111 protein-coding genes, 4 pseudogenes and 1 riboswitch (1 of these 116 cut by a window edge) are annotated in these 112,949 nt (G+C 70.4%); of the genes and pseudogenes, 68 read left to right on the top strand and 47 right to left on the bottom strand.

Features of this window, described 5'->3' with window-relative positions:
- Window positions 1-1,512, bottom strand: partial view of a ribonucleoside-diphosphate reductase subunit alpha gene (locus tag ACWEIJ_RS06350; protein WP_449836109.1) — the 5' portion only. Its footprint begins 1,968 nt before the window's first position; only the first 1,512 of its 3,480 coding nucleotides appear in the window; its start codon is at window positions 1,510-1,512; the stop codon falls past the left edge of the window.
- 96 nt (window positions 1,513-1,608) lie between these two features.
- A riboswitch (cobalamin riboswitch) is annotated at window positions 1,609-1,819 on the bottom strand.
- 197 nt (window positions 1,820-2,016) lie between these two features.
- Window positions 2,017-2,565, bottom strand: coding sequence for a LysE/ArgO family amino acid transporter (locus ACWEIJ_RS06345; RefSeq protein WP_449836354.1), 549 nt, complete (start codon window positions 2,563-2,565; stop codon window positions 2,017-2,019).
- A 99-nt stretch (window positions 2,566-2,664) separates the two neighbouring features.
- Between ACWEIJ_RS06345 and ACWEIJ_RS06340 the strand changes: the two genes are divergently transcribed.
- The 5 genes from ACWEIJ_RS06340 to ACWEIJ_RS06320 are packed head-to-tail and all read left to right on the top strand — an operon-like array spanning window position 2,665 to window position 5,725.
- On the top strand, window positions 2,665-3,522 hold the full coding sequence (locus ACWEIJ_RS06340; RefSeq protein WP_449836353.1) for a LysR family transcriptional regulator ArgP: 858 nt from the start codon (window positions 2,665-2,667) through the stop codon (window positions 3,520-3,522).
- Window positions 3,523-3,543: 21 nt separating this feature from the next.
- Window positions 3,544-4,269: an SDR family NAD(P)-dependent oxidoreductase gene (locus ACWEIJ_RS06335; protein ID WP_449836108.1), complete on the top strand. Its 726-nt coding sequence runs from the start codon at window positions 3,544-3,546 to the stop codon at window positions 4,267-4,269.
- A gap of 58 nt (window positions 4,270-4,327) precedes the next feature.
- Window positions 4,328-5,035, top strand: a complete 708-nt coding sequence (locus ACWEIJ_RS06330; protein ID WP_449836107.1) for a DUF998 domain-containing protein — start codon at window positions 4,328-4,330, stop codon at window positions 5,033-5,035.
- Window positions 4,960-5,370 carry a hypothetical protein gene (locus ACWEIJ_RS06325; RefSeq protein WP_449836106.1) on the top strand — a complete coding sequence of 137 codons (411 nt, stop codon included), beginning with the start codon at window positions 4,960-4,962 and terminating at the stop codon, window positions 5,368-5,370. The genes ACWEIJ_RS06330 and ACWEIJ_RS06325 overlap by 76 nt, the downstream gene beginning before the upstream one ends.
- Before the next feature lie 25 nt (window positions 5,371-5,395).
- Window positions 5,396-5,725: a hypothetical protein gene (locus tag ACWEIJ_RS06320; RefSeq protein WP_449836105.1), complete on the top strand. Its 330-nt coding sequence runs from the start codon at window positions 5,396-5,398 to the stop codon at window positions 5,723-5,725.
- Here ACWEIJ_RS06320 and ACWEIJ_RS06315 read toward each other — a convergent pair.
- The 4 genes from ACWEIJ_RS06315 to ACWEIJ_RS06300 are packed head-to-tail and all read right to left on the bottom strand — an operon-like array spanning window position 5,718 to window position 9,763.
- Window positions 5,718-6,431 (bottom strand): class I SAM-dependent DNA methyltransferase, encoded by a 714-nt coding sequence (locus tag ACWEIJ_RS06315; RefSeq protein WP_449836104.1) that lies wholly within the window; start codon window positions 6,429-6,431, stop codon window positions 5,718-5,720. The genes ACWEIJ_RS06320 and ACWEIJ_RS06315 overlap by 8 nt on opposite strands.
- A complete protein-coding gene (locus tag ACWEIJ_RS06310) occupies window positions 6,424-7,095 on the bottom strand; it encodes a DUF3800 domain-containing protein (RefSeq protein ID WP_449836103.1) in 672 nt (223 codons plus the stop codon). The genes ACWEIJ_RS06315 and ACWEIJ_RS06310 overlap by 8 nt, the downstream gene beginning before the upstream one ends.
- The gene (locus ACWEIJ_RS06305) at window positions 7,095-8,705 is read right to left on the bottom strand and encodes a vWA domain-containing protein (protein ID WP_449836102.1); all 1,611 of its coding nucleotides are present in this window, start codon (window positions 8,703-8,705) and stop codon (window positions 7,095-7,097) included. The genes ACWEIJ_RS06310 and ACWEIJ_RS06305 overlap by 1 nt, the downstream gene beginning before the upstream one ends.
- The gene (locus ACWEIJ_RS06300) at window positions 8,702-9,763 is read right to left on the bottom strand and encodes an ATP-binding protein (protein WP_449836101.1); all 1,062 of its coding nucleotides are present in this window, start codon (window positions 9,761-9,763) and stop codon (window positions 8,702-8,704) included. Before ACWEIJ_RS06300 ends, ACWEIJ_RS06305 begins: the two co-directional genes overlap by 4 nt.
- A gap of 155 nt (window positions 9,764-9,918) precedes the next feature.
- Between ACWEIJ_RS06300 and ACWEIJ_RS06295 the strand changes: the two genes are divergently transcribed.
- Entirely contained in the window at window positions 9,919-11,601 is a 1,683-nt protein-coding gene (locus tag ACWEIJ_RS06295; protein ID WP_449836100.1) for a cellulase family glycosylhydrolase, read from the top strand.
- Between the two features lie 561 nt (window positions 11,602-12,162).
- On the opposite strand, the gene ACWEIJ_RS06290 is transcribed toward ACWEIJ_RS06295, so the two are convergent.
- From ACWEIJ_RS06290 to ACWEIJ_RS06280, 3 genes are all read right to left on the bottom strand, one after another.
- Window positions 12,163-13,647, bottom strand: a complete 1,485-nt coding sequence (locus ACWEIJ_RS06290; protein WP_449836099.1) for a glutamate--cysteine ligase — start codon at window positions 13,645-13,647, stop codon at window positions 12,163-12,165.
- Window positions 13,648-13,729: 82 nt separating this feature from the next.
- Window positions 13,730-14,371 carry a 4'-phosphopantetheinyl transferase family protein gene (locus ACWEIJ_RS06285; protein ID WP_449836098.1) on the bottom strand — a complete coding sequence of 214 codons (642 nt, stop codon included), beginning with the start codon at window positions 14,369-14,371 and terminating at the stop codon, window positions 13,730-13,732.
- Window positions 14,372-15,190, bottom strand: coding sequence for a metallophosphoesterase family protein (locus tag ACWEIJ_RS06280; RefSeq protein ID WP_449836097.1), 819 nt, complete (start codon window positions 15,188-15,190; stop codon window positions 14,372-14,374).
- A gap of 629 nt (window positions 15,191-15,819) precedes the next feature.
- Here ACWEIJ_RS06280 and ACWEIJ_RS06275 point away from each other — a divergent pair.
- A pseudogene (locus ACWEIJ_RS06275) lies at window positions 15,820-16,227 on the top strand (transposase); the annotation flags it as partial.
- Window positions 16,228-16,358: 131 nt separating this feature from the next.
- On the opposite strand, the gene ACWEIJ_RS06270 reads toward ACWEIJ_RS06275, so the two are convergent.
- The 6 genes from ACWEIJ_RS06270 to ACWEIJ_RS06245 form a co-directional block, all read right to left on the bottom strand.
- Window positions 16,359-17,534, bottom strand: a complete 1,176-nt coding sequence (locus tag ACWEIJ_RS06270) for a sensor histidine kinase (RefSeq protein WP_449836096.1) — start codon at window positions 17,532-17,534, stop codon at window positions 16,359-16,361.
- 13 nt (window positions 17,535-17,547) lie between these two features.
- Window positions 17,548-19,290, bottom strand: a complete 1,743-nt coding sequence (locus tag ACWEIJ_RS06265) for a sodium/solute symporter (protein WP_449836095.1) — start codon at window positions 19,288-19,290, stop codon at window positions 17,548-17,550.
- The gene (locus ACWEIJ_RS06260) at window positions 19,287-19,706 is read right to left on the bottom strand and encodes a hypothetical protein (protein ID WP_449836094.1); all 420 of its coding nucleotides are present in this window, start codon (window positions 19,704-19,706) and stop codon (window positions 19,287-19,289) included. The genes ACWEIJ_RS06265 and ACWEIJ_RS06260 overlap by 4 nt, the downstream gene beginning before the upstream one ends.
- The gene (locus ACWEIJ_RS06255) at window positions 19,703-20,614 is read right to left on the bottom strand and encodes a LytR/AlgR family response regulator transcription factor (protein WP_449836093.1); all 912 of its coding nucleotides are present in this window, start codon (window positions 20,612-20,614) and stop codon (window positions 19,703-19,705) included. The genes ACWEIJ_RS06260 and ACWEIJ_RS06255 overlap by 4 nt, the downstream gene beginning before the upstream one ends.
- Before the next feature lie 336 nt (window positions 20,615-20,950).
- Window positions 20,951-21,238 (bottom strand): hypothetical protein, encoded by a 288-nt coding sequence (locus ACWEIJ_RS06250; protein WP_449836092.1) that lies wholly within the window; start codon window positions 21,236-21,238, stop codon window positions 20,951-20,953.
- 417 nt (window positions 21,239-21,655) lie between these two features.
- A complete protein-coding gene (locus ACWEIJ_RS06245; protein ID WP_449836091.1) occupies window positions 21,656-23,455 on the bottom strand; it encodes a phosphopantetheine-binding protein in 1,800 nt (599 codons plus the stop codon).
- A 265-nt stretch (window positions 23,456-23,720) separates the two neighbouring features.
- Between ACWEIJ_RS06245 and ACWEIJ_RS06240 the strand changes: the two genes are divergently transcribed.
- The 3 genes from ACWEIJ_RS06240 to ACWEIJ_RS06230 all read left to right on the top strand — a co-directional run bounded on the left by ACWEIJ_RS06240 (window position 23,721) and on the right by ACWEIJ_RS06230 (window position 30,154).
- On the top strand, window positions 23,721-25,436 hold the full coding sequence (locus tag ACWEIJ_RS06240) for a fatty acyl-AMP ligase (protein WP_449836090.1): 1,716 nt from the start codon (window positions 23,721-23,723) through the stop codon (window positions 25,434-25,436).
- 410 nt (window positions 25,437-25,846) lie between these two features.
- Complete coding sequence (locus ACWEIJ_RS06235; RefSeq protein WP_449836089.1) at window positions 25,847-29,389, top strand: cytochrome P450; 3,543 nt, start codon at window positions 25,847-25,849, stop codon at window positions 29,387-29,389.
- 15 nt (window positions 29,390-29,404) lie between these two features.
- Window positions 29,405-30,154 carry a maleylpyruvate isomerase family mycothiol-dependent enzyme gene (locus ACWEIJ_RS06230; RefSeq protein ID WP_449836088.1) on the top strand — a complete coding sequence of 250 codons (750 nt, stop codon included), beginning with the start codon at window positions 29,405-29,407 and terminating at the stop codon, window positions 30,152-30,154.
- A 7-nt stretch (window positions 30,155-30,161) separates the two neighbouring features.
- Here the strand turns inward: ACWEIJ_RS06230 and ACWEIJ_RS06225 are convergent, their stop codons facing one another.
- Both ACWEIJ_RS06225 and ACWEIJ_RS06220 read right to left on the bottom strand, forming a co-directional pair.
- Window positions 30,162-32,648, bottom strand: a complete 2,487-nt coding sequence (locus ACWEIJ_RS06225; RefSeq protein ID WP_449836087.1) for a DEAD/DEAH box helicase — start codon at window positions 32,646-32,648, stop codon at window positions 30,162-30,164.
- A gap of 10 nt (window positions 32,649-32,658) precedes the next feature.
- Complete coding sequence (locus ACWEIJ_RS06220; protein WP_449836086.1) at window positions 32,659-33,993, bottom strand: glutamine synthetase family protein; 1,335 nt, start codon at window positions 33,991-33,993, stop codon at window positions 32,659-32,661.
- 379 nt (window positions 33,994-34,372) lie between these two features.
- On the opposite strand from ACWEIJ_RS06220, the gene ACWEIJ_RS06215 reads away from it, so the two are divergent.
- Entirely contained in the window at window positions 34,373-34,888 is a 516-nt protein-coding gene (locus ACWEIJ_RS06215) for a MarR family winged helix-turn-helix transcriptional regulator (protein ID WP_236219911.1), read from the top strand.
- Window positions 34,889-35,017: 129 nt separating this feature from the next.
- Here the strand turns inward: ACWEIJ_RS06215 and ACWEIJ_RS06210 are convergent, their stop codons facing one another.
- Both ACWEIJ_RS06210 and ACWEIJ_RS06205 read right to left on the bottom strand, forming a co-directional pair.
- Entirely contained in the window at window positions 35,018-36,367 is a 1,350-nt protein-coding gene (locus tag ACWEIJ_RS06210) for a pyridoxal phosphate-dependent decarboxylase family protein (protein ID WP_449836085.1), read from the bottom strand.
- A gap of 60 nt (window positions 36,368-36,427) precedes the next feature.
- Window positions 36,428-38,638, bottom strand: coding sequence for a glycosyl hydrolase family 95 catalytic domain-containing protein (locus ACWEIJ_RS06205; RefSeq protein ID WP_449836084.1), 2,211 nt, complete (start codon window positions 38,636-38,638; stop codon window positions 36,428-36,430).
- 238 nt (window positions 38,639-38,876) lie between these two features.
- On the opposite strand from ACWEIJ_RS06205, the gene ACWEIJ_RS06200 reads away from it, so the two are divergent.
- The 4 genes and pseudogenes from ACWEIJ_RS06200 (at window position 38,877) to ACWEIJ_RS06185 (ending at window position 41,271) form a co-directional block, all read left to right on the top strand.
- Complete coding sequence (locus ACWEIJ_RS06200) at window positions 38,877-39,563, top strand: energy-coupling factor ABC transporter permease (protein WP_449836083.1); 687 nt, start codon at window positions 38,877-38,879, stop codon at window positions 39,561-39,563.
- Window positions 39,560-39,856 carry a PDGLE domain-containing protein gene (locus ACWEIJ_RS06195; RefSeq protein WP_449836082.1) on the top strand — a complete coding sequence of 99 codons (297 nt, stop codon included), beginning with the start codon at window positions 39,560-39,562 and terminating at the stop codon, window positions 39,854-39,856. The genes ACWEIJ_RS06200 and ACWEIJ_RS06195 overlap by 4 nt, the downstream gene beginning before the upstream one ends.
- A pseudogene (gene cbiQ, locus ACWEIJ_RS06190) lies at window positions 39,856-40,497 on the top strand (cobalt ECF transporter T component CbiQ); the annotation flags it as partial. The gene ACWEIJ_RS06195 and the pseudogene cbiQ, both read left to right, overlap by 1 nt.
- The gene (locus tag ACWEIJ_RS06185; protein ID WP_449836352.1) at window positions 40,483-41,271 is read left to right on the top strand and encodes an energy-coupling factor ABC transporter ATP-binding protein; all 789 of its coding nucleotides are present in this window, start codon (window positions 40,483-40,485) and stop codon (window positions 41,269-41,271) included. The pseudogene cbiQ and the gene ACWEIJ_RS06185, both read left to right, overlap by 15 nt.
- Here ACWEIJ_RS06185 and ACWEIJ_RS06180 read toward each other — a convergent pair.
- The gene (locus ACWEIJ_RS06180) at window positions 41,250-41,765 is read right to left on the bottom strand and encodes a TetR/AcrR family transcriptional regulator (RefSeq protein ID WP_449836081.1); all 516 of its coding nucleotides are present in this window, start codon (window positions 41,763-41,765) and stop codon (window positions 41,250-41,252) included. The genes ACWEIJ_RS06185 and ACWEIJ_RS06180 overlap by 22 nt on opposite strands.
- A gap of 80 nt (window positions 41,766-41,845) precedes the next feature.
- Between ACWEIJ_RS06180 and ACWEIJ_RS06175 the strand changes: the two genes are divergently transcribed.
- Window positions 41,846-42,268, top strand: coding sequence for a nuclear transport factor 2 family protein (locus ACWEIJ_RS06175; RefSeq protein ID WP_449836080.1), 423 nt, complete (start codon window positions 41,846-41,848; stop codon window positions 42,266-42,268).
- On the opposite strand, the gene ACWEIJ_RS06170 is transcribed toward ACWEIJ_RS06175, so the two are convergent.
- Both ACWEIJ_RS06170 and ACWEIJ_RS06165 read right to left on the bottom strand, forming a co-directional pair.
- Window positions 42,265-43,164, bottom strand: a complete 900-nt coding sequence (locus ACWEIJ_RS06170) for a hypothetical protein (RefSeq protein WP_449836079.1) — start codon at window positions 43,162-43,164, stop codon at window positions 42,265-42,267. The two genes, ACWEIJ_RS06175 and ACWEIJ_RS06170, sit on opposite strands and share 4 nt — an antisense overlap.
- Window positions 43,151-43,882: an RDD family protein gene (locus ACWEIJ_RS06165; protein ID WP_449836078.1), complete on the bottom strand. Its 732-nt coding sequence runs from the start codon at window positions 43,880-43,882 to the stop codon at window positions 43,151-43,153. The genes ACWEIJ_RS06170 and ACWEIJ_RS06165 overlap by 14 nt, the downstream gene beginning before the upstream one ends.
- Window positions 43,883-43,901: 19 nt before the next feature.
- Between ACWEIJ_RS06165 and ACWEIJ_RS06160 the strand changes: the two genes are divergently transcribed.
- On the top strand, window positions 43,902-44,909 hold the full coding sequence (locus tag ACWEIJ_RS06160) for a stage II sporulation protein M (RefSeq protein WP_449836077.1): 1,008 nt from the start codon (window positions 43,902-43,904) through the stop codon (window positions 44,907-44,909).
- Here the strand turns inward: ACWEIJ_RS06160 and ACWEIJ_RS06155 are convergent.
- From ACWEIJ_RS06155 to ACWEIJ_RS06125, 7 genes are all read right to left on the bottom strand, one after another.
- Complete coding sequence (locus tag ACWEIJ_RS06155; protein WP_449836076.1) at window positions 44,906-45,058, bottom strand: DUF397 domain-containing protein; 153 nt, start codon at window positions 45,056-45,058, stop codon at window positions 44,906-44,908. The two genes, ACWEIJ_RS06160 and ACWEIJ_RS06155, sit on opposite strands and share 4 nt — an antisense overlap.
- A gap of 14 nt (window positions 45,059-45,072) precedes the next feature.
- Window positions 45,073-45,879 (bottom strand): Scr1 family TA system antitoxin-like transcriptional regulator, encoded by an 807-nt coding sequence (locus tag ACWEIJ_RS06150; protein WP_449836075.1) that lies wholly within the window; start codon window positions 45,877-45,879, stop codon window positions 45,073-45,075.
- 113 nt (window positions 45,880-45,992) lie between these two features.
- Entirely contained in the window at window positions 45,993-47,282 is a 1,290-nt protein-coding gene (locus ACWEIJ_RS06145; protein WP_449836074.1) for a DUF58 domain-containing protein, read from the bottom strand.
- Window position 47,283: 1 nt separating this feature from the next.
- A complete protein-coding gene (locus ACWEIJ_RS06140) occupies window positions 47,284-48,243 on the bottom strand; it encodes an AAA family ATPase (RefSeq protein WP_449836073.1) in 960 nt (319 codons plus the stop codon).
- Window positions 48,240-49,271, bottom strand: a complete 1,032-nt coding sequence (locus tag ACWEIJ_RS06135) for a DUF4350 domain-containing protein (protein ID WP_449836072.1) — start codon at window positions 49,269-49,271, stop codon at window positions 48,240-48,242. Before ACWEIJ_RS06135 ends, ACWEIJ_RS06140 begins: the two co-directional genes overlap by 4 nt.
- A complete protein-coding gene (locus ACWEIJ_RS06130) occupies window positions 49,268-49,867 on the bottom strand; it encodes a DUF4129 domain-containing protein (RefSeq protein ID WP_449836071.1) in 600 nt (199 codons plus the stop codon). Before ACWEIJ_RS06130 ends, ACWEIJ_RS06135 begins: the two co-directional genes overlap by 4 nt.
- Complete coding sequence (locus ACWEIJ_RS06125) at window positions 49,854-50,840, bottom strand: hypothetical protein (RefSeq protein ID WP_449836070.1); 987 nt, start codon at window positions 50,838-50,840, stop codon at window positions 49,854-49,856. Before ACWEIJ_RS06125 ends, ACWEIJ_RS06130 begins: the two co-directional genes overlap by 14 nt.
- 202 nt (window positions 50,841-51,042) lie before the next feature.
- Between ACWEIJ_RS06125 and ACWEIJ_RS06120 the strand changes: the two are divergent.
- A pseudogene (locus ACWEIJ_RS06120) lies at window positions 51,043-51,285 on the top strand (STAS domain-containing protein); the annotation flags it as partial.
- On the opposite strand, the gene ACWEIJ_RS06115 reads toward ACWEIJ_RS06120, so the two are convergent.
- The 4 genes from ACWEIJ_RS06115 to ACWEIJ_RS06100 are packed head-to-tail and all read right to left on the bottom strand — an operon-like array spanning window position 51,282 to window position 55,459.
- Window positions 51,282-53,072: a CheR family methyltransferase gene (locus ACWEIJ_RS06115; RefSeq protein WP_449836069.1), complete on the bottom strand. Its 1,791-nt coding sequence runs from the start codon at window positions 53,070-53,072 to the stop codon at window positions 51,282-51,284. The pseudogene ACWEIJ_RS06120 and the gene ACWEIJ_RS06115 sit on opposite strands and share 4 nt — an antisense overlap.
- An 11-nt stretch (window positions 53,073-53,083) precedes the next feature.
- A complete protein-coding gene (locus tag ACWEIJ_RS06110) occupies window positions 53,084-53,827 on the bottom strand; it encodes an ATP-binding protein (protein ID WP_449836068.1) in 744 nt (247 codons plus the stop codon).
- A complete protein-coding gene (locus tag ACWEIJ_RS06105; RefSeq protein ID WP_449836067.1) occupies window positions 53,824-54,828 on the bottom strand; it encodes a chemotaxis protein CheB in 1,005 nt (334 codons plus the stop codon). The genes ACWEIJ_RS06110 and ACWEIJ_RS06105 overlap by 4 nt, the downstream gene beginning before the upstream one ends.
- A gap of 52 nt (window positions 54,829-54,880) precedes the next feature.
- Window positions 54,881-55,459, bottom strand: coding sequence for a uridine kinase family protein (locus tag ACWEIJ_RS06100; protein WP_449836066.1), 579 nt, complete (start codon window positions 55,457-55,459; stop codon window positions 54,881-54,883).
- A 111-nt stretch (window positions 55,460-55,570) separates the two neighbouring features.
- Between ACWEIJ_RS06100 and ACWEIJ_RS06095 the strand changes: the two genes are divergently transcribed.
- Window positions 55,571-56,920: a replication-associated recombination protein A gene (locus ACWEIJ_RS06095; protein ID WP_449836065.1), complete on the top strand. Its 1,350-nt coding sequence runs from the start codon at window positions 55,571-55,573 to the stop codon at window positions 56,918-56,920.
- A 41-nt stretch (window positions 56,921-56,961) separates the two neighbouring features.
- Window positions 56,962-57,597, top strand: a complete 636-nt coding sequence (locus ACWEIJ_RS06090) for a maleylpyruvate isomerase N-terminal domain-containing protein (protein ID WP_449836064.1) — start codon at window positions 56,962-56,964, stop codon at window positions 57,595-57,597.
- Here ACWEIJ_RS06090 and ACWEIJ_RS06085 read toward each other — a convergent pair.
- Window positions 57,594-58,172, bottom strand: coding sequence for a GNAT family N-acetyltransferase (locus ACWEIJ_RS06085; RefSeq protein ID WP_449836063.1), 579 nt, complete (start codon window positions 58,170-58,172; stop codon window positions 57,594-57,596). The two genes, ACWEIJ_RS06090 and ACWEIJ_RS06085, sit on opposite strands and share 4 nt — an antisense overlap.
- Before the next feature lie 161 nt (window positions 58,173-58,333).
- Between ACWEIJ_RS06085 and ACWEIJ_RS06080 the strand changes: the two genes are divergently transcribed.
- The 7 genes from ACWEIJ_RS06080 to ACWEIJ_RS06050 all read left to right on the top strand — a co-directional run bounded on the left by ACWEIJ_RS06080 (window position 58,334) and on the right by ACWEIJ_RS06050 (window position 64,833).
- Window positions 58,334-58,828, top strand: coding sequence for a DinB family protein (locus ACWEIJ_RS06080; protein ID WP_449836062.1), 495 nt, complete (start codon window positions 58,334-58,336; stop codon window positions 58,826-58,828).
- A 92-nt stretch (window positions 58,829-58,920) separates the two neighbouring features.
- A complete protein-coding gene (locus tag ACWEIJ_RS06075; RefSeq protein WP_449836061.1) occupies window positions 58,921-59,325 on the top strand; it encodes a DUF948 domain-containing protein in 405 nt (134 codons plus the stop codon).
- Window positions 59,322-59,591, top strand: a complete 270-nt coding sequence (locus ACWEIJ_RS06070) for a hypothetical protein (RefSeq protein ID WP_355439141.1) — start codon at window positions 59,322-59,324, stop codon at window positions 59,589-59,591. The genes ACWEIJ_RS06075 and ACWEIJ_RS06070 overlap by 4 nt, the downstream gene beginning before the upstream one ends.
- A 74-nt stretch (window positions 59,592-59,665) precedes the next feature.
- The gene (gene alaS / locus ACWEIJ_RS06065; RefSeq protein WP_449836060.1) at window positions 59,666-62,335 is read left to right on the top strand and encodes an alanine--tRNA ligase; all 2,670 of its coding nucleotides are present in this window, start codon (window positions 59,666-59,668) and stop codon (window positions 62,333-62,335) included.
- Window positions 62,322-62,810 carry a Holliday junction resolvase RuvX gene (gene ruvX / locus ACWEIJ_RS06060; RefSeq protein ID WP_449836059.1) on the top strand — a complete coding sequence of 163 codons (489 nt, stop codon included), beginning with the start codon at window positions 62,322-62,324 and terminating at the stop codon, window positions 62,808-62,810. The genes alaS and ruvX overlap by 14 nt, the downstream gene beginning before the upstream one ends.
- Window positions 62,807-64,015 carry an endolytic transglycosylase MltG gene (mltG, locus tag ACWEIJ_RS06055; RefSeq protein ID WP_449836058.1) on the top strand — a complete coding sequence of 403 codons (1,209 nt, stop codon included), beginning with the start codon at window positions 62,807-62,809 and terminating at the stop codon, window positions 64,013-64,015. The genes ruvX and mltG overlap by 4 nt, the downstream gene beginning before the upstream one ends.
- Window positions 64,015-64,833, top strand: a complete 819-nt coding sequence (locus ACWEIJ_RS06050) for a shikimate dehydrogenase (protein WP_449836057.1) — start codon at window positions 64,015-64,017, stop codon at window positions 64,831-64,833. Before mltG ends, ACWEIJ_RS06050 begins: the two co-directional genes overlap by 1 nt.
- Here ACWEIJ_RS06050 and ACWEIJ_RS06045 read toward each other — a convergent pair.
- Window positions 64,822-65,244: a MarR family winged helix-turn-helix transcriptional regulator gene (locus ACWEIJ_RS06045; protein ID WP_449836056.1), complete on the bottom strand. Its 423-nt coding sequence runs from the start codon at window positions 65,242-65,244 to the stop codon at window positions 64,822-64,824. The two genes, ACWEIJ_RS06050 and ACWEIJ_RS06045, sit on opposite strands and share 12 nt — an antisense overlap.
- 87 nt (window positions 65,245-65,331) lie before the next feature.
- On the opposite strand from ACWEIJ_RS06045, the gene ACWEIJ_RS06040 reads away from it, so the two are divergent.
- On the top strand, window positions 65,332-66,141 hold the full coding sequence (locus ACWEIJ_RS06040) for an SDR family NAD(P)-dependent oxidoreductase (RefSeq protein ID WP_449836055.1): 810 nt from the start codon (window positions 65,332-65,334) through the stop codon (window positions 66,139-66,141).
- On the opposite strand, the gene ACWEIJ_RS06035 is transcribed toward ACWEIJ_RS06040, so the two are convergent.
- Genes ACWEIJ_RS06035 through ACWEIJ_RS06025 form a run of 3 tightly spaced genes read right to left on the bottom strand, consistent with a single transcriptional unit; the run spans window position 66,142 to window position 68,548 of the window.
- Entirely contained in the window at window positions 66,142-66,531 is a 390-nt protein-coding gene (locus tag ACWEIJ_RS06035; RefSeq protein ID WP_449836054.1) for a hypothetical protein, read from the bottom strand.
- Window positions 66,528-67,877 (bottom strand): sensor histidine kinase, encoded by a 1,350-nt coding sequence (locus ACWEIJ_RS06030; RefSeq protein ID WP_449836053.1) that lies wholly within the window; start codon window positions 67,875-67,877, stop codon window positions 66,528-66,530. Before ACWEIJ_RS06030 ends, ACWEIJ_RS06035 begins: the two co-directional genes overlap by 4 nt.
- Window positions 67,874-68,548, bottom strand: a complete 675-nt coding sequence (locus ACWEIJ_RS06025; protein WP_449836052.1) for a response regulator — start codon at window positions 68,546-68,548, stop codon at window positions 67,874-67,876. The genes ACWEIJ_RS06030 and ACWEIJ_RS06025 overlap by 4 nt, the downstream gene beginning before the upstream one ends.
- A 102-nt stretch (window positions 68,549-68,650) precedes the next feature.
- On the opposite strand from ACWEIJ_RS06025, the pseudogene ACWEIJ_RS06020 reads away from it, so the two are divergent.
- Window positions 68,651-69,142: pseudogene (locus ACWEIJ_RS06020) on the top strand (phosphatase PAP2 family protein); the annotation flags it as partial.
- A gap of 186 nt (window positions 69,143-69,328) precedes the next feature.
- On the opposite strand, the gene ACWEIJ_RS06015 reads toward ACWEIJ_RS06020, so the two are convergent.
- The 3 genes from ACWEIJ_RS06015 to ACWEIJ_RS06005 are packed head-to-tail and all read right to left on the bottom strand — an operon-like array spanning window position 69,329 to window position 71,658.
- Window positions 69,329-69,595, bottom strand: coding sequence for an HPr family phosphocarrier protein (locus tag ACWEIJ_RS06015; protein ID WP_449836351.1), 267 nt, complete (start codon window positions 69,593-69,595; stop codon window positions 69,329-69,331).
- 33 nt (window positions 69,596-69,628) lie between these two features.
- Window positions 69,629-70,906, bottom strand: coding sequence for a PTS transporter subunit EIIC (locus ACWEIJ_RS06010; RefSeq protein ID WP_449836051.1), 1,278 nt, complete (start codon window positions 70,904-70,906; stop codon window positions 69,629-69,631).
- Window positions 70,903-71,658, bottom strand: a complete 756-nt coding sequence (locus tag ACWEIJ_RS06005) for a GntR family transcriptional regulator (RefSeq protein WP_449836050.1) — start codon at window positions 71,656-71,658, stop codon at window positions 70,903-70,905. Before ACWEIJ_RS06005 ends, ACWEIJ_RS06010 begins: the two co-directional genes overlap by 4 nt.
- A 110-nt stretch (window positions 71,659-71,768) precedes the next feature.
- Here ACWEIJ_RS06005 and ACWEIJ_RS06000 point away from each other — a divergent pair, with 110 nt between their 5' ends.
- The 9 genes from ACWEIJ_RS06000 to ACWEIJ_RS05960 all read left to right on the top strand — a co-directional run bounded on the left by ACWEIJ_RS06000 (window position 71,769) and on the right by ACWEIJ_RS05960 (window position 77,492).
- Window positions 71,769-72,005: a glucose PTS transporter subunit EIIB gene (locus ACWEIJ_RS06000; protein WP_449836049.1), complete on the top strand. Its 237-nt coding sequence runs from the start codon at window positions 71,769-71,771 to the stop codon at window positions 72,003-72,005.
- Window positions 72,002-72,457, top strand: a complete 456-nt coding sequence (locus tag ACWEIJ_RS05995; protein WP_449836048.1) for a PTS sugar transporter subunit IIA — start codon at window positions 72,002-72,004, stop codon at window positions 72,455-72,457. Before ACWEIJ_RS06000 ends, ACWEIJ_RS05995 begins: the two co-directional genes overlap by 4 nt.
- A gap of 301 nt (window positions 72,458-72,758) precedes the next feature.
- Complete coding sequence (locus ACWEIJ_RS05990) at window positions 72,759-73,211, top strand: prepilin peptidase (RefSeq protein WP_449836047.1); 453 nt, start codon at window positions 72,759-72,761, stop codon at window positions 73,209-73,211.
- Between the two features lie 13 nt (window positions 73,212-73,224).
- Window positions 73,225-74,424: a chorismate synthase gene (gene aroC / locus ACWEIJ_RS05985; RefSeq protein ID WP_449836046.1), complete on the top strand. Its 1,200-nt coding sequence runs from the start codon at window positions 73,225-73,227 to the stop codon at window positions 74,422-74,424.
- Window positions 74,421-74,927 carry a shikimate kinase gene (locus tag ACWEIJ_RS05980; protein WP_449836045.1) on the top strand — a complete coding sequence of 169 codons (507 nt, stop codon included), beginning with the start codon at window positions 74,421-74,423 and terminating at the stop codon, window positions 74,925-74,927. The genes aroC and ACWEIJ_RS05980 overlap by 4 nt, the downstream gene beginning before the upstream one ends.
- Entirely contained in the window at window positions 74,924-76,033 is a 1,110-nt protein-coding gene (gene aroB / locus ACWEIJ_RS05975) for a 3-dehydroquinate synthase (RefSeq protein WP_449836044.1), read from the top strand. The genes ACWEIJ_RS05980 and aroB overlap by 4 nt, the downstream gene beginning before the upstream one ends.
- Entirely contained in the window at window positions 76,030-76,464 is a 435-nt protein-coding gene (gene aroQ / locus ACWEIJ_RS05970) for a type II 3-dehydroquinate dehydratase (RefSeq protein ID WP_449836043.1), read from the top strand. The genes aroB and aroQ overlap by 4 nt, the downstream gene beginning before the upstream one ends.
- Window positions 76,457-76,861 carry a VOC family protein gene (locus tag ACWEIJ_RS05965; protein ID WP_449836042.1) on the top strand — a complete coding sequence of 135 codons (405 nt, stop codon included), beginning with the start codon at window positions 76,457-76,459 and terminating at the stop codon, window positions 76,859-76,861. Before aroQ ends, ACWEIJ_RS05965 begins: the two co-directional genes overlap by 8 nt.
- A 25-nt stretch (window positions 76,862-76,886) precedes the next feature.
- Window positions 76,887-77,492: a hypothetical protein gene (locus tag ACWEIJ_RS05960; protein WP_449836041.1), complete on the top strand. Its 606-nt coding sequence runs from the start codon at window positions 76,887-76,889 to the stop codon at window positions 77,490-77,492.
- On the opposite strand, the gene ACWEIJ_RS05955 is transcribed toward ACWEIJ_RS05960, so the two are convergent.
- Window positions 77,489-77,893: a B-4DMT family transporter gene (locus ACWEIJ_RS05955; protein WP_449836040.1), complete on the bottom strand. Its 405-nt coding sequence runs from the start codon at window positions 77,891-77,893 to the stop codon at window positions 77,489-77,491. The genes ACWEIJ_RS05960 and ACWEIJ_RS05955 overlap by 4 nt on opposite strands.
- 35 nt (window positions 77,894-77,928) lie before the next feature.
- On the opposite strand from ACWEIJ_RS05955, the gene ACWEIJ_RS05950 reads away from it, so the two are divergent.
- Genes ACWEIJ_RS05950 through nusB form a run of 3 tightly spaced genes read left to right on the top strand, consistent with a single transcriptional unit; the run spans window position 77,929 to window position 80,022 of the window.
- Window positions 77,929-79,005, top strand: coding sequence for a M24 family metallopeptidase (locus ACWEIJ_RS05950; RefSeq protein ID WP_449836039.1), 1,077 nt, complete (start codon window positions 77,929-77,931; stop codon window positions 79,003-79,005).
- Between the two features lie 31 nt (window positions 79,006-79,036).
- A complete protein-coding gene (gene efp, locus ACWEIJ_RS05945) occupies window positions 79,037-79,603 on the top strand; it encodes an elongation factor P (RefSeq protein WP_449836038.1) in 567 nt (188 codons plus the stop codon).
- Entirely contained in the window at window positions 79,603-80,022 is a 420-nt protein-coding gene (gene nusB, locus ACWEIJ_RS05940; protein WP_204760578.1) for a transcription antitermination factor NusB, read from the top strand. The genes efp and nusB overlap by 1 nt, the downstream gene beginning before the upstream one ends.
- A gap of 2 nt (window positions 80,023-80,024) precedes the next feature.
- Here nusB and ACWEIJ_RS05935 read toward each other — a convergent pair whose 3' ends face one another.
- Window positions 80,025-80,678, bottom strand: a complete 654-nt coding sequence (locus ACWEIJ_RS05935; RefSeq protein WP_449836037.1) for an HD domain-containing protein — start codon at window positions 80,676-80,678, stop codon at window positions 80,025-80,027.
- Complete coding sequence (locus ACWEIJ_RS05930) at window positions 80,675-81,391, bottom strand: SDR family oxidoreductase (RefSeq protein ID WP_449836036.1); 717 nt, start codon at window positions 81,389-81,391, stop codon at window positions 80,675-80,677. The genes ACWEIJ_RS05935 and ACWEIJ_RS05930 overlap by 4 nt, the downstream gene beginning before the upstream one ends.
- An 88-nt stretch (window positions 81,392-81,479) precedes the next feature.
- On the opposite strand from ACWEIJ_RS05930, the gene ACWEIJ_RS05925 reads away from it, so the two are divergent.
- From ACWEIJ_RS05925 to ACWEIJ_RS05915, 3 genes are read left to right on the top strand one after another with little or no spacing between them, the layout of a single operon-like run.
- Window positions 81,480-82,307, top strand: coding sequence for a sigma-70 family RNA polymerase sigma factor (locus ACWEIJ_RS05925; protein WP_449836035.1), 828 nt, complete (start codon window positions 81,480-81,482; stop codon window positions 82,305-82,307).
- A 37-nt stretch (window positions 82,308-82,344) separates the two neighbouring features.
- Window positions 82,345-83,178, top strand: coding sequence for an alpha/beta hydrolase (locus tag ACWEIJ_RS05920; RefSeq protein ID WP_449836034.1), 834 nt, complete (start codon window positions 82,345-82,347; stop codon window positions 83,176-83,178).
- Window positions 83,175-83,942 carry a helix-turn-helix transcriptional regulator gene (locus ACWEIJ_RS05915; protein ID WP_449836033.1) on the top strand — a complete coding sequence of 256 codons (768 nt, stop codon included), beginning with the start codon at window positions 83,175-83,177 and terminating at the stop codon, window positions 83,940-83,942. The genes ACWEIJ_RS05920 and ACWEIJ_RS05915 overlap by 4 nt, the downstream gene beginning before the upstream one ends.
- Window positions 83,943-83,946: 4 nt before the next feature.
- Here ACWEIJ_RS05915 and bldD read toward each other — a convergent pair whose 3' ends face one another.
- Window positions 83,947-84,435: a transcriptional regulator BldD gene (gene bldD / locus ACWEIJ_RS05910; protein WP_030471611.1), complete on the bottom strand. Its 489-nt coding sequence runs from the start codon at window positions 84,433-84,435 to the stop codon at window positions 83,947-83,949.
- Between the two features lie 257 nt (window positions 84,436-84,692).
- Between bldD and pyrR the strand changes: the two genes are divergently transcribed.
- The 15 genes from pyrR (at window position 84,693) to ACWEIJ_RS05835 (ending at window position 104,052) form a co-directional block, all read left to right on the top strand.
- Window positions 84,693-85,265, top strand: coding sequence for a bifunctional pyr operon transcriptional regulator/uracil phosphoribosyltransferase PyrR (gene pyrR, locus ACWEIJ_RS05905; protein ID WP_449836032.1), 573 nt, complete (start codon window positions 84,693-84,695; stop codon window positions 85,263-85,265).
- A complete protein-coding gene (locus tag ACWEIJ_RS05900; protein ID WP_449836031.1) occupies window positions 85,262-86,194 on the top strand; it encodes an aspartate carbamoyltransferase catalytic subunit in 933 nt (310 codons plus the stop codon). The genes pyrR and ACWEIJ_RS05900 overlap by 4 nt, the downstream gene beginning before the upstream one ends.
- On the top strand, window positions 86,191-87,471 hold the full coding sequence (locus tag ACWEIJ_RS05895; RefSeq protein WP_449836030.1) for a dihydroorotase: 1,281 nt from the start codon (window positions 86,191-86,193) through the stop codon (window positions 87,469-87,471). Before ACWEIJ_RS05900 ends, ACWEIJ_RS05895 begins: the two co-directional genes overlap by 4 nt.
- Window positions 87,468-87,956 (top strand): PH-like domain-containing protein, encoded by a 489-nt coding sequence (locus ACWEIJ_RS05890; RefSeq protein ID WP_449836029.1) that lies wholly within the window; start codon window positions 87,468-87,470, stop codon window positions 87,954-87,956. The genes ACWEIJ_RS05895 and ACWEIJ_RS05890 overlap by 4 nt, the downstream gene beginning before the upstream one ends.
- Window positions 87,923-89,065, top strand: a complete 1,143-nt coding sequence (gene carA / locus ACWEIJ_RS05885; protein WP_449836028.1) for a glutamine-hydrolyzing carbamoyl-phosphate synthase small subunit — start codon at window positions 87,923-87,925, stop codon at window positions 89,063-89,065. The genes ACWEIJ_RS05890 and carA overlap by 34 nt, the downstream gene beginning before the upstream one ends.
- Window positions 89,065-92,367: a carbamoyl-phosphate synthase large subunit gene (gene carB / locus ACWEIJ_RS05880; protein WP_449836027.1), complete on the top strand. Its 3,303-nt coding sequence runs from the start codon at window positions 89,065-89,067 to the stop codon at window positions 92,365-92,367. Before carA ends, carB begins: the two co-directional genes overlap by 1 nt.
- A complete protein-coding gene (gene pyrF / locus ACWEIJ_RS05875) occupies window positions 92,364-93,176 on the top strand; it encodes an orotidine-5'-phosphate decarboxylase (RefSeq protein WP_449836026.1) in 813 nt (270 codons plus the stop codon). The genes carB and pyrF overlap by 4 nt, the downstream gene beginning before the upstream one ends.
- A gap of 296 nt (window positions 93,177-93,472) precedes the next feature.
- Complete coding sequence (mihF, locus tag ACWEIJ_RS05870; protein ID WP_030471603.1) at window positions 93,473-93,790, top strand: integration host factor, actinobacterial type; 318 nt, start codon at window positions 93,473-93,475, stop codon at window positions 93,788-93,790.
- Window positions 93,787-94,383, top strand: coding sequence for a guanylate kinase (gene gmk, locus ACWEIJ_RS05865; protein ID WP_449836025.1), 597 nt, complete (start codon window positions 93,787-93,789; stop codon window positions 94,381-94,383). Before mihF ends, gmk begins: the two co-directional genes overlap by 4 nt.
- A 3-nt stretch (window positions 94,384-94,386) precedes the next feature.
- Window positions 94,387-94,665: a DNA-directed RNA polymerase subunit omega gene (gene rpoZ, locus ACWEIJ_RS05860; RefSeq protein ID WP_045313812.1), complete on the top strand. Its 279-nt coding sequence runs from the start codon at window positions 94,387-94,389 to the stop codon at window positions 94,663-94,665.
- A gap of 199 nt (window positions 94,666-94,864) precedes the next feature.
- Entirely contained in the window at window positions 94,865-96,118 is a 1,254-nt protein-coding gene (coaBC, locus tag ACWEIJ_RS05855) for a bifunctional phosphopantothenoylcysteine decarboxylase/phosphopantothenate--cysteine ligase CoaBC (RefSeq protein WP_449836024.1), read from the top strand.
- Window positions 96,119-96,156: 38 nt separating this feature from the next.
- Window positions 96,157-97,359, top strand: coding sequence for a methionine adenosyltransferase (gene metK, locus ACWEIJ_RS05850; protein WP_449836023.1), 1,203 nt, complete (start codon window positions 96,157-96,159; stop codon window positions 97,357-97,359).
- Window positions 97,360-97,644: 285 nt separating this feature from the next.
- Window positions 97,645-99,591 (top strand): phosphocholine-specific phospholipase C, encoded by a 1,947-nt coding sequence (locus tag ACWEIJ_RS05845; protein ID WP_449836022.1) that lies wholly within the window; start codon window positions 97,645-97,647, stop codon window positions 99,589-99,591.
- A 58-nt stretch (window positions 99,592-99,649) separates the two neighbouring features.
- Window positions 99,650-102,109 carry a primosomal protein N' family DNA-binding protein gene (locus ACWEIJ_RS05840; RefSeq protein ID WP_449836021.1) on the top strand — a complete coding sequence of 820 codons (2,460 nt, stop codon included), beginning with the start codon at window positions 99,650-99,652 and terminating at the stop codon, window positions 102,107-102,109.
- 56 nt (window positions 102,110-102,165) lie between these two features.
- Window positions 102,166-104,052 (top strand): beta-galactosidase, encoded by a 1,887-nt coding sequence (locus tag ACWEIJ_RS05835; protein WP_449836020.1) that lies wholly within the window; start codon window positions 102,166-102,168, stop codon window positions 104,050-104,052.
- Here the strand turns inward: ACWEIJ_RS05835 and ACWEIJ_RS05830 are convergent.
- Window positions 104,031-104,504: a hypothetical protein gene (locus ACWEIJ_RS05830; protein ID WP_449836019.1), complete on the bottom strand. Its 474-nt coding sequence runs from the start codon at window positions 104,502-104,504 to the stop codon at window positions 104,031-104,033. The genes ACWEIJ_RS05835 and ACWEIJ_RS05830 overlap by 22 nt on opposite strands.
- Window positions 104,505-104,569: 65 nt before the next feature.
- On the opposite strand from ACWEIJ_RS05830, the gene ggt reads away from it, so the two are divergent.
- The 6 genes from ggt to ACWEIJ_RS05800 all read left to right on the top strand — a co-directional run bounded on the left by ggt (window position 104,570) and on the right by ACWEIJ_RS05800 (window position 110,342).
- Window positions 104,570-106,339, top strand: coding sequence for a gamma-glutamyltransferase (ggt, locus tag ACWEIJ_RS05825; RefSeq protein WP_449836018.1), 1,770 nt, complete (start codon window positions 104,570-104,572; stop codon window positions 106,337-106,339).
- 100 nt (window positions 106,340-106,439) lie between these two features.
- Complete coding sequence (locus tag ACWEIJ_RS05820) at window positions 106,440-107,987, top strand: PucR family transcriptional regulator (RefSeq protein WP_449836017.1); 1,548 nt, start codon at window positions 106,440-106,442, stop codon at window positions 107,985-107,987.
- Between the two features lie 85 nt (window positions 107,988-108,072).
- Complete coding sequence (locus ACWEIJ_RS05815) at window positions 108,073-109,332, top strand: NAD(P)/FAD-dependent oxidoreductase (protein WP_449836016.1); 1,260 nt, start codon at window positions 108,073-108,075, stop codon at window positions 109,330-109,332.
- A gap of 7 nt (window positions 109,333-109,339) precedes the next feature.
- Entirely contained in the window at window positions 109,340-109,510 is a 171-nt protein-coding gene (locus ACWEIJ_RS05810; protein ID WP_449836015.1) for a hypothetical protein, read from the top strand.
- 123 nt (window positions 109,511-109,633) lie between these two features.
- Window positions 109,634-110,101 (top strand): GreA/GreB family elongation factor, encoded by a 468-nt coding sequence (locus tag ACWEIJ_RS05805; RefSeq protein ID WP_449836014.1) that lies wholly within the window; start codon window positions 109,634-109,636, stop codon window positions 110,099-110,101.
- Complete coding sequence (locus ACWEIJ_RS05800; RefSeq protein ID WP_449836013.1) at window positions 110,091-110,342, top strand: DUF3040 domain-containing protein; 252 nt, start codon at window positions 110,091-110,093, stop codon at window positions 110,340-110,342. Before ACWEIJ_RS05805 ends, ACWEIJ_RS05800 begins: the two co-directional genes overlap by 11 nt.
- Window positions 110,343-110,346: 4 nt before the next feature.
- Here ACWEIJ_RS05800 and ACWEIJ_RS05795 read toward each other — a convergent pair whose 3' ends face one another.
- Window positions 110,347-110,862, bottom strand: a complete 516-nt coding sequence (locus ACWEIJ_RS05795) for a DinB family protein (RefSeq protein WP_449836012.1) — start codon at window positions 110,860-110,862, stop codon at window positions 110,347-110,349.
- A 151-nt stretch (window positions 110,863-111,013) separates the two neighbouring features.
- Here ACWEIJ_RS05795 and ACWEIJ_RS05790 point away from each other — a divergent pair, with 151 nt between their 5' ends.
- From ACWEIJ_RS05790 to fmt, 3 genes are read left to right on the top strand one after another with little or no spacing between them, the layout of a single operon-like run.
- Complete coding sequence (locus ACWEIJ_RS05790; RefSeq protein ID WP_449836011.1) at window positions 111,014-111,163, top strand: hypothetical protein; 150 nt, start codon at window positions 111,014-111,016, stop codon at window positions 111,161-111,163.
- A gap of 48 nt (window positions 111,164-111,211) precedes the next feature.
- The gene (gene def / locus ACWEIJ_RS05785) at window positions 111,212-111,760 is read left to right on the top strand and encodes a peptide deformylase (protein WP_355439013.1); all 549 of its coding nucleotides are present in this window, start codon (window positions 111,212-111,214) and stop codon (window positions 111,758-111,760) included.
- A 2-nt stretch (window positions 111,761-111,762) separates the two neighbouring features.
- Window positions 111,763-112,689 (top strand): methionyl-tRNA formyltransferase, encoded by a 927-nt coding sequence (gene fmt / locus ACWEIJ_RS05780; protein ID WP_449836010.1) that lies wholly within the window; start codon window positions 111,763-111,765, stop codon window positions 112,687-112,689.
- Window positions 112,690-112,949 lie beyond the last annotated feature (260 nt).

The following is a 112,949-nucleotide window of genomic DNA, read 5'->3' as shown; positions in this document are numbered from 1 at the left end:
CGCGATGCGCTTCTTACCGTGCTCGTCGTATAGATCGTCGTAGGTGAATGGAAGTGTGGGATCACCGGCCCCGAGGATGCGACCGCTTTGCGCATCGCGTCGGACTCCCCGCCCGGAGGCCCACCTGATCTGACGGTAGTTGTCGCTGTTCCTGTCCCCCTCCCAGTAGTGGATTTCGCGTGAGGACAGGTAGTCCCGCAGGAAGTCGAGGTGGACATCCAGCTCCGGGTTGCCGGAAACACCCCACTCCAGGCCGTTCTTCGCCAGATGCCCGTCACCCAGCAGGATCCCGTACAGCCGGGCGTCGTCGTCGGTGAGACCAGGAACCGGCACGATCTCCCTGGGGATCACCTGCGCTACGTAGTCGCCCTTCTCCAGTTGTCCGGCTTCGACCCAATCGGGTCGTACCTTGCCGTTGGCCAGCCACTTGAGTGTTCGGCTGTCGGCCTGTTCCAGCGGCACGCCCTTGATGGCGTAGAACGGGTGCCCGGCAGTGACTTTCAACGTCTCGACGGAGTGTTTGACTTTCACCTCGACCATCGGGTCGGTCTGGTCGTAGGACATGACGTCGGTGACTTCGCGGTAGTTGCCGCTGACGCCGAGAACGAGGTCGCCGGCCCGGACGTCCTTGACCGGCTTGGCTCCGTCGGCGGTGTAGACACCGGTTTCCGGCGCGAAGCACTGGTTGACCGCGACCGCGGTGTCGTTGGCGACCTTGAGGAACGGCACGACGCCCTGCGACTTGCCGTTGGTGCCCTTGATGTGCGCGCCGATCCCGCGCACCGGCGTCCAGTCGTTGCCGAGACCACCGGCGAACTTGCTCAGCAGCGCGTTGTTGCCGATGCCGTGGAAGATCGCGGCGAGATCGTCGTCCACAGTGGTCAGGAAGCACGACGACAGCTGCGGGCGCGTGGTGCCCGAGTTGAACAGCGTCGGGGTCGAGCACATGAAGTCGAACGACGAGAGCAGCTCGTAGAACTCGATCGCGCGGGCGTCGCGGTCGTCCTCGCCGAGCGCCAGGCCCATGGCGACTCGCAGGAAGAACGCCTGCGGCAGCTCGTAGCGGCGGCCGTCGTGGTGCAGGAAGTAGCGGTCGTACAGCGTCTGCAGGCCCAGGAACTGGAAGTTCAGGTCGCGTTCCGGTCGCAGCGCCGCACCCAGGCGGGCCAGGTCGAAGTCCTCCAGGCGCGGGTCGAGCTGGCCGAGCTCGACGCCGTGGCGGACGAACGCCGCGAAGTACGACGGGTAGCGCTCGGTCATCTCGGCGTGCGACAGCGGCTCGCCGCAGGCCTCGGCACGCAGCCTGTCCAGCAACAACCGGGCGCTGACGAACGAGTAGTCCGGGTCCTGCTCGACCATCGCGCGGGCGGCCATGATCGGCGCCAGGGCGAGCTCGGCGTCGGTGATGCCGTCGTAGAGGTTCCGCTTGGTCTCGGCCAGCACGGCCTCGGCCGACGCGTTGGGCAGGTCGGCACACGCTTCCTGGATGACCACTGAAAGGCGGTCGGGCACGCTCTCTCCTCGCGAGCTGGGCCGGAGGAAGTGCGGGCGCGCGCCACCGAGGGCACACAGCCGCCCTCCCTCGGGGCACCGTGTCGTGCGCGCAGGCTTGCGCGCACACCGGTGGCAGGTCTTCGGACTCGTGGGCGTGTTCCTCGCGCCTACCGGCCGTCGCTTCCCAGGTCTCGCGACCCAGTGCTTCGTTGACGGCTTTCGTTCCCACTCACCGCTGCGGGGCAGTCCCGGACTTGCACCGGGTTCCCTCTTGCCTCACCGGCCCGTTGCTCCAGGGCGGTGAACCACCAGCGCGGCAGATACTACATGTGGGGGTGGGGTCTGGATCACCACCCAACATGCGCGTGTCGTGGGTTATGGTCGGCCACGTGGGTGATCATCATCGGAAAGTCCTCGCGGGTGCTCTCGTCAGTGCGGTGCTCGCTTCGGCGTCCCTCGGAGCCGGTGCCGCGGCACCTGTGACGAGCGGGGTGCTGGCCGTGGCGGCGGTGCTGGTGATGATCACCACCCGGCGAGCAGGGTCACCCCGAGAGTGATCATCACGGCGGCGATCACGCCGTCCAGCACCCGCCACGACCGAGGCTTCGCGAACCACGGGCTCAGCAGCCGCGCGCCGAACCCGAGCGCGACGAACCAGGTGACGCTCGCGGCCACCGCGCCGACCCCGAACAGCCAACGCCCGGCCGCGATCGAGCCGAGCAGCAGCACCGTGTCGAGGTAGACGTGCGGGTTGAGCCACGTCAGCGCGATGGCGGTCAGCACCGGCCGGCCCCGCCGGTCCGGGCCGGCGTTCATCGCGGACGGCCGGAACGCGCGGCGCGCGGCCAGAAACCCGTACCCCATCAGGAAAAGCCCGCCGACGACCGCCGCCGCCGTGATGACCTGCGGCCACCGGTTCACGATCACCCCGAACCCGGCGACGCCGACCGCGACCAGGACGGCGTCGGAGAGCGCGCACACGGCGACGACCGGCAGCACTGCCTGGCGCCGAAGTCCTTGGCGCAGCACGAAAGCGTTCTGCGCGCCGATCGCGACGATCAGGGTCATCATGGTGCCGAAGCCGAGCAGCAGGTCAGTCACGCGTCCGACGGTAGGCACGCGTTCTTGATGAGGCCAGCTAAAGATTCTTACGTATCATTAGCGTCCGTGATGGATCTCGACCTGGTGCGCACGCTGCTCGCGGTCGTCGACGCGGGCACGTTCGACGCCGCCGCCACCGTGTTGCACGTCACGCCTTCGGCTGTCTCGCAACGGATCAAGGCGCTGGAGCAGCGGACGGGCCGGGTGCTGCTGGTGCGGGCGCGCCCGGTGCGGCTGACGCCGTCGGGGGAGGTGCTGGTCCGCTACGGCCGGCAACTGCTCGCGCTCGACCAGGACCTGGAGGCGGCGCTCGGCGAGGACGCCGTCGTGCGGGTGCCGATCGCGGTCAACGCCGACTCGCTCGCCACGTGGTTCCTCCCCGCCCTGCAGCGGGTGTCGCCGGACCTGAGGATCTCGTTCGACCTCCACCGCGAGGACCAGGACCACACGACGGCGTTGCTGCGCCAAGGCCTGGTGATGGCCGCGGTGACCTCCTCGCGCGAACCGGTCGCGGGCTGCTCGGTGCGGAAGCTGGGCAGCATCCGTTACGCCGCAATGGCAACACCGTCTTTTGTGGACCGTTACGCGGACGGTCCGGTGCGGTCGTGGCTGCCCGGCGCGCCGGTCGTGGTGTTCGACCGCAACGACGACCTCCAGGACCGGTTCGTGCGCACGCTGACCCGCGGCCGCGGCGCGTCCGAACACCGCCACTACGTGCCGTCGTCCGAGGTGTACGTGCGCGCGATCGTGGCGGGTCTCGGCTGGGGCATGGTGCCGCCGCAGCAGCTCCAGGAAGGTCTCGTCGACCTCGCGCCCGGCCGGACCGTCGACGTCCCGCTGTACTGGCAGCAGTGGAGGCTCGACTCGCCCGCCCTCACGGCGGTGGCCGACGCGGTGGCACGGGAGGCGGCGATCGCGTTGCGGTAGGAAGTGGTCCAGGGTGTGGGGATGAACCTCAACGGCAAGATCGCGGTCATCTACGGCGCGGGCACCATCGGCGGCGCGATCGCGAGGGCGTTCGCGGAAGCGGGCGCGACGGTGCACCTCACCGCCCGCACCGAGGCGACGCTCAGGGCCAAGGCGGCGGAGCTCGGCGTCGAGCACGCGGTGGTCGACGCCCTCGACGAGCAGAGCGTGGACCGGCACGCGGCCACGCTCGACCGCCTCGACATCTCGGTCAACGTCATCTCCGACAACGACGTCCAGGGCACGCCGTTGCACGAGATGAGCGTCGACGACTACCTCGCCCCGATCGTCACGAACGTCCGCTCGAAGTTCCTCACCGCCCGCGCCGCGGCCCGCCACATGGTCAGGCGGCGCAGCGGCGTCATCCTGTTCTTCGGCGGCACCGGCGACCCGGCGGTCCACCGACGGTGGCACCTCGGCGGCCTGCTGACGGCGTTCGACGCGGTGGAGGCGATGCGCCGTCAGCTGGCGGCAGAGCTGGGCCCGCACGGCGTCCGGGTGGTGACGTTGCGGACCGGTGGCATCCCCGAGTCCGTCCCGGCGGAGCTCCGCGACCAGGTCGAGCCCGACATCGTCGGGCAGACCGCGCTCGGCAGGGCCGCCACCCTGCAGGACGTCGGCAGGGCGGCGGTGTTCGCGGCCTCGGACTGGGCGCGGATGATCACCGGCACGCAGGTCAACATCACGTGCGGGAGCGTCCTCGACTGAAGCTGTCGGCTTCCTGAACCCGGGAACCGCACCGTCGTACGGCGGCGTTGACCGATATGTGCTGATTCCTCGACTGGCCGCCACCGGCGGTTCCCTCGCCGTGGTCGTCACGGTGGCCATGGTCGGCCTGCTCGACCTGACCGTCGGCCCGATGCGCCGCACGATCAGCGAATACGCGCTGGGCGCCTACCGGCCGGTCTTCGACGTCGCCGTGCTGCTGCTGGCGTCCGGGTCGGTGGCGATCCTCGCCGCGCTCGTCCACAAGGGGCTGGCGAGGTGGCGGTCCGGCGGCTCGATCGCGCTGGCCTGCTGGTCGGCCGGCCTGCTGCTCGTGGTGGCGTTCCCGAAGACGAACTGGGCGATGGGCACCAACGCGGTCAGCGGCGGCATCCACCGGTTCGGCAGCATGATCGCGTTCGTGAGCCTGCCCGTCGCGGTGATCCTGCTGGCGCGGCCGTGGCTGAAGGACCGCGTGTGGGGAAGACACGCGAAGTTCACCCTGGCGTCCGGTGTGGTGAGCGTTGTCGCGTTTCTCCCGATCATCTACGCCATTGCGATGGGGGCGACGTCCGGCGTTCGGTGGTGGGTGGTGTTCCCGCTGGGCTACATCGAGAGGATCTTGCTCGTCGCGGAGGTCGGCGCGGTGCTCGTCGTGGGGCTCTGGGCGATCGCGGCCAGTAGGGTTGCGCCATGGCGAGTTGGGGAGATCTCGCGGCATACGTCCGCGCCGAGTACGACGTCATCCACGACGACGGTGAGGAGCTGAGAGTCCTCTTCACCTTCGACGACGACGGCGACGGTGACGACGGCCGTACCCAGGTCGTGATCATCGTCCGGGAAGTGCTCGACAAGATGCACGAATGGGTGCAGATCGCGTCCCCGTGCGGCCTCGCGAAGGACGTGAACCTGCGCGAGGTCCTGGAGGAGGTCGGCAGGTCGACCGTCGCGTGCGGCCTCGCGATCATGGGGGAGCACGTCGTGGTCCGGCACTCGTTGCCGCTGGCCGACCTCGACATCCACGAGTTCACCGACCCGCTCCAGCTGCTCGCGGGCACGGCCGACATGCTGGAGGAGCAGTTCTGGGGAGGGGACGGCTACTAGGTCAGGCTCTCCTAACATGAGAGCCATGACGGTGCAGGTTCGGGCCGGTCTGGGCGTGCAGCGCCTGGCCGCCGCGGTGGATTCCTTCGTGGAACTGCATCCCGAACTGTGTCGTTCCGGCTTCGCGCACCACCTGGTCACCGACCCCGTCGCCGCCACGGACGCCGCACTGGCGCAGGCGGAGGCGGGGCTCGACCTCCAGGCGGGCGTGCTGATGCAGGCCGTGTGGCTCGACGCCGGACCTGATCGTTCCGGCCGCGTGGTGCTGGTGCTGCACGACATCGTGGCCGACCGGATGCCGTGCGTCCTGCCGTGGCTGGTGCGCGCCTGGAAGCAGCCCGCGCTCGTCAGCTGACGCCCAGTCCTCCGGTGCGCTGCGCCACGAACACGAGCTCGCGTCCGGGCCGGTCCGGTGCGTCCCGCACGTCCACCACCCGGAATCCGCACGACACCAGGCTTTCCTCCACCTCGGCCCGTGAGCGGAACCGCAGCGTCGAGTCGGAGGCGAGCACCGTGCCGTCCGGCAACGTGTAGGTGTGGCGGAACGACACCAGCGGCAGGCTGACGCCGAGCAGCTCCCGCCGTTCCTCCACGCCGTTCACCACCCGGCGCGTGGGTACCGCCCAGCCCTCCCACGCCCGCGCCTCCGGTCGCCGCGTCTCGAACACCAGGTGCCCGCCGGGCCGCAGCGCTTCGCGGATCCCGCGCAACGTCCGTTCCCAGTCGCCGCCGAGGAACACCTGCGCCACGTTCCCGGTCATGGCCGCGAGATCGACCTGCAGCGGCGGCAACGCCGTGGCGTCGCCGTGGATCCACCTCACCCGGTCGTCCTTGGCCCGCGCGATCTCCAGCGAGGCCAGGGCCGGGTCCACGCCGACGACCGCGCGGCCGGTGCCGGCGAGCAACACCGCCAGACAGCCCGTGCCGCAGCCGACGTCGAGCACCGACCGCGCCCCGAGCTCGGCCGCGATCTCCAGGTACAGGTCCAGATCGTCACGCGGCCCGTCGAACACGTCGTAGAGCCGCGCCAGCTGCGGGTCGCTGAAGATCAGGTCAGGCATGCCACATCCTCGGTCCGACGACAAAAGGCCTCAGCAGCTCGATCACCTCGCGGTCGGGCCGCCCGTTGAGCTCTTCCTCCGCGACGCGCCGGGCGATACCGGCCAGGAAGTCGGCCACCTGCACCCGTGCGTCGTGCTGCGAGTCCACCAGCGTCAGGCTTTCCAGTCGTGGCGCCAGTTTCTTGAGCTGCCGGATCCGGCCGTCGGTGAGCGACAGCTGCTGGTCGTGCACGATCGACACCGGACCACGGCCCCACTGGGCGACGGCCCTGAGGATCGCCGGGAACAGCGGATCGAGCGCCCCGCGCGGCCCGAGGGCGCGCAGCAGGTCGTTGTAGTGCTCCAACGGCCCGGAAACCGCCCCGAACTCCGCACGCACCCGTGAGGCCAGGAACCGCCGCTTGTCCACGAGCTGCACACGGGCGCGGCCGGCCAGCGGCCCGGAGGGCCCGAGGAACCACAGCAGCACCCACCGGTTCTTCGTGCGCAGCAGGTGGTTGGCCTTGTACTCCAACGCCGGAGACTTGATCATCTCCCGCAGCGACCGCACGCACGCCGCCGCCTCCTCGTGCGAAAGCCGCACCCCGGCGTGCGCGAAGACCGCCGTGACGCCGCCGACGAGCTTCTCGCCCTCGGAGCCGGACTCGTCGCAGGCGATCTCCATCAGGACATCCGGAACACGGGTCCACGCGCCCGGAACGGCAGGTGCGCGCCGGCGGGGATCAGGAACGCGTGCTCGCGCCGGATCCGCAGCACGTCGCACCACCCGTCGGTGATGACCAGGACCGGGCCGGACGAGGGGAAGTCGGTCGCGCGGTCGAGCAGGTCGATGCCGGGCTGCAGCACCGTGCCGCCGCGCCCGCGCACCGTCACCCGGCCCGCGATGTCCTCGACGGGCACATATCCGGCGTCATATGCCATCGCATCACAGAAAACCACGCGTGCGGCGGGCACGTCACGTGCCGCGGCATAGGACGCGATCGCCCCCAGAGCCTTGCCCAGCAGCTTGGGATCCATCGAGCCGGACGTGTCGAGCACGACGCCGAACGTCGGCCGGGACTCCAGCGTCTCCGGCCGCACCCGGCCGGGCCGCGGAATGTCCGGAGTGGACGCCTGCCGCCGGGACGCGCGGGCGTAGGTCCGCCGTTTCTCCGCGGCCGGAACGAACTCCTCGAACCACCGCGCCAGCTGGGCGTCCCACGACAGCGGCGGGTGCTCCAGCGCGCGGATCTCCTCGACCAGCCCGGCGGGCAGCAGGCCGCGTGACACCGTGTGGTAGCTCAGGCCCGTCAGCAACGCACGCCGGTAGAACTCGTCCAGATCCGTGATGTCCGACGGCCCGCGCAACGGCTCACCCAGCAGGTCGCCCTGCCTGCCCCGCAACGTGAGCAGCTTCCGGTACCGCCGCAGATCGGTCGTGATCCGGTCGTAGACGGACTCGACCGACAACCCGCGCAGCTCCTGGTCGTGCAGCACGCCCTCGGGCGCCGATCCGACGCCCATCTCGACCAGCCAGCCGTTGACCACGAAGTCCGCGGCGACGTTCCACAGGTGCGGGTCGCGGCCGCCGACCCGGTCGCAGTGGCGCAGCGCGGCGTGCAACATCTCGTGCGCCAGCACGAACCGCCACTCCTCGCGGGCCAGCCCGGCCAGCGGGTTCACGTAGATCTCCGCCGACGCCGTGGACACCGCCGCGATCGAGATGTCCCAGCCCCGCGCCAGCTCCGCGTCCGCCACCACGGTCATCGCCGACGCCAGCGCGCCCAGCAGCGGGTAGTTCGACACGAACCAGCTCAGCGCGAGGTCCCACTCGGTCTTCAGCGGTCGTGCGTCGGACAGCGACGACCGCGCGCCGCCCGCCACGTCGACCGCGGCCGCGGCGGCGTTGGAGAGCCCGGCGGCGAACCGTCCCGCCCACTTCTCCGGCTCCTTCGACGCACCGCCGCGCACGCACCTGCCCGGCTCCCACGAGTGCGGCCGGGTGCCGAGCCGGACGGCGGGCTGGAAGTCGAGCACGACCTGGCAGTCGTGCGTGCCGAACCCCAGGTGCAGCAGGCAGTGCGCGAACACCCACACCCACTCGGCCTCGTCGGCCCGCCGCTTCGGGTGCACCAGCATGGAACCGTCGAGAGAGATGTCCGCCCACGCGTGCTCGGAGTGCCGCGAGAAGTAGACGCTCAACGGAGCGAACAGCGGGTGGTTCACGACCGAGCGGTGTGCCGCGACGTACGCCTCCCAAGCGGGGTCGACCTTGTTGCGCGAACGGGAGCTCATGCGCGCGCCGCGACCAATCGCGGCAGATCTCGGGTGACCTCGACGAGGAACCACGTGGGCAGCACGGCGTTGCCGTCGTCGTCGGCCGCGATCACCATCTGCGCGATCTCCAGCGACAGCTCGGCCAGTTCGAGCAGCAGCGCCTTGCCGCGGTGCGCGAGCTGCTTGCCCGCCGCCGACGCGTGCGTCTTGTCGTGCGGCAGCTCCTTCACCAGCCGGGCGCGGAACGCCTCGGCCAGGAAGTAGAGCAGGTCGCGGTCCTGCGGCGCGGACGGCCAGCGGGCGTCGCCGCGCAGCACGGCCTCCAGCCCGTACGCGTGCCGCACGGTCTTCACGAACGCCTTGAACATCGAGGCGTGGTTCGCGGTGACCGTGCCGAACGCCAGCACGCCGAGGATCTCGTCGGAGACGTCCTCGCCGAACGAGTGCAGCGCGTCGGACAGCATGTGCCAGCCGCGGGGCGTGGAGAACGTCTCCTCGACCTTCGGCGCCGCGCTCCACAGGTGGTCGGGGCGCTGGGTGAGGTACTCGAGCACCCACGGGTGGATGTCGTTCGCCCGCGCCCACCGCAGCCAGTCCTTCGCGGACGCGGTGAGGTGCACGTGGACCATGCGGTTCACGAGCGCGGACGCCATCGGGCGGGCCAGGGCGTTGTCGACGGCCCGGTTGCCGGCGCCGATCACGATCGAGCCCTTCGGCAGCTCGTAGGAGCCGATGCGGCGGTCCAGGATCAGCGAGTAGAACGCCTTCTGCACCTCTGGGCTGCTGGCGTTGAGCTCGTCGAGGAAGAGGCAGTACGGGTCGTGGCGGGCGATGGTCTCGGGCGGCGCGAACCGGGACCGGCCACCGACCAGTTCCGGCACCCCGATCAGGTCCTCCGGCGCGAGCTGCGTGCCGAGCAGCGTCACGCACTCCAGGCCCAGCTCGGCGGCGAACCCGCGGACGAGCGAGGACTTGCCGATACCCGGTGCTCCCCAGAGGAAGACCGGCCGGACGACGGCGACGTGCAGCAGCACCTCCGGAAGCTGTGCTGGTGTCACGGTGACTGTGGATCGCATCAGGCGTGCAGGATGCCTCACCCGACTTGTTCCGGTCGCCCGAATTTGTTGACAGCCGCAGTGGTCTGGTGCTGTGATGCAACCCACAACAGATAGGAAACCTTCTTAACTAAAGTGCCGCCGCACCCTGCTGTCCCACACACAGGAGGCACTCTGTGACCAGATCCCTGTTCCTGGTCCTACCGGCCGCGTTGGCGCTCGCGGTCCCGGCCGTCGCGATCGCCGCCCCCGTCCAGTACCAGGCCGAGAGCGCGACCATCGCGAACGGCGTCGTCGAGTCCAACCACGCCGGCTTCACCGGCACCGGCTTCGTCAACTACGACAACGAGATCGGCAGCTCGGTCGAGTTCACCGTGACCTCGCCCAGCGCGGGCCAGGCGACGCTGTCGTTCCGGTTCGCCAACGGCACCACGGCCAACCGCCCGATGGACATCTCGGTGAACGGCTCGCTGGCGGCGGACGAGCTCTCGTTCCCCGGCACGGGCGCGTGGACCACGTGGCAGACCCGCACCACCACCGTGACCCTGGCGGCGGGCACCAACAAGATCAAAACAGTCGCGACGACGGCCAACGGCGGCCCGAACCTCGACCGCCTCGACGTGGAACCCCCGTCGGGCCCGCCGGACACGGTCGCCCCCACCGTGCCGGGCAACCTGCGCTCCACCGGTTCCACGTCGTCGTCGGTGTCCTTGGCGTGGGACGCGTCCACGGACAACGTGGGCGTGACCGGCTACGTGCTGTCCAACGGCTCCGTCACGACGGGCACCACCCACACCGTCACGGGCCTGACGCCGGACACCGCGTACACCTTCACCGTGCAGGCCCGCGACGCGGCGGGGAACCTCTCCGCCCCGTCCAGCCCGGTGTCGGTGCGCACGCAGCCGGGCACGCCCGGCGGCACGCGGCCGCACGACATCAACGGCCTGCTGCGGGTGTGCGGCGTGCAGCTGTGCAACCAGTACGGAAAGCCCATCCAGTTGCGCGGCATGAGCACGCACGGCCTGCAGTGGTACGCGCAGTGCATCAAGCCCGCCTCGTGGGACGCACTGGTGGACGACTGGGGCGGCGACTTCATCCGCACCGCGCTCTACGTCCAGGAAGGCGGGTACGAGACCAACCCGCGCAAGTTCACCGACCTGGTCCACGGCCTCATCGAGGAAGCGACCCGCCGCGGCATCTACGTCCTGGTCGACTGGCACCAGCTCTCGCCGGGCGACCCGAACTACAACCTGTCGCGCGCCAAGACCTTCTTCACCGAGATCGCCACGCGCCACAAGGACAAGACCAACATCATCTACGACATCGCGAACGAGCCGAACGAGGTCTCGTGGGCGAAGGTCAAGTCCTACGCGGAGCAGATGGTCCCGGTCATCCGCAACATCGACCCGGACAGCCTGATCGTCTCGGGCACGCACGGCTGGTCGACCTTCGGCCACTCCGACGGCGAGGACCCGTCGGTCGTGCTGAACAACAAGGTCAACGCGACCAACTTCATGTACTCCTTCCACTTCTACGCCAACTCGCACAAGCAGGACTACATCGACGTCCTGGACCGCGTGTCCTCGGCGGTTCCGGTGTTCGTGACCGAGTTCGGCACCCAGACCGCCTCCGGCGACGGCGCGAACGACTTCACGACGTCGCAGAAGTACATCGACCTGATGGCCCGCAAGAAGATCTCCTGGGCCAACTGGAACTTCTCCGACGACGAGCGGTCGGGCGCGGTGTTCAAGACCGGCACCTGCGCCGGGAACAACTTCAGCGGCACCAGCGTGCTGAAGCCGGCCGGGGTGTGGGTGCGGGAGCGGATGCGCACGCCGGACGACTTCCCCACCAGCTGACCTGAGGACGCACGAGCAACGGTCCCGCCGCCGCGGGTGGCGGGACCGTTCGCGTGTTCGAGGCGGCAGGCTTGCCGCCCTGCGTTTCCGGTGGGCTCGCGGCAGCGCTTCCGCCGCTTCCCGGCGCTCCCGCTGTTCCGGCGTGTCCCGCTGTGTCCAGCTGTTCCGGCGCGTCCGGCTGTTTCCCGCTGTCCGGCCGCTTGTCGCTGCTTCCGGCCGCTCCCGGTGCGCGCAGCGCCTCTCGTCGGTTCTCGCCGCCTCCCGCCGCTTCCCGGTACCGGCGGCGCCGCCGCCGGCGCCGCCGGCGCCGCCGCTTGCGCCGCCTCCTGGTGCTCGCCGCCGCTTCCCCCGGCGCTTCCCCCCGCGCTTCCAGGTGCCCGCGGCGCAGCGCGGCAGGCGCTCCGCACCTTCGCCATTTCTGTCGGTGCGGACCGCTATCCTGTTTCTTGCCGGTGGTGACGACCCCTCATCCGGGAGGCAGGCCGCTCACCGCCCTTGATTCTCGCTACCGGCTCTCTCCTGGCGCGGATGCGCGTACCACCCGAACCAGCAGAAAGCCGGTCAGGCCCCGGTGGCCGGCCAGGTGTGCACGGGCTCGTTGGCGTGCATGAGCTCCACATAGGACCTGAGCATGGCCCGCAGCGCGTCGGCGCGGTCCAGGTGCGTGTGGTCGTAGTGCCGGTGGAACTCGCGCGCCTGCCAGGTCGCGCCGTTCACGCCGGTCAGGCAGCGCTGCTCGATGACACCCAGCAACCGGTCCCGTTCCGCCGAGTCCACACCCCAGCGGATCAGACCCTCGTGCGCCAGCGGAAGGAGGCGGCGAAGCACCAACTCCACCACGGGCACGGTGCCGACACCGGGCCAGTACATCTGCGCGTCCATGCCGTTGCGGGAGGCGGCGTTGAAGTTCTCCTCGGCGGCCTGGAAGCTCATCTGCGACCACAGTGGACGCTCGTCCTCGGCCAGCGCGCGAACCAGGCCGAAGTAGAGCGCCGCGTTCGCCAGCGTGTCGACGATGGTGGGGCCCGCGGGCAGCACCCGGTTCTCGACGCGCAGGTGAGGCCTGTCCCGCACCACGTCGTACACGGGGCGGTTCCAGCGGTAGATGGTGCCGTTGTGCAGCTTCAGCTCGCTGAGAGCCGGCGTGTCGCCGTGGTCGAGCACGGCGAGCGGGTCCTCCTCGTCGCAGATGGGCAGCAACGCGGGGAAGTACCGGACGTTCTCCTCGAACAGGTCGAAGATCGAGTTGATCCACCGCTCGCCGAACCACACCCGCGGCCGCACGCCCTGTGCCTTGAGCTCGTCGCCGCGGGTGTCGGTGGCCTGCTGGAACAACGCGATGCGGGTCTCGCGCCACAGCTCCTTGCCGAGGAAGAACGGCGAGTTCGCGCCCACCGCGACCTGGACGCCGGCGATGGCCTGGGCGGCGTTCCAGTAGGCGGGGAACTGCTCGGGCGAGACCTGCAGGTGCAGCTGCGTGCTGGTGCAGGCCGCCTCGGGCACGATCGAGCTCGCGGTGAGGTGCAGCCGTTCCACGCCGTCGATGGAGATCTGCAGGTCCTCGCCCCGCGCGGCCAGCACCTGCTCGTTGAGCAGCGCGTAGCGCGGGTTGCTCGACAGCTGGTCCGGCGTCACGTGCTTGCTGCGCAACGTCGGCAGGATGCCGTTGATGACCATGTGCGCGCCGATCTCGCGCGCCTTCTGCTCGGCGGAGTTCAGCGACCGGCGGACCGTCTCCTCGAACGAGGTGATGCCGCCGCCCGCGAGCCGTCGCGGTGCCACGTTGATCTCGATGTTCCACTGGCCGAGCTCGGTCACGAAGTCGGGGTCGTCGATGACCTCGAGCGCCTCGTGGTTCTTCATCGCCGGGTCGCCGTGCTCGTCGATGAGGTTGATCTCGATCTCGAGGCCGGTCATCGGCCTCTCGAAGTCGAACCTCGCCTCACGCAGCATCCTGGCGAACACGTCGAGGCACCGGCGCACCTTGGTGCGGTACCGCGTGCGGTCCTCGCGCGTGAACTCGTGCTTCGCGACGTCCTCGCCCATGGTGGCCTCCCGGCGGTCGAGGGTTCACCCCATCACTGTGCACCATGGTTGATCAATCCGACACCCGTGTGTCGCCCGCGTTTCAGGAAGCGGGAACGGCGATGGCGGTGATCACGATGTCACCCTGCACGAGCCAGCGGCCGTGGAACCCGGCGATCGGGGTGTCCGGCAGCAGGATGCGCGAGTGGAAGGTGCCGTCGGCGTTCAGCGTGATGTCGGCGTCCTCGAAGCCCAGCCACCGCTGCGTGACCGGGTACCAGGCCTTGTAGGTCGACTCCTTCGCGCTGAACAGCAGCCGGTCCCAGCAGATCTTCGGGTCGTCGACCTTCAGCCCGGGCATGCGCCGGATCTCCGCCGGGATCGCGATGGCCTCCAGCACCCCGTTGGGCGCGGGACCGTGCGGCTCGGCGTCGATGCCGATCGTCTGGTAGTCGCTCTTCAGCGCCAGTGCGGCGGCCCGGTAGCCGGCGCAGTGGGTGAGGCTGCCGACGAGCTCCGGCGGCCACTGCGGCTCCCGCTTCGGGCCGGGCAGGATCGCCACCGGCTCGACACCGAGGCGCTTCATGGCCTCACGGGCGCACCACCGCGCCGTGCCGAACTCGAACTTCCGCTTCGGGACGGCGTTGGCCAGCAGCGCCTCCTCCTCGGGGAAGAGCTCGACCGGCAGTTCGTCGTCGTAGCGCTCCACCGCCGCGATGGGCGGGGGGAGAAGCTGTTCCAGCACCTATGACTCCCGCAGCACGTCGTGCAGCTTCACCTGGGTGGTGCCGCGTGGTTTCCACTCGCGCGGGTAGCCGAGCGAGACCTCGTCGAAGCGCACGCCGTCGTAGTGCGTCGTGCGAGGGATGTGCAGGTGGCCGTAGACCATCTCGACCGCGTTGAAGCGCCGGTGCCAGTCGGCGGTCAGCGTGGTGCCGCACCACAGCGCGAACTCGGGGTAGCGCAGCACGAACGTGGGGTCGCGGACGAGCGGGTAGTGGTTGATCAGCACGGTCGGCCCGGTGACGCGGGCGAGCCGCTCCTCGGTCTCCCGCACGCGCGCCTGGCACCACGCCTCGCGGGACGGGTAGGGGTCCGGGTGCAGGAAGTACTCGTCCGTGCACACCACGCCGGCCTCGTGCGCGATGGCGAGAGCCGACTTCACGTCCGTGGCACCGTGCGGTCGAAAGGAGTAGTCGTAACCGAGGAACAGTGGACAGACGGTGACCGGACCTCCGGAGCCCTCGAAGACCAGGTACGGGTCTTCCGGCGTGACCACGTCCAGGCTCCGGCACAGCTCGACGAGCTGCTTGTAGCGCATCTCCCCGCGGGCCTGGTTCTCGTCGTCCTTCGTGGTCCAGAGCTCGTGGTTGCCCGGCGACCAGATGACCTTCCCGAAGCGGGGCCGCAGGGTCCGCAGCGTCCACTCGACGTCGGCGAACCGCTCGCCGATGTCCCCGGCGACGATCAGCCAGTCGTCCTGGTCGGGTGACGCGATCGCCTCCACCACCTGTCGGTTGTCCTGGTAGGAGACGTGCAGGTCGCTGGTGGCCAAGAGCTTCACGGTTCGAACGGTATCTCGAACGTCAACGACCGGATCATTACCGCCCGGTGGGGTGCGCGCTGTGAGAGGTCTGCACCACCCGGTAGTGGGACGGATGCCACGACCGGTTATCCGTTCGTCGCAGACAGTGCGCCACTCGTCTCAACAGGGAGAGCCGCGCATCGCCGCCCTGCGCCCGCTCATCGCCTTTTATGGCCTACGTACTTACCGGTTTTCTGGCCGCCTTCCTACTGTGAGCGCTGTCACCTGACGGAAAAGTCCTGGCGGAGGACCACACCATGACCGACTCACAGTTCGCACGGACCCCGGACCCGCGACTCGCGCGGCAGGTCCCGCCCCGTCAAGTGCCCCAGCGGCCCGTCCCTCCACGTCAGGCCGCGGTCGGCCAGGTGCCGACCCGCTACGGCCAGCCCGTGGACCCGCGCCTGGCGGCCAACCCCTCGTTCCGCCGCACGGTCGGCGCCGAGATCGCCCGCCACGCCCAGCAGCACGCGGCCTACGCCGTCCCGCAGCGCCGCACCACGGCCGAGGACACCGCCCTGGCCACCCTGCTCCGCTCCCGTCAGCGCGCCGAGTCCGCCCGCCAGGACCCGCGGCCCGCCGACCCCGCGCCGCGCCAGGACGCCTGGATGCGCGCCTCGGCCTGGCCGGAGCACACGTGCGAGACCGGCCGCGGTGACGTCATCGACCAGCTCTCGGCACGCCTGGTCAGCCCGAACCTCTGGGCCGTGGTCGAGCCGCTGATCCCGCCGGCCAAGGTGCGCCGCCAGGGCGGTGGCCGCGGCCGCGTCTGCAACCGCGCGGTCTTCACCGCCATCGTCTTCGTGCTCTCCTCGGGCTGCGCGTGGCGGCACCTGCCCGCGTCGTTCGGCGTGACCGTGCCGACCGTGCACCGCCGCTTCCAGGAGTGGACCGACCTGGGCCTGTGGGTGCGCCTGCGCCGGGCCGCGGCCGAGGGCGCGTGCGGCACCGAGGAGCTCGACTGGATCCGCGCGGTGCTCGACGCCGCCGACCGCCGTGCCGCGAAGGCCGCCAGCTGACGCACAGAACTTGAACCGGGGCCGCCGCGAGGAAGGGTGGCCCCGGTTTTTCGTGCGCATTGCTCACGATCTACCGCTCATCGCGCGGAAGACCGCTCATCGCCGGACGAGCGGTCCGGCGGAACGGCTCACATCCCGTTGATGCCCGCGTGGTACTTCGGCACCCGCACGGTGATCTTCGTGCCCAGCCCGCACGCCGTCTCCACCACGAGCCCGTACTCGTCGCCGTACACCCGCCGCAGCCGTTCGTCGATGTTGCCGAGCCCGATGCCCGCCGACTCGTCCACCTGCCCGGCGAGCGTGCGGCGCAGCTTGTCGGGGTCCATGCCGATGCCGTCGTCCTCGATGGTGATCTGGGCCTCGGCGCCGCTGTCGTTGGCGTGGATCTGGATGTGGCCCGGCTCGACCTTGCCCTCCATGCCGTGCCGGACGGCGTTCTCCACCAACGGCTGCAGGCACAGGAACGGCACCGTCACCGGCAGCACCTCCGGCGCCACCTGCAGGGTCACCTTCAGCCGCTCACCGAACCGCGCGCGTTCCAGGGCCAGGTACTGGTCGATGGACCGCAGCTCCTCGGCCAGGGTCGTGAAGTCGCCGTGGCGGCGGAACGAGTAGCGCGTGAAGTCCGCGAAGTCGAGCAGCAACGTCCGCGCGCGTTCCGGGTTGGTCCGCACGTAGGAAGCGATGGCGGACAACGAGTTGTAGATGAAGTGCGGCGAGATCTGCGCGCGCAGGGCACGCACCTCCGCCTCCACCAGCCGGGTCCGCGACCGGTCCAGCTCGGCCAGTTCGAGCTGTCCGGCGGCCCAGCGCGCCACCTGGTTCGTCGCGCGCACGAGGCCTGCCGACGCCTCGCGCGAGTAGGCCGCGAGCGTGCCGACCACGCGCCCCTCCACCGTCAGCGGTGCGACGACCGCGCAGTTGATCGGGCAGTTCGGTTCGGTGCAGCCGATGTCGAACGCCTGGGTGCGGCCGGTCAGGAACACGTCCTCGGCCTGGGTCATCGCGTCGGCCGCGTGGTGCTCGGACACCCCTTCCCACGCAACGACTTCAGTCTCGTCGGTCAGCGCCAGCGCCGGGGTGTCGAGCAGGGTGCGCAGGTGCCGTGCGGACTTCTTGGCCGCGTCCGGCACCAGGCCGGCGCGCAGGGGAGGGGCCGCCGACCACGCGGTGTGCAGCGTTTCGTAGGTGACGCGCTGGGCCTCGGTCGACAGCGACTGCTTGTTGCGCGTGCCCCGCCACAGCACGAGCACGGCGGCTCCGCCCACGACGAGGATCGCGGCGGCGGTGAGGAAGTCCTGCATCTCGCGTCACCCTCTAGCTTCGCTCGTCGGACGAGGACGGGCCGGAGCCGTCCAGCCCGAGGTTCTCGGGCGCGTGCAGCTTCACCATCGCCCGCTGCACGCCAGGAGGCACGTGCCGCGGCGTGAGCAGGGAGACGACGTACATCACCGCGAAGCCGAGCGGCACCGTCCACGCGGCAGGACGCGAGAGCAGCACCTCGTACCAGGAGTCGTCGGCGTCGCTGAACATCGTGACCAGGCCGGCGGTGAGCGCCGGGACGCCACCGGCGAGCATGCCCGCGATGGCGCCGATGGTCGTGATCCGCGTCGACCAGATCCCCAGCATCAGCAACGGGCACAGCGACGAGGCCGCCACCGCGAACGCCAGGCCGACCATGTCCGCGACGGGCATGCCGGTCGACACGAACGTCATCGCGAGCGGCACGATGCCCGCGAGCACCGTGGAGATCCGGAACCCGCGCACGCCGCCCAGCCGCAGCACGTCCTGCGACAGCACGCCCGCCAGCGACACGACCAGGCCCGACGACGTCGACAGGAACGCCGCGAACGCGCCACCGGCCACCAGCGCGCCGAGCAGCTGGCCGCCGATCCCGTCGATCATCCGCGTCGGCAGCACCAGCACCACGGCGTCGGTCTGCCCGGTCATCAGCAGCTCGGGCGTGTAGAGGCGGCCCAGCGCGCCGTAGATCGGCGGCATCAGGTAGAACACCGACAGCAGGCCGAGCACGATCAACGTGGTGCGGCGCGCGGCGGTGCCGTTCGGGTTGGTGTAGAAGCGCACGATCACGTGCGGCAGTCCCATGGTGCCCAGGAACGTCGCGATGATGAGCGAGTAGACGCCGTACAACGGGAACTTCTGGCCGCTGGACTCCGGCAGCGCCCACGTGGCGTTGGTGTTGTGCTCCATTGTGGACACGTGCGGCACGGGGGCGCCCTGCGGGAACGTGAATTCCGAGCCCTGCCCGATGCGGTGGTAGCCGCTGGTCAGCACCAGACCCGCGTTCTCGATGCGCAGGCCGTCGATCTCGCCGCTGCCCTTGATGAAGATGGACTGCTCGGCGTGGATCGCGGTCTGGTGGCCGAACGCGACCTTCGTGTCCTGCCGGAACACCGGGAACTCCGGCTTGGTCATCGACTCCGCGCCGTGCACCTGCCAGACGACGATCAGGAACACGATCGGCACGGTGATCGCGGTGAGCTTGAGCCAGTACTGGAACGCCTGCACGAACGTGATCGACCGCATGCCGCCGGACATCACGTTGACGGTCACCACGAGCGTGACGATCAGCGCGCCCACCCAGTCCGGCGCGCCCGTCACGGTGTTCAGCGTCAGGCCCGCACCTTCCAGCTGCGGCAACAGGTACAGCCAGCCGATCGCGAGCGCCAGGATCGACGCGACCGCGCGCACCACCCGCGAGCGGAAGCGGGCCTCGGCGAAGTCCGGCAGCGTGTAGGCGCCCGAGCGCCGCAGGGGAGCGGCGACCATCGTCAGCAGCACCAGGTACCCGGCCGTGTAGCCGACCGGGAACCACAGCATGTCCGGCCCGTAGGCGAAGATCAGCCCGGCGATGCCGACGAACGACGCGGCCGACAGGTACTCGCCGCCGATCGCGGAAGCGTTCCACCACGGGGAGACCGTGCGCGAGGCTACGTAGAAGTCCGACGTGGTGCGGGAGACCCGCAGTCCGTAGGTGCCGACCAGGATCGTGCCCAGTGCGACGACCAGCACCGCCACGATGGCGTACCCGCTCGTCATGGACGTTCGACCAGCTCCGCGAACTCGCGTTCACTGCGCTCGGCCTGCCGCACGTAGAACCAGCCGGCCAGCAGGAGCATCGGGAACGTCGCCACGCACAGCAGGAACCACGGCAGCCCGAGCCCGAGCACCCGCGCCTTGCCCAGGTCGGGTTCGATCGAGAACAACAGCGGCAGCACGCCGAGACTTCCGCACACCACCAGGCACACCGACAAACCCAGCCGCCGTTGCGCGCGGATCAGCGTGCGCATGTACACCGCGCCGAGCTCGCTCTGCTCGTTGATCTCCCGCGTGCCCGAGTACGGGCGACGGGCACGCGGTGCCCTCGTCCGCGGGCTCGTCACCACCACGCGCTGGGTCGGCTTCGGCGCCGGTCCGCTCTGCGCCGGACCGTCCTGGGGTGGCGGGGTCGTCACGACCCGAGCCCGTTCCTGGGCTGCGCGACACCGGCGATCGTCGTCTGACCGGACACCGGAGCCGGCCGGGCCCGCCGCACGAGCAGCTGCCGCAGGTGCCTCGCGTGCCGGCGGCTGACCGGCAGCACCGCGCCGCCGATCGTGACGCTGAGGTGGCCGTCCTCCAGCCGCAGCTCGTCGATGTGACCGAGCGACACCAGGTGGCTGCGGTGGATGCGCACGAATCCCGCGCTGCGCCAGCGTTCTTCGAGACCGTTCAGCGCCGCGCGCACGAGACCGCTGCCGGTCGCGGTGTGCAGGCGGGCGTAGTCGCCGTGCGCCTCCACGTACCGGATGTCGGCGAGGCGGATGAACCGCGTGACGCCGCCGAGCTCGACGGGGATGACCTCGTCGCCCATCTCCGGTGGCGTGGCGTTCGAGGGCTGCGCGGGCGCGGGGGCGGCGGGTTCGGCGGGGGTCTTGGAGTCCCAGACCTCGTGCACGATGCGGTGCACGGACTCGGCGAGCCGTTCCTGGCGCACCGGCTTGAGCAGGTAGTCGAGTGCCTTGAGCTCGAACGCCTCCACCGCGGGCTGCTGGTGCGCGGTCACGAACACGACGGGCGGCGGCTGCGCGAACCGGGAGAGCACGCGGGCGAGGTCGAGACCGTCGAGGCCCGGCATGCGGATGTCGAGGAACACCGCGTCCAGCGGCTGCCCGGCGTCCATCGCGCGGTGCAGCACCCGAAGCGCCTTGGTGGCGTCGGTGACCGCTTCCACGTGGGCGATGCGCGGATCGGAGCGCAACAGGTACACGAGGTCTTCCAGCGCGGGTGCCTCGTCGTCGACGGCGAGCACCCGCAGGGAGCGCTCGAGGCTGCCACGTCGATCCGGCCCCTCGCAGAGGGGGCAGGGCAGACCTGAGGTCATTCGAGATCGAGTCCAAACTGTGTACGGCCGATCCTCACGTGGCGGCGATTAGACCACGCTCGGTCATCGCGCGCCTGGTGAGCCGAGGGCGTCGGATACGCGATCATGCACCCTCACGGAGGGTGACCCGCCGCGGGGGTCCGCATACACGGAGCGCGCATGCCGCCACCCCCTCAGCCCCCGGCGAACCCCGATCGGGCGCATCATCCGCCAGGCGGAGGAGGTGCGGAAACCCTCCGATCGGGTGTGTCTCGGAGGGCAGACGAAAAGCGGTGTCACGCAGCGTGCTGTTGCCTGGTCAGATTCGCGGCACGAGTGCGGTCGCGCCGGGTCGGCTCAGGGGTGCCGCACTGCTCGCGGCTGGGCCGCCAGCGCGTCACCCAGCGTGATCTCCAGCTCGATGAACGACTCCTCGGCGCGGCGGGCGGCGACGCTCACCGACGCGGCCGCGGCCGGTCCGACGAGCCTGCGGGTGGGCGCGCGCAACGCCTGGATCGCCTCGGACCACTGGTTCGAGAGCTTCGCGAGACCGCTCAGCGTGTCGACGAGGTCGTCGGTGTTGTCCGGCGGTGACGCGATGATCTCCGCCAGCCGGTCGCGCAAAGCGTCCAGTGCCGGGTCCACGATTCCTCCCGTCGGGGAGACAATTACCCCCACTGAGCAACACCATATCTTGACCGCAGTGGTCCAGCGCAATGATGTTGCCCCAGCGGGAGCACCCGGTCAATCGCACCTCCATTCCGTCTCAACAGGCGGTGTCTCAACTGGCGCGCTCTTATGGCGGCGGACTGAAATGAACTGGTTTCGGCGTTCGGTCCGCGGCGGCCGGCCCGGTGTCGGTTCTACGTGCCTGGTAGGCCAGGTGGCGCCTGGGGTGTTGGGCCGAATCGGTGTGTCCTGGGTCGCATGAATCCCGGCATTGCGTTCCCGGCCGAGCTACTTCTCGCCGGACGTATTAACTCTTTTGCTGCAGTGCGGTGCCGCCGGTGCGGGCGTTCGTGCCGCAAGTTCAGTCGTTCGGGTTCATACAGGATTTTCGAATCACCGCGGGTGGCGCAGCAGGCGCACGCCGAGCAGCTCCAGTCGTGCCGTGCCACCGGTGTCGATCAGCAGAACGTCGCACTCGGCGTGCCCGCCGTGCACTCGTCCGGCGGACAGCGCGGCCGTCGCGGTCCCGGAAAGGAGTCCCGTGCGGTGCACGCGGACCTCGCGCACGCTTTTCGCGACCGCGGCGCCGCCGAACTCCTCGCTCGCCCACTTCGCGGCGAGGCGCAGGCATTCGTCCGTCGCGGCAGGGTCGGTGCGGCCGTGCTCCACCGGCCAGCCGAGAGCCCGGGTGCCACGGACGGTGACACGTGAAGCTTTTTCGGGACGGGACGGCGGGTGCGGCGCGGCGACCAAAGCCCTGCCGTGCGTGAGATTCGAGACGAGCGCGAGCCGCTTTCCCTGACAGCGCACGGTGATCGGACCGGTTCCGGTACCGGGATCGCGCAGCAGCGACACCTCGCGCAGTCCGGTCGCGCCGGACGCGGCGACGAACCACTCGATCAGCCACGAGAGCGGGCTGTGGGACTCGTCGGTGAGCGGGCTCGGCCGGACCTCGGCGCGGAAGTCGTGCTGAGTCGGCGCCGGAACCAGGTGGATCGCGCCCCTGGCGGTGACCGCGCTGACGAGTGCCTCGCCGTCCGCGACGACCGTCGACCAGCCGCGCGTGGCCGCGAGGCACGTCAGCGTCTCGTTGGTCATCGCGGCCGCGCGGTCGTCCGGTGCCCCCAGGACGACGCACACCTCGGCCACGGGATCGGTCGCGGTGGCGTCGAGAGCGGCTTCGAGCGCGGACAGCGGGGTCGTGGCGGCGTGGTGGACGATCCCGGTGATCGGCCCCCACTCGGCGCGCACGGCGTCGAGCCGCTCCGGGCGCGTGACGCGGAGATCGCCGGTGTGGTTGAGGATCGCGCGTTTCACGACAGTGCTGTCGCGGACGCTCAGTAGGACGATCTTCGGTTTGAGCTCGCGGGCGAGCGTGAGGAGCTCGGGGAAGGCCGAGGTCGCGACGACGACGGCGGGGCCGGTGCCGTCCGGGACCGGCAGGTGCGCCGGCACGGTGATCAGCTGGTGCCGGACGTCGCCGGCGTAGCCCACGGCTTCGTCGGCGCCACCGTGGAGCAGCTCGGTGGTGATGTGCTCGGCCGTGCGCGGGCCGCGGGGGACGTCGAGCGCGCGGATCGTGCTGCCGGGCCATTCGGTGGTGAGGTGCCGGGCCAGTCCGGCCAGGCCGCCCGCCTGTGCCCGGGTCGTGCCGCTGCGTCCGAAGCCGCCGCCGGTGTCCTGCACGGTGACGAAGAGCCGTCGCTGCTCGCGGGCGGCGTGCAGGGCCTCGGCGTGCACGCCGGTGACGTCGTCGCGCAGCCCGCCGAGGAAGATCACGCCCGTCGCGCCGTGCGGGACCTCGTCGACCACGGTCGCCGCCAAACCTTGTGCGGCAAGGGATGCGCGGATCTCGTGCGCGGTGCCGCGACCGTCGTCGGTGATCACGAGCGTGCCGTCCAGGTCCGCGGTGCGCAGTCCGGGCGGGGTGCGTGCCACTGTCCTTCGCACGTGCCGGGTCCGGTGCGGGCGGCCCTCGACCGCGGCCTGCAGCTCGCCGAGCGTGCGGAGGCCGAGGACGTCCGCGACGGTGATCTCCGGCAGGCCCGGCACGCGGGCGCGCAGCGCGGCGAGCAATTCGACCCTGGCGAGTGAGTCGAGGCGCAGATCGGTGGTGAGGTCGAGTTCTGCCGTGAGAAGTGCGGCCGGCCATCCCGTTCTCGCGGACACGAGTTCCAGCAGCACGTTGCTCACCCCATTCCCCGGCTTTGTGCCCAGGACGGTACCGCAACGGTAACGTGCATTGTGGTCTCAGTTGGTGACCGTCTCGACAGGACGTTTACCCAGCTCAGTGCCGCGCATCAGGGATTTTCTCGAATGTTCACGTTCACTTTTGTCAAGAAACTTGTCTCGTTGTGACAGTAATTGCTCTCTTCGGGTACTGCGGGGTTCCGTTGCCGAGCCGGGCGTTGCTACGTTTCCGCCGCTGAAAGGTTCCGCGGTCAGATCGGGTATCAGGATGAAAACCAGCGCGTCGCTCGACCACGCCGCCGGCACTGTCGTCTCCGCATTTCAGGCACTGTGGAAACGCTCTCCCGAGCGCCTGTTGTTCACGTTCGTGGACGACCGCGGCCGGGACGAGGAGACGATCACCGCTGCCGACGCCGGCGAGGCCGCGTCCGCCATCGCCAGTGCCCTGCGCGACTGGGGCTTCCGCCCCGGCGACCGCGCGCTGCTGGTGTACCCGCCCGGCCCGGACTTCGTGCGCGCCCTCCTCGGCTGCCTCGCCGCGGGCGTCGTCCCGGTGCCGGTGTACCCGCCGAACCCGGTGCGCCTCGGTCAGGACCTGGCCGGTTTCAGGTCCATTGTGGACAGCTGCGCGCCGCACGCCGTGCTGACCACCGGCGCCTACGACCGCGCCCGCACCGTCGGCGCCGTCACGGGTTTCTTCGACCGCGCCAAACCCGAGTGGCCACGCCTGCGCTGGCACCGCACCGACCGCGTGCGCCCCGCGACGTTCGACTGGCACGAGCCGCCGGCCGACGCGCCGGCCCTGCTGCAGTACACCTCCGGCTCGACCGCGTCCCCCAAGGGCGTCGTGATCACCCACGCCAACCTGGCCTGCGAGGTCACCGCGAACGCCCGCGACCTGGGCCTCGGCGACGACACCGCGGGCGTGTTCTGGGTGCCGCAGTACCACGACCTCGGCCTGATCAGCGTCATCCTGAGCACCCTGACCGGCAACTCGCACACGCACCTGATGTCACCGCTGACGTTCCTGCACCACCCGGCCGTGTGGTTCGAGGTGATGTCCCGCGTCCGCGCCACCCACACCGCGGCCCCGAACTTCGCCTTCGCACTGGCCGTGCGCAAAACGACCGCCGAGCAACGCGCCACCTGGGACCTGAGCCGCCTGCGCGTGATGATGTCCGCCGCCGAACCGATCCGACTGTCCACAGTGGACTCCTTCTACGCCGCGTTCGCCTCCTCCGGCCTGAACCGCTCGTCCTTCTACCCCGCCTACGGCCTGGCCGAGCACACCGTGAGCGTGTCGATGGGCGGCCGGTCGGTGCTGCACCTGGATCGCGCCCACCTGCACCGCGGCGAGGTGCTGCCCGCACCGGACGGCCTGCCGGTCGTGGGCTGCGGCCGCGTCACCAAACCCGGCGCCCACCTGCTGATCGTGGACCCCGAGTCCGGTTCGGTGTGCGCTCCCGACCGCGTCGGCGAGGTGTGGGTGACGTCGGGGACGAAGGCCGCGGGCTACTTCGGGCTTCCTGACGAGACGCGGCGGGTGTTCGAGGCCCAGGTGCCGGGCGATGACCGGCACTACCTGCGAACCGGCGACCTCGGGTTCGTGCGCGACGGCGAGCTGTTCATCACCGGACGGCTCAAGGACGTGATCATCATCAACGGCCGCAACCACTACCCGCAGGACGTCGAGGACGCCGTGCGCGACTGTCACCCCGGCATCCGGCCTGGTGGCGTCGTGGCGTTCGGGGCGCCGCGCGAGGCGGGGGAGCGGCTGGTGCTGTTCGTGGAGACGCGCGCGAAGAAGGTGTCCGAGGCCGAGCGGGCGGAGATCGCGGAGGCGGTGCGGCGGCGCGTGTTCGAAGCGCACGGGCTCGCGGTCGACGAGGTGGTGGTGCGGCCGCAGGGGCTGGTGTTGAAGACGACGAGCGGGAAGGTGCGGCGGCGGGCTTGCCGCGAGGCGTTTCTCGAAGGGCGTGTGTGATGAGCGCCCGGCGCGCACGCCGTTGGTCAGGCTCGGTTCGTGGCCGCCCGGTCGGAGAGGCTTCCGTTGCCGGGCGGCTGGAGGTTGCGGAGCCGGTGATGGACATCCACCACACGAACGCCGGTTTCTCTCGCGGATGCGGGTTGGAAGAAGTCGGCCGGGGCGAGTTACGTGGTGGGTTTTGTCGCGGTGCCGGGTTGGAGGAGTCGGCCGGGGCGAGCCACGCGACGGGGTTTCCTTCGCGGGAGCCGGTTGGAAGAAGTCGGCCGGGGCGAGCCACGCGACGGTTGCGGTGATCGGGCGGCGGCTTGTCGTTCGGAGTCTCCCGAAGGAAACGCGTGATGAGTGCCCACCACACACACGACCCAGGCCGGGTTCCCCCAATTTCAAGCGTAGCGAGCGGGTCTGACATGAAGACCGTCATCGTCGTCGGCGCCGGCGTCAGCGGCCTCACCACCGCCCGCGCCCTCCACCGGGCCGGCCACCGCGCCATCGTCCTCGAACGCGGCACCGACGTCGGCGGCAAGTGCGCCTCGGTCGACCTGGACGGCCACGCGTTCGACCTCGGCGGCCACGTCTGCACCACGAAGTACCAGCGGTTGGCCGCACTGGTCACGGAACTGGGCCTCGACACCGAGCCGACCACACCGCACCGGGTGTTCGACGCGCGGAGCGGACGGTCGCGGCCGCAGAGCCAGGCGTTCTTCACCCACGAGAACTTCCGGCGCTACACCAGGATCCGCGACGCCGAGTTCCCGCGCCTCGGCGAACCCGGCCTCGCGCACTCGGCCAGGGCGCTCAGCCTCCCCGCGAGCGCCTTCCTGCGAAAGCACGGCCTGGAGGCGATGGCCGAGTCGTTCGGCATCGGTTACACGGCCGCCGGGTACGGCAGGCTCGACGAGGTTCCCGCGCTGTACTTCCTGAAGTACGCGGAGATGACCGGGCTGCTGTCGAGCGATCGCGACCTCCTCGGTCACGCGGGCGGCTTCACGGTCAAGGGCGGCTTCGGCGCGCTCTGGCAGAAAGTCGCAAAAGACCTCGACGTCCGGCTCGACGCCGAGATCGAGCAGATCATCCGCCACCCCGGCGGCGTGCGGGTCAGGGCCGGTGAGTGGATCGAGGCGGACGCGCTGGTGCTGACCGTGCCGATCGACCAGGTCCAGGCACTCGACGCGACGCCGGAGGAACGCGACATCGCCGCACGGGTGCGTCACCTCGACTACCGCACCATGATGTGCGCGGCGGAAGGGTTGCCGCGCCAGGCGTTCTCACTCATCGCGCAGCCCGCCGAGGTGGCGTCGTTCCACCACCGGTACGAGGACAGCGATGTCTACGCGTGCTACGGCTACGGGGCGGACGACGACGCGTTCGCCCAAGGCGTGCGAGCTCTGGGCGGCCACATCAGGACGCCGTACCTGCGCCGGGACTGGAGGTTCCTGCCGCACTTCGGATCCGAGGACCTCGAAGCGGGGATCCTGGACCGCGTCGAGGCGCTGCAGGGCGTGCGCAACACGTTCCACGTCGGCAGCCTGCCCGCGTTCGAACTCGTCGAGTGCGCCATGGCGTACGCGGAAGACCTGGTGGACGAGCACTTCGGCGCGAACCGCGGCACCGCGCGGACGATTCGCGCGTGGCTGGTCGAGCACATCGCGGCCGAGCTGCGCGTGCCCGGGCACGCCGTGTCACCGTCGGTGCCGCTCACCTCGCTCGGCCTGGAGTCGCTGTCGGTGGCGGCACTGCAGAGCGAGCTGTCCGAGTGGCTCGGTTTCCGGGTACCGCACACGCTGTTCCTCGAACTGCCCACAGTGGACGCGGTGGCGGAACACCTTGCGCGCCAAGACGTTTCCGAACCGACGGCGTCGCTCGCCCTCGCGCTCACCACGCCGAGGCCGTTCTTCTGCATCGGCGGCGCGGTCGGGGCCGCGTACTACCTGCTGCCGCTCGCCCGCGCGGTCGGGCAGGGTCAGCCGTTCTACGGACTGCAGGGACCGGGTTTCGACGGCACCGAGGAACCCATCGGCGACGTCGAGGAGCTGGCGGGCCGCTACCTCCGGGAGATCAAGCACATCCAGCCGCACGGGCCGTACCTCGTCGGCGGCCACTCGTTCGGCGGCGTCGTCGCCTACGAGGTCGGCCGGCAGCTCAGGAAACGCGGCGACGAGGTGGCGCGGGTCATCATGATCGACGCGTATCCCGCCGTGCCGGGCCAGGCGGAGCCGCCGTGGGACGAGCGCGCGGTCATCGAGGAGCTGTGGACGATCCGGCAGCACGCGGTCCAGGACGACGGGGCGCCGCGGCGGCGCGTGGACCAGTCGCTGACGCCCGAGGAGCAACGCGAGCGGCTCGGCCGGTTCCTCGGCGCGTCGGGCGCGCGGCCGGTCGAGGAGCACATCGCCACGATCATGGGCGTCTACCAGGCCCAGGTCGAGGCGCTCGTGCGGTACGAGCCGCGGGGCTCCGACCTCAAGGTCACGCTGATCAAGGCCGACGGCGGCTTTCCCCGGGTGCTCGGGGACGACCGGCACGTCGAGCTGTTCTTCGACTCGCCGAAGAACGGCTGGGAACGGGTCGCCACGAGCGAGCTCGACGTCGTGACCGTCCCCGGCGACCACTTCAGCATGCTCGTCCCGCCCGCGCTGACGACGCTGGCCGACGCCGTCCGCGCCGCCATCGCCCAGGTGCCGCCGCCTCCGCCACCGCCTGCCGCGCACGTCGAGTCGTCCATCCACATCAACCCGATGCACCCGGACTTCCTGGCCGACCCGTACCCGTTCTACGCGCTGCTGCGCGACCTCGCGCCGGTCCACTTCGACGACGCGCTCGACGGCTGGGTGCTCACGCGGCACGCCGAGGTGACCGACGTGCTGCGCCGCACGAGCGTCGTCCGCCCGTCCACCGCCACCCTGATGGCCCGCCTGCCCCACGACGTCCTGGCGCGGATGAACCCGTTCATCCGCCTGCTCGACTCGTCGCTGCCCTTCAGCAACCGCCCGAGCCACACCCGGCTGCGCAGGCTGATGAACCGCAGCTTCACCCCGCGCGCGACGGCGCGACGCCGGCACGCGGTCGAGGAGACCTGCCGTGAGCTGCTCGACGGCTTCACCGGCGGCGACTTCCTCACCGAGGTCGCCTACCCGTTCCCGGCCCGCGTGGTCATGGACCTCGTCGGCGTGCCACGAGAAGACCAGCCGCAGCTCACGCGCTGGGGCACGGACGTGATGAGAACCCTGGGGGAGGGCCAGTACGGCACGGACCCCGTCGCCGTCGCGCACGCGTCGTCGGCCGCGATGGACGAGCTCATGGCCTACCTCCGCGACCTCATCGCCGAACGCCGCCGACGCCCGTGCGACGACCTGATCTCCGAGCAGCTGCGGGGCTCCGACGCCGACGCGTTCGGTGAGCGCGGCGAGTGGGGCGGTGACGACGAGCTGAGCGTCAACATCATCTCGCTGATCAACGCGGGCCTGGAGACGACGGCCAACCACCTCGGCAACGGCGTGCTGGCCTTGCTGCGCAACCCCGCGCAGTACCAGCGCCTGCGATCGGAGCCGATCGCCGTCACCGCGGCCGAGGAACTGCTGCGCTACGACTCGCCCGCACCGATCATCACCCCGCAGCTCGCGAGCGAGGACATGGAGATCGGCGGCAGGCGCGTCCGGGCGGGCGAGCTGCTGTTCCCCGTGCTCGGCGCGGCCAACCGCGACCCCGCCCGCTACGCCGACCCCGACACCCTCGACCTCACCAGGCAGACGGCCGTCACCCACCTGACGTTCGGCGCGGGCATCCACTACTGCATCGGCGCGTTCCTCGGGCGGCTCGAAGGCCAGGTGCTGTTCCCGATGCTGGCCAGGCGGTTCCCGGACCTCCGCCTGGACCCGGACGCCGGACCGCCCGAGTTCCGGCCGGACCCAGCACTGCGCGGCCTTAAATCGCTACACCTGTGCATCGAGTAGTGGTAGACACCCGCCGTGCACAACACCCTTGGGTTCGCCGATCTGCTGCGGCTGATCGACGAACGTTCCGCCGCCTTCCGGGCCGCCGTCTCCTCCGCTCCCAGCCTCGACGTCACGGTGCCGACCTGTCCGGAGTGGACGCTGCACGACCTGGCGAACCACATCGGAGGGGGACGCCGCGTCTGGGCCGCCACCGTCGCCGCTGGACCCGAGGCCACGGCCAAGGCGGTGAACAACGGCCCCGCCGCACCGAAGGACCGCGAGGCGCTGGACGCGTGGCTGGCCGAGTCGACGCGACAGCTGCTGGACGCGCTGAACCAGGCCGGTCCGGACCGCCGGAGCTGGGTCGGCTGGCCGGACTCGCAGTCACCGGCCACCTGTGGCGCGGTCGCCCGTCGCCAGCTGCAAGAGCTCGCGATCCACACCTACGACGCCCAGGTCACCGTCGGCGACGCGCGCCCGCTGCCGGACGAAGTGGCGCTCGACGGTGTCGACGAGTTCCTGGTCACCTGCGTGTCCACGGCGAGCGCCTGGCCGCACGAGCCGGCCACCCTGCACTACCACGTCACCGAGGGTCGTTCCTGGAGCGTCCGGTTCGACGCGAACGGCGCCCGGATCGGCCCCGTCCACGGCACCCCCGACGTGTCCGGCACCGGCCCGGCCGGCGACCTGCTCCTCTGGTTCTACGGCCGCATCACGCCGGACACGATCAAGCTCGAAGGCGACGTGCGGGTGATCGACCAGCTGATCGACTGGGAGCCGTAGCGGCGGATCAGAGGCGGCCGACGTCGGTGACGACCACGACCGCCTCACCCAGCTCGTCCGACGCCGCCAGGTCGACCTCGGCGTTGAAGCCCCAGTCCTTGTCGCCCGCCGGGTCCTCGAAGATCTGGCGGCACACCCAGCGCTCGCGCTCGACGTTGATGATCAGGAACGCCGGGCCGCGCGCGTTCGGGCCCGTGCCGATGTCCGAGTGCTCCTCGAAGTACGGCTCCAGGGCGTCCATCCACTCCTTGGCCGTCCAGCCCGACTCGTGGTCGAGCTCGCCCAGCGAGTACCAGTCGCGTTTCGCGGCCAGCTCGACGCGGCGGAACAGCGCGTTGCGGACGAGCACGCGGAACGCCCGGACGTTGCTCGTGACCGCGGGCGGCAGGTCGACCCGCACCTCCTGCTCGGGCGCGTCCGGGTTGGTGAGCTTCTCCCACTCGTCGATCAGCGACGAGTCGACCTGGCGCACCAGCTCGCCCAGCCACGAGATCAGGTCCTGCAGCTCCTCGGTCTTCGCCTCCTCGGGCACCGTCTGCGACAGCGCCTTGTAGGCGTCGGCGAGATAGCGCAGAACGAGGCCCTCGGAACGTGCGAGACCGTAGAACGACACGTACTCGGTGAACGTCATGGCGCGCTCGTACATGTCGCGCACGACGGCCTTGGGGGACAACGAGTAGTCGCCCACCCACGGGTGGCCACGGCGGTAGGTCAGGAACGCCGCGTCCAGCAGCTCGGCGAGCGGCTTCGGGTACGTGACCTCCTCCAGCAGCTCCATGCGCTGGTCGTACTCGATGCCGTCGGCCTTCATCGCGCCGATCGCCTCGCCGCGCGCCTTGTGCTCCTGCGCGCCCAGGATCTGCCTCGGATCGTCCAAAGTGGACTCGATCACGGACAGCACGTCCAGCGCGTAGCCCGGCGCCTCGCGGTCGAGCAGCTCGATGGCGGCCAGCGCGAACGGCGACAGCGGCTGGTTCAGCGCGAAGTTGAACTGCAGGTCGACGGTGAGCCGGAAGTCGTCGCCGACCCGCTCGACCACACCGGCCGCGACCAGCGCCCGGTACATCGCCAGCGCCCGCTTGATGTGCTTGAGCTGCTTCGGCCGGTCCTCGTGGTTGTCCTCCAGCAGGTGCCGCATGGCCGCGAACGCGCCGCCGCCGGGACGGCCGATCACGTTCAGCAGCATCGCGTGCGAGACCTGGAACGACGACGTCAGCGGCTCGGGCTCGGCGCCGACGAGCCGTTCGAACGTCGTCTCGCTCCACGACACGAACCCGTCAGGGGCCTTCTTGCGGACGACCTTGCGCCGCTTCTTCGGGTCGTCGCCCGCCTTCGCCAGCGCCTTGAGGTTCTCCACCTCGTGCTCGGGGGCCTGCACGACGACCGTGCCGACGGTGTCGTAGCCCGCGCGGCCCGCCCGTCCGGCGATCTGGTGGAACTCGCGGGCCTTCAGGATCCGGGTGCGCGTGCCGTCGTACTTCGACAACGCCGTGAACACGACCGTGCGGATCGGCACGTTGATGCCGACGCCGAGGGTGTCCGTGCCGCAGATGACCTTCAGCAGACCGGCCTGAGCGAGCTGTTCGACCAGACGGCGGTACTTGGGCAGCATGCCCGCGTGGTGCACGCCGATGCCGTGCCGCACCAGCCGCGACAGCGTCTTGCCGAACCCGGCGGAGAAGCGGAAGTTGCCGATCGCCGACGCGATCTCCTCCTTCTCCTGCTTCGAGCACACGTTGATGCTCATCAGCGACTGCGCGCGCTCCAGAGCGGCGGCCTGGGTGAAGTGCACGACGTAGATCGGCGCCTCACGGCCGTGCAGCAGGTCCTCGATCGTCTCGTGCAACGGCGTGGAGACGTACTGGAAGTTGAGCGGCACCGGACGCTGCGCCGAGCGGACCACCGCGGTCGGGCGGCCGGTGCGCCGGGTCAGGTCCTTCTCGAAGAACGTGACGTCGCCGAGCGTCGCCGACATCAGCAGGAACTGGGCCTGCGGCAGCTCGATCAGCGGCACCTGCCACGCCCAGCCGCGGTCGGGCTCGCTGTAGAAGTGGAACTCGTCCATCACGACCTGGCCGACGTCGGCCTGCGCGCCGTCGCGCAACGCGATGTTCGCGAGGATCTCCGCGGTGCAGCAGATGATGGGCGCCTGGTCGTTGACGCTGGCGTCGCCGGTCATCATGCCGACGTTCTCCGGCCCGAACACCTCGCACAGCGCGAAGAACTTCTCCGAGACCAGCGCCTTGATCGGCGCGGTGTAGAAGCTGCGCTGGTTGCCGGCCATGGCGACGAGGTGGGCTCCGATGGCCACCAGCGACTTGCCCGACCCGGTCGGCGTGCTGAGGATGACGTTCGCGCCGGAGACGAGCTCGATGACCGCCTCCTCCTGCGCCGGGTACAGCGCGAGGCCGCGTTCGGCCGCCCAGTGGGAGAAGGTGTCGAACAGTTCGTCTTCGTCGGCGATCGAGGTGAGCCGGTCGGTGAGTGCAGTCATCGCAGGTGAACTATAGGTGGTACGCGTACTCGGTGAACTCCCAGTCGGTCACGTACCGCTGGAACCGGGCCACCTCCTCCCACTTGAAGTCCACATAGGACCGCACGAAGTCCTTGCCCAGCACCTCGACCATCGCCGTGTCCTCCTCCAGGTAGGCCAGGGCGTCGGGCAGCGTGGCGGGCAGCGTCGGGGCCTTCGACGGGTCGTAGCCGTACCCGGCGGACGGCCGCGGCGGCTCGATCCGGTCGCGAATGCCCAGGTAGGTGGCCGTGATGAGACCGGCGATGCCGAGGTAGGGGTTGGCGCTCGCGTCACCGAGCCGCAGCTCCAGCCGGGTGGTCTCGCCGCGCTCGGCCGGGACGCGCAGCATCGCGCTGCGGTTGTCGAGGCCCCAGTCGATCAACCACGGCGCGAGCGAGTCCGGACCGAACCGCTTGTACGAGTTGACCGTCGGGTTGAGCAGCGCGGCCAGGGCGGGGGCGTGCTTGAGGATGCCGCCGATCGCCCAGCGCGCCTCGTCGCTCAGGCCGTGCGAGGTGCCCGCGGCCTGGAACGCGTTGCGGCCGTCCTTCTCGTGGCACGACAGGTGCAGGTGGAATCCGGAGCCGCCGCCGTCGTTGAACGGCTTGGCCATGAACGTGGCGAGCCGGCCTTCCCGCCGCGCGAGCTCCTTCACCGACGTCTTGAACCGGAACGCGCGATCGGCCGCGTCCATGGCGGGCGAATGGACGAGGTTGATTTCGAACTGACCGCCCGCGTACTCGTGGTTGCCGCCGGTCGTCTGCAGGCCCGCCGAGCTGAGTGTGCGAAGAGTTCTCAACAGATGACCGTCTGAATCGCCTCGGCGTCCGGTCGCATACACGTTGCCCGGCTCGTCGCAGTAGGGGCGCCACCCGTTCGGGCGATCTTCGTCGGGTTCGCAGAGAAAATATTCCAACTCGGGACCGATCACGGGGGTCAGCCCGGTGGTCTCGAATATTTCCAGGGCCCTGCGCAGCACCTGGCGCGGTGATTCGTCGACCGGTCTCTCGTCGGCGGGGCTCACGGCGTCGCCGATGCACCACGCCACCCCCGGCTCCCACGGGATCGGCAGCAGCGTGTCGAGGTCCGGCACCACGATCACGTCGGGCAGCCCGGCGTCGAGCACACCCCCGTTCTCGGTGGTCTTGCCGCCGGGCGTGGTGCTGTAGACGGCCCGGCAGAACGACAGTCCGCGTTGCGTAACCGCAGGTAGATGCTCCACGAGGACGTCACGACCCCGGTCGGTGCCGAGCAGGTCCGGAAAGACCACGCGCACCACGTCGATCCCGTCCTCGCCGAGTCTCGCCGCGAGTTCCCGTGTCACCTGTTCACCGACCACGTCGAACTACCTTTCCGGCACAGTGTGTCGCTGGCGCGGAGGGGATAACGTTGAGGCGCAAACGCTATCGACCCGTCCGTGGAGCAAAGACCACCATTGGTCTCAGTCGGAGTGCTCCACACTCATCGTCCACCACGGGGCAACAGTCCGTAACTGGACGGGTGACGACCGTCACGAGATCATGCACGATGTGGGATCGTGATCAAAGTGGTTGCGGACGGAGTCGCACCACATCACAGACATAGTTCGGAACCGCAAGTATTGTGCCGGGAACACCCTGAGCTCGAGCACGGGAGACTTTGAGTTGTCTGGTCACCACACGATTGCCGAGACCGAGAAAGCCGTTCAGGCGAAGCTCGGTGCGGTGCCGCTGCATCGCGAGCAGATGGCGGCGGTGTCGAACATCCACCGCGCCGCGACCGCGATCCGCCAGCACCTCGAGAACTCGGTGCTGCGCACCAGTGATCTGACCTGGACCGGCTTCGTCGTGCTCTGGGTCGTGTGGATCTGGGGCGAGATGGAGACGCGCTACGTGGCCGAGGAGGCGGGCATCTCCAAGGGCACCCTGACCGGCGTCGCCAAGACGCTGCAGTCACGGGGCCTGCTGGAGCGGCTCGGCCACCCCACGGACGGGCGCCTCGCGGTCCTGCGTCTCACCCCTGAGGGTGAAGAGCTGATGGCGGATCTCTTCCCGAAGTTCAACGAGGAAGAGGTCTTCGTCTCCGACCCGCTGGAGTCCTCCGAGGCCCAGTCGCTGGCCGAGATGCTGCGCCGCATGGTGACGCATCTCGAGGCCAACGGCGAGCAGCGGCGGCTCGACCTGCGCGGGGACACGCCGCTGCCGCCGCGCCGGTCCGGGCGGCGGGCCAAGCACGGCTGATCGGCGCGCCCGAACGGGCGACTCACCGGGGGTGAGTCGCCCATTTCGGCGTTCCCGCCCGCTCCCTGCTCTCGTCGCACGCGGGGCCCTCTCGTGCGCTCCTGGAGTACGAAAGCTCCCCGCGTGCCCTCAGAGCAGGCTCAGCACCCGCGCGTGCAGCGTGTCCACGTAGTCCTCGGACTCCGGCTTCATCAGCACGCTGCGCAGCACCCGCGCACCGTCCACATCGGCCGCCACCTGGGGGTGCCGTGCCGCGAACGCCGCCTTCGACGCCCGTGCCACGCTCAGGAAGACCGGGTCGACGGCGGCGTTCATGCCGGTCTCCATGACCCGCTGCGACGCGGTGTCCACAGCCGACAGCGTCAACGGGTTGGTCCGCGGGAAGTACGTGACGATGTCGAGCTCGGGCTCCTGGTAGAGCTCCAGCTCCTCGGACTCCCGGATCATCGACGCCCACCGCACGGCCGCCCGCCGTCCGGCCGCGAGCACCTCGCCCAGGCCGTCGCGGGTCAACGGCAGCAGCCGCAGCGTCAGCCAGAGCCCGGCGGCCGCGGCGCCGGCGCGTGAGCACTCCAGGCTGATCTCGCCCAGGTGCAGCTCGTCGGACGTGAAGTAGGTGTAGGGGGAGTCGTGCAGGTAGAACCGGCCCACGGACGGGTCGCGGAACAGGACCGCGCCGCAGCCGTAGGGCTGCAGGCCGTGCTTGTGCGGGTCCACCACCACGGAGTCGCACCGCGCGATGGCGTTCCACGGCTCAGGATCCAGATCCGTGCCCGCGAGCAACATGAAGAAGCCGCCGTACGCACCGTCCACATGCACCCGTGCGTCGTATCGGCGTGCGATGTCCAGCACGAGATGCACCGGTTCGATGGCGCCCAATGCGGTGGTTCCCGGCGTCACCACCACCGTGCCGACCTTGCCGCCGCGCAGAAGCTCTTCCAACGCGTCGAGATCCATGCGCCCACGGCCGTCCACGGGCACGGGATGGCCCTCGACGCCCAGCACGCCGCACATCCGTGAGTGCGTGTAGTGCGCCTCGGAGGAGTAGGCGATCCCAAGACCCGGATGCAGCGAACGGGCGACGAACAACGCCTCCAGGTTGGCGATCGTGCCGCTGGAGGTCAGGTGACCCAGGTGCTGGTCCGAATACCCGAACATCGACGCGAGCGAAGAGACGACCTCGCGTTCCATCGCGGCGGTCGCGGGACCGCCGTCCAGGGCGTGGTTGTTCGGGTTGATCAACATCGCGGACAGGTAGCCCACGACCGCCGCGGGATGCGGTGGCTTGAGCATCTGGCCGGCGTAGCGCGGGTGGAAGAACGGGTAGTTGTCGCGCAGGCGGTCCTGCAGCTCGGCCAGCGCCGAGCCGAACAGGGCCGGGTCCACCTGCAGCGACGAGTGGGGTGTGAAAGCGCCGTACTCCGCCGTCCACTTCTCGTGGTTGGCCAACGCCTCGTTGAGCCAGTGCTGAAGGTCCACCGCACACCCCACCCGTCATCCGAAACAGTTGAGTTCTGGCTGAATGTTCGAATTTGTACGTTACGGCAGACCCCAGCGCGAAGACGAGCCGTTCGCGGCTACGTCCCGTACTGAGACGTCAGGGCGTGTGCCGCGACGAGAGACGATGGCCGTCTGACCTCGGCGAAGCGGAATCTCGATCGCCGAATCACGTGTCTGGTAGCCCAGCCGGCGGCCCCAGCCGTCCCGCACGTCGATGTCGCCGGTGATGCCGTGCTCCAGCACCAGCGGCGCACCGGCCTCCGAGTGGACCTGGACCCAGTCGGTGCGTCCGCCCGACCGGGAGGCGTCCACCAGGAACGCGCCCTGCGTGCGCAACGAACCCACCGACGCATCGGCCCAAGTGGACGACACCGACGGGAACACCCGCACGACGCCGTTGTGCGACTGGACCATCATCTCCAGCACCGCCTGGCCGGACATCAGCGGCGACTCGATCGCGAGGTTGCCGCCCTCCCGGTAGAAGGTGTTCTCGGTCAGCACGGCGTTCGTGCCGACCTGCTTGCGGTCCAGGAAGTAGCGCAGGAACGACAGCGCGTCCTCCGGCCGTCCCATCGCCGACGCCATCGCGGACGCCGCGCCGTAGCTGTAGCCGGCCCACGCGCTCTGCCGCGAGGTCCAGTGGTCGAAGGTCCTGGCGATCAGGTCCCGGTGCTCCGGCATGTCCCACGTCAGCTCGCGCAGCGGGTAGAACCACAGCATGTGCGAGAAGTGGCGGTGCGAGTCGTTCAGCGACACGTCCTTGCCGATCATCACGCCGTCCGGGCCCTGCGCGTAGGGCACCAGGCGGTTGAGGATGTCGCGCCAGCGCGCGTTCTCCTCGATGGACAGCAACGTCCGCACGCCCCACCTGATCAGTGACAGGTCGTAGGTCGTGTCCGTGGCGTTGGCGTACTCCGGCGAGCGCGTCTCCGGCAGGTGCAGCTTGCCGTCGGTGCCCTCGACGAGGAACCGCGCGTAGTAGTTCACCGCCTTGGTCAGGATCGGGACCAGCACGTCGGACAGGATCCGCCGGTCCATCGTGTGCCGATAGCCCAGCCACACGTTGTGGCAGGCCCACAGAAGATTGCCCGTGTGGTCATTCGGCGCCACGCCGGGGACGCCGCAGTAACGCGGGCCGGAGCGCAGCGTCCGGTCGCCGGGGTGGCAGATGGCGTAGGAGTTGCCGTCGCGGTAGTTCGGGTTCACGTTCAGTTCGAGGTTGTGCTCGAACCGCTTCAGCGTCGTCGTGACCGCGTCGAGCTCGTGGTGGTTCGAGCCGTTGACCAGCGGATACGAGATCTGGACGTTGAGGTTCCACCACACGGCGGTCCAGCTGTTGCCCTGCTCTGGGAACCACGGTCCCCACTCCGAGATCACCGGCGCGTCGGCCCTCGTCGCGGCCGCCATCTTGTACAGCTGCGCCCAGTAGAAGCGCTGCACGAGCTTGTCCGGCACGGACACCAGCGACTTCGTGAAGTAGGCGTTCCACCAGCGGCGGTGCTGCAGCGTCAGCACCTCGAACGGGATCGACAACGCCTGGCGCACCTCACGGATCGCGTCGGACGTGTGCGTGTCCGCAGGGTGTGTGTACGCCACGTGGGCCGCGAAACGGCCGTCACGGGCCTGCCACGCCGTCGTGTAGCCACCGCCCGCGAGCAGCGGCTGGGCGGCGTACGAGACGCCGTTGCCCGTGCCCAGGGTCGGCGCGGGGTTGGCGGTGTAGTCGGCCGGCCTGCGGACCTGGCGGGTCGTCGCCGACTCCAGCGGCTGGAAACCCCAGGTCACGTCGCCCTGGACCCGCGCGAGGAAGGTGCTGCGCGCGTTGTGTACGAGCATCGTGAAGGTGGCGCTGCCCTGCGTGGTGGTCACCGAGCCGGTGAGCTCGGCGTTCCACAGGTCGAGCGTCCAGTCGACCGCGGTGATCGCGCCGGCGAAGCGGAGCGTCAGGTACCCGATCGGCAGCCGGGACAGACCGATCGCGGCCTCCCAGTGCTCACGCTGGTCCTGCACCTCGGAGTGGCTGAGCATGAGCTTCAGCTCGTCCGGGGTGCGTCCCGCGTAGACCTGGACGCCCAGGAGGCCGTTGGCCAGGAACGGGCTGTCGCCCCAGTTCTTGGGCAGCCGCTTCCACTCCATGCGCGCGTCGCGCACGACGTCCCGGTGCACGGCCGAGCTTCCGGCGTGACCCGATGTTTCGGGGATCGTCGGCGCGGCGACCGCGGTGCTCGTGCCCAGCGCGGAAGCACCCACGGCCGCGCCTGTTCCGTACAGAAAGGTTCTCCGCGACAGCTCTGTCACTGTTCGTCCCTCCGTGCCGTGGCGGCGGCGGAACGGATCTTACGCAGAATTCATCGGATGACTAGGGCGCACGAACCGGACGGCCTTGCGGTTCGAAGGCTTCGTTGTGACCATCAACGCGTACTTACCTCAAGATTGTTGTTGCAAAGTTCTGGCCATAGTCGAGCACCGGCAATTAGCGTGATCACTCATGTCACCTGTTGCCATGCACATGAGCGACGGTCTGCTGAACGCGCCGGTCTCGGTCGCCTTCCTCGTCCTCGCGGCGGTGGGCGTCGGTTTCGCGCTGGTCAAGGCACGCGCGGACCTCGATGACCGCACGGCGCCGATGGCGGGCCTGGTGGCCACGTTCATCTTCGCCGTCCAGATGATCAACTTCCCGATCCTGCCCGGCGCGTCGGGGCACCTGCTCGGCGGCGCGCTCGCGGCGATCCTCGTGGGTCCCTACGTCGGCGCGCTGTGCGTGACGATCGTGCTGGTGGTGCAGTGCCTGCTGTTCGCCGACGGCGGGCTCACCGCGCTCGGTGCCAACGTCACCAACATGGCGCTGATCGGCACCGCGACCGGGTTCTTCGTCGCCGTCGCCCTGCGCAAGCTGGCCGGACAGGGCAAGGGCGGGCTCGCGACCGTCGCGTTCATCTCCGCGTTCGTCAACACCCTGCTCGCCGCGACCGGTTTCGTCGTCGAGTACGCGATCGGCGGCGCCGGGGGAGTCGAGATCGGCAAGGTCGCGCTGCTGATGTGGGGCATGCACGCGTTGATCGGCATGGGCGAGGGCCTGATCACCGCCGTCACCGTCACGTCGGTCGCCTCGATCCGGCCCGACCTCGTCTTCCTGCTGCGCGGCAGCCGCAAGCCGCTGGAGGTGCGGTCGTGAAGAAGTTCTTCCTCGGGTTCGCCGTCGTGTCCCTGCTGATCGCGGGGGTGCTGTCGTACTTCGCGTCCAGCGACCCCGACGGTCTGGACAAGACGGTCGAGGAGACCGGGATCGCCGCCCACGCGCGGGCGCACCCGCTGGCGGGCAGCACGTTCGCCGACTACTCGCTCGGTGGCGACAGCAGGTTCACCGGCCTCGCGGGCGTGCTCGGCGTGATCGTCGTCCTGGGCCTGTCGTTCGGCCTGTTCTGGTTGCTGCGCAAGAAGACTCCCTCGACTGATACGGCGGACTGATGAGCGGCGGCCACGACGTCCTTCATCACGCCGGCGACTCGCCGGTGCACCGCCTCGCGCCGCACGTGAAGATCCTCGCGGCGTTCGCGGCGGTGCTGGGTGTCGTGGCGACCCCGCGCACGGCGTTCCCGCTCTTCGGCCTCTACCTGCTGCTGATCGTCGCGGTGTGGACGGTCGCGCGGGTGCCCGTGCCGTGGTTCGTGAAGCGCGCGGTGATCGAGGTGCCGTTCGTGCTGCTGGCGTTCCTCCTGCCGGTCTTCGGCAGCGGCCCGCGCACGGACTTCCTGGGTTTCTCGGTGTCGGTCGAAGGCTCGCTGGCCGGCTGGAACATCCTCGCCAAGGGCACGCTGGGCGTGCTGATCAGCCTCACGCTGGCCGCCACGACGGCGCCGGGGGAGCTGCTGCGCGGCCTGCAGACGTTGCGCGTGCCGTCACCGTTGATCATGATCGCCACGCTGATGCTCCGCTACGGCGAAGTCGTCGTGGGCGAGGCGAAGCGCATGCGCGTCGCCCGCATCTCGCGCGGCGACGACCCCCGCTTCCTGTGGCAGGCGGGCGCCACCGCACGCGCGGTCGGCACGTTGTTCATCCGGTCCTACGAACGCGGAGAGAGGGTGCACCTCGCGATGGTGTCGCGCGGCTGGACGGGCAGGCCCTCGGGCTCGGCGACGATCGTGGCGGAGACTCCGGCGGCACCCGCGCTGGAGGTCTCGAAGCTCGCCTTCGCCTATCCGGACGGGCATCAGGCGTTGTTCGGCATCGACCTGCGGGTCGAGCGTGGCGAACGGGTCGCCGTGCTGGGCCCGAACGGGGCCGGCAAGACCACGTTCGCGTTGCACCTCAACGGTGTGCTGGCGGGTGGCTCGGGGACGATCTCGGTGGCCGGGCTGGAGGTCGCGAGGAAGAACCTGCGCGAGATCCGCCGCCGCGTCGGGCTCGTCTTCCAGGACCCGGACGACCAGCTGTTCTGCCCGACCGTCGCCGAGGACGTCGCGTTCGGACCGCGCAACTTCGGTCTGTCCGATGTGGACGACCGAGTGCGCAAGGCGTTGAACGCGGTCGGCATGGAACCGGTCGCGGACCGCTCGCCGTTGCACCTCTCCGGCGGCCAGCGCCGCCGGGTCGCGCTGGCGTCGGTGCTGGCGTGCGACCCGGAGATCCTCGTGCTGGACGAACCGTCCGCGAACCTCGAACCCGTGGCCCGCCGCGAGCTCGCCGAGCTGCTGCTGACGTTGGACCGCACGATGCTGATGGTCACGCACGACCTGCCGTTCGCCCTGCAGCTCTGCCCGCGCAGCGTGCTGATCGACGACGGCGTGGTCGTCGCGGACGGCCCGACCCGCGAGATCCTCGCCGACGCCGACCTGCTGGCCCGGCACCGCCTGGAGCTGCCCTACGGCTTCCGGCTCGACTGAAGCCCGCTCAGCACGATCTCCAGCAGCACCGCGGGGTTCCCGCCCTCGTGCAGGCTCTGCAGCATGCCCTTCATGAGGATCACGAGGTCGGTGGCGGTGACGTCCGTCCGCACCGAACCCGCCTCCTGCGCCCGCTGCAGCAACGTGCCCAGCGCCGCGTGCAGGTCCTTGCGCAGCTGAGGTGACACGGTGATCGCGTCGGACATGTCCCGCTTCACCGACGCCTCCTCCGCCATCCGCCCGAGAAACGCGAACAGCGCCTCTTTCGGATCGGTCGCGGGCTCGTCCGCCGCGGAGATCATCGCCGTCACCCTCGCCTCGGTGACGGCCTGGAAGAGCGCCTGCTTCGTCGGGAAGTGGCGGTAGACCGTGCCGGGCCCGACCCCGGCGAGGCCGGCGATCTCGTCCAGCGGCACGTCGTAGCCCTTCGAGGCGAACAACTCCCGTGCCGCTTCCAGCACCTTCTCGCGATTTCGCGCGGCATCGGCCCTCATCGTTGCCAACCGGGGCGTGCGTTCCGTATCGTCATAACCGGGGTCACCGTTCCGATTCTAGAGATGTGGGGGCACGACAGATGACACGCACACCCGAACAGATCGTCGAGCACGTTCGCGGCATGGTCGCGGGGGAGGAGACGCACGGGGACTTCGCCGAGCTCTTCGCCGAGGACGGGGTGATGGCCTACCGGTTCCCGACGCAGTGGCAGCCGGAGGAGATCAAGGGACGCGAGGAGATCCGCGCGTACTTCAGCAAGGTCCGCGGCGCCGGGGTGCGCGACCGCATCGAGATCCAGAGCGTGCAGGCGAACTGCTGGCGCACCAACGATCCCGAGGTGGCCGTCGCGGAGATCACGCACCGCGGCTGGTCGAAGCTGAAGCAGGACTACTACACGTTCACCGCCGTCGCGATCATCCACCTGCGTGACGGTGAGATCACCCGCTACGACGACTTCATGAACCCGTTGCTGATGCAGGAACTCCTCGGCGTTCCGGCCTAGGCGCCCGCGCGGCGGAGGCGTTCGGCGGCCTGCGCGCGAACGCCGTCGCCGGACACCGGGGCGTCACCGTGCAGGGCTTCCCATCGCGCGTTGTGCACCGCGGTCCACAGCCCGGCCGCCCACGCGACCTCCCGCTCCCGCACGGTGAACTCGCGCCCGCGAAGCTCCTGATAGGACTGGAGGAACGCCTCCGAGCTCTCGACCGGGGGAAGGTGCGGCGGCGGCACGTTGGCGAACGTCGCGGCCGCCGCACCCGCCAGCGCCGCCTCCGGCTGCCACGCCAGGCTGTCCCAGTCGTGCACCGCCCACACCTCGCCGTCGCGCCAGCGCACGTTCTGCGCCTCGAAGTCGGCGTGGCCCAGCACGCACGGCAGTTCGGCCTGGAGCAGCCGTTTCCGCACCCGTTGGGCGGTCTCGGTGAGGAACGCGGGTACGGCGCTCTGGTCGCGTTCGTCCAGGAAACCGATGGCGGGCCACAGCCCCGGGTCGTCGTGGTCCCAGCGCGCCCACCGCGGGTTCGGCACCGGCGGCTTCACCGTCACGGTGGCGAGTTCGGTCATCAGCCGGGCGAACACGGCCGCGTAGCGCGCGGCGACGTCCGGGGTGTCGCCGCGCAGGAGATCGCCGCCGGGCAGGGACTCCTCGGCGTGCACGGCCAGACCGCCGGTTCTCACCACGGGCGTGATCGGGCGGGGACACGGGAAGCCGCGCTCGGCCAGCCGGGCCTGTGCCGCGACGCAGGACTCCGCGCGGCCGTCGTCCTCGCGCAGCTTCACGACGACCTCCCGGCCGTCGGCCAGGCGCAGCCCGAAGACCTGCGAGATCGAGTGGTGCTCGAACAGCACGCCGACCGGTGCCGAGCCCAGGTGCTCAGCGCACCAGCTATCCAGCCGCACGGCGTCGTCGTTCCGCCAGCACCGCCGCCAGATACGGGTGCGGGTGCGTGTACTCCAGACGCGGCGACCGGACCGCCGCGCCCACGTCGTCCGCCAGCCGCGTCCCCAGCTCCAGCCGCGCCTGCTCACCCAGCTCGTGATACCGCGCCAGGTACTGCCGGGCCGCCAGCACCAGCTCCTCCGACAGCTGCGACAGGTCCAGCCCGCGCGCCCACTCGGCGAGCTGCGGCGGCATGTCGACCAGCTCGACGCTCCGGCTCGGCACCCGCGTGTGGATCACCAGGGTGCCCGCCAGGTAGTCGCCGACCCGCTTGCCCTGCGGCGAGAACAGCGACACGAACAACGCCACCGCGCCACCCAGCCCGAGCGCCCAGAAGTCCACGAAGAACCCGCCGAGCGCGCGCACCAGCGCGTGCCGGAACCGGATCGCCCCGCCGTCGTCGCGCACCACCCGCAGCCCCATGACCAGCTTGCCCAGCGACCGCCCGCGCGACAGCGACTCGACCGCCGTCGGATACCCGACCAGCACGAACACCGTCAGCGTCAGCGCGATGGCGGTCTGCAGCGCGCTGTCGAACCCGACCGGCGCGATCAGGAAGACCGCCAGGAACAACAGGAACTGCACGAGCACGTCGAACGCGAACGCCACCGCCCTGCTCGCGAGCTGAGCGACGCGCAGGTCCAGAACTACCGCTTCACCGGTGACGAGGTCCCCCACGCGGATAGTGTGACCCATCGTGGATCTGGACGTGTTCATCGATCGCCACCGCGCGTCGTGGCAGCGGCTCGACCAGCTGGTCAAGCGGCCGGGCAAGCTCAGCGGACCCGAGGCCGACGAGCTGATCGAGCTGTACCAGCGCGTGACCACGCACCTGTCGGTCGTGCGCAGCCAGACCCCGGACCCCGCCACGGTCGAACGCCTGTCGTCCCTGGTCGCGCAGGCACGGGCGGTGCTGACCGGCACGCACACCCCGGCGTGGCGCGTGTTCACCCGCTTCTTCACCCACCGCCTGCCCGCCGCCCTGTACCTCGGCTGGCGCTGGTGGGTGCCGGCGGGCGTGGCGTTCTACCTGGTCAGCGGCATCATGGCGGCCTGGATCGCGGCGAACCCGGACGTGCAGGCGACCATCGCCGCACCGGACGAGCTGCGCGAGATGACCAGGGTCGGCGGCGGCTACGAGTCCTACTACTCCAGCGACCCGGCCGGCTCGTTCGCCGCGAAGGTGTGGACCAACAACGCCTGGGTCGCCGCCACCTGCCTGCTGCTCGGCGTGCTGTTCGCGCTGCCGCCGATCTACCTGCTCCTCACCAACGCCGTGAACCTCGCCGTCGGCATCGGCCTGATGACGAGCGCGGGCCGCGGCGCGGAGTTCCTCGGCCTGCTCGCCCCGCACGGACTCCTGGAGCTGACCGCCGTCTTCGTCGCCGCCGGCATCGGCATGCGGCTCGGCTGGCAGGTGATCGACCCGGGCCCCCGCACCCGCACCGCCGCGCTCGCCGCCGAGGGACGGTCGGTGGTGGCGGTGGCGCTCGGGCTCATCGTGGTGCTGCTGGTGTCCGGCGTGCTGGAGGGGTTCGTGACGCCGTCCGGGCTGCCGACGTGGGTCCGGGTCGGCATCGGGGTGGTGGCCGAGGTGCTGTTCCTGCTGTACGTGTTCGTGACCGGGCGGCGGGCGGCCGCCGAGGGGGAGACCGGGGACGTGGACGCGAGCGAGCGGGACGACGTCGCGCCGGTCGCGGCCTAGGCCTTCACGCTGCGCAGGAACGCCGACCACGCTGCCGAGGACACGGGCAGGTGGGCGGACGGCGCCTTGCTGTCCCGGATGCCGATGCGACGACCAACTTCAACGCAGTCGTTGATCGGGCTGCGGCTGCTCTTGCGCCAGACCGACATGCGGAAACAACTCCTCAGATCAGGATGCTGGTGATCAGCTCCTTCGATTGTTCCGCATCCAACGCTTGCTGGTCGAGCAGCTTCAGCGCCTTGGCGTAGATGGCAAGTGACGCCTTGTCTTCGAGGAAGAGACCGGAGGTCTGGCTCTCGATGAAGACAACCGGCTCGAACTTCTCGTACCGGAGCTGCATGAACGAGCCCGACAGCCCTGCGTGGGCGCCGACGGCGATGGGCACGACGCGAACTGTGATGTAGGAGCGCTGCGCCATCGCCAGCAGATGGAGGAGCTGATCCTTCATCACGTCCGAGCTTCCGACCGGAAGCCGCAAGGCTTGTTCGTGGATGAAGAACATGAACTCGCGGCTCCAGTGGAAGAGTTCACGGCGTGCGAGCCTCGCCGCGATGACCTCCTCGTAGTCGACTGATTCATCGCGGACACCTGCCTCGACCACAGCCCTCATGTAGTCAGGTGTCTGGAGTCGGCCAGGGACCAGGTTCATCGACCAGACGGTGATGACGTTGGCGAGGCGCTCCTGTTCGATCAGAACGCGCATTTGGTGGGGCCACCCGTCCTCGGAAGTCTGGAGGTACCCGTTTTCGCGAGTTTCGCGGAACAACGCCATCAGGTGGCGGACATCGGCGGGCGGGATCCGGCAGAAGGCGAGCAGCTGCAGCACCTCGGCCTCGCTGACACCGCCCTTGCCCCGGACGAGGTCGGACAACTTGGACTCGTCCCAGTCGAGCATTTCGGCGATCTGGCGGTGGGTCATCTGGGTCTGCTTGATGGCGTCGCGGACGCCGTTGCCGAACTCCCGTCCCACCACGCTGGAGTTTCGTCGTGGCATGGCAAGAAACTAGGAGCAGCAAGGGCTTGCGCTCCATCGTTTCCGGCCGAACATCCCCAAAGGAAGTACTTTTTGGAGCCGGTACAAGTTCAGAGTTTGCCTGCGGCTTTCAACGACAGGTAGCGGTCCGCAAGCGCGCGTGGCAGATCATCGGGCAGTGCGTCGACGACGTCAACTCCGTGCCGTGCAAGCAATGCGGTGAGACGGCGCCGTTCGGCCAATGTGCGTTCCGCGGCAGCTGCGGCATAAACGGACTCCAGGTCCCCACGGCCCGAAGCCATCGCGTGCACGGCGGGGTCCGACACCGAGGCGATCAGCAGGCGGTGCCGGGAGGCCAACGACGGGAGCAGCGGCAGCAACCCGTGTTCGATCGACGGTTCCAGCGACGTCAGCAGCACGACCAGGGACCGGCGACCGGCTCGCCGCAGCACCTCGGCGACCACGCCGCGCGCGTCGAACTCGACCAGCTCGGCCTCCAGTGGCGCCATCGCCTGCACCAGCACCGGCAGCGTGGCGCGCGGCACGGACGCCCGCACCTTGTGGCTGAAGGCGAGGAAGTCGACCTGGTCGCGGGCGTGCAATGCCAAGGCGGACAACAACAACGCCGCGTCCATCGAGGTGTCCAGCCGGGGCAGGCCGCCCAGGGCGCCCTCGACGCGGCCGGCCGAGGTGCGGGCGGTGTCGAGCACGATGGTCACCTGGCGGTCGCGTTCGGGGCGCCACGTGCGCACCACGACGTCCGGCGAACGGGCCGAGGCGCGCCAGTCGATCGAGCGCACGTCGTCGCCGATCACGTAGGTGCGCAGCGAGTCGAACTCCGTGCCGGCGCCCCGGATCAGCGAGGCGCGGCGGCCGTCGAGCTCGCGCAGGCGTTCCAGCAACGGTGGCAGGTGGCGGCGGCTGTGGAACGGTGGCAACGCGCGCACGGTCCACGGCACGGCGTGGGAGCCCTGGCGTGCCGCGATGCCCAACGGGCCGACGGACCGCACGGTCACACGGTCGGCGATGCGGTCACCTCGTCGCACTGGCCGTAGGTCGAAGGTGAACGTTCGTGAACCACCAGCAGGTACGTCGACAACGACCCGGTCAGCCACCACACCCGCAGAAGGTGCCCATGCGTCACGAAGGACCCCACGTACCCGACGACCGGGGTTCTGCACGGTCAGCTGCACGGAACAGAGCTCACCCGTCCGCACCGAGGTGGCGCCACCGCGCGAGAACGTCAACCGCCGGACAGAACCTGCCAACAACAGGTCGACGCCCACGCACACGAGCAAGACGCACAGCACGAGCAGAATCCCTTGCCACGAAGGCAAGAAGAGCCCGACGACGAGGACACCGATGAGCGCGAGCAGTCCCGCGCGGCCCGTGAGCGCCACGTCAGCGCGGCACCGGGACCGCGCCGAGCACGCCGTCCAGCACGCCGTCCGCCGTCACGCCCTCCAGCTCGGCCTCCGGGCGCAGCTCCAGCCGGTGCCGCAACGCCGGGCGGGCCAGCGCCTTCACGTCGTCCGGCGTCACGTAGTCGCGTCCGGACAGCCACGCCCACGCCCGTGCCACAGCCAGCAACGCCGTGGCACCACGCGGAGAAACACCGAGCCGCACCGCCGGTGACTCGCGCGTCGCGCGGCAGACATCGACCACGTACGCGATGATCTCGGGTGCCACGGTCAACGCGCGCACGGCGGCCGCACCGGCGTCCAGGTGCGCCGCGCCGGCCACGGGCGACAGGCCCGACAGGTCGCGGGGGTCGAACCCGGCGGCGTGTCGCGCCAGCACGTCGATCTCCTGCTCGCGCGGCGGAATCGGCATGGTCACCTTCAGCAGGAACCGGTCCAGCTGCGCCTCCGGCAACGGGTAGGTGCCCTCGTACTCGACCGGGTTCTGGGTCGCGACGACGATGAACGGCGACGGCAGCGGCCGGGTCCTGCCGTCCGCGGAGACCTGCCGTTCCTCCATCGCCTCCAGCAGCGCCGACTGCGTCTTCGGCGGCGTCCGGTTGATCTCGTCGGCCAGCAGCAGGTTCGTGAACACCGGGCCCTCGCGGAACGAGAAGGCCGCGTTGTGCGAGTCGTAGACCAGCGAGCCGGTCAGGTCGCCCGGCATCAGGTCCGGCGTGAACTGCACGCGCGTCGTCGAGAGGTCCAGCGCACGGGCCATCGCGCGCACCAGCAGCGTCTTCGCGACGCCCGGCACGCCCTCCAGCAGCACGTGCCCCTTGCACAGCAAGGCGAGGATCAACGAGGTCACGGCGGAGTCGTTGCCCACCACGGCCTTGCCGATCTCCGTGCGCAGCGCGACCAGCGCCGCGCGTGCTTCTTCCGTGGTGACAGTGGTCATCCTTTGCGAACCTCGTTCTCCAGAGCGTCCAGCTCGTCAGCCAGCGCGACCAGCCCCCGGTCGTCCACCGGCACGTCGTCGTAGAGCAGCGCCCGCACCGCGGCGGCGGAACGCGTCGTCCTGCGGGTGATCTCCTCCGTCGGGTCCCCGCCCGGCGGCAGTCCGAGCAGCGGGGTCAGCCGGTCGCGGCAGGCCTGCCGCAGCACGGAAGCGGCGTGTGAGGCCGCGTGCGAGCCCCGGTACAGCCGCGCCCTGCCCTCCACCGTCTCGGCGGCCCGCACCACCACCGGCAGTGGTTCCGGCACCACCCGGCCGAGCCTGCGCGCCCGCCACAGCGCGATCACCACGGCCGCGACGCCGAGCTGCCACGCGCCGAACTTCCAGCCGTCCGGGATCAGCTGGGTGAAGGACTTCTGCTGCGAGCGGTCCGCGGCCGACGGCAGGTACCAGACCAGCCGTTCGTGCTGGCCCAGCAACGACAGCGCCAGCGCCGCGTTGCCGTCCTCGTCGAGGTCGCGGTTGGTGAAGATGGCGCCGAACCCGAGCGTCGTCACGGTGCCGGTGCGCACCAACGTCGAGTCGTAGCAACGCTGTTCGCCCTCGTAGACGAAGCCGCCCATCTTGGCGGCACCCGCCTTGGCCGCCAGCGGGCACCCCGGCTGCCGGGTCTCGGGCTCCACCCGGCGCTTCGTGGACGCTGGAGCGAGCAGCACCGTGGCCGCCGCGCGCTTGCTCAGGTCGGCGAGCCGGGCCGGGTCGATCAGGTTCGGCTGCGTCACGAACAGCGTTGTACCCTCCACAGAGGACGCATTGTCGGTCAGTTCGACCCGGACCCCGTTGTGCTCCAGCAAAGTTGCGACCGCACGGCTGCCTTCCGGCCGGTACGAGCGCGGATCGAGGGAACCGCCCTCGCCGCTGCCGCGCAGCGGCGTGATCACGGCGGCGGCGAACAGGATGATCACGCCGATCAGCAGCGGACCGCGCGCGGCGACCCAGATCCGCCCGGCGCCGGGGGAGACCGCCGTCATCCGCGCACCCTGTCGTCCACCGCGACCAGCCGCCGGTATCCGTCCGCGGTGGCCGTGCGGCCGCCGTACCAGACGTCGTCGAACTGCACGGCCGCCCCTCGCAGGTCGTCGGCCAGCACCGGAAGTGCCCGGCCCGCCTCCACCGCGACCTCGTCGACGGTGCGCCCGGCCCGCGGGTCGAGCACGCCGCGTTGCTCCAGCTCCCGCACCACCGCGCGGAACCGTTCGCGCACGGCCTCGGCCAGGTCACCGGCCGCCGCGGCACGTTCGGCGGCGGCACGGTGCTCGGCCGCGGTCAGGACGGCGTCGAACAGCCCGCCGGCACGTGACCGCGAGGCCCGCACGACCCTGCCGGTGCGGAGCCTGATGACGACCACGACGATCACCGCGAGCGCGACCAGGACCGTGATCGCGGTGATGCCGCTCAGACCGCCCGCGCCCGCGAACAGCTCGCCCAGCCGGTCGAGCACCCACCGGAAGGCGCGCTCGATCGGGTTCGGGTCGTCGGAGACGTACGCCGGGTTGCTGAGCTCCCGTGCGGCCGCCTCCCTCGCGTCGTCGCGGCCGAGATCTACCGGTACGTCAGAGACCACCATGTCCCGCGGCCCGCTGGAGTTCGATGTCCATGCCCTCGGCGCGCATCCGGCGGTCGACGTAGATGAGCACGTTCACCGCGGAGCTGAACGGCAGCGTGATCGTCGACGCGATGATCGCGCCGATCGTCGACAGCACCATCGAACCCGCGCTCAGCGCCGCCGTCGGCTCCGCGCTGAAGCCGTTCGACGCCGCGCCCAGCAGGCCGAACGGGAGGCTGATGATCCAGCTGATCACCCAGCTGATCACCGCGGCCAGCACCAGGATGCCGAACGTCCGCCACCACGCGCCGGTCACCAGCACCCGCGAGCGGGTGAACGCGGTGCCGACGCCGCAGCGCTCCAGCACCAGCGCGGGACCGATGAGGGAGAACAGCACGCCGACGTAGATGCCGGGCAGGATGCACAGGATCACGCCGACGGTGATCACGAGACCGGACAGCACCGTCGCGCCGAGCAGCGGCAGCAGCCGCGGCTTGAACTCCTCCCACGCCTGGGAGAACGTGACCGGCCTGCCGAGCACCGCGTGGCCCACGACCACCGTGATGAACCCGGACAGGAACACCGTGCCGACCAGCAGCAACAGCAGGCTCAGCGCGGTGCCGGTCAGGAACCCGGTGACGCCCCTGGTGACCTGGTCCAGCGCCTCCTGCTGGGTCATCGTGTTCGGGTCGAGCTTCGCCACGGAGGTGAGGTCGTCGAGGAACGGCAGCTGCACCAGCAGCCCGGCGATCTGGGTGATCGCGGCGACGACCGCGGCCGCGCCGAGCAGCAGCACCGGGTACTTGCGCATCGTCGTGATGGCGCCGTCGACGATCTCACCGACCGTCAGCGGGCGCAGCGGGATCACCCCGGGTTTGATCGTCGGCTGCGCGCCGGGCGGTGGCGGCGCGTAGTAGCCGGGAGGCGGCTGCGGCGGCTGCTGCGGCTGGTTGGGCTGCTGGTCGGGCGACGACCAGCCGGGCGTTTCGGACATCGCGGCTACTCCCGGTCGTGAGTGTGATCGGCATCCTGCCAGACGAGAGCCTCACCCACCGGAAAACGCGCAACGGTTCTACCCTGGTGGGGCAGGGAGGTGGGACGCGTGACCGAACCGCAACCACTCGAGCTGGACGTGGAGCACTCGGGCGCCGCTCTCGTGGTGCGCGTGGCCGGGGAGATAGACCTCGCGACGGCCCCCGCAGTTCGAGGCGTTCCTGCGTGCGCAGCTCGCACGCACGCGGACCGTGCTCATGATCGAACTGGCCGACGTCGCCTACCTGGGCTCGGCCGGCCTGGCCGTCCTGATCGCGGTGCGGGCCGAGTGCGAGCGCCGCGGCGTCGACCTGGTCTTCGCCGAGTGCTCGTTCGTCGTGCTGAGGGCGTTCGAACTGAGCGGCCTCACCGGGGTGTTGCTGCGGGGAGAGTCCGCGACCGGTTAGTCGTGCTGCTGCTCCATCACGAGGATCGCGCCGCCGGGGTCCCCGTTGTTGCCGCGCAACGAGCTGCACACCACCCGCACGACGACCTCGCGGCCACGCCGGTTCACCGCGCTGAGCTTGACCTCCTCCATGAACGCGCCGTCGCTCAGCGCCGACCGCACGACCGGGCGCAGGTCGGCCACCGGCAGCCCGATGTCGAGGTTGAGCAGGTGCTCGCCCTCGGCCTCGTCGCGGCGCACGCCCCACAGCTCCTCGGCGCCGCGGTTCCAGGCCAGCACCCGCATCTGCACGTCGAGCACTATCACCCCGGCCCGCAACGAGGTCAGTATCGACTCCAGGAAGTCGTTGACCCGGTCCAGCTCGCCGGTGCGTTCGCGCAGGGCGTCGTTGATCGTCTGGAGCTCGTCGTTGGTCGACTGCAGCTCCTCGTTCATCGTCTCCAGTTCCTCGTTGGTGGTCTCCAGCTCCTCGTTCGTGGACTGGAGCTCCTCGTAGGCCGATTCCAGCTGGCGGTTCGCGTGTTCGAGGTCCTCCAGCAGCCGGCGCGCGGCCGTGACGTCGTGGAAGACGACGGAGACGCCCAGGATGGTGTTGTCCAGACCGACGAGCGGGTTGACGTGGACCTCGAACCACAGCGACTCGCCGGGGCCGCGCAGCCACTCCACGTCCTTGATCCGCAACGACTTGCGCTCCAGCCGGGCCTGCTCGACGTAGCCCCGCAGCTCGACCGGGCGGTAGGAGATGTCGACGTCGCGCAACGGCCTGCCCACGTCCTTGGCCGACAGCCCGAACGTGTTCTCCGCCTGCCGGTTGACGAGCGCGACGACGTCCTCCGCCGTCACCACGAGCTGTGCGACGGGGCTCGCGGAGAAGGCGTGCTCGCGCAACTCGTCCATGCCGCGCAGGTCCACACGCCGATCGTGCACCATCGCGTGCGAGACGAAGTTCGCCGGGGCGTGTGAACCTGTCGCGGTCTTGCGGAAGATGCGCCGCTTGAGGTCGATGGGGTCGAAGATGCGGCTGTGGCTGAGCAGCATCTCGGCCTTGCCGAGGAACAGCACGCCCTTGGGCACCAGCGCGAAGTGGAACCGGCCGAGGATGCGGGCCTGCGTCTCCTGGTTGAAGTACATCAGCGTGTTGCGGCACACCAGGAGGTCTATGCGGGAGATCGGCGCGTCCTGCACCAGGTCGTTGCGGCCGAAGATGACCGAGCGGCGCAGGTCCTTGCGGAAGCTGTAGCGGCCGTTCTGGTGGTCGAAGTACTTCGCGGCGAGCTCGGGCGGCACGTTCTGCAGGTCGCGTTCGACGTAGCTGGCGTGCCGGGCGTGAGTGAGCGCCTCGTCGTCGACGTCGGTGGCGTAGATCTTGACCTGCTGCCGGAACCGCTCCGGCCCCATCGCCTCCGCCAGCGCGATCGCGAGGCTGTAGGCCTCCTCGCCGGAGGCGCAGCCCGCGCTCCACACCCGCACCGGGTCGTCGGGGCCGCGTTCGGCCAGCAGCGTCGGGATCACCTCTTCGCGCAGGTACTGCCACGCCTCGGGGTCGCGGAAGAACGCGGTGACGTTGATCAGGATCGTGTTGAACAGGACGCTGAACTCGTCGGCGTTGACCTGCAGCTGGTCGATGTAGTCGCCGTAGTCCTCGATGCCGATCTGGCTCATCCGGTGCCGCACGCGCCGCATCAGGCTGGTGCGCTTGTAACCGGTGAAGTCGAAACCGCGCGACTCCTTGAGGTACTGCAGGACCTCTTCGAAGTCCTGGTCCGGGATCGGCTGACCGTCACTCACGCCACAAGAACCTACTCGCCTCGGCGCAGTCCGAGGACCGCCCACACGATCTTGCCCCCGTCGGATGACTCGGTGCAGCCCCACGCGACGCTGATCCGGTCGACCAGCTGCACGCCGCGATGGCCCGGCACGTTCCGCTCCGGTGACTCCAGCAACGGCGGTGACGGGTCATGGTCCTGCACGGCGAGGGAGAGACCACGTGGCCGCAGTTCGATCCGCAGCGTCGACTCGGAGCGGGCGTGCCGGACCGCGTTCTCGACGAGCTCGCTCACGACCAGCACGGCGTCGTCGGAGATCCTCGGCAGCTCCCACTGCGCGCAGGCATCGCGGACGGCCGCGCGTGCCATCAGCGGCGCGGCCGGCGAGCAGGGCAGTGACATTCGGCGGTACCTGCGGCAAGGCGGCCGGTCCACGGCCTTGAGCGCTTCGCCGAGGGTTCTCGTCGTGGGGAGGAACCGGGCGACGCCGCTGGTGTGCAGCTCCTCGAAGTGGTCGTGACCTTCGGCGAGCAGTGCCATCGGGATGTCCGGCCACTGCGAGACCTTCATCCACACCGTCGTGAACACCGCCAGCATCGCCCTGCTCGGCACCTCGAAGCCCTCGCCGAGCCGGACGACCAGGGCGAGCGGCTCGTCCGCCGCGAGCTTGAGCAGCCCGTCGCGCAACGAGGAGTAGGAGGCCAGGTCGAGCCGTCCCGCCGGCGTCGCGACCACGACACCGGCCAGGTCGGTCGTCTCGATGCTGATGCCGCTCATGTGCCGGTCTCCTCGCGGATACCGCCCCGCAGCAGGTACTTGCGCAGGACGTCGGCCGCGGCCAGCGTTTCCTCCTCCTGCCGGTGGTATCGCTCGGCCACCAGGTTGCGACCGGCCTCGCGAGAGAGACCGACCATGCGGTGTGCGAGAGAGGCCTTCTCGTCGAGGGTGCGCAACGCGGTCCACATCGCGCGTTCCAAGGTGCCGCCGTAGGCGTCCATCAGGGCGTCCGCCGTCCACGCGTGCCCGACCAGGCAGCGGTACTGGACGCCTTCGCCGGGCATCTCCACCAGGGATCCCGAGCAGTCGGGGCAGGTGAAGGTGGTGGGAGAGCCGATCTTGGGGATGTCGCCGTACGCGGCCCCTGCGTCGTCGTGGGCCACCGCCACCTCCAGGCGCAGCGCGTCGGACACGGGTTCGATGATCGCGAGGTCCGCGTGCTCGCCGGCGAGGCGGGCCAGCAGCGGGCCGATCTGGACGACCGGCAGGACGTGGTCCACCTCGACGTGTTGCAGCACGCTCTCCGGCATGCCGGGGTAGACCGCGTCCTCCGGGTCCTGCACGACCGTGAGGCCGCCGCGGCTCTTGATCGCGGCCATGCCCCCGGTGCCGTCGTCGAGCGCACCGGACAGGATCACGCCGATCACCGCCGAGCCCCTCGCGAGCGCGGCGGAGCGGAACAACGCGTTCACTGCGGGCCGGTAACCGTTCTCGGTGGGACCTCTCGACAGCCGCAGCACCCCGTCCTGCACCAGGACGTGGTGGTCCGGGCGTGCAACGTAGATGTGGGCGTTGCGCAGTTCGACGCCGTCCTCCGCCGGCACCGCGCGCAGCGGGCCGCTGCGCGTCAGGATCGACGACAGCGCCGACGAGCCACCGGCGGGCATGTGCAACACGACGACCACGGCGGCGCGCAGGTCGCGCGGCAGGCCGGCCACCAGCTGCCGCAGCGCCTCGACACCTCCCGCGGAGGCGCCGACGACCACCAGGTCTCTGCGCACCGAAGCTCCTCAACCTCGCGGCTTTCGCTCCGGGTGCCCGCGGTAGCTGGTCTCACACGGCCAGTTCGGCCCTGGCCTTACCTGGAGTGGTGCGGCGCATGCCCGCGTCGACACACCTTCTTACCACCTGCGGCTGCTCGCGCATCAGTCTCAGACCGCGCCGGATCAGGGTCGGCACCGGTTTGCGGGCCTCGGCGACGTCCCTCGCGAACCGGCGGGCGAACGTGACCGGCGCGCTCGGGGCGAGCACCACCGCGTCCCTGAGCACGCCCGCCTCCTTCGCGCCCGCCACCAGCAGGTCCGCGAACAGGCCCTCGGCGATGAACGCGGGCGCGTCGCCCAGCTCGATCGTCTGCGTGCCGACCGCCCGGTCCTCGCTGATCGAGTACACCGGTGCCTCGGTCTTGCCGGTCTCGGACAGCTCGACGACCGCCGCGAGCGCCTTGTCCGCGTTCCAGGAGCCGATCGCGTCCCAGTCCGCGCGCCCGTGCTCGTCGCGGGGCAGCAGCGGGTCGTCGCCGTCGCGGTAGAAGTCGTCCAGGCGCAGCACGGGCCAGCCGAGGTGGGCGGCCAAGGTCGACTTGCCGGAGCCGGACGGTCCGGCGAGGAGCACTGCGCGGGGGATGGGCACGAGACGCGATTTTCGCACATCACCAGCGCCCGCTTCGCCGGTCTCGTTCGACCGGAGCGGCCTCGGCCGGCGCGGACGTGGACCCGGGAAGCAGGCGCTAGGCTCGAACGCATGAGCGAAGGTCTGTTCGACGAGGGCCTCTTCGGCGCGACCGACGAGGAGAAGGCCGAGCGCATCGCGGCCAACGCCCCGCTGGCCGTGCGGATGCGTCCGGCGGTGCTGGACGAGGTCGTCGGTCAGGACCACCTGCTCGGGCCGGGCGCGCCGCTGCGCCGCCTGGTGGAGGGCGCGACCCCGGCGTCGGTGATGCTCTACGGCCCTCCCGGCACCGGCAAGACGACCCTCGCCACCCTGGTGTCGAAGGCGACCGGGCGCCGGTTCGTGGCGTTGTCGGCGTTGTCGGCGGGCGTCAAGGAGGTGCGGGCGGTGATCGACGAGGCCCGCCGGCGGCTGGTCCGGTCGGGTGAGGCGACCGTGCTGTTCATCGACGAGGTGCACCGGTTCTCGAAGACGCAGCAGGACGCGCTGCTGGGCGCGGTTGAGGACCGGATCGTGCTGCTCGTCGCGGCCACCACCGAGAACCCCTTCTTCTCCGTCGTCTCGCCGCTGCTGTCGCGGTCGCTGGTGTTGCAGCTCAAGTCGCTGACCGACGACGACGTGCGCGCGGTGATCCGCCGGGCGGTCTCGGACGCGCGGGGGCTCAACGGCTCGGTGGTCGTCGAGCCGGACGCCGAGGACCACCTCGTGCGGCTGGCCGGCGGCGACGCCCGCCGTTCGCTGACCGCGCTGGAGGCCGCGGCCGACTCGGCGCTGGCGTCGAACTCCGGCGTGCTCACCCTGGCGCTGCTGGAGTCCACTGTGGACAAGGCGGCGGTGCGGTACGACCGCGACGGCGACCAGCACTACGACGTGACGTCGGCGTTCATCAAGTCGATCCGCGGCTCCGACGTCGACGCGGCGCTGCACTACCTGGCGCGGATGATCGAGGCGGGGGAGGACCCGCGGTTCATCGCGCGGCGCCTGGTGATCCACGCCAGCGAGGACGTCGGCATGGCCGATCCGACGGCGCTGCAGACCTGCGTCGCCGCCGCGCAGGCCGTGCAGCTGATCGGGTTGCCCGAGTGCGCCCTCAACCTGGCGCAGGCCACCATCCACCTGGCCACCGCGCCGAAGTCCAACGCCGTGACGACGGCTATCGGTGCCGCCATCGCGGACGTGCGGAAGGGCGCTATCGGTGCTGTGCCACCACATCTGCGCGACGGTCACTACGCGGGGGCGGCGAAGCTCGGGAACGCGCAGGGCTACCGGTATCCGCACGACGTCCCGGAAGGCGTGCTGACGCAGCAGTACGCGCCGGACGACCTCGTCGGGCGGGACTACTACGAGCCGACCGGCCGTGGCGCGGAACGCGCGGTGGCGGAGCGGCTGCCGCGGTTGCGCCGGGTGATCAGGGGCGAGTAAGTCGCTCGGAGCCCGATCGGAATTCGCGTAGCTTCGGCGAAGTGACGATCAGAGACGACTTCCTGACCACCGCCCGCATCGCCCTGGACCTCCTGCGCGACCAGCGGGTCGCCGACCACTGGGACAAGCCGAGCGCCCTGCCGGAGTTCGGCGTCAGCGGCCTCGCCGGCCACCTCGGCTACCAGGTGCTGCCGCTGCCGACGATGACCACCGCGCCGATCGGTGACGAGCCGGTCGTCGGGCTCATGGAGCACTACGCGCGGGCGAACTGGACCGAGCAGGAGATCGACTCCGAGCTGCACACCCGCATCCGCGACGGCGGCGAGAAGATCGCGGAGAAGGGCCACGCCGCGTTGTGCGCGGAGTTCGAGCAGGTGCTGGCCGAGCTGGAGAAGACGTTGCCCGGCTTGGAGAACCGCCCGGTCCGCATGCCGCACTGGGGCCCGTGGGCGGTGCCGCTGGACGACTACCTGGTGACCCGCCTGATGGAGTTCGTCGTGCACTGCGACGACCTCGCGGTGAGCGTCGGCGCCGACACCCCGGAGTTCCCGCGCCCCGTCGACGAGACCGTGATCGACCTGCTGACCCGCATGTCGCTCAACCGGCACAAGGCCATCGACATCGTGCGCGCTTTCAGCCGCAAAGAACGCGCACCGCAGGACATCACCGCGTTCTAACGAGGGCGCACCATCAGCAAGGCGAGCTTGTTCGGCAGCATGATCTCGTCGGCGGCCATGAACCCGCCCGCCTCGAACGACCTGATGGCGCGCGTATTGCGCACATCGGGCTCCATCACGATCCGCGTGCAGTGCGGGTCGGCCTCGAACAGCGCGTCGGTGAGCCGGGGGAGCAGTGACCGCACCAGCCCCTGGTCGGTCATCGCCAGCTCACCGACCGCGACGGTCAGCCCGAGGTCGTGCGGCCGCGCCTGGTAGCAGTCCGCGACGGCGTTCCGCGCCGCCCGGTACACCTCGGCGTGGATGACGGGACGCCCGTGCCGGCTGATCAGCAACGGCCGGACGTCGTCACCGTCCAGCTGCGCCCGCAGCTCGGTCTCCCACTGGGGCAACGTCCAGGCCCGCCGCGCGAACGCCGCCACGTGCGGTGCCTGGTTCCAGCGGTGGATGACGTGCAGGTCGTAGCCGTCCGGGCGGGCGACGCGGGCGTGCCACGGTTCCGCGAGCTCCGGGATCGGCGGGGCGCCCGCCGTGGCCTGCCTCCGGTAGGAGTCCAGGTGCGATACCGGCTTCACAGGGCCTCCTGCGCGGGTCAAATTAGGTGTGCCTAACCTCAACTGCGCACCGGCGCCGATGTCAAGCCCTCTGTGACGGGTATTTCACAGGCAGTGACCGCCGCGCGTCAATGAGTGGTCCGTTCCAATTGGCTGACGGCTGTGTTGCGTACCTTCACGGCATGGCGGAAACGCAGCGCGAACCGGTGCCACGAGTCGACACGGGCGAGCTCGACGTGGCGCACGCCTTCCTGAAGTTCCAGCGCCACTGCGTGCTCAAGAAGACGCAGGGCCTGACCGAGGAACAGCTGCGCAGGCCGATGGTCGCCAGCGGCACGTCGCTGCTCGGGCTCGTCCAGCACCTCACCGAGGCCGAGCGGCTCTGGTTCGACCACCACCTCGGCGGCAACGACTGGTCGGAGGCCGACGAGCTGGACATGGCGGTGCCCGCCGAGCTCACGGCGGACGAGGTGATCGAGGCCTACCGCGCGGCGATCGCGGCCGGCGACCGGGCCATCGCGGCCGCGGGCGATCCCGACGCGCTCATGGCGATCCCCATCGACGGCATGCGCAAGTCGCTGCGCTGGATCCTCGCCCACATGACCACCGAGACCGCCCGGCACGCGGGGCACGCCGACATCCTCCGCGAGCAGATCGACGGCGTCACCGGCCGCTGAAGATCAACTGCTGTGGCCCCTCATCTGGGTGTCGGGCCCACCCGGTAATCTCACCCGCAATCAAGCCACAACGCCGGTCACCAGGAGGATCCGTGTCGCCAGGGCAGATCGCAGCGCTGGTCGCCGCCGGTGCGTTCGTGCTGCTCGTGCTCGTGCTGGCGGTCGTGGCGGTCAAGGCAGCGCGGTTCTTCGACGAGGCCACGATCGCGATGCGCAAGGCGCACGAGAACAGCGACCCGTTGTTCGTCGAGGCCAACACGACGCTGACGCACGTGAACACGCAGCTGGAGCGCGTCGACGGCATCACGGCCAACGCCCGCGCCGTCACCGGCAACGTCTCCGCGCTCACCAGCCTCTTCACCGCCACGCTGGGCGGCCCGCTGGTCAAGGCCGCCGCGCTGTCCTACGGCGTGAGCAAGGCCGTCAAGGCGCGCCGCAAGGCCGCCGAGCAGCCCAACAAGCACAGCAAGCGCCGTCCGAGGCGAGGTGCGAAATGAGCCGCCTCTTCTGGTTCGGGCTGGGTGCCGCCGCAGGCGTCTTCCTCGCGCGCAAGGCCGCCGAGGTCACAAAGCAGGCGACTCCCGCCGGTATCGGCGCTAACGTGGGTGAAGGCCTGCGTGAGCTCGCCGGCGCCATCGGTTCCTTCGGGGCCGAGGTGCGCGCGGGCATGGCCGAACGGGAACAGGAGTTGCAGGAGACCGTGGAACGTCAGACGGGCTTCACACCGGGGCGTCGAGCGCCCAGGGCGAACGGGAAGCACTAGCACCGTTCGCCTCGGCCGCCATGCCCTTTTTCCGGGGCAGCCCTGACAACTTCTGAAAGACCAAGGACATTCCCGTGCAGACCCACGAGATCATCAAGCGTTTCCGCGAGCACTTCGAGAAGGCCGGGCACAAGTACATCCCCAGCGCCTCGCTGCTGCTCGACGACCCCAACCTGCTGTTCGTCAACGCCGGCATGGTGCCGTTCAAGCCGTACTTCCTCGGCGAGGCCCCGCCGCCCGCCCCGCGGATGACGAGCATCCAGAAGTGCGTGCGCACGCCCGACATCGACGAGGTCGGCAAGACGACGCGCCACCTCACGTTCTTCCAGATGGCCGGCAACTTCTCGCTCGGCGACTACTTCAAGGAAGACGCCATCCGGCTGGCCTGGGAGCTCGTCACCAAGTCCCAGGACGAGGGCGGCTACGGCTTCGACCCCGAGCGCATCTGGGTCACGGTCTACCTGGACGACGACGAGGCCATCGAGCTCTGGCAGAAGATCGCCGGGCTGCCGCTGGAGCGCATCCAGCGCCGCGGCGTCGAGGACAACTTCTGGTCGATGGGCGTGCCCGGCCCGTGCGGCCCGTGCTCGGAGATCTACTACGACCGCGGCCCCGAGTACGGCCAGGAGGGCGGCCCGGTCGTCGACGAGGACAGGTACCTGGAGATCTGGAACCTCGTCTTCATGCAGAACATCCGCGGCGAGGGTGGCGGCAAGAAGGACTACCCGATCCTGGGCGACCTGCCGTCGAGGAACATCGACACCGGCATGGGCGTCGAGCGCGTCGCCTACCTGCTGCAGGGCGTCGACAACGTCTACGAGACCGACCTGGTCCGCGCCGTCATCAACAAGGCCGAGGAGCTGTCCGGCCGCAAGTACGGCGACAGCGAGGTCGACGACGTCCGGTTCCGCGTCATCGCCGACCACGCCCGCAGCGGTGTGCTGCTGGTCGGCGACGGTGTCACGCCCGGCAACGAGGCCCGCGGCTACGTGCTGCGCCGCCTGCTGCGCCGCATCATCCGCAGCTCCCGCCTGCTCGGCGTGACCGAGCCGGTGCTGCAGTCCTACGCCGAGGTCGTCCGCGACTCGATGGGCGAGGCCTACCCCGAGCTGGTCAGCGGGTTCGCCCGCATCCAGCAGGTGCTCAAGGCCGAGGAGGACACGTTCCTGCGCACGCTGGACGCCGGTTCGCGGATCTTCGAGAACGCCGCCGCCGAGGTGAAGTCCGACGGCCGCGCCACGCTGCCCGGTGACAAGGCCTTCCAGCTGCACGACACCTACGGCTTCCCGATCGACCTCACCCTGGAGATGGCCTCCGAGGCCGGGTTGAGCGTCGACGAGGACGGCTTCCGCAAGCTGATGGCCGAGCAGCGCGCCCGCGCCAAGGCCGACGCCTCCGCCAAGAAGACCGGCCACGGCGACCAGAGCGTGTACCGCGAGCTGCTGGAGCAGGGCCCGACCGAGTTCACCGGCTACACCGAGCTCGCCTCCGAGGCCACCCTGCGCGGCATCGTGCTGAACGGCCGGCGGATCTCCTCGGCCAAGGAAGGCGACATCGTCGAGGTCGTCCTCGACCGCACGCCGCTCTACGCCGAGTCCGGTGGCCAGGAGTCCGACGCCGGCACGATCGTCACCGGCAACGCCGAGCTGGAAGTGCTCGACGTGCAGAAGGTCGCCCGCAAGCTGTGGGTGCACCAGGTGCGCGTGCGTTCCGGCGAGATCGCCGAGGGCGAGCACGTCGAGGCCCGCGTCGACCCGGAGTGGCGCATCGGTGCCCGCCAGGGCCACTCGGGCACGCACGTCGTGCACGCCGCCCTGCGTCAGGTGCTCGGCCCGTCGGCCCTGCAGAGCGGTTCGTACAACAAGCCCGGCTACCTGCGCCTGGACTTCGCCTGGACCGGTGGCCTGTCGGCCGAGGCCCGCAGCGAGATCGAAGAGGTCTCGAACCTGGCCGTGCGCAAGGACCTGCCGGTCTCCGTCGTGTACACCGACATGGCCGGTGCCCAGGACATGGGCGCCGTCGCCCTGTTCGGCGAGACCTACGACGAGACCGTGCGCGTCGTCGAGATCGGTGGCCCGTGGTCGCGTGAGCTGTGCGGTGGCACGCACGTCGAGCACTCGTCGCAGATCGGCCCGATCACGCTGCTGGGCGAGTCGTCGGTCGGTTCCGGCGTGCGCCGCCTGGAGGCCTACGTCGGCATCGAGGCCATGCGGTTCCTCGCCAAGGAACGCGCCATCGTGCAGAACCTCTCCGACATGCTGAAGGTCGGTTCCGAGGGCCTGCCCGAGCGGATCGAGTCCCTGGTCGAGCGGCTGAAGGTCGCCGAGAAGGAGCTGGAGAAGGTCCGCGCCGCCCAGCTGCTCGGCAACGCCGGGTCGCTCGCCGACAAGGCCCTGGACGTGCGCGGCCTGTCGCTGGTGGCCCTCGGCCTTGAGGGCGTGTCGGGCAACGACCTGCGCACGCTCGGCGGCGAGGTCCGCAACCGCCTGGGCAACAAGCCCGGTGTGGTGGCCCTGTTCTCGGTCGACGGCGACAAGGTGAGCTTCGTGGTCGCCACCACGGCCGCCGCCCGCGACCTGGGCCTGGCCGCCGGCAAGCTCGTCCCGGTGTTCGGCCCGGCCATCGCCGCCCGCGGTGGTGGCAAGCCGGACCTGGCCCAGGGCGGCGGCACGAACCCGGCCGGCGTGCCCGACGCCATCACGGCTCTCACGAACGAACTGGACAAGGTGCTTGAGCAGCGCTGACGTCCCCGGCGTCGACGATCCGGGCCTCGGCAGGAGGCTCGGCGTCGACGTCGGCTCGGTTCGGGTGGGAATTTCTCTCAGCGATCCGGGTGCTTTTCTGGCGACTCCGCTGGTTACCCTGCAGCGTGACGAGAAGCGCGGCTCGGACCTCACCGAGCTCGTACGTCTCGTGGCCGAGCATGACGTCGTCGAAATCGTGGTCGGCCTGCCGAAGACCCTCGCGGGCCGGCACGGTCCGGCGGCGGAGGCGGCGGCCGCGTACGCTGCGGCACTGGCCGGCCGCGTCGCGCCCGTGCCGGTCCGGCTCAGCGACGAACGGCTGACGACGGTCGTGGTGAGCCGGGTGCTGGCGCAGCGCGGGGTGAAGGGCAAGAAGCAGCGTGCCGTGGTCGACCAGGCTGCCGCGGTCGAGATCCTGCAGTCTTGGCTGGACGCACGGGCACGCACGGTGGCCGCCCGAAAGGACGAGGTGTGAGCGACGATCTCGGGTTGTTCACCGACCCCGACGTGGACGAGCGACGTCCGGTCAAGCGCGGCAACAGCGCCCGTGACAAGGCGAAGAAGCGCAAGAAGACGATCCTGTGGCTCGTCGTCGCCCTGGTCCTGTCCGCGGGCATGGGCGGCGCTTACTACGGCTACAAGGAGCTGCGCGGCATCGGCTCCTACGACGACTACCCCGGCAGCGGCGACACCGACGTCATCGTCGAGGTCCAGGACGGCGACGTGGTCAGCAAGATCGCGTCGACTCTCTACGACAACGGCGTCGTCGCCTCCGCGAGGGCCTTCATCGAGGCCAGCAAGACCGACGCCCGCGTGACGTCGACCCAGCCGGGCTTCTACCTGATGAAGACGAAGATGTCGGGCGCGCAGGCGGTGGCCCGGATGATCGACCCGAAGACCCGCGTGCCGGCGGTGCAGGTCGTCGGCGGCATCAAGCTCACCGACATCAAGGTGGGCGACAAGGTCGTCAAGGGCATCTACTCCCTGCTGGCCGACGCGAGCTGCACGGAGAAGGACGGCGCCAAGAAGTGCCTGACCGTCGACGAGATCAAGGCCGCCGCCGAGCAGACCGACCCGGTCGCGCTGGGCGTCCCGGACTGGGCGCTGGCCGACGTGAAGCGCGCCGACCCCCAGTACCGCCTCGAAGGCCTCATCATGCGCGGCGTCTACCAGGTCAAACCAGGTGTGAGCGCGGTCGAGCTGATCCGCAGCGTCATCGTGGCCTCCGCCCAGAAGCTGGCCGGCGCCGGCATCCCCGGCGGCACCGTGAACACGGGCTTCCGCCCCTACGAGATCCTGGTCATGTCCTCGCTGGTCGAGAAGGAGGCCATCGAGAAGGACTTCGCCAAGGTCTCCCAGGTGATCTACAACCGGCTGAAGAAGCCGATGGCGCTGCAGTTCGACTCGACCATCAACTACAAGAACAACCAGCCGCACATCCGCACCTCCGACGCCGACCGCGACAAGCCGGGCCCGTACAACACCTACCTGACCCAGGGGCTCCCGCCGACGCCGATCGGCTCGCCGTCGCAGCAGGCCATCACCGCCGCGCTGAAGCCGGAGGGCGGCGACATCCTGTACTTCGTGAAGTGCCAGAAGGACGGCACGTCGTGCTTCGCGACGACGTTCGAGGAGCACAACGCCAACGACCAGAAGGCCCAGCGGGAGGGCATCTACTAGTGCGCCGCGCGGCAGTGATCGGTTCGCCGATCGAGCACTCGCTTTCCCCCGTGCTGCACAACGCCGCCTATGCCGCGCTGGGGCTGGACTGGGAGTACACGCGACTGGAGTGCTCCGAAGACCGGGTCGCGGCTCTGGTCGCCTCGCTGGGGCCGGAGTGGGCCGGGCTCTCCTGCACCATGCCGACCAAGCGGGCGGCCTTGGCGGTGGCGTCGTCGGTCACAGAGCGGGCGTCGGCCGTGGGTGCGGCGAACACGCTGGTGCGCACGGACTCCGGGTGGCACGCCGACTGCACCGATGTGGACGGTGTGGTGGGGGCGTTGCGGGAGAAGGGTTTCCCCGGCGGCTCCACCGGTGTGGTGATCGGTGCCGGTGGGACGGCCACCGCGGTGCTGGCGGGGTTCGCCGCTCTCGGGATCTCCTCGGTCTCCCTGGTGGTGCGGGATCCTTCGCGTGCCGCCGAGGCCGTGGCCACGGCCGGTCGGGTCGGCATCGCGGCCGAGGTGCTCGCACTGTCCTCTGTGGACCTCGGCGCGCTGGCCGCCGCGTCGGACGTGGTGGTGTCCACGGTTCCCGCCGAGGCCACGGTGCCGCTGGCTGCCGCACTGGCTCGGGCGCCGTACGTGCTGGACGTGATCTACCACCCGTGGCCCACGCCGGTGGCCGACGCGGTCGAGGCCTCCGGGGCGCGGCTCGCGACCGGGCTGGACATGTTGCTGCACCAGGCTTTCGGTCAGGTGGAGCAGTTCACCGGCAAGCCCGCGCCGCAGGAGGTCATGCGCGCGGCGCTGGCCGCCGAACTGGCCTCACGGTCCTGACTTCGCCACTTTGTCCAAAATGGACAACAGGCTGGTCAGGTCGTCCGGCCCGAGTGCCGACAGCGGGCTGCACTCCACCACGATCCGCAGCACCTCCGAGCGCACCTGCCTGCCCTTGTCGGTGAGCACGAGCGCGCGTGACCGCCGGTCGTGCGGGTCGGGCACGCGTTCGACGAGTCCTCGCGCGGCGAGCTGGTCCGCGACGAAGGAGAGGTTCGGGGCGTTGCAGTGCAGGCGGCCGGCCATGATCTTCATCGAGGGCGGTTCCTCGTCGGGGTCCAGCGCCCACAGCGCCTGAGCGGTCGCCGTGGTCAGGCCCAGTTCCGCGAGCGGGGCGGTGATCGCCGCCTCGGTGCGCATGACCACTTCGTGCACGGCCTCCACGGCCGCGGCCTGATCGCGTTCGCCCATGGCGCACAGTCTAGCCACTTGCTTCGAGACTCGAACTTGTTATGCTGCGACCAAGATACTTCGAGACTCGAACGATTGGAGTGCGCCGTGCACTCGTTCGCAGGCACCACCGCACTGGTCACCGGTGCGTCCAAAGGCATCGGTCGCGCCTACGCGCTGGAACTGGCCCGCCGGGGCGCCGATCTGGTGCTCGTGGCGCGCAGCACCACGTCGTTGGAAGAGCTGGCGGCCCAGGTGCGGGCCGAGCACGGGGTGAAGGCCGAGATCATCGCTGCCGACCTCGCGGACGCCGCGGGTCCCCGAGCCGTGGCCGAGGCCGTCGCCGGCCGCGGTCTGACGATCGACCTGCTGGTGAACAACGCCGGCTCCGGCTCGGTCGGACCGTTCTTCGCGCGCCCCTTCGCGCCGAACAGCCAGTCGGTCGCCGTCAACGTCACCGGGCTGATGGAGCTGACGAACCTGTTCGGCCGCGACATGGTGGCCAGGGGAGCGGGAGGCATCATCAACGTGGCGTCCACGGCGGCGTTCCAGCCGACGCCCTACATGGCCAGCTACGGGGCCACGAAAGCGTTCGTCCTCTCGTTCACCGAAGCCCTCGCCGAGGAGCTGCGGGGCACCGGCGTGCGGGTCATGGCCGCGCATCCCGGAGCGACCGCCACCGGCTTCTTCGAGGGCACCACGGCCACCCTGGACCCGCGCGTGACCGACTCGCCGGAGTCGGTCGCCGCCCGCACGCTCGACGACTTCCTGCGCGGCCGCGTCGCCTCCTACCCCGGTCGCACCGTGCACCGGTTGACGACCCTGGTGGCACGCGTGCTGCCGCGCCGCACGGTCGCGAGGGCGGTCGCCGCGCTCAACACCAGGCTCGGTTTCCGGGCGGTGACCGACGTGTCGTGACTAGGGGCAGGTGAAGCCGGACGCGGGTACGTCCTCCAGCTTCGCCCGGCTCGCGATCGCCGTGCAGTACAGCTGGAGCTGCGCCATCTTCGTCAGCCCGGCCATGTCCTCCGGCAGCACCAGCACGTTCGACACCGCGTAGACGCGCGACGACGAGGCGGGCACCTCGGTCGCCAGGCCCTGGTTCTTCTCGTCGTCGGTGGGTCCGGCGACCAGGAGGTTGACGGCGGTGGCGGTGTCCACGGTGCCGGAGTAGGCGCGCGTCCGCCGCACCAGCTGGTCGTGCTTGGCCGTGAGCAGGTAGATGGTCAGCTCGTGCGAGGAGATGGTGGGGGCATCCGCACCGTTGAGCACCGGGGTGGGGCGCACACCGCACGCGGAGAGGGTCACCAGGGCAAGCGCAAGGTGAAGACCGCGCCGCCCGCGGGCGCGTTGGCCGCTTCGATGGTGCCGCCGTGCAGGCGTGCGTTCTCCCATGCGATCGCCAATCCCAGTCCGCTGCCCTCGGAACGGGAGCGGGCCGTGTCTGCCTTGTAGAAGCGGTCGAAGATGTGCGGCAGGGCCTCCGGCGGGATGCCGGGGCCGTGGTCGGACACCTCGATGACACCAGGACGCACGGTGATCCGCACGGGTGCGCCGCCGTGCTTCAGCGCGTTGCCGACGAGGTTGGCGACGATCACGTCGAGGCGGCGGCGGTCCACCCGGCCGGTGATGCCGTCGGGCAGCGAGGCGTGCACCGAGGTGGTCCAGCCGCGGGCGGCCAGGCAGTCGCGGACGGCGGTGCCGATGTCCCACTCGTCGAGCTCCAGGACGTTGCGGCCCTCGTCGAAGCGCGAGATCTCCATGAGGTCGTTGACGAGACGGGTGAGCTTGCGCGTCTCGGTCGAGACCAGCCGGGCCGCCACGGCGGTGTCGGGCTGCAGGGACCCCGCGTCCTCGTCCAGCACGGCGGTCACGGCGTTCATGGCCGTCAGCGGAGTGCGGAGCTCGTGCGACACGTCGGCGACGAACCGTCTGGAGGCCGCCTGGGAGGCCTCCAGCTGCTCGGCGGCGCGGTTGAACGTGCGGGCCAGGTCGGAGAGCTCGTCGGAGCCGCGTTCGTCGACCCGGGTGTCCAGCCGGCCGGAACCGAGGGCGCGGGCCGCGGCGCCCAGGCGGCGCACCGGGCGCAGGACGCCGCGCGCGGTGAACAGCGCCAGCCCGAGGGCCAGCGGCAGCACCAGGCTCACGCCCACCCAGGCAGCCTTCGCGAAGCTGTCGATGGCGCGTTGCGGGCCGCCCAGCGACGACATCGCCCACACCTCGACCCCGGTGCTGGAGCCGTCGCCGCGCAGCAGCGGGATGCCGATGACCACGTACGGCTCGGCCAGGTCCGTGCGGCGCTGCCAGATGACGGTCCTGCTCGACTTCAACGCCGTGCGCATCTCCGCGGGGATCGTGTTGGAGAGATCCGGTCCGCCATGGGCGCTAAGCCCTCCGTAGCCGACGTAGGCGGCACCGCGCAGGTAGGAGGCGAACTCGTCGAGGTCCTGCTGCGCCGGTGGCACCCTCAGCCGGGGCGCGTAGTCGCGGACGTCCTTGACCAGCGGGTTCATGAACCCGTCCTGCGCGTCCTCCAGCAGCAGGTTGCGGGCCGTCGCGTAGGAGGCACCGGCCGCGGCCACCGCGCCCAGCAGGGTCAGGAGCAGGAACGCGGCCATCAGCCGCGGGCGCAGGCCGCGCAGCAGCGACCTCATCGCGGGCCGAAGCGATAGCCGAAGCCGCGCACCGTGTGGACGTACCGGGGTTCGGACGGGACGTCCTCGATCTTGGCGCGCAGCCGTTGCACGCAGGCGTCGACCAGCCGGGAGTCGCCGAGGTAGTCGTGCTCCCAGACCGCCTCCAGGATCTGCTGGCGGGTCAGCACGCGGCCGGGGGTGCGGGACAGCTCCAGCAGCAGCTTCAGCTCGGTCGGGGTCAGCGCGACCTGCACGTCGTCCTTGAGCACCTGCAGACCGGCGCGGTCGATCACGAGCGAGCCGTGGCGTTCCACCGCGGACGGCTCGGAGACGGTCCGGCGCAGCACGGCGCGGATGCGGGCCTCCAGCACCCGCGGCTCGACGGGTTTCACCACGTAGTCGTCCGCGCCCGCCTCCAGGCCCGCGACCACGTCGAAGTCGTCGCCGCGCGCGGTCAGCATGATGATCGGGACCTCGGCCTGCGAGCGCATGCGGCGGCACGTCTCGAACCCGTCGATGCCCGGCAGCATGATGTCCAGCACGACGATGTCGGGACGGGACTCGCGCAGCCGTGCCACGCCTTCCTCGCCTGTTTCCGCTGCCCGGACGTCATGCCCCTGGCGGCGCAGCGCCAGACCGAGACCTTCGCGCACGGACGGGTCGTCCTCGACCAGCAACACCATCGCCACGAGATCCATTATCGGTGGGGGAGGGGACCTGTGCCGTTTCTGTAGCGGAACCATGACATGGCGTGGACGCTCCCGTAGATCGCCACGCGGAGTCTCGGTGGCATGGCCGGAAGCTTGGTGGGGTTCCTCTTCACGTACTTCGCGCTGGTGTGGACGTCGTTCGGGCAGAAGGCGGAGAACGCCGCGTTGCCCGAGCTGTCACTGCAGCGTTCCTGGGCGTCCAACGTGGACATGGCGATCCTGGTGGCCGCGGTGCTGGTCGTCCTGATCGCGCGGAAGAAGGCGTTGCCGCCGTTGCTGGTGCTCGGCGGTTCGGTGTTGCTGGCGCAGGTGCTGAAGCTCCACGTGCTGGTCCGGCCCGAGCTGGACGACGACGCGGTGCTGGTGCACAACAGCTTCCCCAGTGGACACACGACGGCCGCGGTGGCGTCGGTGGTCGCGGTGACGATGGCCGTGCCGCGGCGGTTCGCGGTGTGGGTCGCGGTGCCGGGGGCGATCGGTGCGGGCGCGGTGGCGGCGGAGACGGTGTCGCTCGGCTGGCACCGGTTCAGCGACACGCTCGGCGCGGCGCTGCTGGTCTCGACGCTCGCGTTCCTGGTGCTGCGCAGGTGGACCGCGGGGCTGGTGGTGCCGCCCGCGCTCGCCGCGGCCGGGGTGTGGCTGATGGTGACGTACCCGCAGGCCACGCCGTCGACCTCGGCCGGCGTCGTGACCGCGGGTGTCGTCCTGCACTTCGGGTGGGTCGTGAGTGGACGCGCCGGCGCCCACTCACGACCTGACTCACTCGTCGTGGTCGGTGGCGATCAGTTCGGCGATGGCGTCGAGAGCGGCATCCGCTCCGTCCCCGTCGGCGCTGAGCACCACCTCGTCACCGTGCATGGCGCCGAGGGTCATCAGACCCAGCACACTCGCCGCGTCCACGGCTTCGCCGCCGTCCTTGCGGATGGTGACCGTCACCGACTGGTCGGCGGCGGCCTTCGCCAGCAGTGCGGCAGGCCGGGCGTGCAGTCCGACCTTGCTGGCCACGGTGACCCGTCGCTCGGCCATGATGGTTCCTCCCGGTAGAGCTGGTTGTGCTGGCTACTTCTCGTTCGCCGCGGGGGTCTCGCGGGTCACGCGCTCGGACGTGGTGAGGACGGACTCGTCGGCTTCCGGCGACTCGTCGTCCTCGCGGCCCGGGGTCTTCAGGTTCCACTTGGTGATGACCCAGCGGAACAGGAAGTAGTAGACCACCGCGTAGATCAGGCCGAGGATGATCAGCAGCCACGGCTTGGTCGCGATGTTCCAGTTCAGGATGAAGTCGATCGCACCGGCCGAGAACGAGAACCCGTCGTGGGCGCCCAGCGCGTTCGAGATCGCGAGCGAGGTGCCGGTCAGCACCGCGTGCAGCACGTACAGCGGCCACGCGACGAACATGAACGCGAACTCGAGCGGCTCCGTCACACCGGTGATGAACGCGGTGAGCGCGGCGGAGCCCATGATGCCACCGATGATCTTGCGCTGGTTCGGGCGCGCGGTGTGCACGATCGCGAGCGCCGCGGCCGGCAGGGCGAACATCAGGATCGGGAAGAAGCCGGTCTGGAACGTTCCGGCCGACGGATCGCCCGCGAGGAAGCGCGGGATGTCACCGGTCTTGTCGTTGTAGTGGCCGAACTGGAACCACACGACGTTGTTGACGATGTGGTGCAGGCCCAGCGGGATCAGCAGGCGGTTGACGGTGCCGTAGATGAACGCGCCGATGATCGTGCTGCCGGTCACCCACTCGCCGACCGCGGTCAGGCCCGCGTTGAACAGCGGGTACACCAGGCCGAGCAGGACGCCGAAGACCACCATCACGCCCGCGACGATGATCGGCACGAACCGGCGGCCGCCGAAGAAGGCCAGGTACGGGGGCAGCTTGATGCGGTGGAACCGCTGCCACAGCAACGCGGTGGTGACACCGACGACGATACCGCCGAGCACCCCGTAGTTGATCAGGACCGGCTTCGCGGCCGGGTCGGTCGGCTGGTCGAGGACCAGTGGCGACATGGCCTTGAAGACGCTGGTCAGCACGGTGTAGCCGACCACGGAGGCCAGTGCGGTGGAACCGTCACCGCGCCGGGCGAACCCGACGGCGATGCCGACCGCGAACAGCAGGGCGAGGTTGCTGAACAGCGCGTCGCCTGCCGCACCGATCACCGCGGCGACTTTGTTCCAGCCGAGACCGTCCTTGCCCAGCAGGTCGTCTTGACCGAAGCGGAGCAGGAGACCTGCCGCGGGCAGCACGGCGATCGGCAGCATGAGGCTGCGACCGAAGCGTTGCAACGTGGCGAGGCCCTTGATCTCACGCCCACCGGTCTGTGCGGCGTTGGTGCTCATCGGGTACCTCCCTTGGCGGAGTTCGGTCCGGTCCCCGGGACGGTCCGGTCCAGTTGCATGGTCACCTGGTAGAGATCGCCCCGGTACCAGGAAGTCACGTCTTCACACGGTCGCCCCTGAGAGCTGGCGACCCTTCTGAACACGAGCAGCGGACTGCCCTTTCGGACGTCGAGCGCCTTCGCCGTCTCGGCGTCGGCGGTCTCGGCCCACACGGTCTGCCGCGCCTCGTCGAGCTGCACCCCGTACTTCGTCGCGAAGAGCTCGTAGAGCGACCCGGTCAGGTCGCACCGGTCGAGCTCCGGCAACAGGTGCGGGCTGTACCAGCCGGCCTCCAGCGCCAGCGGCGCCCCGTCGGCCCTGCGCAGCCGCACCACGCGGTAGGCGTACTCGTCGGCGTCGAGCCCCAGCGAGGCCTTCGAGCCGGGAGCCGTCTGCCCGCAGCTGATCACCTCGGAGCTCGGCTCCAGCCCGCGAGCCTTCATCTCCGAGGTGAACGAGGCCAGGAAGAGCTGCAGGTCGTAGCGCCGCCGGGCGGTGAACGTCCCGCGTCCCTTCGCCCTGGTCAGCAGGCCTTCGGCGACCAGTTGGCCGACTGCGGCCCGCACTGTGATGCGGGACACTCCGTACCGCTCGGCCAGGTCGCGTTCGGACGGAATGGGCGAGCCGGGCGCGAGGTCGTGCTCGGCGAGCCGCCGCAGGATCTCGCGGAGCTGCGCGTGCTTGGGCTTGGGCCCGTCCACGATCTCGTGCATTCGCTCACCTCCTCGCAGTGGTACTTTCCGGTCTAGACCAGTTGGTGCGGGAGAATGCTCCGCACAGCGAGCGGGTGTCAACCGCTGTTACGGGAACGAGAGGTACGAACGTGGCTGACGAGAAGGCGCAGAAGATCATCGACGCGCTGGGCGGCGCGTCCAACATCGTCGAGATCGAACCGTGCATCACCCGCCTGCGGTGTGAGCTCGAGGACGGCTCAGTGGTCGACGAGAAGGCCCTGAAGGCGTTGGGAGCACACGGAGTCATGCGCTCCGGCAACGTCGTCCAGGTCGTCGTCGGCCCCGAGGCGGACACCATCGCGTCGGACATCGAGGACCTTCTGTGAGCCTCCGCGTCGGCAGCCCCGTGACCGGCCGGGTGGTCGCGCTCTCCGCCGTGCCGGACCCGGTCTTCTCGCAGGCGATGGTCGGTCCCGGCGTGGCCGTCGAGCCCGTTCGCTCCCGTTCGGACGTCGTCTCGCCCGTCGACGGCACCGTCGTGACGCTGCACCCGCACGCGTTCGTGGTGGCGACCTCCGACGGCGCGGCCGTGCTGGTGCACCTGGGCATCGACACCGTGAAGCGCAAGGGCGAGGGCTTCGAGCTGCACGTGGTCAAGGGCGAGCAGGTGCTGGCCGGTCAGCGGATCGTGACCTGGGACCCGGCCGAGGTGGAGGCGGCGGGGTTCGCGCCGATCTGCCCGGTGATCGCGCTGGACGCGTCGGCCGAGGTGCTCGGTGATCTCGCGCTGGACGTGGACGTGGCGGCGAACGACGCCCTCTTCGACTGGTCTCGCTGACGCTGCCGGCCGCCACGCGGGGCCCTTGCGTGCGCTAGGAGGGTACGAAAGCTCCCCGCGTGCTGGCTGCTGGCGGCGTGTGCGGTTGTTGTTTGCGTGTGTGGCGTGGTGGTTGTTGGGTGGTACGCGGGGTCGTTGCGTGCGCTTGGAGGGTACGAAAGCTCCCCGCGTACTTCTCGGCAGCAGGGTTTCGGGCGTTTTGCCAGCCCGGACTGGGGCACCGTGGGTCCGTGCGTGAACGGACCGTTCACGACCGGTCGCGATTTGTGCCCGAGTCGTACCGAGCAGGACCGTGGTCGTCATGACCGCGGTCCTGCTCGCGTCCGTCCTGAGTTCGCTGTGGACGGTCGCCGCCGTCCTCGACGCGCCACCCTCGTCGTACCTGCTGGCCTGGTTCGGCGTCGTGCTCGCGCTGATCGACCTGCGGCACCACCGGTTGCCGGACGCGCTGACCCTCCCCCTGGGCGCCGCGCTGCTGCTCCTGCAGTCCCACCGGCTGGGAGAAGCCGCGCTCGGAGCCGCGATCTTCGGTGGCGCTCATCTCGCCATCCGGGCGTGGCGTCCCACGATGATGGGCGGCGGCGACGTGAAGCTCGCGGCCGGCCTCGGTGCGGCGCTCCCGCTGCCGTCGCTCCTACCTGCGGCGATCCTGTCCAGTGCGGTCACGCTCGCGCTCGCGGCGGCCAAACGCGGCAGAGCGGTGCCGCACGGCCCGGGGTTGCTGGCCGCCACCTGGGCGTTGACGACGCTGTGAAAGGATTGTGAACGTGCTGCGCTGGATCACCGCTGGAGAGTCACACGGACCCGCCCTCGTCGCCGTCCTGGAGGGCATGCCCGCCGGTGTCGAGGTGACGACCGACGACCTCGTCGCCCAGCTCGGGCGACGCAGGCTGGGTTTCGGGCGAAGCCCGCGCATGGGGTTCGAGCAGGACGAGGTCGAGATCCTCGGCGGCGTGCGCCACGGCAAGACCCAGGGCGGCCCGATCGCGGTCACCATCGGCAACTCCGAGTGGCCGAAGTGGCAGACCGTGATGTCCGCGGACCCGGTCGACCCGAGCCTGCTCAAGCCGACCGGCCGCAACGAGGCCCTCACGCGGCCCCGGCCCGGTCACGCCGACCTGCCCGGCATGCAGAAGTTCGGCTTCGACGAGGCCCGTCCCGTGCTCGAACGCGCGTCCGCCCGGGAGACCGCGGCCCGCACGGCGCTGGGCACGGTGGCGCGGCAGTTCCTGCAGCAGCTGCTGGGCGTGCGGATCCTCAGCCACGTGGTGTCCATCGGCAAGGCCGAGACGCCCGAGGACAGCGCCCTGCCCACGCCGGACGACCTGGCCGCGATCGACGAGTCTCCGGTGCGCTGCTTCGACCAGCGCGGCACGGACGCGATGGTCGCCGAGGTCGAGGCCGTGAAGGACGCCGGTGACACGGTCGGCGGTGTCATCGAGGTGCTCGCGTACGGGTTGCCGCCGGGCCTCGGCTCGCACGTGCACTGGGACCGCCGCCTCGACGCCCGCCTGGCCGCCGCGCTGATGGGCGTGCAGGCCATGAAGGGCGTGGAGATCGGTGACGGCTTCACGTCCGCGCGCAGGTGGGGTTCCCAGGCGCACGACGAGATCGACCGCGGCAGCGGCCCGGTCGGCGTCACGCGCCGGTCGAACCGGGCCGGTGGGCTCGAAGGCGGTATCACCAACGGCGAGATCCTCCGCGCCCGCGTGGCGATGAAGCCCATCTCGACCGTCCCGCGTGCACTGTCCACTGTGGACGTCCGCACCGGTGAGCCCGCCGTCGCGATCCACCAGCGCTCCGACGTCTGCGCCGTGCCGCGCGCCGGTGTCGTGCTGGAGTCGGTCGTCGCGCTGGTGCTCGCCGAGGCCGCGCTGGAGAAGTTCGGCGGCGACTCGCTCGACGAGACGCGCCGCAACGCCCACGCCTACCTGAAGGCGCTGGAAGCCCGCTGGGAGGGCATGTGAGCCCGAAGTTCGTCGTGGTCGGCCCTCCAGGGGCCGGCAAGACCACGGTCAGCCAGCTGCTGGCCGAGCAGCTGGACCTCGCCTTCCGCGACACCGACGCCGACATCGTCGAGGCCACCGGCCGGGCGATCGGGGACATCTTCACCGAGGACGGCGAGCCGGTTTTCCGAGCCATGGAAGAGGAAGCGGTCGCCAAGGCGCTCGTGGAGCACGACGGCGTGCTGGCGCTCGGCGGCGGCGCGATCCTGTCGCGGCAGACCCGTGAGCTGCTCAAGAACCACACCGTCGTGTTCCTGAACGTCGGCATGGCGGAGGGCGTGCGCCGCACCGGGCTGTCCAGCGCGCGCCCGATGTTCTCCGGCGTCAACCCGCGCGCGACGTTCAAGGCGCTGCTGGACGCGCGCCTGCCGCTGTACCGCGAGGTCGCGACGATCGAGGTGCTGACCGACGCCCTCGACCCGGCGCAGGTGACCGAAGCGGTGATCGAGGGAGCCAGCGAATGACCGAGCCCGTCCGCATCCGGGTCGCCGCCGAGAAGCCCTACGACGTGGTGATCGGCCGCGGCCTGCTCGGCGACATCGTCGAGTTCCTCAAGGGCACGGCCAAGATCGCGATCGTGCACCAGCCGACGCTCGCCGCGACCGCGCAGGTGCTGGTCGACGAGCTCAAGGCCGTCGGCGCCGACGCGCACCGCGTCGAGGTCCCAGACGCCGAGGACGGCAAGGACCTCGCCGTCGCGGGCTTCTGCTGGGACGTGCTGGGCAAGATCGGCCTGTCCCGGTCCGACGCCGTCGTCGGCCTGGGCGGCGGCGCGGTGACGGACCTGGCGGGCTTCGTCGCGTCCACGTGGATGCGCGGCGTGCGCCTGGTGAACATCCCGACCACGCTGCTCGGCATGGTTGACGCCGCCGTCGGCGGCAAGACCGGCATCAACACCGACGCCGGCAAGAACCTCGTCGGCACCTTCTACGAGCCCGACGCCATCTTCGTCGACCTCGCGACGCTGGAGACCCTGCCGCGCAACGAGCTCGTCGCCGGCATGGCCGAGATCGTGAAGGGCGGCTTCATCGCCGACCCGGTGATCCTCGACCTGATCGAGGCCGATCCCGCCCTGGCGCTGGACCCCACCGGCGAGGTGCTCGCCGAGCTGGTCCGCCGCAAGATCCAGATCAAGGCCGACGTGGTGACGAGCGACCTGCGCGAGTCGTCGTTGCGCGAGATCCTCAACTACGGCCACACCCTCGGCCACGCCATCGAACGCCGCGAGCGCTACCGGTGGCGGCACGGCGCCGCGATCAGCGTTGGTCTGGTCTTCGCCGCCGAGCTGGCCCGCCTGGCCGGCCGCCTCGACGACGACACGGCCGACCGCCACAAGCGCGTGCTGGAGCTGCTCGGCCTGCCGACCTCCTACGACCCGGACGCCCTTCCGCAGCTGATGGAGGGCATGAAGGTCGACAAGAAGAACAAGGCGGGCGTGCTGCGGTTCGTCGTGCTGGACGGCCTCGCCAAGCCGGGCCGCCTCGAAGGCCCCGACCCGGCGCTGATCGCCGCCGCCTACTCCGCCGTCGCCGCGGAGCCGTCCTCCGGTTCGGGGAAGGTGCTGCTGTGAGGGTTCTCGTGCTGAACGGGCCGAACCTCGATCGGCTCGGCACCCGCGAGCCGGCCGTCTACGGCAGCACCACCTACGCGGACCTGGTCGAGATGTGCGTGGCCGAGGGCGAGGAGCTCGGCTTCGACGTCGAGGTCCGCCAGACCGCCCACGAGGGCGAGATGGTCGGGTGGCTGCACGAGGCCGCGGACGCCTCGGTCCCCGTGGTGCTGAACGGCGCCGCGTGGACGCACTACTCGATCGCGGTGCGCGACGCGTGCTCGCAGCTCACGGCGCCCCTGGTCGAGGTGCACATCTCGAACATCCACCAGCGCGAGGAGTTCCGGCACCACAGCTACATCTCGGCGATCGCGAACGGCGTGATCGTCGGGCTCGGCGTGGAGGGTTACCTGCTCGCGCTGCGCTGGCTGGCGCTCAAGGGCCGTGCCTGACCGCGGGGCGCTGCACCACGTCGAGCTGTGGGTGCCGGACCTGGCGCGCGCCGAAGCCGCGTTCGGCTGGCTCTTCGCGGACCTCGGCTGGACCGAGCACCAGCGCTGGAGCGCGGGCGTGAGCTGGAAGCTGGGCGCGACCTACGTCGTGGTCGAGCAGTCCCCGGCGCTCACAGGTCCCCACGATCGGATGAAAGCGGGCCTGAACCACCTCGCCCTGCACGCCGGTACCCGTGCGGATGTCGACCGCCTCACGGGCGTTGCCCAGCGCAACGGCTGGCGGCTGATGTTCGCCGACCGGCACCCGTTCGCCGGCGGCGAGAACCACTACGCGGCGTTCCTGGAGAACGAGGACGGCTTCGAGGTCGAACTGGTGGCGGATTTCCCGGTCGCGTGACCGGTCGTCTGCGAGGATGCCGCGCGTGCCGAGACTGCTGATCGCCGCCGTCGTGCTCCTGCTGGCCGGGTGCGGGACCGCACCGTCCCCCAGCACGCCCCCGACCTCGCGGCAACCCGCGGAACGGCCGTCGGACGCGGACCTGCAGGCGCGGTGGTGGACGTGGGCGCTGTCGACGCCGCGGGAGCGCAACCCGGTGGCCGACCCGACCGGGCAGTTCTGCGCCCAGGGTCAGCCGAAGGACGTCTGGTTCTTCGCCGGGACGCTCGGCGGCAAGGCGGACCGCAAGTGCGAGGTGCCGCCCGGCCGGCCGCTCGCCGGGCCCGCGGTCAACCTGTACGCCGCCGACGCGGCCGACTGCGAGAGGTTCATGGCCACCGCCAAGGGCTCGGTGACGCTCGACGGGCAGATCGTGGAGCTGCGGCGGGTCGACCCCGTCGAGGTCACCTTCGACGTCGCGCAGGGCAACGTGATCGGGGAACGCGCCGGGCGCGTCGCGGCCAAGGCGTGCGGGCTGTGGGCGTGGCTGCCGTCGTTGGCCGAGGGCGAGCACGAGCTGCGGATCGAGGGCGAGTCGGGCGCCTTCTCGACCTCGGTGGCCTACCGGCTCACGGTCCGCGCCGGGGACTAGTGCCGCGCCGAGTCCTTCTGCACGAGCAACCCGCCGAGCAGCATGCCGACCCCGGCCGGCGCCAGGATCAGCAGCGCCGTGAACGCCGCCCCGCCCGTCAACGCCACCCACAGCGCTTCCTGCCCGGTCTGGTCGACCAGCAGCGCCGACCCGATCACGCCCAGCGCGCCGGCGAACGGCCCGGCGATCAGCGCGGCGATGAACCACTGCATGCCGCGTGCCGGCAGGTCGCGCAGCGTGTCGACCGCGCCCCACAGCACTGCCGCGGCGATCAGCAGGCCGATCGCGATGGGGCCGACCGAGGTCGCCTCGGGACTGCGGACCGCCACCGCCGACACACCGGTCTGCACGGCTCCGTGGAGCAACCCCATCCACAACGCACGGACGAACCAAGGACGCATGCGGACAGCTTAGGACTGGCCGTACGCTGCGAGTCATGTCGTCGTACGCCGCACGCCGCACCGCACTGCGCCAGGAGCTCCAGGCCACGAGCCTGGACGCGCTGCTCGTCACGAACCTCCTGAACGTCCGGTACCTGACAGGGTTCACCGGATCGAACGCCGCGGTGCTCATCGACGCCGTGAGCGACGACAAGACGGTCTTCTGCACGGACGGGCGTTATCTGACGCAGTCGGCCAAGCAGGTGCCGGACCTGGAGCGGCTGATCGACCGGCCGTGCGACCTCGCGCTGGCCGCCAGGGCGAAGGGCAGGCTCGGGTTCGAGAGCCACCACGTCACGGTCGACGGCCTCGAAGCGCTCACCGCGGCCGCGGAGAAGGCGGAGCTGGAGAAGGCGAGCGGCCTGGTCGAGAGGCTGCGACTGGTCAAGGACGAGATCGAGATCGAGGCGCTGCGGATGGCGTGCGCGGCGGCGGACCGCGCGCTGGCGGCGTTGATCGGGCACGGCGGGTTGCGCCCCGGCCGCACCGAACGCGAGGTCGCGCGTGAGCTGGAGAGCCGCATGCTCGACCACGGCGCCGAAGGGCCGTCGTTCTCCTCCATCGTCGCGTTCGGCGCCAACTCGGCGGTGCCGCACCACGCGCCGACCGAAGCGACGTTGCACCAGGGCGACTTCATCAAGCTCGACTTCGGCGCCCTCGTCGACGGCTACCACTCCGACATGACCCGCACGCTGGTGCTCGGCAAGCCCGCCGACTGGCAGCGCGACCTGTACGACCTGGTCGCGCGCTCGCAGGCGACCGGGCGCACCGCGCTCAAGCCGGGGGTGAGCGTGAGCGACGTCGACCGCGCGTCGCGCGAGGTGATCGAGAAGGCCGGGCACGGCGACGACTTCCTGCACGGGCTCGGGCACGGGGTCGGGCTGGAGATCCACGAGGCACCGGCGTTGTCGAAGGTGGGTGACGGTACACTTTCCGCCGGTATGGCGGTCACCGTCGAGCCCGGCGTGTACTTGTCGGGGCGGGGCGGAGTCCGCATCGAGGACACCCTCGTGGTGCGCGAAAGCGGGCCGGAGCTCCTCACCCTGACCACGAAGGAACTCGTGGTCGTCTGACACCCCGTCCAATCACAGGAGAAATTCCACCGTGGCCACCACGAACGACCTGAAGAACGGCCTGGTGCTGAACCTCGACGGCCAGCTGTGGACCGTCACCGCGTTCCAGCACGTCAAGCCCGGCAAGGGTGGCGCCTTCGTGCGCACGACCCTCAAGCACGTGCTGACCGGGAAGGTCGTCGACAAGACCTTCAACGCGGGCACCAAGGTCGAGACCGCCACCGTGGACAAGCGCGGCATGACCTACCTGTACAAGGAAGGCACCGACTTCATCTTCATGGACGGTGACACCTACGACCAGATCCCGGTTCCGACCGAGACCGTCGGTGACGCCGCGAACTACATGCTGGAGAACCAGGAGGCCGTCGTCGCCACGCACGAGGGCGTGCCGCTGTTCGTCGAGCTCCCGACCTCGGTCGAGCTCGTGATCGAGCACACCGACCCCGGCCTGCAGGGCGACCGCTCCACCGGTGGCACCAAGCCCGCGCGGCTGGAGACCGGCGCGGAGATCCAGGTCCCGCTGTTCGTGACGACCGGCGAGAAGATCAAGGTCGACACCCGTGACGGCCGGTACCTCGGCCGCGTCAGCGACAAGTAATGGGTGCTCGCAGCAAGGCCCGCAAACGCGCGGTCGACTTCCTCTACGAAGCCGATCTGCTCGGCAGCGACCCCGTGACGCTGCTGGCCTCGCGGGTCGGGTCCCCGGACGTGCCGCCGGTGAACGACTACACGGTGACGCTCGTCGAGGGCGTCACCGCGCACCGCGCGCGCATCGACGACCTCATCTCGGAGCACGCCGAGGGCTGGACCCTGCAGCGCATGCCGGCGGTCGACCGCGCGGTGCTGCGGATCGGCCTGTACGAGCTGCTGTGGGCGGCCGACGTGCCGGACGCGGTGGCGATCGACGAGGCCGTGGAACTGGCCAAGGGCCTGTCCACGGACGACTCGCCGCGCTTCGTGAACGGGGTGCTCGGCCGGATCGCGGTCATCGCGGACCAGCTGCGCGCCGTTCTCTAGGGTCATCCGGACGCCGGGGCGGGGCCGCGTGCCCAGCCCCGGCGTTCGCCTTCGTCGATCAGGTGCATGGCCGCCTCGAACAGGGCCGTCGAGCCCTCGCCGATGACCGCCTTGCGGCTGCGCACGTCGTTCGCGGTGACACCGGGAGTCCGCCAGGTGCCGCCCTCGGCCATCCAGTTGAGCAGCAACGGCTGGAGCCGGTCCATGGCCTTCGCGAACCGCGCCTCCGGCGTCTTCCGGTCCTCGAACTCGTCCCACAGCGCCCGCAACGCGCGGCCCGAGTCCTCGGGCAGGATGCCGAACAACCGGTCCGCGGCGGCCTCCTCGCGTTCCTGCTGGCTCTCGCCCAGCTCGGTGTCGTAGATCGGCGTGTCGCCCGCGTAGATCTCGACGAGGTCGTGGACGACCACGAGCTTGATCGTGTGGCCGACGTCGATCGGTTCGTCGGCGTACTCGGCGAGCGTCATGACCATGAGCGCCAGGTGCCAGGAGTGCTCCGCGTCGTTCTCCCGCCGGTCCGCCGCGGCGAGCGGGGAGGCGCGCAGGATCGTCTTCAGCCGGTCCACCTCGATGAGGAACGTGAGGTGGTCGCGCAGCCGGGAGTCCAGTCCGGACGGCAGCGGGGTCCGGTCGGCGAGAAGTTCGTGATCGGTCACCTCGCCAGCATGGCATCGGCGGCCAGGAACTCCTCCCACGTGTGCGTGCCGCGGTCGCCGTCCAGCGCGAGGTTCTGCCCGCCCCGGTAGGCCTGGCCGGCCTTGCCCGGCAGCCGCACCGGCACCGTCAGCCGGCGCTTGCCCGCGGTCGTCAGGTAGTCGCGCACCAGCTGCCGCATCTCGTAGACCACGGGTCCGGCGAGGTCCGCCACCCGGCCCGCGGGCGCGCCCAGCGTCAGCTCGACGATCCGCGCGGCGACGTCGCGGACGTCCACCGGCTGCAGCCGCAGGCCCGGCACCGGCACGATCGGCAGCTTCGCGAGCCCGCGCACCATCGTGAGCGTCAGGTCGTGGAACTGGGCCGCGCGCAGGATCGTGAACGGGATGCCCGACGCCGCGATCGCCTCCTCGCAGGCGAGCTTGGTGCGCAACCAGGCCAGCGGCACCGCGTCCGCGCCGATCACCGAGATGTGGACGAAGTGCCGCACGCCCGCGCACCCGGCGAGCAGGTTGCGGGTCGCCACGTCGTCGCCCTTCTGACCACCGGCCAGGTGCACGACCACGTCGGCCTCGAACTGCGGCACCTCGGTCAGCAGGTCGCAGGCGATGTCGCCGTGCCGGCTCAGCACCACGACGTCGGCGCCGGCCGCGCGGAGCCGGGGGACGACCTGCTTGCCGAGAGTGCCGGTGCCGCCGGTCACGAGGATCTTCATGATTACCCTCCCGAATGAGCTGTTGCCCGGTTGACCCGGCAGCGCTCGGGAACGTGACAGCGTGTGGTTCAGGACACAGGGGGATGGCGTGATCGCGCAGTTCGAGCAGGAACGTCCACGGCTGAGGGCGATCGCGCACCGGATGCTGGGCTCGTTCGCCGAGGCCGACGACGCGCTGCAGGACGCGTGGATCAGGGTTGAGAAGACGGACCCCGGCGAGATCGACAACCCGGCGGCCTGGCTCACCACCGTGGTCGGCCGGGTGTGCCTGAACATGTTGCGGGACAGGCGAGAGCACGCGTTCGACATGCCGGACGCGGTGATCGACCCGGCGGAGGAGCCGGAGCACCAGGCCGTGGCCAGGGACGAGGTCGGGCTGGCGATGCTGATCGTGCTCGACACGCTGAAGCCGGACGAGCGCCTGGCGTTCGTGCTGCACGACATGTTCGCGGTGCCGTTCGACGACATCGCGCCGTTGATCGAGAAGACCCCAACGGCGACACGGCAGCTCGCATCCCGTGCGCGCAAACGTGTGCAGGAGCGTCCACAGTCGAACGTCGGCCTGCCGCAGCAGCGCGACGTGGTCAACGCGTTCCTCAAGGCTTCGCGTGAGGGCGACCTGGAGCAGCTGGTCTCCGTGCTGCACCCGGACGTCGTGCTGCGCGCGGGCGCCCTCGAAGTCGTCGGTGGCAGGACGGTGGCCGGGCGGGCCAGCACGTTCCGCAAGCTCGTGGCGGTCGCCGAGATCCGGCCGGTGCTGGTCGGCGGTCTGGCCGGCTTCGTCACGTGGGTCGACGGCGAACCGTTCTCGGTCATGGCCTTCACCGTGCGCGACGACAAGGTCGCGGCCATCCACGTCATCCAGGACAAGGAGCAGCTCGCCGCGCTTGTGGCAGGGCTCACGCGGAAAGGGTGACAGGACGGTGTCGCGGACTCCTGCGACGGTCCGCGACATGAAGATCATCGATGAGGACTGCCTCGCCGAGACGGTGGAGTTCACCAGCGGGTTCGAGCTGCCGGTCGCGCCGCTGGAGGTCCTGCGGCGCAACCGGCTCGGCGGCCGCACACCACCGGTGAGGCTGCCGCAGGGCCGGGACCGGACGGTCGCGGGCGTCGGGGTCAGGGTGTTCACGCCGGACCAGGTCGACGGCGTCTACCTGCACGTCCACGGTGGCGGCTGGTCGTTCGGCTCGGCGGACGGACAGGACGAGAGGCTGTGGCGGCTGGCGCAGCAGGCGCGGCTGGCCGTGGTGAGCGTCGAGTACCGGCTCGCTCCCGAGCACCCGTTCCCCGCCGGGCCCGACGACTGCGAGGCGGTCGCGCGGTGGCTGGCCGAGCACGCCGAGGCCGAGTTCGGCACGGCCAGGCTGCTGATCGGCGGTGAGTCGGCGGGCGCCCACCTGAGCGTCCTGACGTTGCTGCGGGTGCCCGGCGTCTTCCAGGCGGCGAACCTCGTGTTCGGCGCGTACGACCTGTCGGCGCCCAAGACCGAACGGCTGCACCGCACCTACGAGCTGTTCACGCCGGGGATGACCGCCGAGCAACGCCGTGACCCGGCGATCTCGCCGCTGTTCGCCGACCTGACCGGCCTGCCGCCCGCCCGGATCGTCGTCGGGACCGAGGACCCGTTGCTCGACGACTCGGTGACCCTGGCCGAACGGTGGCAGGCGCCGGTGCGACTGAGCGTCGTCGCGGGCGCGCCGCACGGCTTCACGCTGCACCCGTTGACGATCACCGAACGCGAGCTGCGACGGGAGCGGGAGTTCTTGGCAGGATCAGGGGTGTGAACCGCACCGCTCGGCTGTACGCGCTGGTGGAGGAGTTGCGCGCGGCGGCGCCGAGGTCGTTGACGGTCGCGACGCTCGCTGCACGGCTCGAAGTCAGCACACGGACCGTGCAGCGTGACCTGCAGGCGTTGATGGAGGCCGGTGTCCCGGTGCGGACGACGCCGGGACGCGGCGGAGGCTGGTCGATCGACCCCGCGATGACCCTGCCGCCGCTGCACTTCACCCCGCAGGAGGCGGCGGTGCTGGCCACCGCACTCGCCGGAGCCGACGGCTCGGACGCCGCCCGAACGGCGTTCCGCAAGATCGCGGCGGTGCTGAACGGTCCCGCGACGGCCGCGGCCGGTGGGCTCGCCGCCCGCATCGTCGCGCTGCCGTCGCGAACGGACGCCGCGGTCAGGGCGGCGGTCCACCGGGCGCTGGACACGAACACGGTGCTGCGCCTGACCTACACCGACGCGGCGGGGCAGGAGACCGGTCGCGTGGTGGAACCGGCCGGGCTGCTCACCGCCGACGGCCGGTGGTACCTCATCGGCTGGTGCCGCACCCGCCGAGCGGGTCGTGGTTTCCGGCTCGACCGGATCACCGCGGCGCACAACACCGCCGAACGGGTGCGACCGCACGACCTGAACGAGCTGCTGCGGGGCTCGCCGGCCGCCGGGGCCATGCGGCCCGCGACGCTGGCTCCCCTGAATGCAGCAGTGGCCCCCTCGACGTCCTCAGGGCGACTAACAGGACGTGAGGGAGCCACTGCTCCGAAAGCGTGAGCGCTCAGTCTTCCTTCGCGGGACGGGCCTCGGGAGGCAGCACACCCCAGTCGATGAGCTGCTCGGTGAGCTCGCCCGGCGTCATGTCGTAGATGATCGCGAGAGAGCGCAGGTCCTCGGTGCGGATGGAGAGGACCTTGCCGTTGTAGTCACCGCGCTGCGACTGGATGGTCGCGGCGTAGCGGGCCAGCGGGCCGACCTTCTCGACCGGCAGCTGCTGGAGCCGTTCCAGGTTGATCACGATCTTGGTGGCCGGCTCGGCACCCGACGGCACGCGGCCCTCGGGCAGGAGCTCGGCGACGGGAACCCCGTAGAAGTCGGCCAGCTCGGCCAGCTTCTGCACGGTCACCGCGCGGTCACCGCGCTCGTAGGAGCCGACGACCACGGCCTTCCAGCGACCGCCGGACTTCTGCTCGACGCCGTGCAGGGACAGGCCCTGCTGCTGGCGGATAGCGCGGAGCTTGGCCCCCAGCGCCTTGGCGTAGTCGCCCATGTGGCGGTTCTCCGTTCATTCGCCCCGTCAGCAGTACGGGCGTGCTGCGGGGAGGCTTAGATCGATACGCAGAGTAATGATTACTCGCCGTGGTCGACAGGTCAAGCTGATCTCAAGACGAGACGCGCGCCACGCGTGCGACACCACTCGGACGGCTGACCATCCGTAGGTGATACGGTGCAGGTCAGCCCGGCTGTAGCCGGGTGTCCGACGTCCTTTAAGGACCCGTCCAGTGAGGCGGGGAAGGAGGTCCAGCCGTGGCGTCACGTCAACGTGGCGCGACGGATCCGGCCGGGGATCGCGAGATCCTGTCGGCCGGTGATGTCGCGCGCACTGTCGCCCGAATGGCCCATCAGATCATCGAGAAGACCGCTCTCGATGCACCGAGCGCACCCGACGTCGTCTTGATGGGTATTCCCAGCCGGGGAGCCCCCCTCGCACGCCGTCTGGCCGCTAAGATCGCCGAATTTTCCGGCCGCCAGGTGCTCGAAGGCACTCTGGACATCACGCTCTACCGCGACGACCTCCGCCGGGGCCCGACCAGGCCGCTGGAGACGACGACGCTGCCCGAGGGCGGCATCGACGACAAGCTCGTCGTGCTCGTGGACGACGTGCTGTTCTCCGGCCGCACCATCCGCGCCGCGCTGGACGCGCTGCGCGACCACGGCCGTCCCCGCTCGGTGCAGCTCGCCGTGCTGGTCGACCGCGGGCACCGCGAACTGCCGATCCGCGCGGACTACGTCGGCAAGAACCTGCCGACGGCCAAGACCGAGGACGTCGTGGTGCTCCTGGAGGAGTTCGACGGGCGTGACGGAGTGGTGCTGAAGTGAAGCACCTGCTCTCCACCGACGGTCTCGGCCGCGACCAGGCGACCGCGATCCTCGACACCGCGGACCGGCTGAAGCAGGCGCTGCTGGGCCGGGAGGTCCGCAAGCTGCCGACGCTGCGCGGACGCACCGTGATCACCATGTTCTACGAGAACAGCACCCGCACCCGCGTCTCGTTCGAGATCGCGGGCAAGTGGATGTCCGCCGACGTGATCAACGTCAGCAGCTCCGGTTCCAGCGTCAGCAAGGGCGAGTCGCTGCGCGACACCGCGCTGACCCTGCAGGCCGCGGGCGCGGACTGCGTGATCGTGCGGCACCCGGCCTCGGGCGCGGCGCACCGGCTCGCGGGCTGGCTCAAGCACACCGGCACGTCCGTGGTGAACGCGGGCGACGGCATGCACGAGCACCCGACCCAGGCCCTGCTCGACGCCGCCACGTTGCGCGACCGCCTCGGCAGCCTGGACGGCCGCCGCGTCGCGATCGTGGGAGACGTGCTGCACAGCCGCGTGGCGCGCTCGAACGTGCACCTGCTGACGACGCTCGGCGCCGAGGTCACGCTGGTCGCTCCGCCGACGCTGCTGCCCACGGGTGTGGAGAAGTGGCCGGTCACGGTGTCGCACGAGATCGACGCCGAGCTCGCGTCGCAGGACGCCGTGATGATGCTGCGGGTCCAGGCCGAGCGCATGACCGGCGGGTTCTTCCCCAGCTCCCGCGAGTACTCGATCGCCTACGGCCTCAACGAGCGCCGCCTGAAGCTGCTGCCAGAGCACGCCGTAGTGCTGCACCCCGGCCCGATGCTGCGCGGCATGGAGATCGCCTCCGTCGTCGCCGACAGCCCGCAGGCCGCCATCACCGAGCAGGTCCGCAACGGTGTCCACGTGCGCATGGCCGTGCTGTACCACCTGCTTGCCCACGAGGAGGAAAACGCGTGAAGCCCTTGCTGCTCAAGGGAGTTAGGCCCTACGGCGAGGGGGAACCGATCGACCTGCTGATCCGCGACGGCGTGATCGCAGAGGGCACCGATTCCGACGCCGAGGTGATCGAGGGCAACGGCGCGGTCCTGCTGCCGGGCTTCGTCGACCTGCACACCCACCTGCGCGAACCCGGCCGCGAGGACACCGAGACCATCGAGACCGGGTCCAAGGCCGCGGCTCTCGGCGGTTACACGGCGGTCTTCGCCATGGCCAACACCGACCCGGTCGCCGACAACGCCGTCATCGTCGAGCACGTCGCCCGCCGCGGCCGCGAGGTCGGCCTGGTCGACGTCCATCCGGTCGGCGCCGTCACCGTCGGCCTGAAGGGCGAGAAGCTCGCCGAGCTCGGCACGATGGCCAAGTCCAAGGCCAACGTCCGCGTCTTCTCCGACGACGGCCACTGCGTGCACGACCCGTTGATCATGCGCCGCGCCCTGGAGTACTCGAAGGCTCTCGGCGCCGTGATCGCCCAGCACGCCGAGGAACCGCGGCTGACGATCGGCGCCCAGGCGCACGAGGGCGAGAACGCGGCACGGCTCGGTCTGCAGGGCTGGCCGGCGGCGGCGGAGGAGTCGATCGTCGCCCGCGACTGCATCCTCGCCCAGCAGGTCGGCGCGAAGCTGCACGTCTGCCACGTCAGCACGACCGGCACGGCCGACGTCCTGAAGTGGGCCAAGGCGCGCGGCACGAAGGTGTCCGCCGAGGTCACCCCGCACCACCTGATCCTGACCGACGACCGGTTGAGCACCTACGACCCGGTCAACAAGGTCAACCCGCCGCTGCGCACCCAGAGCGACGTCGACGCGCTGCGCCAGGCGCTCGCGGACGGCACGATCGACTGCGTCGCCACGGACCACGCCCCGCACGCCGTCCAGGACAAGGACTGCGAGTGGTCGGCCGCCCGGCCGGGCATGCTCGGACTGCAGACCGCGCTGAGCATCGTCGTCGAGACGATGGTGAAGACCGGCCTGCTGGACTGGCGCGGTGTCGCACGGGTGATGAGCGAGAAGCCCGCCGAGATCGCCGGACTGACCGACCAGGGCCGCCCGATCGCGGCCGGCGAGCCGGCGAACCTCGTGCTGGTCGACCCGGACGCGACGTGGACGGTGAACGGCGCGCAGCTCGCGAGCATCGCGGGCAACACCCCGTTCGAGGGCATGGAACTGCCCGGCGCGGTGACGGCGACCATCTTGCGTGGGCGCGTCACGGCACTGGCGGGAAGGATTGCGGAATGACCCGCGTGCTGCTCGTCGTCGTGGTGCTCCTGTTCTTCGCGCTGTGCGTCTACGGCATGTGGCACGGCTGGAAGCGGCGTCAGGCCAAGCAGGCCGACCTCCCGGCGTTCCCCGCCACGCCCGAGAAGCTCGGCGAGGCGAAGCTCGCCACCACGGGCGTCTACATCGGCACGACGAACGCGGGCAACTGGCAGGACCGCATCCAGGTCGGCGACATCGGCCACCGTGCCGAGGCGACGCTGAGTCTGGTGCCGGAGGGCGTCGCCATCGAACGCGTTGGTGCGACGCCGATCTTCATCCCCGCCGAGTCCATCCGCGACGCCCGCACCGACCGCGGCCTCGCCGGGAAGGTCATGTTCAGCGAAGAGGGACTGCTGGTGGTCCAGTGGGAGAACCAGGGCCACCTGTTCGACACCGGTTTCCGCGGTGACGACAAAGAGGTTTACGAGGAATGGGTAGCAGCTCTAGTGGGAGGCAAGGCGTGACGAACGCGGCATTGGTGCTGGAAGACGGTCGCGTCTTCCGCGGTGAGGCGTACGGAGCGACCGGCGTCTCGCTCGGCGAGGTCGTGTTCTCCACGGCCATGACGGGCTATCAGGAGACCCTGACCGACCCGTCCTACCACCGCCAGATCGTGGTGCAGACGGCGCCGCAGATCGGCAACACCGGCTGGAACGACGAGGACGACGAGTCGTCGAGGATCTGGGTCGCCGGGTACGTGGTGCGCGACCCCGCGCGGACGCCGTCGAACTGGCGGTCGCGGCGCGGTCTGGACGAGGAGCTGGCGAACCAGGGCGTCGTGGGCATCTCCGGCCTCGACACCCGCACGCTGACCCGGCACATCCGCGAGCAGGGCGCGATGCGGGCCGGCGTGTTCTCCGGCTCGGAGCTCACCGACGACGCGTCGATGATCGAGCAGGTCAAGGCGTCCGCGCAGATGGTCGGCGCGAACCTCGCGGTCGACGTGACGACGGACAAGCCGTACGTGGTCGAGGCGATCGGCGAGAAGAAGTTCACCGTCGCGGCGCTCGACCTGGGCATCAAGTCGAACACCCCGCGGATGATGGCGGCGCGCGGCATCGAGGTGCACGTGCTGCCGTTGACCAGCTCGTTCGAGGACATCCTCGCGACGAGCCCGGACGGGCTGTTCCTGTCCAACGGCCCCGGTGACCCGGCGACGCAGGACCACGCCATCGCGCTGACCAAGGAGGCGCTGGGCCGCGGGCTGCCGCTGTTCGGCATCTGCTTCGGCAACCAGATCCTCGGCCGCGCGGTGGGTCGCGGGACCTACAAGATGCGCTACGGCCACCGCGGCATCAACATCCCGGTGATCGACGTCGCCACCGGCAAGGTCGCGATCACCGCGCAGAACCACGGGTTCGCGCTGGAGGGCACGCCGGGGGAGGAGTTCACCTCGGAGTTCGGCCGCGCGGTGCTGTCGCACTACTGCCCCAACGACGGCACCGTCGAGGGCGTCCGGCTGCTCGACGCCCCGGCGTTCTCCGTGCAGTACCACCCAGAGGCCGCCGCCGGTCCGCACGACGCGGCGCCGTTGTTCGACGAGTTCGTGACGCTGATGAATGAGGCCCGCTGATGCCGAAGAGGACTGATCTCAAGCACATCCTGGTCATCGGGTCCGGCCCGATCGTGATCGGTCAGGCGTGCGAGTTCGACTACTCCGGCACCCAGGCGTGCCGGGTGCTGCGGGAGGAGGGCATCAGGGTCAGCCTGGTGAACTCCAACCCGGCCACGATCATGACCGACCCCGAGTTCGCCGACGCCACCTACATCGAGCCGATCACGGCCGAGTTCGTGGAGAAGGTGATCGCGCAGGAGCGCCCGGACGCGATCCTGGCCACGCTGGGCGGGCAGACCGCGCTCAACACCGCCATCGCGCTGCACGAGCGCGGGGTGCTGGAGAAGTACAACGTCGAGCTGATCGGCGCGAACGTCGACGCGATCCAGCGCGGCGAGGACCGGCAGATCTTCAAGGACCTGGTCCGCAAGATCGGCGCCGAGGTCCCGCGCTCGGCGGTCTGCAACACGATGGACGAGGTCCGCAAGACCGTCGCCGAACTGGGTCTCCCGGTCGTCATCCGCCCGTCCTTCACCATGGGCGGCCTCGGTTCCGGCATGGCGCACACCGACGAGGAGCTGGAACGGCTCGCGGCCATCGGCCTCGAGGAGTCCCCGGTGACCGAGGTGCTCATCGAGGAGAGCGTGCTCGGGTGGAAGGAGTACGAGCTTGAGCTGATGCGCGACCGCAACGACAACGTGGTCGTCATCTGCTCGATCGAGAACATCGACCCGATGGGCGTGCACACCGGCGACTCGGTGACGGTCGCGCCCGCGATGACGCTGACCGACCGCGAGTACCAGCACATGCGCGACGTCGGCATCCAGGTCATCCGCGAGGTCGGCGTGGACACCGGCGGCTGCAACATCCAGTTCGCCATCCACCCCGAGAACGGCCGCATGGTCGTCATCGAGATGAACCCGCGGGTGTCGCGGTCGTCCGCGCTGGCGTCCAAGGCGACCGGCTTCCCGATCGCCAAGATCGCCGCGAAGCTCGCGATCGGCTACACGCTCGACGAGATCACCAACGACATCACCGGCGAGACCCCGGCGTCGTTCGAGCCGACGCTCGACTACGTGGTCGTGAAGGCGCCGCGGTTCGCGTTCGAGAAGTTCCCCGGTGCGGACCCCACGCTGACGACGACGATGAAGTCGGTCGGCGAGGCCATGTCCATCGGCCGCAACTTCGTCGAGGCGCTGGGCAAGGCGCTGCGTTCGCTGGAAACGAAATCGGTCGGCTTCTGGACGCAGCCGGATCCGGAGGGCACTACTCTGGAATCCGTCCTGGCACAACTGAATCGCGGTCATGACGGCCGCCTCTACACGGTCGAACGCGCGCTGCGGCTCGGTGCGTCCATTGAGGACGTCCACAAGGCCTCGGGGATCGACCCGTGGTTCATCGAGCAGATCGCCTGGCTCGGTCAGTTGCGCACGGAGCTGCTGGACGCTCCCGTGCTCGACGAACCGTTGCTGCGCAAGGCGAAGCGCGCGGGCCTCTCGGACCGGCAGATCTCCGTGCTGCGGCCCGAGCTCGCGGGCGAGGACGGCGTGCGCGCGCTGCGGCACCGCCTCGGTGTGCGGCCGGTCTACAAGACGGTCGACACGTGCGCGGCGGAGTTCAAGTCCGAGACGCCGTACCACTACTCCGCCTACGAGCTGGACCCGGACGCCGAGTCCGAGGTGGCCGAGCAGCGGGAGAAGCCGAAGGTGCTGATCCTGGGCTCCGGTCCGAACCGCATCGGGCAGGGCATCGAGTTCGACTACTCGTGCGTGCACGCGGCCATGGCGCTGCGGGAGGCCGGTTACGAGACCGTCATGGTCAACTGCAACCCGGAGACCGTGTCCACCGACTACGACACCTCCGACCGCCTGTACTTCGAGCCGCTGACGTTCGAGGACGTGCTGGAGGTCGTGCACTCCGAGCAGCGCTCCGGCGAGGTCGCCGGCGTGATCGTGCAGCTCGGCGGCCAGACGCCGCTGGGTCTGGCGCAGCGCCTGGCCGACGCCGGCGTGCCGGTCGTCGGCACGACGCCCGAGGCGATCCACCTCGCCGAGGACCGCGGCCAGTTCGGCAAGGTGCTGACCGAGGCCGGTCTGCCCGCGCCGAAGTTCGGCACGGCCACCTCGTTCGACGAGGCCAAGGAGATCGCCGACGAGATCGGCTACCCGGTCCTCGTGCGGCCGTCCTACGTCCTGGGCGGCCGGGGCATGGAGATCGTGTACGACGAGGAGTCGCTGTCGGGCTACATCGCCCGCGCGACCGAGGTGACGCCCGAGCACCCGGTGCTGGTCGACCGGTTCCTCGACGACGCCATCGAGATCGACGTGGACGCGCTGTGCGACGGGCACGAGGTGTTCATCGGCGGTGTCATGGAACACATCGAGGAAGCCGGCGTGCACTCCGGTGACTCCTCCTGCGCGCTGCCGCCGATCACGCTCGGCGCGTCGGACATCGAGAACGTCCGCCGCTCCACCGAGGCGATCGCGCGCGGCATCGGCGTGAAGGGCCTGCTGAACGTGCAGTACGCGCTCAAGGACGACGTCCTGTACGTCCTGGAGGCGAACCCGCGTGCGTCGCGCACGGTGCCGTTCGTGTCCAAGGCGACCGCTGTCTCCATGGCCAAGGCGGCGTCGCGGGTCATGCTCGGCGCCACCATCGCCGAGCTGCGCGAGGAGGGCATCCTGCCGGCCACCGGTGACGGTGCCCGGCTGCCCGAGCACGCCCCGGTCGCGGTCAAGGAGGCGGTCATGCAGTTCCACCGCTTCCGCACGCCCGAGGGCCACGGTGTGGACTCGCTGCTGGGCCCGGAGATGAAGTCCACCGGCGAGGTCATGGGCATCGACTCGTCGTTCGGCAAGGCGTTCGCGAAGTCGCAGACGGCCTCCTACGGCTCGCTGCCGACGTCGGGCAAGGTCTTCGTGTCCTTCGCGAACCGCGACAAGCGCGCGATGATCTTCCCGGTCAAGCGCCTGGCCGACCTCGGGTTCCAGATCCTCGCGACGGCGGGCACGGCCGAGGTGCTCAAGCGCAACGGCATCCCGTGCATCGAGGTGCGCAAGCACTTCGAGGGCGAGGGCAACGTCGTCGACATGATCCTGGCCGGCGAGGTCGACATGATCTTCAACACGCCGTACGGCAACAGCGGCCCGCGCGTGGACGGCTACGAGATCCGCACCGCCGCGGTGGCCAAGGACATCCCGTGCGTCACCACGATCCAGGGCGCCGCGGCGGCCGTGCACGGCATCGAGGCGCTCATCCGCGGTGACATCGGCGTGCAGCCGCTTCAGGCGCTCCAGGCCGCGTTGAGGGAGGGCGCGTGACGTTCGGGGAACGGCTCACGAAGGCCGTGGAGGCCTACGGGCCTCTGTGCGTCGGGATCGACCCGCATCCGAGCCTGCTCGACGCCTGGGGCCTCTCACGCACCGCGGAGGGCCTCGAACGGTTCGCTCTGACGGCCGTGGAGGCGTTCGGCGGCAAGGTCGCGATGGTGAAGCCCCAGGCGGCCTTCTTCGAGGCGTACGGGTCACGTGGCGTCGCCGTGCTGGAACGGGTGATCGCGGAGCTGCGCGACTCGGGCACGCTGGTGCTCGTGGACGCAAAGCGCGGCGACATCGGCTCCACCATGGCCGCCTACGCCGAGGCCTACCTGGGCGACGGCTCGCCGCTGGCCGGTGACGCGGTGACCGTGTCGCCGTTCCTCGGCTTCGGGTCCCTGCAGCCCGCCCTGGACACGGCGCGGGCGACCGGCCGCGGCGTGTTCGTGCTGGCGCTGACGTCCAACCCGGAGGGTGCCGAGGTCCAGCGCTCCGTTGCTCCGGACGGGCGAACCGTGGCGCAGACGATCATCGATTTCGCCACCGCTCGGAATTCCGGCATTTCTCCGTGCGGCGATGTAGGGCTCGTCGTGGGTGCCACGATCGGGGAAACGGATGTGGACCTCGCGGGGTTCAACGGACCGATCCTGGCCCCCGGTTTCGGGGCTCAGGGCGGCTCGGTGACTGATCTAAAACGGCTCTTCGGGCCCGACATGCGCAACGTCTTTCCGACTTCTTCACGAGATGTTCTCAAGCATGGGCCGGACGTATCGTCGCTGGTCAGGGCCGTGCGGAGCGTCCAGGAGAGCCTCTGAGGAGGGGCGCGCCACGACTTTTGGGGTGTGGCGCGCTCACCTGGGGAAACATGTGTTGGTAGGGTCCACGCCACCGGCTGCCCCGCTGGTCACCGGCCTCATAGCACACGCAACGTGGGCGACGAGTTGCCGGAGGGCAGTGATCAGGCCGCCGGAGGGTGTTGGTACTACTACCACCCGCCGCATCACTCATGGCCGCTGGAGATTTACCTGACTGGGTCACGTTGTCCCCAGGCAATTGCGGTCGGTACGGTCGCGGCACCGATCCGAAAAGAATCCACACCACGGAGGAAATCGTGGCTCTTCCCCAGCTTACCGAGGAGCAGCGAGCCGCAGCGCTGGAGAAGGCTGCTGCCGCTCGTCGCGCTCGGGCTGAGCTCAAGGAGCGCCTCAAGCGCGGCGGCACGACCCTGACGGACGTGCTCAAGGCCGCCGAGAGCGACGAGGTCCTGGGCAAGATGAAGGTGTCCGCGCTGCTCGAGGCCCTGCCGGGCGTCGGCAAGGTGCGCGCGCAGCAGATCATGGAGCGCCTCGAGATCGCTCCCAGCCGTCGCCTGCGCGGTCTCGGTGACCGTCAGCGCAAGGCCCTGCTCTCCGAGTTCAGCGGAGAGTGAGTGACACCGGGACGGGGGCGGGTTCTGCCCGCTCCCGTCTCACCGTCCTGTCCGGGCCGTCGGGCGTCGGCAAGTCCAGCGTCCTGGCGGAGCTGCGCAAGCAGCAGCCCGATGTGTACTTCTCCGTCTCGGCGACCACCAGGAAGCCGAGGCCGGGGGAGGTCGACGGGGTGCACTACCACTTCGTCGACCGCGAGAAGTTCCAGCAGATGGCCGACGCCGGCGAGTTCCTCGAACACGCCGAGTTCGCCGGCAACCGCTACGGAACCCCCCGCAAGCCTGTCGAGGACGCACTGGCCGCGGGCAGGCCCGCTCTGCTGGAGATCGAACTGCAGGGAGCGCGGCAGGTCCGCGTGGCCATGCCGGACGCCCAGCTCGTCATGCTGGCGCCCCCGTCGTGGGAACACCTGGTGGACCGGCTGACCGGCCGGGGCACCGAGCACCCGGAGATCGTCGAGCGCCGTCTCGCCATCGCCCGCGAGGAGCTGGCGGCCGAGAAGGAGTTCGACGAGGTCGTCGTGAACGCCGACGTGCGGGCGGCCGCCGCCGAGTTGCTATCCTTGATGGTCGGACCACGAATCTCAGGAGTTTGACGAGTGATCACCCACACCGAGCTCGGTCATCTGACCGGTTCCCCGGAGGGCATCACCAACCCGCCGATCGACGACCTGCTGGAGCAGGTGAGCTCGAAGTACGCGTTGGTGATCTACGCCGCGAAGCGTGCCCGCCAGATCAACGACTACTACGCGCAGCTCGGCGAAGGCCTGCTCGAGTACGTCGGCCCGCTCGTCGAGCCGGGCCCGCGTGAGAAGCCGCTGTCGATCGCGCTCCGCGAGATCCACGCGGGTCTCCTCGAGCACACCGAGGGCGAGTGAGGTTCGAAGACGCTGGGTGAGGTGTGGGCCGCGACTCCGCCCGAGGTGTGTCCTCGGAGAGCGAGGACCAGATCGTCACGCCGTGTCTTGTGGGGGCCGAGCCCCCACACCCCACGCCGGGGGCAAGCCCCCGGGACCCCCAACGGGTTCCTCCTTGGTGAGGCGGGACCATCGTCGGTCGTTCCTCACTGGAGAGCTGTTGACTGCCGCTTCATCTGACGCTGATGCCCCCGCGAAGCCCAGGATCATCCTGGGCGTCGGCGGGGGCATCGCCGCGTACAAGGCCTGTGAGGTTTTGCGGCGGCTGACCGAATCCGGCCATTCCGTGCGGGTCGTCCCCACCGAGGGCGCGCTCAAGTTCGTGGGAGCCGCCACGTTCGAGGCGCTGTCCGGCCAGGTCGTGACCGCCGACCCGTTCGACGACGTGCACGAGGTCCCGCACGTCAAGCTCGGGCAGAACGCCGACCTCGTGGTGGTGGCCCCGGCGACCGCGAACATCATCGCGAAGGCCGCTCACGGCATCGCGGACGACCTGCTGACGAACACCCTGCTGACCGCGCGCTGCCCGGTCCTGCTGGTCCCGGCGATGCACACCGAGATGTGGGAGCACCCGGCCACCCAGCACAACGTGGCGCTGCTCCGGTCACGCGGCGTCATCGTCGCGGAACCGGCGAGCGGCCGCCTGACCGGCAAGGACACCGGCAAGGGCCGGTTGCCCGACCCCGCCGAGATCGTCGAGCTCGCCCGGTTGCTGCTGGTGCGCCCGGACGCGCTGCAGCGGACACTGGAAGGCGTGCACGTCGCGATCTCCGCCGGCGGTACGCGCGAACCCCTCGACCCGGTCCGGTTCCTCGGCAACCGCTCGTCCGGCAAGCAGGGCTACGCGCTGGCGCGGGTCGCGGCCCAGCGCGGTGCGAGGGTGACGTTGGTCGCGGGCAACACCGCGGACCTCGCCACGCCGGCCGGGGTAGACCTGGTCCGGGTCGGTTCCGCGGTGGAGCTGCGCGACGCCATGCACAAGGTCGCGGCGGACGCCGACGTGGTCGTGATGGCCGCCGCGGTGGCCGATTTCCGGCCCGTCGCGCTCGCCGGGCACAAGATCAAGAAGACTTCCTCCGACCCCGACCCGATCTCGCTGACGAAGAACCCCGACATCCTCGTGGAACTCGTTTCCGCACGTCGGGAGGGTCAGCTGATCGTCGGGTTCGCGGCGGAGACCGGCGACGAGACGACCTCGGTGCTCGACTACGGCCGGGCGAAACTGCAGCGCAAGGGCTGCGACCTCCTCGTCGTGAACGCGGTCGGTGACGGCAAGGCGTTCGAGCAGGAGGACAACGCCGGGTGGCTGCTCTCCGCCGACGGCGCCGAGACGGCTATACCACATGGATCGAAAGCGCAACTGGCGTCCGTGGTGTGGGATGCGGTTACCGCCCGTTCCGGTGAACCTCAGTAAGCTTTTCCAGACGTCATGACAGCGAATAAGGAGTGTCCGTGAGCCAGCACAGCAGCAGGCTGTTCACCAGTGAGTCGGTGACCGAGGGACACCCGGACAAGATCTGCGACGCGATCAGCGACTCGATCCTCGACGCGCTGCTGGCGAAGGACCCGCGTTCCCGCGTCGCGGTGGAGACGCTGGTCACCACGGGGCAGGTCCACGTCGCGGGTGAGGTCACCACGGAGGCCTACGCCGACATTCCCACGATCGTGCGCGAGAAGATCCTGGAGATCGGCTACGACTCGTCCGCGAAGGGCTTCGACGGCCACTCGTGCGGCGTGAACGTCGCGATCGGCGCGCAGTCGCCGGACATCGCGCAGGGTGTCGACACGGCGTTCGAGAACCGCGTCGAGGGCGCGGCCGACGAGATCGACAAGCAGGGTGCGGGCGACCAGGGCCTGATGTTCGGCTACGCGTGCACCGACACGCCGGAGCTGATGCCGCTGCCGATCGCGCTGGCGCACCGGCTCTCGCGGCGGCTGACCGCGGTCCGCAAGGACGGCACCGTGCCGTACCTGCGCCCGGACGGCAAGACCCAGGTCACCATCGAGTACGCGGGTGACCAGCCGGTGCGCCTGGACACCGTCGTGGTCTCCACGCAGCACGCCGACGGCATCGACCTGGAGAAGCTGCTCGGCGTCGACATCCGCCAGCACGTCGTGCAGCCCGAGATCGACGCGCTGGGTCTCGACACCACGGACGTGCGGCTGCTGACCAATCCGACCGGCCGTTTCGTCATCGGTGGCCCGATGGGTGACGCGGGCCTGACCGGCCGCAAGATCATCGTCGACACCTACGGTGGCATGGCCCGTCACGGTGGTGGCGCCTTCTCCGGCAAGGACCCGTCGAAGGTCGACCGTTCCGCCGCGTACGCGATGCGCTGGGTCGCGAAGAACACCGTCGCGGCGGGCCTGGCCACCCGCGTCGAGGTCCAGGTCGCCTACGCGATCGGCAAGGCGGCCCCGGTGGGCCTGTTCGTGGAGACCTTCGGCACCGAGACCGTCGACCCGCAGAAGATCCAGCAGGCCATCACCGAGGTCTTCGACCTCCGGCCGGCCGCGATCATCCGCGACCTCGACCTGCTCCGCCCGATCTACGCCCCGACCGCCGCGTACGGCCACTTCGGCCGCACCGATGTCGACCTGCCGTGGGAGTCCACGGACCGCGCCGAGGCCCTGCGCAACGCCGCAGGCGCCTGACCCGGTCGCCACAACGGCCCGCTTCCCTCAAGGGGAGGCGGGCCGTTGCGCTTGGCGGGGAGCACGGGGGGTGCGTCTCGCCGGCCGCGCCAGGAGGGAGCACCGGCGCGCACCGGCGAGACGCGCCGCCTGGCCCGGTGACTTCGAGGGGGCCCGGAACAGGCGGACGACGTGCCCACGCATCCAGCGGAGTTCTCGGGACGCGTCCTGATACGCCGGCGGGCGAAGTCTTTGTTCATACCCGCGACGGTTCCGCGTCACCTGCCGAGACTAGAAACTCGTTCCATGTCGCTGTCTCGTCGCGGGTTCATGGCTGCTGTCGCGGCGGCCGGTGCGGGTGCGTTGCTGCCACCGTCGGTGTACGCCGCATTGGCCCGTGAACCCCGTGCGGGCGGGTTGCGCGCGATCAAGCACGTCGTGCTGTTGATGCAGGAGAACCGTTCGTTCGACCACTACTACGGCACTCTTCGCGGGGTGCGCGGGTTCTCGGACCGCAACGCGTTGCGCGGGGTGTTCGACCAGTCCGGCGTGCTGCCGTTCCCGGTGCGCGAGGCCGCGTCCGGGCGCGACGTCCAGTACATCGGCGACCTCGACCACAGCTGGAACGGCGGGCACACGGCGTTGCGCGGCGGGTGGAACGACAACTGGGTGCCGGCCAAGACCGCGGCCACGATGGCGTTCTACACGCGACAGGACATCCCGTTCCACTACGAGCTGGCCGACACCTTCACGCTGTGCGACGCCTACCACTGCTCGGTGCCGTCCTCCACCTCGCCGAACCGGAACTACTGGGTGTCGGGCTACACCGGGTTCGAGCCGTCCGGTGGCCGTGCGACCGGGAACGCCGCCTACAAGGAGGACGAGCACACCGGCTACACGTGGCAGACCTACCCGGAACGCCTTGAGGCCGCGGGGCAGTCGTGGCGGGTGTACCAGGAGTGGGACAACTTCCAGGACAACAACCTGGAGTTCTTCGCGCGGTTCAAGGAGATCGCGCGCAAGGTGCTGCCGCCCGGGTTCAGGTCGCTGGGCAGGCTGTACGCCACCGGTGACCCCGCGCTGATCGGCGCGATCGACCTGGCGAAGCTGACCCCGGCCGAGAAGTCGTTGTACGACAGGGGACTGCACCGCGTCCAGCCGGGCGGGCTCGGTGCGGCGTTCCGGGCCGACGTCGCGTCCGGGCGCCTTCCTGCGGTGTCGTACCTGGTTCCGTCCTCTGTGGACTCCGAGCACCCCGGCGCGTCGTCGCCCGCAGCCTCCGCCACGATCAGCTACCAGGTGCTGGACGCGTTGGCCTCCAACCAGGAGGTGTGGGAGTCCACGGTCCTGTTCATCACCTACGACGAGAACGACGGCTTCTACGACCACGTGCCGCCGCCGCGCCCACCGTTGTCCGTCACGGACGAGTACGTGGGTGACCGTCCGTTGGGGCTCGGTATGCGCGTGCCGATGATTGTCGTCTCGCCGTGGTCCGTTGGCGGGTATGTGTGTTCGCAGGTGTTCGACCACACGTCGATGACGCAGTTCCTGGAGAAGTGGACCGGTGTGCGGTCGGAGGAGATCTCCGCTTGGCGCCGGACCGTTTCCGGTGACCTGACCTCGGCGTTCGACTTCGACCGCCGCCGCACGTGGCCCGAGGTGGGAGAGCCCGCGCCGGTGCCGCCCGCGACGCCCCGATGGCGTCCCGTTCCGCCGTCGTCGCAGAAGATGCCCGAGCAGGAGCCCGGCCGCCGGCGTGCGCGCGCCCTGCCGTACCAGCCGGACGCGTCGTTGCGCGGGTCGAGCCTGGAGATGACGAACTCCGGTCCGGCGTCCGCGCACTTCGCGTTGTACCCGTACTCGGGCCAGTTCGCGTTGCCGCAGCACTTCGACGTCACCTCGTCGGCGTCGGTGGAGATCGTCGGTGATCATGATCTCGTTCTGCTCGGACCCAACGGGTTCCGTCGAGAGTTCGTCGGGTCCTCTTCTGGCAGTGCGCACGTGTCGTCGTCGGTGCGCGGCTACAGCCGTGTGCTGACTCTCACCTTCGAGAACACGGGCTCATCCCGGCTGACGTTCGTGCTCGGGCGGCGGCGGTACGTGGTGAGACCTGGCCATCGGCACGTGATCCCGTGGCTGACCGTGATGAACTCCGGCTGGTACGACCTGACCGTGACGGTGGAGGAGGAACCGCGGTTCCGCCGCCGTCTGTGCGGGCACATCGAGAACGGCCAGGAATCGATCTCCGGCTGATCACCTGTTCGGTGAGGTGCGGCGCGTGACTGTCGGAGGTGTCTGATACACCAGGAGCATGAGCGCGAAGACCGGGGCAAGACGGGGCGAACGAGTGCCCGCGGCTGTGCTGCCGGTCGCCCGGATCGTCGTGGACGTGCCGCTGGCCCACCTCGACCGCCCCTTCGACTACGCGGTGCCGTCCGAACTGGACCCGGCGGCCGTGCCGGGCTGCCGCGTCCGCGTCCGGTTCGCGGGCCAGCTCGTCGACGGCTACCTCCTGGAACGCGCCGAGACCTCCGACTACGGCAAGAAGCTCGCCTTCATCGAAAAGGTCGTGTCGCCGGAACCGGTGCTCTCACCGGAGATCGCCGCCCTGGCCCGCGCCGTCGCCGACCGGTACGCGGGCGGCATGATCGACGTCCTCAGGCTGGCGATCCCACCCCGCCACGCCCGCGCCGAGGCCGCCGCCTCGGGCGAACCGGCACCGCTGCCGCAGGTCCCGGCCTGGGTGAGCGCCGACACGACCACAGCGCCGGAGGCGGCCGAGCTCGACACCCCCTCCGGCATGTCCTCGGACGAGAGCTCACCGCCCGCGCCGGCGTCGCCAGGGCACGGCGAGCTCGATGCTCCTGCCGACGCGGCCGCGGGCACCTCGGCCGCGTCGTCTGCGGACTCCGCGTTGTCTGCGCCGACCCTGCCTTCCGAGCTCCCGGCGGATTCCGTGTCGTCTGCGCCGGTTTCCGGTTCTCCGGCGGACTCTGCTTCGCCTGCGGCGTCCCGGCTGGTTTCCGGGTCTTCAGCGGACTCTGCCTCGTCCGCGGTGTCCCGGCCGGTTTCCGGGTCTCCTGCGGACCCCGCCTTGCTCGCGGCGTCCCAGCCGGCCTCCGGCTCCCCGGCGGACTCCGCACCGCCTGCTGCGTCCTCCCCGCACGCCGAACCGCCCGCACCACCGATCCGGTCCCAACTCCCGCCGGTCCCCGCCGACGCCTGGTCCCGCTACCCCCGCGGCCCCAAGTACCTGGAAGCGCTCCGCACCGGCCGCCCGGCCCACGCCGTCTGGCAGGCCCTGCCGTCCGAGGACTGGCCCGCCCGCCTGGCCGAGGCGGCGGCCGCCGTCGCCTCCACCGGTCGCGGTGTCGTCATCGTCGTGCCGGACCACCGCGACCTCGCCCGCGTGTCCGAGGCGTGCGGCAGGCTCATCGAAGGCGTGGTGACGCTCTCCGCCGACCTGGGGCCGTCCGAGCGCTACAAGCGGTGGCTCGCGGTCCGCCGGGGTGTCGCCAGGGTCGTCGTCGGCACCCGCGCCACGGCCTTCGCGCCGGTCGCGAACCCCGGCCTGCTGGTCGTATGGGACGACGGGGACGACCTGCACGTCGAGCAGCGTTCGCCGTATCCCAACGTGCGTGACGTGCTGGTGCAGCGCGCCCACATGTCCGGGGCCGCGCTGCTGATCGGTGGTTTCGCCCGCACGGCCGAGGCCCAGTTGCTGGTCGAGACGGGCTGGGCGCACGAGATCGTGGCGTCGCGCGAGACGTTGCGGGCGGTGGCGCCGCGGGTGGTGTCGGTGGGCGACAACGAGTGGCAGGACGTCAAGGACCCCGCCGCCCGCACGGCACGCCTGCCGTCCATCGCCTTCGACGCGGCCCGGTTCGCCCTGACCGACTCGCCGGTGCTGATCCAGGTGCCGCGGCGCGGGTACGTGCCCGCCCTGGCGTGCGGGCAGTGCCGGGGGCCGGCTCGGTGCCGGCGGTGCGCTGGGCCGTTGGCGTTGCCGGGCGGGACCGAGGACGGGCTGCCGAAGCCCGCGTACTGCCGGTGGTGCGCGGCGACGGAGGCCGGGTTCCGGTGCCCGACGTGCGGGTCGCGGCGGCTGCGTGGCCAGATCATCGGGGCCCGGCGCACGGCAGAGGAGCTGGGGCGGGCGTTTCCCGGGCATCCGGTGCGCACCAGCGGGGCCGACGAGGTGCTGACGGAGGTGCCGGGCAGACCCGCTCTGGTGGTGGCGACACCGGGTGCCGAACCCGTGGCCCAGGGCGGGTACGGCGCGGTGCTGTTGCTCGACGGGTGGGCGTTGCTGGGGCGCGCCGACCTCAGGGCGTCCGAGGAGGCGCTTCGGCGCTGGATGACGGCCGCGGGACTGGTGCGGCCGGGCAACGGGCGGGTGGTCGTCATCGCGGACTCCGGCCTGACGCCGGTGCAGGCCCTCGTGCGCTGGGACCCGGTGTGGCACGCCGCCACCGAGCTCGCCGCGCGCACCGAGCTCGGGTTCCCGCCCGCGGTGCGGATGGCGACCGTCGACGGCACGCCGGACGCGGTGAACGCCCTGCTCGACGAGCTGCGGTTGCCGCCGACCGGCGAGATCCTCGGGCCGGTGCCGCTGGGTGACGACGAGACCAGGGAGCGGGCGCTGGTCCGGGTCGACCGCAGTGAGGGCCGTCAGCTGGCCGCCGTGCTCGCCGAGGCGCAGGCCGTGCGGACCGCGAGGAAGGAACAGGAGTTGGTGCGCATCAAGCTCGATCCGCTGGAGGTCCTGTAGGACTGGGCCAGACCAATCGTTGGCCGGTCACTGGCTGTGCATCTACGGTCACGCGCATGCGCCGCCGAAGCTTCCTCACGCTCAGCGCCCTGACGCCGTTGCGCACGCTCGTGGAACCGGTGCGGGCGGCCGGGCGGTTCGGGTTCGCGCCGGACGGCAGCGCGTTCCTGCTCGACGGCAGGCCGCTGCAGATCCGCAGCGGCGAGATGCACCCCGCGCGCATCCCGCGGCCGCACTGGCGGCACCGCATCCGCATGGCCAAAGCCATGGGCCTCAACACCATCGCGCTGTACGTGATGTGGAACTTCGTGGAGGAGAAGGAAGGCGTCTTCGACTTCACGACCGACCGGCGGGACGTCGCGGCGTTCATCCGTCTCTGCCAGGCCGAGGGTCTGTGGGTGCTGTTGCGGCCCGGCCCGTACGTGTGCGGCGAGTGGGATCTCGGCGGCCTGCCCGCGTACCTGTTGCGGCACAAGGACATCAAGCTCCGCGTGAAGACAGCTGACGACCCGCGCTACATGGCAGCCGTCACCCGGTACGTCCGCGCGTTGGCCAAGATCGTGCGGCCGCTGATGGTCGACAACGGCGGCCCGGTCCTCATGGTCCAGATCGAGAACGAGTACGCCTCGTACGGCTCCGACCGCGGTTACCTGGAAGAACTGCGGCAGCTCTGGCTCGCCAACGGCGTCACCGGCCCGTTCTACACCGAGGACGGCATCTGGCAGCTGCAGGCCAATCCGCCGATCGCGCTCGACGGCGCCGCGATCGCGTTGAGCGCGGGGGAGTCCGGCCACCTCGACCAGGCGCGCGAGCTGTACCCGGAGGTGCCGGTGATGGCGGGCGAGGTGTACCCCGGCTGGCTGACGCACTGGGGTGACCAGGACTTCTCCGGCAGGAACTCCGACATCTCCCGGCAGCTGCGCGAGTTCATGGCGCGCGGCCAGTCGTTCAACATCTACGTGGTGCACGGCGGCACGAACTTCGGCTTCTGGGCCGGTGCCAACGCCGACGACTGGTCCGGTGCCTACACGCCGGACATCACCACCTACGACTACTGCGCGCCGATCGGTGAACAGGGCATCGCGGCCCCGCGCTACCACGCCTACCGCGAGATCATCGGCTCGGCGCTGACCACACCGCTGCCGGCCGTGCCCGACGCGGTTCCGACGATCACCTCGCAGGGCCGTTCCTACGTGCCCACTGCCTTTGCGTCGTTGTGGGACAACCTGCCTGCGCCGATCGTCACCGATGACCCGCAGCCGATGGAGACGCACGGCCAGAACTCGGGCTACATCGTCTACCGCAAGCGAATTCCCGGCTACACGGGCGGCTCGCTCGACATCCGCTGGGTGCACGACTACGCGACGGTCTTCGTCGACGGCCGGTACCGGGGCGGCTTCTCCCGCACGTGGATCTCACCCGAGGTCGCCGAGGAACTCAACGTCACCAACGACAACCGGCCGCTCGCGCTTCCCGCTGTCACCGAAGCCCCGGCCGTGCTCGACATCGCTGTGGAAGGCCTGGGGCGCACCAACTTCGGTCAGGCGCTGGTCGACCGCAAGGGCATCCTGGAGTCCGTCACGCTCGGTGAGAGGCTGACCGGATGGGAGACGTTCCCGCTGCCGATGGACGACGACTGGGTCCGCGGGCTGCACCGCCGCGTCACCGACCCGGCGCGACCCGGCCTGTTCTTCCGGGCCGAGATCGACCTGAACACGGTCGGTGACACCTACGTCGACGTCTCGAAGTGGACCAAGGGCGTGGTCTGGGTCAACGGCAACAACCTCGGCCGCTACTGGAAGATCGGGCCGCAGCACCGCCTCTACTGCCCGGCGCAGTGGCTGCGGCGCGGGCGCAACGAGGTCGTCGTGTTCGACCTGCACCAGACCACGCCCGCGCCGATCACCTTGCAGGCCCGGCTCTACCCGGACGAGGAGTCGTAGTACGCACGCAGGTTCGCGATGTGGCCGCGGATGTCGTCGTCGGTGAGCCGCTCGTACTCGAGGTACTCGCTCATGTAGGTCATCAGGTCGGCGCGCTCGGGGTGGTCCTCGCTCGCGATCACGTGCGCCGTGGTGCCCGAGATGCCCGCGGGGAACAACAGGAAGCCGTCGATGCCCGCCATGGTGTCGAAGGAGGCGTTCTTGGCCTCCCACAGCGTCCAGACGTCCTCCTCGCGGCCGCACTCGGCGAGCAGCAGCGCGGCGAGGACCATCGTCTCGCTCAGGCCCCAGCCCTCGCGGTGGGCGGCGGTCTCCTCGGCCAGCAGGTGGCGCAGCAGGTCCGCGTCGCCCTCGCGGCGGTCGCGCAGGAGCAGGTGCAGCGCTTCCTCGCGGTCGGCCTCGTCGAGCGGGGTGTTCGCGAAATCCGTTCGCAACCGGTCAAGATCGATCACCTCCGCACCTTAGGCCTTCCTCAAGGGGCCTTGCCATCCGGTGGCAACGGAGTAGAAGTTTCCGCATGTTGCGAACGGTCGCCGTCCTGACGCTGTCCGTAGTCCTGGTCGCCCCTGCTCAGGCAGGCGCGGCGGAAACACCCGTGCGCGTGCCCGAGCAGGTCGGCTGGGGCGGTGCCGTCACCAGCGTCGACCCCGACGCGTCGCAGATCGGCATCGACGTGCTCCGCAGAGGGGGCAACGCCGTCGACGCCGCCGTCGCCACCGCTGCCGCACTCGGCGTCACCGACCCGTTCTCCGCGGGTATCGGTGGAGGCGGCTTCTTCGTGTACTACGACGCCCACACCGGCCGGGTGTCCACTCTGGACGGACGGGAGACCGCCCCGCGTTCCGCGACCGACCAGCTGTTCGTGGAGAACGGCAAGCCGTTGCCGTTCGCCGAGGCGGTGACCAGTGGACTGTCGGTCGGCGTGCCCGGCACGCCCAGGACGTGGCAGCAGGCCCTGCGCAGGTGGGGCACGCTGAACCTGCGTCAGGCCATGGCACCCGCGGAAGCGCTGGCACGGCGCGGTTTCGTCGTCGACCAGACGTTCAACACGCAGGTCGCCAACAACGCCGCGCGCTTCGCCGACTTCACCTCGACCCGCGACCTTTACCTGCCCGGCGGGAAGCCGCCGGCCGTCGGCAGCACGTTCCGCAACCCGCAGCTCGCCGACACCTACCGCGAACTGGCCCGCACCGACCTCGCCTCGCTGTACGGCGGACCGGTCGGCCAGGACCTGGTCAAGGCCGTCCAGCAGCCGCCGGTCGTCCTCGGTTCGACTCGCAACGTCCGCGTCGGCACCATGGAGATCTCCGACCTCGCCCGCTACCAGGTCGAACGCCGTGAGCCCACGCACTCCCGCTACCGCGGCCTCGACGTCTACGGCATGGCGGCACCGTCGTCCGGCGGCACGACCGTCGGTGAGGCGCTGAACATCCTGGAGTCGACGGATCTCGCCAAGGTCTCCGACGTCGAGTACCTGCACCGCTTCATCGAGTCGACGAAGCTCTCGTTCGCCGACCGCCTGCGCTGGGTGGGCGACCCGGCCTTCACCCGCGTGCCGACCGACGGCCTGCTCTCGCAGAAGTTCGCCGACACCCGCGCGTGCCTGATCAAGCGGGATGCCGTCCTGCCCGCCCCGCAACCGGCCGCCGACCCGGACCACCCCAAGGCCTGTGAGGCCACCGCGGGTCCGTCGAACCTGCGTGAGGACGCCGAGCGCACCACGCACCTGACGGTCGCCGACCGCTGGGGCAACGTCGTCGCCTACACGCTGACCATCGAGTCGGAGGGCGGCAGCGGCATCGTCGTGCCCGGCCGCGGCTTCCTGCTCAACAACGAGCTCACCGACTTCGAGTTCGTGCCCCCGACCGCCGGCGTCCCGCACCCGAACCTCCCCGGCCCCGGCAAGCGCCCGCGCTCGTCGATGGCCCCGACCATCGTGCTGGACCACGGCAAGGTCAAGCTGGCCGTCGGCTCCCCCGGCGGTGCCACGATCATCACCACGGTCACCCAGATCCTGACCGGGCGCCTGGACCGCGGGATGTCGCTGCGCGACGCCGTGGCCGCGCCGCGCGCCTCGCAGCGCAACTCGGCCACCACCCCGGCGGAGGCGGAGTTCATCGCCGCCGCGACCACCGCGGGCCTGCAGGCCATCGGTCACAAGTTCAGCCAGAACGCCGAGATCGGTGCCGCCACCGGCGTCGAACGGGCCTCGGACGGCCGCTGGCGTGCCGTGGCCGAGCCGACGCGGCGCGGCGGAGGTGCCGCCCGCGTGGTGCGGGTGGGCTGAGCACGAGCACGACGAGTCACCGGGTGGGGTGCGGGCTTCCGCGCCCCACCCGTTCGTTTCCGGACGGGTCCTGGGCTGACCCGGTGGCTACGGTGGGCCCATGGTGAGGCTGGACCGTCTGGTCAACGTGCTGGGTGGGTACGGGGTCCGGTTGTGCTGCTGTCCGGTGCCGCGGTCGGCGGAGCTGCGCGGAGTGGTGTTGCGCGACGTCACCGACGACCGCCCCGAGGTCGGCGACGTCCTCCTCGCCGTCGGTGCCGGTTCCGTGGCCGACGCGGTGCGGGAAGCGGTGTCGGCGCGGGCCCTCGTCGTGCTGGTGCGCGGCGGTGAGGACTTCCTGGCCGACGCCGTCGCGGCCGGCGAGGCCGAGGGCGTCGCGGTGATGCTGGCCGATCCGGCGCTGTCGTGGAGCCAGCTGGCGGGCGTGGTCTACGGCCTGGTGCTGGAAGGACGCGAGACCGAGTCCGGGCGGGGTCCCACCGACCTGTTCGCCCTGGCCGACAGCCTGGCCGACGCCACCGGCGGGGCGGTGACGATCGAGGACCAGCTCTCGCGCGTGCTGGCCTATTCGAGCCCGCAGCAGGAGGTCGACGCGGCACGGCTGGAGACCATCATGGGACGGCAGGTGCCCGCGTGGGTGCGGGACGTGTTCGACTCGGCGGGGGTCCGCGCCCATCTGCTGGCCTCCGACGAGCCGTTGTTCGTCGCCGGCAACCCCGCGCGAGGCCTCACCGGGCGGATGGTGGTCGCGGTGCGCGTGGGCCGTGAGCTGCTCGGGGCCGTCTGGGTGGCGTGCCGGGCCCCGCTCGACGGCGCCCGGAGCACCGCGCTGACCGACGGCGCCCGGACCGTGGCCCTGCACCTGCTGCGGTTGCGGGCCAGCGCCGACCTCGAACGCCAGGTGGAGTCGGAGCTGGTGCTCCGGCTGCTCGAGGGCACCGCGGACGCCGCGACCGTGACCAGTCAGCTGGGGTTGCCGCCGGGCCCGGCCAGGGTGGTGGCGGTCCGCGCGCACGTCGGCGACGAGCGGCACGCGGCCGTGCTGCTCGCGTTCGAACAGGCGACCACCGGGTTCGGCTGGTCGCGACCGGGCCGAAGTGCGTTGTCCGGCAACAGCATCTACACGATCCTGCCGGGCGAGAAGGTCGCCGCCGCGCGGGACTGGCTGGCGGCGCTGATGGCGGCGTTGCCCCCGAACGTGACCGTGTCCGCGGGGATCAGCGCGGTCGCCGAGGCCGCGGACCTGCCGGCCGGACGGCAGGAGGCGGACGAGTGCCTGGCACTGCACGAGACCAGGACCGGTGACACCGCACCGCCCGCGTACGACGAGTCGTGGGACGAGATCCTGCTGCAGCGCCTGCGCACGGCGGCACTGGTCGGTCGCACGCCCGCCCGCGGACCGGTGGCGGAGCTGCGCAGGCACGACGCCGAGCACGGCACCGGCTACGTGGCGACCCTGCGCGCGTGGCTGGAGACCCAGGGCGACCTGACCGCCGCCGGTGAGCGGCTCGGCGTGCACGTGAACACCGTGCGCAACCGGCTGCGCAGGATGAGCGAGGTGACCAGCCTCGATCTGGACGACGCCGGCAAGCGGGTCGCGATGATGATCGACCTCGCGGCCACGGTGTCGGAAACCGACAACCGCTGACCCCGCGATTGTGGGAAACGGACATCCGGTTCGTCCCCCGCTCCCCGCATCCTGGCATTGGGACAAGCGATGACAGGAGGCCGGAATGGTCGGCGGCGAGCGCCTCGATGGTGGTCCGCGCTCCGCGGTGGTGGTCGGGGCCGGTGCGGTGGGGCTGTCCACCGCGTGGTTCCTGCAGGAGCGCGGCGTGGAGGTCACGGTCGTCGACCGGACCGGTGTCGCGGCCGGCGCCTCGTGGGGCAACGCGGGCTGGATCGCGCCGGGGCTGACGATTCCGCTCAACGAACCCGCGGTGCTGCGCTACGGCCTGCGGTCGATGATCGACCCCGCCGCGCCGTTGCACATCCCGCTGACCTTCGACCCGAAGCTGTGGTCGTTCCTGCTGCGGTTCGCCGCGAACTGCAGGTGGCCGTCGTGGACGAGGGCGGTCAAGGCCAACCTGCCTCTCAACGAGGAGAGCATCGAGGCCTACGACGTGCTCACGGCGAACGGCGTCGCGGCGCCCACCGTCGACGCGCCGATCACCGCCGCGTTCACCTCCGCGGACCAGGCCGGAAGCCTGGTGCGAGAACTGCGCCGGCTCGCTGCCGCGGGACAGCCGGTCGACCACGCGGAACTGTCCACAACGGACTTGCGCGACCAGGCCCCGCTGGCCGGGCCCTCGCTCACCGCCGGTGTGCGGATCAACGGACAGCGCTTCGTCGATCCCGGTGGGTTCGTGCACGCGCTGGCCCGTGCGGTCGTCGCCAGAGGCGCCACCATCCGTTCGTTCGAGGTCGTCGACGTCCACGCGGACAACGCCGGCGTCACCGTGCGCTCCGGCAAGGGCAACGGTGTCTCCGCCGACGTGGCCGTCGTGGCGACCGGCGCCTGGCTGCCGGTGCTCGCGGCGCGGTCCGGCGTCCGCACCCCGGTCCGAGCCGGGCGCGGCTACTCGTTCACCGTGCCCGTGCGGAAGCCCGTCCACGGCCCGGTGTACCTGCCGGAAGCCAGGGTGGCCTGCACGCCTTACCAGGGCGGCCTCCGAGTCGCCGGCACCATGGAGTTCCGCGACCCGGACGCGCCCTTGGACACCGCGCGCGTGGACGCGATCATCGCCTCGGTCCGGCCACTGCTGGACGGCGTGCGGTGGGACGAACGCACCGACGTCTGGGTGGGTCCTCGCCCGGTCACCCCGGATGGACGAGCGCTCATCGGCGCAACGCGCACTCCCGGCGTCTACGTCGCGGGTGGGCACGGCATGTGGGGCCTGGCACAGGGCCCGATCACCGGACGGTTGCTGGCGGAGCAGATCACCACCGGCAAGCAACCCGCCGCCCTGCGCGAGTTCGACCCGCTCAGGTGACCACGACGTGGCAGCCGAACCGACCACCTCGCCGCTGACCGACGACGAGCGCGCCGAACTGGCGTGGCTGCGCAAGGAGAACGACTTCCTCCGGGTCCAGCGCGACATCCTCCTGCGCGTCGCCACCGGCTACGCCCACGACGTCGAAGCGCTGCTGCGCCGCACCGGCGCGCACTGACCCTTCCCCTGTCCGCGCGGGTCGCCGGGCCGACCGAACCCGGCCCGCACGGACGCCCCCGCCGTCAGGGCGGTACCTCCCCCCAGACCGCCCTGACGGCATCTACCCCGTCACGGAGGCACCATGACGAGCACCAGTCCGCGCGTGTGGCTGACCCCGCAGGCGCACCACCGGCTCCGCAACGAACTGACGTCGCTGCTAGCGCCGACCCCTACCCGGTTCGACGACGAGGCCCGCGCGTCCGGAGTCCTGCCCCAGCAGGCTCGCGGCGTGCGAATACGCGAGATCCTCGACCTGTTGTCCAACGCCGTCGTCGGCGAGGACCCGCCGGACGACGGCGTCGCCGAACCCGGCATGGTGCTCACCGTCCGCTTCGACGACACCGGCGAGACCGAGACGTTCCTGCTCGGCGTGCGCGGCGCGGAACACGGCACCATCGAGGTCTACTCCGCCGACTCACCGCTCGGAGCGGCCGTGCACGGCGCCCGCCGAGGCGAACAGCGCGCCTACCGGGTGCCCAGCGGCGCCACGGTGCGCGTCACGCTGCTGGACGCGGTGCCCTACGGCCGGATGCCGAACCGTGCTCAGTGACCGCGAACGCGAGACGCTGTGCGAGATCGAACGCCGGCTGCGGGACGAGGATCCGAAGCTCGCCCAGACCCTCGAACACACCGGGCGCGACGGCCGGCTCACCGGGCGCACCGCCGTGGTCGCCGTCGCGGGACTGCTGGGCGTCTTCCTGCTGGCGCTCGGGCAGCCCGCGGGGGCGCTGGCCTTCGCGCTGGTGGCCGGATGGGCCTGGGGCACGATGGCCCGCCGGACCCGGCACTGACCGTCTAGCCGGTGCGGCCGTCGATGCGTTCGCGGATCAGGTCGGCGTGGCCGTTGTGCTGCGCGTACTCCTCGATTAGGTGGAGGTATGCCCACCGCACCGACATCTCGCCCCGCTGCGCGTGCACGAAGGTGTCGTCGAGGTCCCGCGTGGCGGCGGCCGCGCGGGCCTCGGCCATCTCGGCGACGAGGCCCGCGTACTCGGCCTCGGCGCGGTCCGGGTCGAGGTGCGTGAAGGCGGCGTCGGGGTCGTCCGGCCGGCCGTGGCGGATCTTGACGTCCTGACCGGCCGCGCGGATGCGGAACCACGCCCGTTCCACGTCGGTCAGATGACGGATCAGGCCCAGCAGGGTGAGCGCGGACGGGGGAGCGGAGGGCGTCGCGAGCTGTTCGGGTGTGAGGCCGGCGCAGGTGCGCAGGAAGGTGGCCCGGTGGCGGTCGAGCACCGCCTCCAGCATCGGGCGCTCCGCGCCCACCGGTTCTTCCTCGCTCGGTTCGACTTCCGGTGCGATCCACGTCATGCGGTCATGATCTCGGTCGCATCGGCCTCGTGACGTGCGGGTGTCCGCCTTTCGGCCGAGTACCGCGCCCGATCGTCCCACCTCGGGCTGATGGAGTCTCGATACCGCAAGCCGATGCGAGCTGACCTGCGCGAACGGCACAGTTCACGGCATGACGACGACGACTGTTGGCACCGCCTCGGCGGCACACTTCAACTTCCACGCGTTGTTCCGCCCGGTGCTGACGGCGCTGCGGTTCACCGGCCACTTCCTCGTGGCGCTGGTGGGCGTGATCTTCCTCGGCAGCGCGTCCGAGCACTGACCGCGCTCCTCGTAGACTGGCCACCAGTCCACCACGAGGAGCACTGCGTTGACCGTCCAACCCATCCGCCTGTTCGGCGATCCGGTGTTGCGCACCCCCGCCGTCGAGGTCACCGACTTCGACAAGGAACTGCGCACCCTGGTCAAGGACCTGTGGGACTCGATGCAGAACGCGGGTGGAGCGGGACTGGCCGCGCCGCAGCTCGGTGTGGGGCTGCGCGTGTTCACCTACCACTGCGACGGCTTCGCGGGACATCTCGTCAACCCGACGTGGGACGTGGTCGGCGAGGAGATGCAGGACGGCCCCGAGGGCTGCCTGTCCATCCCCGGCATGTCGTGGGACTGCAAGCGCCACCTGCACGTCGTGGCCAAGGGCTGGAACATGCACGGTGAGCCGGTCGAGGTCGAGGGCACCGAGACGCTGGCCCGCTGCATCCAGCACGAGACCGACCACCTCGACGGCGTGCTGTTCCTCGACCGCCTCGACGCCGAGACCCGCAAGCTCGCCATGAGGGAAATCCGGCAGGCCGAGTGGTTCGACGGTACCGTCCCCACCTTGAAGCAGAGCCCGCACCCACTCTTCGGCAGGTCGAGCTGACCATGCGACTCGTGTTCGCCGGTACGCCCGAGGTCGCACTTCCCTCGCTGCGCGCCTTCATCGACTCTCCCCGCCACGACGTCGTCGCCGTGGTCACCCGCCCCGACGCCCCCTCCGGCCGCGGCCGCAAGCTGGAGCGCTCGCCCGTCGCCGCGCTCGCCGACGAACACGGCATCGAGGTGCTGACGCCCGCCAAGGCCGGCGACCCCGAGTTCCTGGACCGCCTGCGCGCCCTCGAACCAGACCTGTGCCCGGTCGTGGCCTACGGCAACCTGCTGCCACAGCGCACGCTCGACGTGCCGAGGTTCGGCTGGGTCAACCTCCACTTCTCCGTGCTGCCCGCGTGGCGCGGCGCCGCGCCCGTGCAGGCCGCCGTGCGCAACGGCGACGACATCACGGGCGCCTCGACGTTCCGCATCGTGCGCGAGCTCGACGCCGGCCCGGTCTTCGGCGTGGTGACCGAGAAGGTCCGCGACCGCGACACCTCCGGCGACCTGCTGACCCGGCTGTCCGAGTCCGGCGCCCAGCTGCTGCTGTCCACTGTGGACGGCATTGAGGACGGCACCCTGCGCGCCGTCGAGCAGCCCGCCGACGGCGTCACCTACGCACCCAAGATCACCGTCGAGGACGCGCGTCTCGACTTCACCACGCCCGCCGCGGCCGTCGACCGCCTCGCGCGCGCCGTGACGCCCGAGCCCGGCGCGTGGGCGTCGTTCCGGGAGGAGCGGTTGAAGCTCGGCCCGGTGACGCCCGTGGACGACGTGACGCTGCCCGCAGGCGAGATCCTCGTGGAGCGCAAGCGCGTGCTCGTGGGCACCGCGACCACCGCCGTGGCGCTCGGTGAGGTCCAGGCGCAGGGCAAGAAGCGCATGGCCGCCACCGACTGGGCTCGCGGTGTCCGCATCGAGGCGGGGGAGCGCATCGCGTGAGGCGCTCGGTGACGAGGTCGCCCGGCGCGGCCGCGCCGGATCGGTCGCCGGGCGGCGTGGTTGTGGTGGGCGTGCGGTTGGTGCGTGTTCGTCGTGGTGGAGTCGGGAAGTGCGTCGCGTGAGCGGCTGTGGTGTGAGGTTCTGGGGCGTGGGGTCCTGGGGCGTGCGGTTGGTGCGTGTTCGTCGTGGTGGAGTCGGGAAGTGCGTCGCGTGAGCGGCTGTGGTGTGAGGTTCTGGGGCGTGGGGTCCTGGGGCGTGCG

It is taken from the genome of Lentzea sp. NPDC004789, from assembly GCF_053601075.1.
This window is presented reverse-complemented; position numbering and strand designations above follow the sequence as displayed.

Coding starts and splice junctions, on each gene's coding strand:
- ACWEIJ_RS06345 (WP_449836354.1), bottom strand. CDS start 2,565: ATGATGACCCTGATCGTCGCGATCGGCGCGCAGAACGCTTTCGTGCTG.
- ACWEIJ_RS06340 (WP_449836353.1), top strand. CDS start 2,665: ATGGATCTCGACCTGGTGCGCACGCTGCTCGCGGTCGTCGACGCGGGC.
- ACWEIJ_RS06335 (WP_449836108.1), top strand. CDS start 3,544: ATGAACCTCAACGGCAAGATCGCGGTCATCTACGGCGCGGGCACCATC.
- ACWEIJ_RS06325 (WP_449836106.1), top strand. CDS start 4,960: ATGGCGAGTTGGGGAGATCTCGCGGCATACGTCCGCGCCGAGTACGAC.
- ACWEIJ_RS06320 (WP_449836105.1), top strand. CDS start 5,396: ATGACGGTGCAGGTTCGGGCCGGTCTGGGCGTGCAGCGCCTGGCCGCC.
- ACWEIJ_RS06315 (WP_449836104.1), bottom strand. CDS start 6,431: ATGCCTGACCTGATCTTCAGCGACCCGCAGCTGGCGCGGCTCTACGAC.
- ACWEIJ_RS06310 (WP_449836103.1), bottom strand. CDS start 7,095: ATGGAGATCGCCTGCGACGAGTCCGGCTCCGAGGGCGAGAAGCTCGTC.
- ACWEIJ_RS06305 (WP_449836102.1), bottom strand. CDS start 8,705: ATGAGCTCCCGTTCGCGCAACAAGGTCGACCCCGCTTGGGAGGCGTAC.
- ACWEIJ_RS06300 (WP_449836101.1), bottom strand. CDS start 9,763: ATGCGATCCACAGTCACCGTGACACCAGCACAGCTTCCGGAGGTGCTG.
- ACWEIJ_RS06290 (WP_449836099.1), bottom strand. CDS start 13,647: ATGGGCGAGGACGTCGCGAAGCACGAGTTCACGCGCGAGGACCGCACG.
- ACWEIJ_RS06270 (WP_449836096.1), bottom strand. CDS start 17,534: ATGCAGGACTTCCTCACCGCCGCCGCGATCCTCGTCGTGGGCGGAGCC.
- ACWEIJ_RS06265 (WP_449836095.1), bottom strand. CDS start 19,290: ATGACGAGCGGGTACGCCATCGTGGCGGTGCTGGTCGTCGCACTGGGC.
- ACWEIJ_RS06255 (WP_449836093.1), bottom strand. CDS start 20,614: ATGACCTCAGGTCTGCCCTGCCCCCTCTGCGAGGGGCCGGATCGACGT.
- ACWEIJ_RS06240 (WP_449836090.1), top strand. CDS start 23,721: ATGAAAACCAGCGCGTCGCTCGACCACGCCGCCGGCACTGTCGTCTCC.
- ACWEIJ_RS06235 (WP_449836089.1), top strand. CDS start 25,847: ATGAAGACCGTCATCGTCGTCGGCGCCGGCGTCAGCGGCCTCACCACC.
- ACWEIJ_RS06225 (WP_449836087.1), bottom strand. CDS start 32,648: ATGACTGCACTCACCGACCGGCTCACCTCGATCGCCGACGAAGACGAA.
- ACWEIJ_RS06200 (WP_449836083.1), top strand. CDS start 38,877: ATGTCACCTGTTGCCATGCACATGAGCGACGGTCTGCTGAACGCGCCG.
- ACWEIJ_RS06185 (WP_449836352.1), top strand. CDS start 40,483: ATGGTGTCGCGCGGCTGGACGGGCAGGCCCTCGGGCTCGGCGACGATC.
- ACWEIJ_RS06180 (WP_449836081.1), bottom strand. CDS start 41,765: ATGAGGGCCGATGCCGCGCGAAATCGCGAGAAGGTGCTGGAAGCGGCA.
- ACWEIJ_RS06175 (WP_449836080.1), top strand. CDS start 41,846: ATGACACGCACACCCGAACAGATCGTCGAGCACGTTCGCGGCATGGTC.
- ACWEIJ_RS06155 (WP_449836076.1), bottom strand. CDS start 45,058: ATGTCGGTCTGGCGCAAGAGCAGCCGCAGCCCGATCAACGACTGCGTT.
- ACWEIJ_RS06140 (WP_449836073.1), bottom strand. CDS start 48,243: ATGACCACTGTCACCACGGAAGAAGCACGCGCGGCGCTGGTCGCGCTG.
- ACWEIJ_RS06135 (WP_449836072.1), bottom strand. CDS start 49,271: ATGACGGCGGTCTCCCCCGGCGCCGGGCGGATCTGGGTCGCCGCGCGC.
- ACWEIJ_RS06130 (WP_449836071.1), bottom strand. CDS start 49,867: ATGGTGGTCTCTGACGTACCGGTAGATCTCGGCCGCGACGACGCGAGG.
- ACWEIJ_RS06125 (WP_449836070.1), bottom strand. CDS start 50,840: ATGTCCGAAACGCCCGGCTGGTCGTCGCCCGACCAGCAGCCCAACCAG.
- ACWEIJ_RS06110 (WP_449836068.1), bottom strand. CDS start 53,827: ATGAGCGGCATCAGCATCGAGACGACCGACCTGGCCGGTGTCGTGGTC.
- ACWEIJ_RS06095 (WP_449836065.1), top strand. CDS start 55,571: ATGAGCGAAGGTCTGTTCGACGAGGGCCTCTTCGGCGCGACCGACGAG.
- ACWEIJ_RS06080 (WP_449836062.1), top strand. CDS start 58,334: ATGGCGGAAACGCAGCGCGAACCGGTGCCACGAGTCGACACGGGCGAG.
- ACWEIJ_RS06070 (WP_355439141.1), top strand. CDS start 59,322: ATGAGCCGCCTCTTCTGGTTCGGGCTGGGTGCCGCCGCAGGCGTCTTC.
- ACWEIJ_RS06045 (WP_449836056.1), bottom strand. CDS start 65,244: ATGGGCGAACGCGATCAGGCCGCGGCCGTGGAGGCCGTGCACGAAGTG.
- ACWEIJ_RS06030 (WP_449836053.1), bottom strand. CDS start 67,877: ATGAGGTCGCTGCTGCGCGGCCTGCGCCCGCGGCTGATGGCCGCGTTC.
- ACWEIJ_RS06015 (WP_449836351.1), bottom strand. CDS start 69,595: ATGGCCGAGCGACGGGTCACCGTGGCCAGCAAGGTCGGACTGCACGCC.
- ACWEIJ_RS06010 (WP_449836051.1), bottom strand. CDS start 70,906: ATGAGCACCAACGCCGCACAGACCGGTGGGCGTGAGATCAAGGGCCTC.
- ACWEIJ_RS06005 (WP_449836050.1), bottom strand. CDS start 71,658: ATGCACGAGATCGTGGACGGGCCCAAGCCCAAGCACGCGCAGCTCCGC.
- ACWEIJ_RS05990 (WP_449836047.1), top strand. CDS start 72,759: ATGACCGCGGTCCTGCTCGCGTCCGTCCTGAGTTCGCTGTGGACGGTC.
- aroB (WP_449836044.1), top strand. CDS start 74,924: ATGACCGAGCCCGTCCGCATCCGGGTCGCCGCCGAGAAGCCCTACGAC.
- ACWEIJ_RS05955 (WP_449836040.1), bottom strand. CDS start 77,893: ATGCGTCCTTGGTTCGTCCGTGCGTTGTGGATGGGGTTGCTCCACGGA.
- ACWEIJ_RS05950 (WP_449836039.1), top strand. CDS start 77,929: ATGTCGTCGTACGCCGCACGCCGCACCGCACTGCGCCAGGAGCTCCAG.
- nusB (WP_204760578.1), top strand. CDS start 79,603: ATGGGTGCTCGCAGCAAGGCCCGCAAACGCGCGGTCGACTTCCTCTAC.
- ACWEIJ_RS05930 (WP_449836036.1), bottom strand. CDS start 81,391: ATGAAGATCCTCGTGACCGGCGGCACCGGCACTCTCGGCAAGCAGGTC.
- ACWEIJ_RS05920 (WP_449836034.1), top strand. CDS start 82,345: ATGAAGATCATCGATGAGGACTGCCTCGCCGAGACGGTGGAGTTCACC.
- bldD (WP_030471611.1), bottom strand. CDS start 84,435: ATGGGCGACTACGCCAAGGCGCTGGGGGCCAAGCTCCGCGCTATCCGC.
- ACWEIJ_RS05890 (WP_449836029.1), top strand. CDS start 87,468: ATGACCCGCGTGCTGCTCGTCGTCGTGGTGCTCCTGTTCTTCGCGCTG.
- carA (WP_449836028.1), top strand. CDS start 87,923: ATGGGTAGCAGCTCTAGTGGGAGGCAAGGCGTGACGAACGCGGCATTG.
- carB (WP_449836027.1), top strand. CDS start 89,065: ATGCCGAAGAGGACTGATCTCAAGCACATCCTGGTCATCGGGTCCGGC.
- ACWEIJ_RS05845 (WP_449836022.1), top strand. CDS start 97,645: ATGTCGCTGTCTCGTCGCGGGTTCATGGCTGCTGTCGCGGCGGCCGGT.
- ACWEIJ_RS05840 (WP_449836021.1), top strand. CDS start 99,650: ATGAGCGCGAAGACCGGGGCAAGACGGGGCGAACGAGTGCCCGCGGCT.
- ACWEIJ_RS05835 (WP_449836020.1), top strand. CDS start 102,166: ATGCGCCGCCGAAGCTTCCTCACGCTCAGCGCCCTGACGCCGTTGCGC.
- ggt (WP_449836018.1), top strand. CDS start 104,570: ATGTTGCGAACGGTCGCCGTCCTGACGCTGTCCGTAGTCCTGGTCGCC.
- ACWEIJ_RS05820 (WP_449836017.1), top strand. CDS start 106,440: ATGGTGAGGCTGGACCGTCTGGTCAACGTGCTGGGTGGGTACGGGGTC.
- ACWEIJ_RS05815 (WP_449836016.1), top strand. CDS start 108,073: ATGGTCGGCGGCGAGCGCCTCGATGGTGGTCCGCGCTCCGCGGTGGTG.
- ACWEIJ_RS05805 (WP_449836014.1), top strand. CDS start 109,634: ATGACGAGCACCAGTCCGCGCGTGTGGCTGACCCCGCAGGCGCACCAC.
- ACWEIJ_RS05795 (WP_449836012.1), bottom strand. CDS start 110,862: ATGACGTGGATCGCACCGGAAGTCGAACCGAGCGAGGAAGAACCGGTG.
- ACWEIJ_RS05790 (WP_449836011.1), top strand. CDS start 111,014: ATGACGACGACGACTGTTGGCACCGCCTCGGCGGCACACTTCAACTTC.
- fmt (WP_449836010.1), top strand. CDS start 111,763: ATGCGACTCGTGTTCGCCGGTACGCCCGAGGTCGCACTTCCCTCGCTG.